General features: G+C 60.9%; 103 protein-coding genes, 1 pseudogene and 1 riboswitch (1 of these 105 cut by a window edge). Of the genes and pseudogenes, 28 read left to right on the top strand and 76 right to left on the bottom strand.

What is annotated here, in order from left to right; all coding sequences use genetic code 11:
- Positions 1-287 precede the first annotated feature (287 nt).
- From JFT58_RS11805 to JFT58_RS11625, 36 genes are all read right to left on the bottom strand, one after another.
- Complete coding sequence (locus JFT58_RS11805) at positions 288-491, bottom strand: cold-shock protein (protein ID WP_054899100.1); 204 nt, start codon at positions 489-491, stop codon at positions 288-290.
- A gap of 782 nt (positions 492-1,273) precedes the next feature.
- A complete protein-coding gene (gene flhB / locus JFT58_RS11795) occupies positions 1,274-2,410 on the bottom strand; it encodes a flagellar biosynthesis protein FlhB (protein ID WP_054920172.1) in 1,137 nt (378 codons plus the stop codon).
- Positions 2,411-2,413: 3 nt separating this feature from the next.
- The gene (gene fliR, locus JFT58_RS11790) at positions 2,414-3,199 is read right to left on the bottom strand and encodes a flagellar biosynthetic protein FliR (RefSeq protein WP_034126792.1); all 786 of its coding nucleotides are present in this window, start codon (positions 3,197-3,199) and stop codon (positions 2,414-2,416) included.
- 4 nt (positions 3,200-3,203) lie between these two features.
- On the bottom strand, positions 3,204-3,473 hold the full coding sequence (gene fliQ, locus JFT58_RS11785; protein WP_003192936.1) for a flagellar biosynthesis protein FliQ: 270 nt from the start codon (positions 3,471-3,473) through the stop codon (positions 3,204-3,206).
- Between the two features lie 4 nt (positions 3,474-3,477).
- Positions 3,478-4,221, bottom strand: a complete 744-nt coding sequence (gene fliP, locus JFT58_RS11780) for a flagellar type III secretion system pore protein FliP (protein WP_003192937.1) — start codon at positions 4,219-4,221, stop codon at positions 3,478-3,480.
- Entirely contained in the window at positions 4,221-4,655 is a 435-nt protein-coding gene (fliO, locus tag JFT58_RS11775) for a flagellar biosynthetic protein FliO (protein WP_034126791.1), read from the bottom strand. The genes fliP and fliO overlap by 1 nt, the downstream gene beginning before the upstream one ends.
- Before the next feature lies 1 nt (position 4,656).
- Positions 4,657-5,124, bottom strand: a complete 468-nt coding sequence (gene fliN / locus JFT58_RS11770; RefSeq protein WP_003192941.1) for a flagellar motor switch protein FliN — start codon at positions 5,122-5,124, stop codon at positions 4,657-4,659.
- Positions 5,125-5,167: 43 nt separating this feature from the next.
- Positions 5,168-6,136 carry a flagellar motor switch protein FliM gene (fliM, locus tag JFT58_RS11765; RefSeq protein WP_014719344.1) on the bottom strand — a complete coding sequence of 323 codons (969 nt, stop codon included), beginning with the start codon at positions 6,134-6,136 and terminating at the stop codon, positions 5,168-5,170.
- A gap of 9 nt (positions 6,137-6,145) precedes the next feature.
- The gene (fliL, locus tag JFT58_RS11760) at positions 6,146-6,646 is read right to left on the bottom strand and encodes a flagellar basal body-associated protein FliL (RefSeq protein WP_019818373.1); all 501 of its coding nucleotides are present in this window, start codon (positions 6,644-6,646) and stop codon (positions 6,146-6,148) included.
- A gap of 262 nt (positions 6,647-6,908) precedes the next feature.
- A complete protein-coding gene (locus JFT58_RS11755; RefSeq protein WP_054898639.1) occupies positions 6,909-8,213 on the bottom strand; it encodes a flagellar hook-length control protein FliK in 1,305 nt (434 codons plus the stop codon).
- Between the two features lie 84 nt (positions 8,214-8,297).
- A complete protein-coding gene (locus tag JFT58_RS11750) occupies positions 8,298-8,645 on the bottom strand; it encodes an Hpt domain-containing protein (RefSeq protein WP_014719347.1) in 348 nt (115 codons plus the stop codon).
- A 30-nt stretch (positions 8,646-8,675) separates the two neighbouring features.
- Positions 8,676-10,394 (bottom strand): fused response regulator/phosphatase, encoded by a 1,719-nt coding sequence (locus JFT58_RS11745; protein ID WP_054898640.1) that lies wholly within the window; start codon positions 10,392-10,394, stop codon positions 8,676-8,678.
- Positions 10,391-10,696 (bottom strand): STAS domain-containing protein, encoded by a 306-nt coding sequence (locus JFT58_RS11740; RefSeq protein WP_034126788.1) that lies wholly within the window; start codon positions 10,694-10,696, stop codon positions 10,391-10,393. Before JFT58_RS11740 ends, JFT58_RS11745 begins: the two co-directional genes overlap by 4 nt.
- 183 nt (positions 10,697-10,879) lie before the next feature.
- On the bottom strand, positions 10,880-11,329 hold the full coding sequence (fliJ, locus tag JFT58_RS11735; RefSeq protein WP_034126787.1) for a flagellar export protein FliJ: 450 nt from the start codon (positions 11,327-11,329) through the stop codon (positions 10,880-10,882).
- A 3-nt stretch (positions 11,330-11,332) separates the two neighbouring features.
- On the bottom strand, positions 11,333-12,691 hold the full coding sequence (gene fliI / locus JFT58_RS11730; RefSeq protein WP_054898641.1) for a flagellar protein export ATPase FliI: 1,359 nt from the start codon (positions 12,689-12,691) through the stop codon (positions 11,333-11,335).
- On the bottom strand, positions 12,681-13,445 hold the full coding sequence (fliH, locus tag JFT58_RS11725) for a flagellar assembly protein FliH (protein ID WP_014719350.1): 765 nt from the start codon (positions 13,443-13,445) through the stop codon (positions 12,681-12,683). Before fliH ends, fliI begins: the two co-directional genes overlap by 11 nt.
- Before the next feature lie 10 nt (positions 13,446-13,455).
- Positions 13,456-14,472, bottom strand: coding sequence for a flagellar motor switch protein FliG (gene fliG / locus JFT58_RS11720; RefSeq protein WP_003192957.1), 1,017 nt, complete (start codon positions 14,470-14,472; stop codon positions 13,456-13,458).
- Positions 14,465-16,240, bottom strand: coding sequence for a flagellar basal-body MS-ring/collar protein FliF (fliF, locus tag JFT58_RS11715; RefSeq protein WP_014719351.1), 1,776 nt, complete (start codon positions 16,238-16,240; stop codon positions 14,465-14,467). The genes fliG and fliF overlap by 8 nt, the downstream gene beginning before the upstream one ends.
- Positions 16,241-16,256: 16 nt before the next feature.
- Complete coding sequence (gene fliE / locus JFT58_RS11710; RefSeq protein ID WP_003192959.1) at positions 16,257-16,586, bottom strand: flagellar hook-basal body complex protein FliE; 330 nt, start codon at positions 16,584-16,586, stop codon at positions 16,257-16,259.
- A gap of 131 nt (positions 16,587-16,717) precedes the next feature.
- The gene (locus JFT58_RS11705) at positions 16,718-18,094 is read right to left on the bottom strand and encodes a sigma-54-dependent transcriptional regulator (protein ID WP_032897832.1); all 1,377 of its coding nucleotides are present in this window, start codon (positions 18,092-18,094) and stop codon (positions 16,718-16,720) included.
- Positions 18,095-18,101: 7 nt separating this feature from the next.
- Positions 18,102-19,313, bottom strand: a complete 1,212-nt coding sequence (locus JFT58_RS11700; RefSeq protein ID WP_054898642.1) for a sensor histidine kinase — start codon at positions 19,311-19,313, stop codon at positions 18,102-18,104.
- 110 nt (positions 19,314-19,423) lie between these two features.
- The gene (locus JFT58_RS11695; protein ID WP_034126784.1) at positions 19,424-20,896 is read right to left on the bottom strand and encodes a sigma-54 dependent transcriptional regulator; all 1,473 of its coding nucleotides are present in this window, start codon (positions 20,894-20,896) and stop codon (positions 19,424-19,426) included.
- A 169-nt stretch (positions 20,897-21,065) separates the two neighbouring features.
- Entirely contained in the window at positions 21,066-21,362 is a 297-nt protein-coding gene (locus JFT58_RS11690) for a flagellar protein FliT (protein ID WP_034126783.1), read from the bottom strand.
- Between the two features lie 25 nt (positions 21,363-21,387).
- Positions 21,388-21,792 (bottom strand): flagellar export chaperone FliS, encoded by a 405-nt coding sequence (gene fliS, locus JFT58_RS11685; RefSeq protein WP_054898643.1) that lies wholly within the window; start codon positions 21,790-21,792, stop codon positions 21,388-21,390.
- A gap of 139 nt (positions 21,793-21,931) precedes the next feature.
- Positions 21,932-23,323: a flagellar filament capping protein FliD gene (fliD, locus tag JFT58_RS11680; RefSeq protein WP_054898644.1), complete on the bottom strand. Its 1,392-nt coding sequence runs from the start codon at positions 23,321-23,323 to the stop codon at positions 21,932-21,934.
- 80 nt (positions 23,324-23,403) lie between these two features.
- On the bottom strand, positions 23,404-23,754 hold the full coding sequence (locus JFT58_RS11675; protein ID WP_054898645.1) for a flagellar protein FlaG: 351 nt from the start codon (positions 23,752-23,754) through the stop codon (positions 23,404-23,406).
- A 74-nt stretch (positions 23,755-23,828) separates the two neighbouring features.
- Positions 23,829-25,298 carry a flagellin N-terminal helical domain-containing protein gene (locus JFT58_RS11670; protein WP_054898646.1) on the bottom strand — a complete coding sequence of 490 codons (1,470 nt, stop codon included), beginning with the start codon at positions 25,296-25,298 and terminating at the stop codon, positions 23,829-23,831.
- A gap of 398 nt (positions 25,299-25,696) precedes the next feature.
- Positions 25,697-26,626 (bottom strand): ketoacyl-ACP synthase III, encoded by a 930-nt coding sequence (locus JFT58_RS11665; RefSeq protein ID WP_054898647.1) that lies wholly within the window; start codon positions 26,624-26,626, stop codon positions 25,697-25,699.
- Positions 26,627-26,902: 276 nt separating this feature from the next.
- A complete protein-coding gene (locus JFT58_RS11660) occupies positions 26,903-28,507 on the bottom strand; it encodes a flagellar hook-associated protein 3 (RefSeq protein WP_054898648.1) in 1,605 nt (534 codons plus the stop codon).
- 14 nt (positions 28,508-28,521) lie between these two features.
- Positions 28,522-30,567 carry a flagellar hook-associated protein FlgK gene (gene flgK, locus JFT58_RS11655; RefSeq protein ID WP_034126776.1) on the bottom strand — a complete coding sequence of 682 codons (2,046 nt, stop codon included), beginning with the start codon at positions 30,565-30,567 and terminating at the stop codon, positions 28,522-28,524.
- A 10-nt stretch (positions 30,568-30,577) separates the two neighbouring features.
- Positions 30,578-31,837 carry a flagellar assembly peptidoglycan hydrolase FlgJ gene (gene flgJ / locus JFT58_RS11650; RefSeq protein WP_054898649.1) on the bottom strand — a complete coding sequence of 420 codons (1,260 nt, stop codon included), beginning with the start codon at positions 31,835-31,837 and terminating at the stop codon, positions 30,578-30,580.
- Positions 31,838-31,841: 4 nt separating this feature from the next.
- On the bottom strand, positions 31,842-32,951 hold the full coding sequence (locus JFT58_RS11645) for a flagellar basal body P-ring protein FlgI (protein ID WP_161793221.1): 1,110 nt from the start codon (positions 32,949-32,951) through the stop codon (positions 31,842-31,844).
- Positions 32,952-32,957: 6 nt separating this feature from the next.
- Positions 32,958-33,653: a flagellar basal body L-ring protein FlgH gene (gene flgH, locus JFT58_RS11640; protein ID WP_034126774.1), complete on the bottom strand. Its 696-nt coding sequence runs from the start codon at positions 33,651-33,653 to the stop codon at positions 32,958-32,960.
- A gap of 53 nt (positions 33,654-33,706) precedes the next feature.
- Entirely contained in the window at positions 33,707-34,492 is a 786-nt protein-coding gene (gene flgG, locus JFT58_RS11635) for a flagellar basal-body rod protein FlgG (protein WP_003192986.1), read from the bottom strand.
- A 62-nt stretch (positions 34,493-34,554) separates the two neighbouring features.
- On the bottom strand, positions 34,555-35,295 hold the full coding sequence (locus JFT58_RS11630; RefSeq protein ID WP_003192988.1) for a flagellar basal body rod protein FlgF: 741 nt from the start codon (positions 35,293-35,295) through the stop codon (positions 34,555-34,557).
- A gap of 432 nt (positions 35,296-35,727) precedes the next feature.
- The gene (locus JFT58_RS11625) at positions 35,728-37,293 is read right to left on the bottom strand and encodes a sigma-54-dependent phenylalanine hydroxylase transcriptional regulator PhhR (protein ID WP_003192990.1); all 1,566 of its coding nucleotides are present in this window, start codon (positions 37,291-37,293) and stop codon (positions 35,728-35,730) included.
- A gap of 256 nt (positions 37,294-37,549) precedes the next feature.
- Between JFT58_RS11625 and phhA the strand changes: the two genes are divergently transcribed.
- The 3 genes from phhA (at position 37,550) to JFT58_RS11610 (ending at position 39,989) form a co-directional block, all read left to right on the top strand.
- A complete protein-coding gene (gene phhA, locus JFT58_RS11620; protein WP_054898650.1) occupies positions 37,550-38,341 on the top strand; it encodes a phenylalanine 4-monooxygenase in 792 nt (263 codons plus the stop codon).
- Positions 38,342-38,439: 98 nt separating this feature from the next.
- Positions 38,440-38,796, top strand: a complete 357-nt coding sequence (locus JFT58_RS11615) for a 4a-hydroxytetrahydrobiopterin dehydratase (RefSeq protein ID WP_003192995.1) — start codon at positions 38,440-38,442, stop codon at positions 38,794-38,796.
- The gene (locus tag JFT58_RS11610; protein ID WP_054898651.1) at positions 38,796-39,989 is read left to right on the top strand and encodes an amino acid aminotransferase; all 1,194 of its coding nucleotides are present in this window, start codon (positions 38,796-38,798) and stop codon (positions 39,987-39,989) included. Before JFT58_RS11615 ends, JFT58_RS11610 begins: the two co-directional genes overlap by 1 nt.
- Positions 39,990-40,168: 179 nt before the next feature.
- Here JFT58_RS11610 and JFT58_RS11605 read toward each other — a convergent pair whose 3' ends face one another.
- Positions 40,169-40,978, bottom strand: coding sequence for a UDP-2,3-diacylglucosamine diphosphatase (locus tag JFT58_RS11605; RefSeq protein ID WP_054898652.1), 810 nt, complete (start codon positions 40,976-40,978; stop codon positions 40,169-40,171).
- 137 nt (positions 40,979-41,115) lie between these two features.
- On the opposite strand from JFT58_RS11605, the gene JFT58_RS11600 reads away from it, so the two are divergent.
- Together JFT58_RS11600 and JFT58_RS11595 are read left to right on the top strand one after the other, a co-directional pair.
- Positions 41,116-41,865, top strand: coding sequence for a helix-turn-helix domain-containing protein (locus tag JFT58_RS11600; protein ID WP_054898653.1), 750 nt, complete (start codon positions 41,116-41,118; stop codon positions 41,863-41,865).
- A gap of 100 nt (positions 41,866-41,965) precedes the next feature.
- Positions 41,966-42,847: a DMT family transporter gene (locus JFT58_RS11595; RefSeq protein WP_054898654.1), complete on the top strand. Its 882-nt coding sequence runs from the start codon at positions 41,966-41,968 to the stop codon at positions 42,845-42,847.
- 2 nt (positions 42,848-42,849) lie between these two features.
- Here the strand turns inward: JFT58_RS11595 and JFT58_RS11590 are convergent, their stop codons facing one another.
- Positions 42,850-43,137 carry a SelT/SelW/SelH family protein gene (locus JFT58_RS11590; protein WP_014719371.1) on the bottom strand — a complete coding sequence of 96 codons (288 nt, stop codon included), beginning with the start codon at positions 43,135-43,137 and terminating at the stop codon, positions 42,850-42,852.
- A gap of 83 nt (positions 43,138-43,220) precedes the next feature.
- Between JFT58_RS11590 and JFT58_RS11585 the strand changes: the two genes are divergently transcribed.
- Positions 43,221-45,410, top strand: coding sequence for a patatin-like phospholipase family protein (locus JFT58_RS11585; protein WP_096143469.1), 2,190 nt, complete (start codon positions 43,221-43,223; stop codon positions 45,408-45,410).
- 130 nt (positions 45,411-45,540) lie between these two features.
- On the opposite strand, the gene JFT58_RS11580 is transcribed toward JFT58_RS11585, so the two are convergent.
- Both JFT58_RS11580 and recQ read right to left on the bottom strand, forming a co-directional pair.
- A complete protein-coding gene (locus JFT58_RS11580) occupies positions 45,541-45,975 on the bottom strand; it encodes a MarR family transcriptional regulator (protein WP_198834385.1) in 435 nt (144 codons plus the stop codon).
- Between the two features lie 121 nt (positions 45,976-46,096).
- Entirely contained in the window at positions 46,097-48,226 is a 2,130-nt protein-coding gene (recQ, locus tag JFT58_RS11575) for a DNA helicase RecQ (RefSeq protein ID WP_054899073.1), read from the bottom strand.
- A 276-nt stretch (positions 48,227-48,502) separates the two neighbouring features.
- On the opposite strand from recQ, the gene JFT58_RS11570 reads away from it, so the two are divergent.
- From JFT58_RS11570 to JFT58_RS11560, 3 genes are all read left to right on the top strand, one after another.
- Complete coding sequence (locus tag JFT58_RS11570) at positions 48,503-49,090, top strand: UPF0149 family protein (protein ID WP_034128344.1); 588 nt, start codon at positions 48,503-48,505, stop codon at positions 49,088-49,090.
- A 20-nt stretch (positions 49,091-49,110) separates the two neighbouring features.
- Complete coding sequence (locus JFT58_RS11565; protein WP_019818414.1) at positions 49,111-49,494, top strand: YbaN family protein; 384 nt, start codon at positions 49,111-49,113, stop codon at positions 49,492-49,494.
- Positions 49,495-49,613: 119 nt separating this feature from the next.
- Positions 49,614-53,084, top strand: a complete 3,471-nt coding sequence (locus JFT58_RS11560) for a hybrid sensor histidine kinase/response regulator (RefSeq protein WP_054899071.1) — start codon at positions 49,614-49,616, stop codon at positions 53,082-53,084.
- 109 nt (positions 53,085-53,193) lie between these two features.
- On the opposite strand, the gene rmuC is transcribed toward JFT58_RS11560, so the two are convergent.
- Positions 53,194-54,558, bottom strand: coding sequence for a DNA recombination protein RmuC (rmuC, locus tag JFT58_RS11555; protein WP_169918249.1), 1,365 nt, complete (start codon positions 54,556-54,558; stop codon positions 53,194-53,196).
- 175 nt (positions 54,559-54,733) lie between these two features.
- Complete coding sequence (locus JFT58_RS11550) at positions 54,734-55,057, bottom strand: hypothetical protein (RefSeq protein ID WP_034128342.1); 324 nt, start codon at positions 55,055-55,057, stop codon at positions 54,734-54,736.
- 457 nt (positions 55,058-55,514) lie between these two features.
- Between JFT58_RS11550 and JFT58_RS11545 the strand changes: the two genes are divergently transcribed.
- From JFT58_RS11545 to JFT58_RS11530, 4 genes are all read left to right on the top strand, one after another.
- Complete coding sequence (locus JFT58_RS11545; protein WP_054899072.1) at positions 55,515-55,820, top strand: hypothetical protein; 306 nt, start codon at positions 55,515-55,517, stop codon at positions 55,818-55,820.
- Between the two features lie 443 nt (positions 55,821-56,263).
- Positions 56,264-56,488, top strand: coding sequence for a hypothetical protein (locus JFT58_RS11540; RefSeq protein ID WP_034128340.1), 225 nt, complete (start codon positions 56,264-56,266; stop codon positions 56,486-56,488).
- Between the two features lie 278 nt (positions 56,489-56,766).
- Positions 56,767-57,249 (top strand): hypothetical protein, encoded by a 483-nt coding sequence (locus JFT58_RS11535; protein ID WP_054899027.1) that lies wholly within the window; start codon positions 56,767-56,769, stop codon positions 57,247-57,249.
- Between the two features lie 145 nt (positions 57,250-57,394).
- Positions 57,395-58,672, top strand: coding sequence for an OmpP1/FadL family transporter (locus JFT58_RS11530; RefSeq protein ID WP_003193026.1), 1,278 nt, complete (start codon positions 57,395-57,397; stop codon positions 58,670-58,672).
- Between the two features lie 64 nt (positions 58,673-58,736).
- Here JFT58_RS11530 and JFT58_RS11525 read toward each other — a convergent pair whose 3' ends face one another.
- The 13 genes from JFT58_RS11525 to cobO form a co-directional block, all read right to left on the bottom strand.
- Complete coding sequence (locus JFT58_RS11525) at positions 58,737-59,288, bottom strand: glutathione peroxidase (protein ID WP_054899028.1); 552 nt, start codon at positions 59,286-59,288, stop codon at positions 58,737-58,739.
- A 150-nt stretch (positions 59,289-59,438) separates the two neighbouring features.
- The gene (locus tag JFT58_RS11520; protein ID WP_014719382.1) at positions 59,439-60,647 is read right to left on the bottom strand and encodes an MFS transporter; all 1,209 of its coding nucleotides are present in this window, start codon (positions 60,645-60,647) and stop codon (positions 59,439-59,441) included.
- A gap of 54 nt (positions 60,648-60,701) precedes the next feature.
- The gene (locus tag JFT58_RS11515) at positions 60,702-61,106 is read right to left on the bottom strand and encodes a MarR family winged helix-turn-helix transcriptional regulator (protein WP_034128336.1); all 405 of its coding nucleotides are present in this window, start codon (positions 61,104-61,106) and stop codon (positions 60,702-60,704) included.
- 42 nt (positions 61,107-61,148) lie between these two features.
- Positions 61,149-61,877, bottom strand: coding sequence for an adenosylcobinamide-GDP ribazoletransferase (locus JFT58_RS11510; protein ID WP_054899029.1), 729 nt, complete (start codon positions 61,875-61,877; stop codon positions 61,149-61,151).
- Between the two features lie 2 nt (positions 61,878-61,879).
- Positions 61,880-62,455, bottom strand: a complete 576-nt coding sequence (cobC, locus tag JFT58_RS11505; protein ID WP_034128334.1) for an alpha-ribazole phosphatase family protein — start codon at positions 62,453-62,455, stop codon at positions 61,880-61,882.
- A complete protein-coding gene (gene cobT / locus JFT58_RS11500; RefSeq protein WP_054899030.1) occupies positions 62,452-63,507 on the bottom strand; it encodes a nicotinate-nucleotide--dimethylbenzimidazole phosphoribosyltransferase in 1,056 nt (351 codons plus the stop codon). Before cobT ends, cobC begins: the two co-directional genes overlap by 4 nt.
- Positions 63,504-64,025 carry a bifunctional adenosylcobinamide kinase/adenosylcobinamide-phosphate guanylyltransferase gene (gene cobU / locus JFT58_RS11495; protein ID WP_198834384.1) on the bottom strand — a complete coding sequence of 174 codons (522 nt, stop codon included), beginning with the start codon at positions 64,023-64,025 and terminating at the stop codon, positions 63,504-63,506. The genes cobT and cobU overlap by 4 nt, the downstream gene beginning before the upstream one ends.
- A gap of 607 nt (positions 64,026-64,632) precedes the next feature.
- Positions 64,633-66,084 carry a cobyric acid synthase gene (locus tag JFT58_RS11490; protein WP_054899032.1) on the bottom strand — a complete coding sequence of 484 codons (1,452 nt, stop codon included), beginning with the start codon at positions 66,082-66,084 and terminating at the stop codon, positions 64,633-64,635.
- Positions 66,081-67,070 (bottom strand): threonine-phosphate decarboxylase CobD, encoded by a 990-nt coding sequence (gene cobD, locus JFT58_RS11485; RefSeq protein ID WP_054899033.1) that lies wholly within the window; start codon positions 67,068-67,070, stop codon positions 66,081-66,083. Before cobD ends, JFT58_RS11490 begins: the two co-directional genes overlap by 4 nt.
- A complete protein-coding gene (gene cbiB / locus JFT58_RS11480; RefSeq protein WP_054899034.1) occupies positions 67,063-67,971 on the bottom strand; it encodes an adenosylcobinamide-phosphate synthase CbiB in 909 nt (302 codons plus the stop codon). The genes cobD and cbiB overlap by 8 nt, the downstream gene beginning before the upstream one ends.
- Entirely contained in the window at positions 67,968-68,618 is a 651-nt protein-coding gene (gene bluB / locus JFT58_RS11475; protein ID WP_054899035.1) for a 5,6-dimethylbenzimidazole synthase, read from the bottom strand. The genes cbiB and bluB overlap by 4 nt, the downstream gene beginning before the upstream one ends.
- Positions 68,615-69,997, bottom strand: coding sequence for a cobyrinate a,c-diamide synthase (locus JFT58_RS11470; protein ID WP_103299625.1), 1,383 nt, complete (start codon positions 69,995-69,997; stop codon positions 68,615-68,617). The genes bluB and JFT58_RS11470 overlap by 4 nt, the downstream gene beginning before the upstream one ends.
- The gene (gene cobO, locus JFT58_RS11465; protein WP_054899066.1) at positions 69,994-70,605 is read right to left on the bottom strand and encodes a cob(I)yrinic acid a,c-diamide adenosyltransferase; all 612 of its coding nucleotides are present in this window, start codon (positions 70,603-70,605) and stop codon (positions 69,994-69,996) included. The genes JFT58_RS11470 and cobO overlap by 4 nt, the downstream gene beginning before the upstream one ends.
- A 79-nt stretch (positions 70,606-70,684) precedes the next feature.
- A riboswitch (cobalamin riboswitch) is annotated at positions 70,685-70,931 on the bottom strand.
- 99 nt (positions 70,932-71,030) lie between these two features.
- Here cobO and JFT58_RS11460 point away from each other — a divergent pair.
- The gene (locus JFT58_RS11460; protein WP_054899065.1) at positions 71,031-72,344 is read left to right on the top strand and encodes a PQQ-dependent sugar dehydrogenase; all 1,314 of its coding nucleotides are present in this window, start codon (positions 71,031-71,033) and stop codon (positions 72,342-72,344) included.
- Positions 72,345-72,467: 123 nt separating this feature from the next.
- On the opposite strand, the gene JFT58_RS11455 is transcribed toward JFT58_RS11460, so the two are convergent.
- The 5 genes from JFT58_RS11455 to JFT58_RS11435 all read right to left on the bottom strand — a co-directional run bounded on the left by JFT58_RS11455 (position 72,468) and on the right by JFT58_RS11435 (position 77,070).
- Positions 72,468-73,007, bottom strand: a complete 540-nt coding sequence (locus JFT58_RS11455; RefSeq protein ID WP_003193049.1) for a C40 family peptidase — start codon at positions 73,005-73,007, stop codon at positions 72,468-72,470.
- A gap of 144 nt (positions 73,008-73,151) precedes the next feature.
- The gene (locus tag JFT58_RS11450; protein WP_003193051.1) at positions 73,152-73,781 is read right to left on the bottom strand and encodes a C40 family peptidase; all 630 of its coding nucleotides are present in this window, start codon (positions 73,779-73,781) and stop codon (positions 73,152-73,154) included.
- A gap of 209 nt (positions 73,782-73,990) precedes the next feature.
- Positions 73,991-74,695, bottom strand: a complete 705-nt coding sequence (gene hda / locus JFT58_RS11445) for a DnaA regulatory inactivator Hda (protein WP_014719395.1) — start codon at positions 74,693-74,695, stop codon at positions 73,991-73,993.
- A gap of 205 nt (positions 74,696-74,900) precedes the next feature.
- Positions 74,901-75,974 carry an AI-2E family transporter gene (locus tag JFT58_RS11440; protein ID WP_003193054.1) on the bottom strand — a complete coding sequence of 358 codons (1,074 nt, stop codon included), beginning with the start codon at positions 75,972-75,974 and terminating at the stop codon, positions 74,901-74,903.
- A 55-nt stretch (positions 75,975-76,029) separates the two neighbouring features.
- Positions 76,030-77,070: a DUF2066 domain-containing protein gene (locus JFT58_RS11435; protein WP_054899064.1), complete on the bottom strand. Its 1,041-nt coding sequence runs from the start codon at positions 77,068-77,070 to the stop codon at positions 76,030-76,032.
- Positions 77,071-77,411: 341 nt separating this feature from the next.
- Between JFT58_RS11435 and purM the strand changes: the two genes are divergently transcribed.
- The 7 genes from purM (at position 77,412) to JFT58_RS11400 (ending at position 85,848) form a co-directional block, all read left to right on the top strand.
- A complete protein-coding gene (gene purM / locus JFT58_RS11430) occupies positions 77,412-78,470 on the top strand; it encodes a phosphoribosylformylglycinamidine cyclo-ligase (RefSeq protein ID WP_014719398.1) in 1,059 nt (352 codons plus the stop codon).
- Positions 78,470-79,120 (top strand): phosphoribosylglycinamide formyltransferase, encoded by a 651-nt coding sequence (gene purN, locus JFT58_RS11425; RefSeq protein WP_003193061.1) that lies wholly within the window; start codon positions 78,470-78,472, stop codon positions 79,118-79,120. Before purM ends, purN begins: the two co-directional genes overlap by 1 nt.
- Positions 79,121-79,128: 8 nt before the next feature.
- Entirely contained in the window at positions 79,129-79,842 is a 714-nt protein-coding gene (locus tag JFT58_RS11420) for a DUF3108 domain-containing protein (protein ID WP_014719399.1), read from the top strand.
- Positions 79,843-80,214: 372 nt separating this feature from the next.
- Complete coding sequence (locus JFT58_RS11415; RefSeq protein WP_003193064.1) at positions 80,215-80,403, top strand: hypothetical protein; 189 nt, start codon at positions 80,215-80,217, stop codon at positions 80,401-80,403.
- 186 nt (positions 80,404-80,589) lie between these two features.
- Entirely contained in the window at positions 80,590-82,515 is a 1,926-nt protein-coding gene (locus JFT58_RS11410) for an IucA/IucC family protein (protein ID WP_103299621.1), read from the top strand.
- Complete coding sequence (locus tag JFT58_RS11405) at positions 82,505-83,725, top strand: MFS transporter (RefSeq protein ID WP_054897823.1); 1,221 nt, start codon at positions 82,505-82,507, stop codon at positions 83,723-83,725. Before JFT58_RS11410 ends, JFT58_RS11405 begins: the two co-directional genes overlap by 11 nt.
- A 2-nt stretch (positions 83,726-83,727) precedes the next feature.
- Positions 83,728-85,848 (top strand): TonB-dependent receptor, encoded by a 2,121-nt coding sequence (locus JFT58_RS11400; protein ID WP_054897824.1) that lies wholly within the window; start codon positions 83,728-83,730, stop codon positions 85,846-85,848.
- 66 nt (positions 85,849-85,914) lie between these two features.
- Here the strand turns inward: JFT58_RS11400 and JFT58_RS11395 are convergent, their stop codons facing one another.
- The 8 genes and pseudogenes from JFT58_RS11395 to JFT58_RS30235 form a co-directional block, all read right to left on the bottom strand.
- Entirely contained in the window at positions 85,915-86,460 is a 546-nt protein-coding gene (locus JFT58_RS11395) for a DUF2058 domain-containing protein (protein ID WP_014719402.1), read from the bottom strand.
- 25 nt (positions 86,461-86,485) lie between these two features.
- Positions 86,486-87,319 (bottom strand): nucleoside triphosphate pyrophosphohydrolase, encoded by an 834-nt coding sequence (gene mazG, locus JFT58_RS11390; RefSeq protein WP_034128320.1) that lies wholly within the window; start codon positions 87,317-87,319, stop codon positions 86,486-86,488.
- A 153-nt stretch (positions 87,320-87,472) separates the two neighbouring features.
- Complete coding sequence (gene relA, locus JFT58_RS11385) at positions 87,473-89,716, bottom strand: GTP diphosphokinase (protein WP_005790193.1); 2,244 nt, start codon at positions 89,714-89,716, stop codon at positions 87,473-87,475.
- Between the two features lie 120 nt (positions 89,717-89,836).
- The gene (gene rlmD / locus JFT58_RS11380) at positions 89,837-91,189 is read right to left on the bottom strand and encodes a 23S rRNA (uracil(1939)-C(5))-methyltransferase RlmD (protein WP_054897825.1); all 1,353 of its coding nucleotides are present in this window, start codon (positions 91,187-91,189) and stop codon (positions 89,837-89,839) included.
- Positions 91,189-92,091: a cysteine synthase CysM gene (cysM, locus tag JFT58_RS11375; RefSeq protein ID WP_054897826.1), complete on the bottom strand. Its 903-nt coding sequence runs from the start codon at positions 92,089-92,091 to the stop codon at positions 91,189-91,191. Before cysM ends, rlmD begins: the two co-directional genes overlap by 1 nt.
- A gap of 105 nt (positions 92,092-92,196) precedes the next feature.
- Positions 92,197-92,796 carry a tRNA-uridine aminocarboxypropyltransferase gene (locus tag JFT58_RS11370; protein WP_044275011.1) on the bottom strand — a complete coding sequence of 200 codons (600 nt, stop codon included), beginning with the start codon at positions 92,794-92,796 and terminating at the stop codon, positions 92,197-92,199.
- A 7-nt stretch (positions 92,797-92,803) separates the two neighbouring features.
- Positions 92,804-93,697: a LysR family transcriptional regulator gene (locus JFT58_RS11365; protein ID WP_034128316.1), complete on the bottom strand. Its 894-nt coding sequence runs from the start codon at positions 93,695-93,697 to the stop codon at positions 92,804-92,806.
- A 68-nt stretch (positions 93,698-93,765) separates the two neighbouring features.
- Positions 93,766-93,876, bottom strand: a pseudogene (locus tag JFT58_RS30235) (outer membrane lipoprotein carrier protein LolA); the annotation flags it as partial.
- A 124-nt stretch (positions 93,877-94,000) separates the two neighbouring features.
- Between JFT58_RS30235 and speB the strand changes: the two are divergent.
- Positions 94,001-94,951 carry an agmatinase gene (gene speB / locus JFT58_RS11360; RefSeq protein WP_034128315.1) on the top strand — a complete coding sequence of 317 codons (951 nt, stop codon included), beginning with the start codon at positions 94,001-94,003 and terminating at the stop codon, positions 94,949-94,951.
- A 163-nt stretch (positions 94,952-95,114) separates the two neighbouring features.
- Positions 95,115-96,497: a sodium:solute symporter gene (locus JFT58_RS11355; protein WP_054897827.1), complete on the top strand. Its 1,383-nt coding sequence runs from the start codon at positions 95,115-95,117 to the stop codon at positions 96,495-96,497.
- Between the two features lie 189 nt (positions 96,498-96,686).
- On the opposite strand, the gene JFT58_RS30580 is transcribed toward JFT58_RS11355, so the two are convergent.
- Entirely contained in the window at positions 96,687-96,809 is a 123-nt protein-coding gene (locus tag JFT58_RS30580; RefSeq protein WP_003193089.1) for a PA1414 family protein, read from the bottom strand.
- 142 nt (positions 96,810-96,951) lie between these two features.
- Positions 96,952-97,845: a putrescine utilization regulator PtrR gene (gene ptrR / locus JFT58_RS11350; protein ID WP_054897828.1), complete on the bottom strand. Its 894-nt coding sequence runs from the start codon at positions 97,843-97,845 to the stop codon at positions 96,952-96,954.
- 104 nt (positions 97,846-97,949) lie between these two features.
- Between ptrR and JFT58_RS11345 the strand changes: the two genes are divergently transcribed.
- Positions 97,950-99,128: an MFS transporter gene (locus JFT58_RS11345; RefSeq protein ID WP_054897829.1), complete on the top strand. Its 1,179-nt coding sequence runs from the start codon at positions 97,950-97,952 to the stop codon at positions 99,126-99,128.
- Here the strand turns inward: JFT58_RS11345 and JFT58_RS11340 are convergent.
- Both JFT58_RS11340 and JFT58_RS11335 read right to left on the bottom strand, forming a co-directional pair.
- Positions 99,072-99,470, bottom strand: coding sequence for a DUF2177 family protein (locus tag JFT58_RS11340; protein ID WP_072447469.1), 399 nt, complete (start codon positions 99,468-99,470; stop codon positions 99,072-99,074). The two genes, JFT58_RS11345 and JFT58_RS11340, sit on opposite strands and share 57 nt — an antisense overlap.
- A gap of 159 nt (positions 99,471-99,629) precedes the next feature.
- Positions 99,630-100,466 carry a CvfB family protein gene (locus JFT58_RS11335; protein ID WP_054897831.1) on the bottom strand — a complete coding sequence of 279 codons (837 nt, stop codon included), beginning with the start codon at positions 100,464-100,466 and terminating at the stop codon, positions 99,630-99,632.
- 324 nt (positions 100,467-100,790) lie between these two features.
- Between JFT58_RS11335 and JFT58_RS11330 the strand changes: the two genes are divergently transcribed.
- From JFT58_RS11330 to JFT58_RS11320, 3 genes are all read left to right on the top strand, one after another.
- Positions 100,791-100,970 carry a hypothetical protein gene (locus JFT58_RS11330; RefSeq protein ID WP_003193095.1) on the top strand — a complete coding sequence of 60 codons (180 nt, stop codon included), beginning with the start codon at positions 100,791-100,793 and terminating at the stop codon, positions 100,968-100,970.
- Positions 100,971-101,182: 212 nt separating this feature from the next.
- Positions 101,183-101,905, top strand: a complete 723-nt coding sequence (locus JFT58_RS11325) for a TorF family putative porin (RefSeq protein ID WP_198834383.1) — start codon at positions 101,183-101,185, stop codon at positions 101,903-101,905.
- A gap of 66 nt (positions 101,906-101,971) precedes the next feature.
- On the top strand, positions 101,972-102,838 hold the full coding sequence (locus tag JFT58_RS11320; protein WP_054897832.1) for a DUF6279 family lipoprotein: 867 nt from the start codon (positions 101,972-101,974) through the stop codon (positions 102,836-102,838).
- A gap of 13 nt (positions 102,839-102,851) precedes the next feature.
- Here the strand turns inward: JFT58_RS11320 and JFT58_RS11315 are convergent, their stop codons facing one another.
- The 3 genes from JFT58_RS11315 to JFT58_RS11305 form a co-directional block, all read right to left on the bottom strand.
- Entirely contained in the window at positions 102,852-103,679 is an 828-nt protein-coding gene (locus JFT58_RS11315) for a copper resistance protein B (protein WP_054897833.1), read from the bottom strand.
- Between the two features lie 10 nt (positions 103,680-103,689).
- Positions 103,690-105,405 (bottom strand): copper resistance system multicopper oxidase, encoded by a 1,716-nt coding sequence (locus JFT58_RS11310; protein WP_054897834.1) that lies wholly within the window; start codon positions 105,403-105,405, stop codon positions 103,690-103,692.
- 126 nt (positions 105,406-105,531) lie between these two features.
- Complete coding sequence (locus JFT58_RS11305) at positions 105,532-105,921, bottom strand: hypothetical protein (protein WP_034128303.1); 390 nt, start codon at positions 105,919-105,921, stop codon at positions 105,532-105,534.
- Between the two features lie 153 nt (positions 105,922-106,074).
- Between JFT58_RS11305 and JFT58_RS11300 the strand changes: the two genes are divergently transcribed.
- Positions 106,075-106,344: a hypothetical protein gene (locus tag JFT58_RS11300; RefSeq protein WP_054897835.1), complete on the top strand. Its 270-nt coding sequence runs from the start codon at positions 106,075-106,077 to the stop codon at positions 106,342-106,344.
- 106 nt (positions 106,345-106,450) lie between these two features.
- Here the strand turns inward: JFT58_RS11300 and JFT58_RS11295 are convergent, their stop codons facing one another.
- Positions 106,451-107,361, bottom strand: the 3' portion of a protein-coding gene (locus JFT58_RS11295) for a DEAD/DEAH box helicase (RefSeq protein ID WP_003193110.1). 436 nt of this gene lie beyond the right edge of the window; the window shows 911 of its 1,347 coding nt (coding positions 437-1,347); its start codon lies off the right edge, out of view — the gene reads right to left on this strand; the stop codon is at positions 106,451-106,453.

Genomic DNA, 107,361 nt, shown 5'->3' with positions numbered 1-107,361 from the left:
GCGCACGACTTGAGCACTCTGCAAGGGTGACGCAGAGCGTCACGCGATGCGTTCCTCACGCGGGAGCGTGGGAACGATCAAGAGGCTTGATACCTGAGGCTAGAACAATAACGCGGTTCCCTCGATCACTCCCACGCTCTGCGTGGGAATGCCGCCTGGGACGCTCCGCGTCCCGAGCCAGGCGCACGACTTGAGCACTCTGCAAGGGTGACGCAGAGCGTCACGCGATGCGTTCCCACGCGGGAGCATGGGAACGATCAAGCCAGCTCCCACATGTGATTCAGTTTTTAAACTGGCCGCACATTCTCAGCCTGAGGGCCTTTAGGCCCTTGCGTGATGTCAAATTCTACTTTTTGGTTTTCCTCCAGGATTTTTTGCCCCTGCGACTGGATTGCCGAGTAATGGACGAAAACGTCATCCCCGCTATCCTCCAGGGCAATAAAACCAAACCCCTTCTCCGCGTTAAACCATTTCACAGTACCCGTTGCCATTGCCGCTCTCCTTACCCTTACTCAGAACCCAACCCACCCCGGTGATGCACCCTGACGGGCAACGCATAGATGCCCTTGGGCCGGTGGACCATTTGAAACCTCAGTGGCTTACCCACCGACAGCGCAGTGCAACGCCAATCCTTGCGATTGATAAATACCTCTTCTGCCCCGTCATCCAATTCGATCAGCCAATCGCCCCTGACCCAGTCATAGGATTTGACAGTTCCCGTAGCCACCTTCAATCCCGCTCTCCCTGCATCTCGTTTACTACATACGCGCAGTGTTTGGTTCAGTCATAGAACAACGGGAAACATCCTTTGGCTACTGTCAAAGTTGACAGGTAGACGTGAGCTGCCGATGGGTGGTAGCGGTGGAACAGCAGAAGATTCATGCATCCGAGGGTTTCTTGCGCTTGCGGGGTTTTCGCGGTTTGGGAGGGGTGGGTGGAACGTTACCGTGTTGAGCGCCTGTCGACTGAACGGCAACCTCGTTGCCATCGCGATCCCGGGCAATAAAGCCGATGCCTTTGACCGCATCAAACCACCTGACCGTACCCCTATCCATCACCGCCTCCCGAGTCGTGCAGAGCTGCACGCCTCATCGCTGTATCAAACAGTGAAGGCGGCGTAATGGCTACTGTCAAAGTTGACAGGTAAACAGCACACCACTGTAGGAGCGAGCTTGCTCGCGAAGGTGGGTAACGATAACGCGGGAAGTCAGGATGAACGCGGCGACGGTGAGTTTTTCGCGAGCAAGCTCGCTCCTACAGTGAGCAGCAGCGTTCAGGAATCGCGACGCAGGTCCGGCGGGATCGGCAAATCCTTGAGCGGATCAGGCCGCTTGCCCTTGCCGGCGCGGTATTGACGGATTTGGTAAACGTAGGCCAGTACCTGTGCAACGGCCAGGTACAAGCCGGCGGGGATTTCCTGGTCCAGATCGGTGGAGTAGAAAATCGAGCGCGCCAATGCTGGCGACTCCAATAACAGAATGTCGTTGGCCACCGCGATTTCGCGGATTTTCAACGCGGTAAAATCACTGCCCTTGGCCAGCAGCATCGGTGCGCCGCCCTTCTCCGGGTCGTACTTAAGCGCTACGGCGTAGTGAGTCGGGTTGGTGATGACCACATCGGCGTCGGGCACCGAGGCCATCATCTTGCGCTGGGACATTTCCCGCTGCAGTTGGCGGATGCGTTGCTTGACCTCGGGGCGGCCTTCCTGGTCCTTGTGCTCGTCGCGCACTTCCTGCTTGGTCATCAGCAGTTTCTTGTGGCTTTCCCACAACTGGATCGGCGCATCCACGGCGGCGATGAGGATCAGCCCGGCCGCCATCCACAGCGCACTCCAGCCCACCACTTGCACGCTGTGGATGATCGCTGATTCCAGCGGCTCATGGGCAATGCGCAGCAAATCGTCGATGTCGGACGACAACACCGCCAGCGCCACGAACAGAATCAGGAAAAACTTGGCCAGGGCCTTGAGCAATTCCACCAGGGCCTTGGCGGAAAACATGCGCTTGAGCCCCGCCCCCGGGTTCATGCGGCTGAACTTGGGCGCCATGCTGCCCGCGGCAAACAGCCAACCGCCGAGGGCCACCGGGCCGATCAGCGCGGCCAGCAACAAGGTGATCAGGATCGGTTGCACCGCCAGCAGCGCGATTTTGCCCGAGTGCAGCAGGTACTGGCCCATGGCATCGGGGTTGAGCAACACTTCGCGCGGCAAGCTGAAGTTGTGCTTCATCATCTCCAGCAGGTCCAGCGCCAGGCCACCGCCGTAGATCAGCAAGGCACCGGCGCCGGCGATCATGGTGGCGAAGGTGTTGAGCTCTTTGGAGCGCGCGATCTCGCCCTTTTCCCTGGAGTCCTTTTTACGTTTCTCCGTGGGGTCTTCTGTTTTGTCCTGACCACTCTCGCTCTCGGCCATGGCTCAGCGCGCCCGTGCCAGGTCACGTAAGAACTGCAAGGCATCGGTGGCCAGCGGTTGATACTGATTGAGAATGTCAGCCAGGCCGACCCAGAAAATCCCCATACCCAACACCAGGGTCAGCGGGAAACCAATCGAGAAGATATTCAGTTGCGGCGCCGCACGGGTCATCACGCCGAAGGCGATATTGACCACCAGCAGCGCAGTGATCGCCGGCAGCACCAGCAACAGCGAAGCCCCCAGTACCCAGCCGAGGCGCCCCACCAGCTCCCAGAAATGGTTGACCACCAACCCCGAGCCCACCGGCAAGGTGGTGAAGCTTTCGGTCAAGACTTCGAACGCCACCAGATGACCGTTCATGGCCAGAAACAGCAAGGTCACCAGCATGGTCAGGAACTGCCCTATCACCGCCGCCGACACGCCGTTGGTGGGGTCGACCATGGACGCGAAGCCCATGCCCATCTGGATCGAGATGATTTGCCCGGCGATCACAAACGCCTGGAAGAAAAGCATGAGGGAAAACCCCAGCATGGCACCGATCAGAATCTGTTCGGCAATCAGCAGCAAGGCGCTCAGGTCGAGGGCGTTCACCGGCGGCATCGGTGGTAGGCCAGGCACGATTACCACGGTGATCGCCACCGCGAAATACAAGCGCACGCGACGCGGAACCAGGGTGGTGCCGAACACCGGCATGGCCATCAGCATCGCCGTGACGCGAAACAGCGGCAGGATGAACGAGGCCACCCAGGTACTGATCTGGGTGTCGGTCAAGGCCAGCAACGATTGCATCGGCTCAGCCGATCAACTGCGGAATACTGCCGTACAACTGCAGGATGTATTCCATGAAGGTTTGCACCAGCCACGGGCCGGCAACGATCAATGTCACCAGCATCACCAGCAGTCGCGGCAGGAAGCTCAGGGTCTGTTCGTTGATCTGGGTGGCGGCCTGGAACATCGCCACCAGCAGGCCCACCAACAGGCTCGGCACCACCAGCACGGCGACCATCAGGGTGGTCAGCCACAGCGCTTCGCGGAACAGGTCGACGGCGACTTCTGGCGTCATAGCGCTATACCCCTCCGAAACTGCCGGCCAGGGTGCCAATAATCAGCGCCCAACCGTCCACCAGCACAAACAGCATGATCTTGAACGGCAACGAGATGATCAGCGGCGACAGCATCATCATACCCATGGCCATCAACACGCTCGCCACCACCAAGTCGATGATCAGGAACGGGATGAAGATCATGAAACCGATCTGGAACGCGGTCTTCAATTCGGAGGTGACGAACGCGGGTACCAGGATGGTCAGCGGCGCCTGGTCCGGGGTGGCGATGTCGGTGCGCTTGGACAGGCGCATGAACAGCTCAAGGTCGCTGGAGCGGGTTTGCGACAACATGAAGTCCTTGATCGGGCCCTGGGCCTTGTCGATGGCATCCTGGGCTGTGAGCTTTTCCGCCAGATAAGGTTGCAGGGCTTGCTGGTTCACCTTGTCGAACACCGGCGCCATGATGAACAGTGTCAAAAACAGTGCCATGCCGGTGAGGATCTGGTTCGACGGCGTCTGCTGCAGGCCCAGGGCCTGGCGCAGGATCGAGAAGACGATGATGATCCGCGTAAAGCTGGTCATCAGCATGACGAACGCTGGGATGAAACTCAGCGCCGTCATGATCAGCAGGATCTGCAGGCTGACCGAATATTCCTGGGCGCCCGCCGCGTTGGTGCCCAAGGTGATCGCCGGGATCGACAACGGGTCGGCGCCCAGGGCCATCGGCGCGGCCAGCAACAGCATGAGCGTCAACAAAACGCGCATTACTTCTTATCCTTCTGATCCTTGCCCAGCAACTCCATCAGGCGCTGGGCGAATTCTGGCGTGGCGGCTTCGGTCTTGACCGCGTCCACCGGGGTCTTGAGTACATGCAGCGGGGTGATGCGGCCGGGGGTGATGCCGAGCAGGATCTGCTCTTCGCCCACCTGCACCAGCACCAGCCGATCACGCGGGCCGAGGGCGCGCGAGCCCACCAGCTCTATCACTTGGCCGTTGCCCGGGCCGATGCGCTGCACGCGGCGCATCAACCAGGCCAGCAGGAAGATCAGGCCGATCACCAGCAACAGGCCCAGCACCAGTTGCGTCAACTGCCCGCCGACGCTGCCGACCGCTGGCGCCGCAGCCACCTGCGCCACCGGCTCAGCCGCCAAGGCGCTCAATGGCAGCGCCAGCAACAGTCCCGCCATCGAGTACTTCATCTCAGCGCAACTTCTTGATGCGTTCGCTCGGGCTGATCACGTCGGTCAGGCGGATGCCGAACTTCTCGTTGACCACCACCACCTCGCCATGGGCAATCAGGGTGCCGTTGACCAGCACGTCCAATGGCTCGCCGGCCAGGCGGTCCAGTTCGATCACCGAGCCCTGGTTGAGCTGCAAGAGGTTGCGGATGTTGATTTCGGTGCTGCCCACTTCCATGGAAATCGACACCGGGATGTCGAGGATCACATCCAGGTTCGGGCCATCGAGGCTCACCGGGTCGTTGTTCTTCGGCACGCTGCCGAATTCTTCCATGGCCAGGCGGTTGCCGGCCGGCGCGGTGGCGGCGTCGGCGGCCAGCAGCGCGTCGATGTCGTCCTGGCCAACATCGCCGGTTTCTTCCAGGGCCGCAGCCCACTCGTCAGCCAGGGCCTGGTCTTCGGCGGAAGTGTTTTCGTGTTCGGTAGCCATTACATGTCCTCGGCGCAGCAAACAATCATGAATTGGGGTTGAATCAGCGGCGGTTGATCGGCTCAACCACTTGCAGCGCCAGGTTGCCCTTGTGGGAACCGAGCTTGACCTTGAACGACGGCACGCCGTTGGCGCGCATGATCAGCTCTTCCGGCAAGTCGACGGGGATGATGTCCCCAGGCGCCATGTGCAAAATATCGCGCAGGCGCAACTGGCGGCGGGCCACGGTGGCGCTCAGCGGCACGTCGACGTCCAGCAGGTCTTCGCGCAGGGCCTTGACCCAGCGTTCGTCCTGGTCGTCGAGGTCGGACTGGAAGCCGGCGTCGAGCATTTCGCGCACCGGTTCGATCATCGAGTAAGGCATGGTCACGTGCAGGTCGCCGCCACCGCCATCGAGTTCGATGTGGAAGGTCGACACCACAATGGCCTCGCTGGGGCCGACGATGTTGGCCATGGCCGGGTTCACTTCCGAGTTGATGTACTCGAAATTGACCTCCATGATCGCCTGCCAGGCTTCCTTCAAGTCGATGAAGGCCTGCTCCAGCACCATGCGTACCACCCGCAGTTCGGTGGGGGTGAATTCACGCCCTTCGATCTTGGCGTGACGGCCGTCGCCACCGAAGAAGTTGTCCACCAGCTTGAACACCAGCTTGGCGTCGAGGATGAACAGCGCAGTGCCGCGCAACGGCTTGATCTTGACCAGGTTGAGGCTGGTGGGCACGTACAGCGAGTGCACGTATTCACCGAACTTCATCACCTGCACGCCGCCCACGGCCACGTCCGCCGAGCGGCGCAGCATGTTGAACATGCTGATGCGGGTGTAGCGGGCAAAGCGTTCGTTGATCATCTCCAGGGTCGGCATGCGTCCCCGCACGATGCGATCCTGGCTGGTCAGGTCATAACTTTTGACGCTGCCGGGTTCGGCAGCCATTTCGGTCTGTACCAGACCATCGTCCACGCCATGCAACAGCGCATCGATTTCATCCTGGGACAGCAGGTCTTGCACGGCCATGTCGTGATCCTACTGCAATACGAAGTTAGTGAAGAGCGCCTGCTCGACCACGACTTTGCCGAGTTCTTTCTGGGCCACTTCCTGCACGCTGGCAGTGACCTTCTGGCGCAACATTTCCTGGCCGACTGGCGTGGCCAGGCTGTCGAAGCTCTGCCCGGAGAACAGCATCACCAGGTTGTTGCGGATCACCGGCATATGCACCTTGAGGGCATCGAGGTCCGCCTGGTTGCGCGCCAGCAAGGTGATGCTCACCTGCAGGTAGCGTTGACGACCATTCTGGTTGTAGTTGGCGACAAAGGCCGGAAGCATCTGCTCGAAGATTGCCGGTTGCTTGACGTTCGTGGCAGTTTCGGCGGTGGGCGCCGGTTTACTCGCACTGCTGTGCATGATGTACCAGGTGCCGCCCACCGAGGCACCGATCGCCAGGAGCAGGCCCAGCACAATCAACAGGATCAGCTTGAGCTTGCCTTTGCCTGCGGGGGGAGTTGCTGCGTCGTCGCTCTTCGCCATGCCAATAATCCGTCACTATTCGGGGATTCGTAGATCTATGGCAAGGCAAGAGCAAGTGTTATGCCAGAGTTGTCTGGCAGGCGCAGGAAGATGATCGTTCCCACGCTCTGCGTGGGAATGCATCTTGTGACGCTTCGCGTCACCGTGTGCAATGGTCGAAAACATCGCCGACTTCGGGACGCGGAGCGTCCGGGGTGGCATTCCCACGCAGAGCGTGGGAACGATCAGCCAGCTCCCACATTGACCGGGTTTGAGCAGGAAGTCAGGCGTAGTAGTCGACGGCGCTGGAGCCGATCACGCTCTGGCTCACGGGCGCTGCCACTTCGGCCACATCCACAGGGCCACCGGCGTCGCCGCTGTCAGCGCGCCTGCCGCTGCTACTGACGCCTCGCGCCTGGCTCTGCTGTTGCTGCTGGTCCTGGCCCCGCGACTGGTCGGAGACATTCACATCCACCTGCCCCATGCCCTGCTGGGCAAACATCTCGCGCAAACGGCCAGACTGGCTTTCCAGCGCTTCACGCACCACCGCATGGCCGCTCATGAAGTTGACCTGGGCCTGCTGGTCCGCCGTCATGTTGACCTTGATGTCCAGGCGCCCCAGCTCAGCGGGCTGCAACTGGATCTCAGCCGACTTGAGGTTGGCGCTGGACAGATACATCACGCGGTTGACCACCTCCTCGGTCCAGCCGCTCTGGTGCATGGCCAGGGGCGCATTGGGGACGGGCGGCAAGGCATTCGCGGTTTTCGGCGTGGCCGCCTGGGTCAGCGCCGCCAGGCGGTTGGCGAAGTCATCCACACGGGTGTCGCTGCTGGCGTTCTTGAGGTCCTTGAGGCCGTCATCGATCAGCGCGCCGAAGGCCTTGTCGCCTCCCTGATCGGTGCTGTCCTTGGTGGCTTGCTGGTCGACCATGTTGGCCAGGCCGGCGGCAAAGCTCTGCGCGGCGGTCGGCTGGTCCTGGGTGGCAGGCGCGCCTTTCTGCGGCGCCTGGCTGCTGGCCGAGACATGACCGCCCTGCTCCATCGCCAGGCGCACGGCCGGCATCGAATCCAGCGGGTCGGCCTCAGGGTCGAAGGCCGGCTGCTTGGGCTCCTCGGTTACCGCGATGAGCGGCTGGGCGTTGTCATCTGCGGCCGTAACGGCAGGCGCTTGTACGGGCACAGGCACCGCCACAGGCGTCAAGGTGGCAACCAGCGCCGGGTCGGCAACCGGTTGCAGTGCCAGGGACGGGTCGGCAGGTGGCTCGCCTTCACTGTCAGCGTGGTCGTCGCTCTTGGCCGGCTTGGCAGGCAAGGGATTGCCGCTATCGGCAACCGCTGGCGCGCTGGCGGCAGGTTTATCGTCGCCGGCGGCCGGTTTGGCGCTGGCATCAGAAGCCTTGTCGCGCACCGGTTTGGCTGGCGCGTCGTCGCTCTTGGCCTGCGGCTTGGCAGCTTGCTTGGCAAACACTTGAGCGAAGCCAGCGCCCTTGTCCCGCGGAGCCGCAGGCGCTACGGCAGGCGTGGCGGCCGGCGCTTGAGGCTTGGCCGCAGCGGCAGCCTGAAGAAGCGAATTGGGAGCGACGGGCATAAGTAAGGGTCTCCACTGCATGGGGTCGGGAATGCAGTCTGTGGAGGTAGAGCAAGAGTCGGGCCAAGTCAGGCCGATAAAATATCAAACCCCAGAAAACCGCTCCCGTTCATGCTCATAAAGCGGCCGAACCAGCGCAAACTCACGATCAATCTGATCCACCAACGCCCCCAAGTCGGAAGCAGACTTGAAGGACTCGGTCTCCAACCGCTCACACAACGTTGCCAACCGCAGCGCCCCCAAGTTGCCACTGCTGCCCTTGAAGCTGTGTGCGATGCGCCCCAACGTCTTGGCGTCGTCCCGCGCCTTGCGCAGCGCTTGCACGCGCTCTTCAGAATCATGCAGAAAGGTGTCCAGCAGCGTGGGGTATTCGCTTTCCATGACTTCCTGCAAACCCGACAACACCTCGGGGTCCATATGAATCTCAGCCACTTGCTCGCTCCTTGATCAAGAATCGGCGGATTATGCCAGAGCCGCCCAACAAAACTCCACGTAGACAGTGCGCCCGCCATCGGACCAGCCTACAGCGCTGCTCAGTTGACGCACCAGGCTCAGTCCCCGACCAGACAGACGGTCGATGTCTACGGGGCGCGCCAGCTCTTGCTCCACATCAAAACCCTGCCCGCTGTCTTCGAGGCGCAAGGTCAGTTTGCCGCCCTTGTCGGTGGGCACCACCTGCATATGCACGCGCACATAGCCGCTGTCCAACTGCGCCAGGCGCTCATGGCGCTGGCGATAATACTGCGCAAACCCTTGGGCATCGCGCTTGAGGCGTGAGTCCAGGCCCAGCACGCCATGCTCCAGCGCGTTGGAATACAACTCGGCCATCACACTGTAAAGCGCCCCGCTCTGCTCGCGCAGGCCGTGGATCTCCAACAGCAGTTGCAGCAGGTACGGCAGCGGGTTGTAGGTCCTGAGCGTCTGGGCGCGGAATTCGAAACTCACCGACCAATCCAGCGGGCACGACTGGCCGCTGTCGGCATACATCGGTTCTGCCGCCCGCAAGGGTTGGCCCGCCTGCAACGTGATCTCGACCATGCTGACGTCATCGCGCGCCTGGCCGCGAAAGGCCGCCAGGGCCTGCTCGATGTCCTCGAACAGGCGGTCGGGCTCGCGGTTGGCGGCGAACACCTGCTGCAAGCGCTCGGCACCGAACAGTTGATCGTTGGCGTCAGCGGTGTCCAGCACGCCGTCGGAGAGCAGGAATACCCGGTCGCCCAACGCCATGGGCCAGACCTCGGTGCTGTCATCGAACGCCTCTGCCGACAACACCCCCAACGGCAGGTGCCGCGACATCAATGGCGTGCGCCTGCCCGTGGCGACTTCATGCACATAGCCTTCGGGCATGCCGCCGTTCCACACCTCCACCGCACGCCGCTGGGCGCTCAGGCACAGCAAGGTGGCACAGCAGAACATGTCTACCGGCAGGATACGCTTGAGCTTGGCGTTCATTTCCCGCAGGGTCTGCGTGAGGCCATAGCCCTTGGCGGTCATGCCGTAGAACACCTCGGCCAGGGGCATGGCGCCGATGGCGGCCGGCAAGCCATGGCCAGTGAAATCCCCTAGCAGCACGTGCATATCGCCGGACGGTGTGTAGGCCGCCAGCAACAGGTCACCGTTGAACAACGCATAAGGCGATTGCAGGTAGCGGATGTTGGGCGCGGCGTTGATACAACCGGAATGGGCGACCTTGTCGAACACCGCCTTGGCCGCCCGCTGTTCATGCATCAGGTGTTCGTGGTGTTTGGCGATCAGGTCACGCTGTTGCAAAACCGTGGCCTGCAGGCGGCGCAGGCGGTCCATGGCGTTGATCTTCGCCGCCAGGATCAAGGGGTTATAGGGTTTGGGCAGAAAGTCATCGCCGCCGGCGTCCAGGCACTGGGCCAGGGCTTCGCTTTCGCGCAGCGACGTGAGGAAGATGATCGGTACCAGCGCCTCCCCCGCCAGTTGCTTGATCTGCCGCGCGGCTTCAAAGCCATCCATGACTGGCATCAGTGCGTCCATCAACACCAGTTGCGGACGCTCGCGGGCAAACACCTCAATCGCTTCGGCGCCATTGCTGACAGTCAGCACCTGATGGCCCTGGCGGCGGATGATGCTCGCCAGCAACAGGCGGTCGGCGGCGCTGTCTTCGGCGATCAGGATGGTCAGCGCCTCCAGGACCGGGGCCAGGGCGCTCAATTGATATCGAACAGTTTGTCGAAGTTGGAGATGGCGAGGATCTTGCGCACGTCGTTGCTGCTGTTGATCACTCTGACTTCGGCGTCATCACCGCCGGCATGATCCCGTAGCAACAGCAGCATGCCGAGGGCTGAACTGTCCATATAGGTGGCATCCTTGAGGTCGACGATATAGGTCTCGGGGACCTTGTAGAAACGCTCGTAGGCTTCCCGAAACGCCTGGTGGCTGCCGAAATCGAACCGGCCCTTGATTGCGATCGTCAACTTCTTCCCGTCCAGGGATACTTCTGACTCGACTGACATGTGACTGCTTCCTTGTCATTGCACTAGACACAAGGTGTAGCAGTTGAAGAGCATCTGAGCAACACAGTGAATCAACTGTGGGAGCTGGCTTGCCTGCGGTGGCGGCGTGTCAGCCACTGAATCTTTAACTGAACCACCGCTTTCGCAGGCAAGCCAGCTCCCACACTGGATTTGTGGTGCCGGTTAGAACTGTTCTGGGCGGGGAAGGCGCTGGGACAATTCATCGAGCAGTTTTTGCTCGCGCTTGTCTTCGATGGCTCGCGCTTCGTCGATGTAGCGCTGCACCAGCTTGCGCAGCCCCTCGACCCGGGCAAACGCCTGTTGCCAGGCCTCGCGGGCTTTGTCGAGGTTGGTCTCGTGCCAGGCCAGGCTCTGGCGTTGCTGGCCGACGGCGGTTTCAAGCTGATTGAGAAAGCCCTGGTACCCCATCAGCCACTGGCCAGAAACACCCTGGCTGCCGCGCTCGATCCACTGTTGTTGGTACTCGCCACGAAAACGCTCCAGGTCGCCCAGCTTGCTTTGGGCCAACCGCACCTGGCCCTGGAAGTAACCCAGGCGCTGTACGGCGGCTTTCTCGGCCTTTTCGGCCATGTCCACCACCGGGGCCAGGCGTGCGGCGCGGCTGTTGGCCATGGATTAGCCGCCCGGCGCCGGGGCGAAGATGGACTGCAAGTGCGACTGGCTCTCGCCCATGGTGATCTTGTCGTTGAGACCCTGGCGCAGGTAAGTCACCAGTTGCGGCTGCAAGGCGATGGCCAGGTCAGTGTCGCGGTCGCCACCGGCCACATAGGCGCCGACGCTGATCAGGTCACGGCTTTGCTGGTAGCGCGACCACAGCTGCTTGAACTGCTGGGCACGGGCCATATGCTCCGGCGTGACCACCGCCGGCATCACCCGGCTGATGGACGCTTCGATATCGATGGCTGGGTAATGCCCCTCTTCCGCCAGGCGCCGCGACAGCACGATGTGGCCGTCGAGCACGCCCCTGGCCGAGTCGGCAATCGGGTCCTGTTGGTCGTCGCCTTCAGACAACACGGTGTAGAACGCGGTGATCGAGCCACCGCCGGCTTCGGCATTACCGGCACGCTCTACCAGCTTGGGCAGCTTGGCAAATACCGACGGGGGGTAACCCTTGGTCGCGGGCGGCTCACCGATGGCCAAAGCGATCTCGCGCTGGGCCTGGGCGAAACGCGTGAGGGAGTCCATCAGCAACAGGACGTTCTTGCCCTTGTCGCGAAAATATTCGGCGATGCGCGTGCAGTACATCGCCGCACGCAGGCGCATCAACGGTGCATCGTCTGCCGGAGAAGCGACGACAACAGAACGCTTGAGCCCTTCTTCACCGAGGCTGTGCTCGATGAACTCCTTCACTTCGCGGCCCCGCTCGCCGATCAGCCCCACCACGATGATGTCGGCCTCGGTAAAGCGCGTCATCATGCCCAGCAACACCGACTTACCCACGCCAGTACCGGCGAACAGGCCCAGGCGCTGGCCGCGACCGACCGTCAATAAACCGTTGATGCTGCGAATGCCCACATCCAGCGGCACGCTGATGGGGTTGCGCTTGAGCGGGTTGATGGTGGGGCCGTCCATCGGCACCCAGTCTTCGGCCTTCATGCCGCCCTTGCCGTCCAGCGCACGGCCGGCACCGTCGAGTACGCGGCCCAGCATGCTCATGCCCATGGGCAGGCGGCCAGTGTCGGCCAGCGGCACCACGCGGGCGCCGGGAGCGATACCCGCCAGGCTGCCCACCGGCATCAGGAAAATCTTGCTGCCGGAAAAGCCCATCACCTCGGCTTCGACCTGCACCGGGTGGTAGCTGTCGTCGTTGATCACCAGGCAGCGGCTGCCCATGGCGGCGCGCAGACCCTCGGCTTCCAGGGTCAGGCCGACCATGCGCAACAAACGCCCTTCAAGAACCGGCTGGCCCGGCAACTCGGTGGCCTCGGCGTAGCTGCCCAGGCGCTTGGCGAAGCTGGTGCGATCAAGGCGCATCGGTGGCGTCCAGGTCAACGCTCAGGTCAGGCTCGGCGGGATGCAGGGCCTGTTCATGCAGTTGATCAAATAACTTGGCCATGATCTGGCTGATACGGGTTTCCACCGTCGCGTCAATGCGGCTGTGCTCGGTTTCGACACGGCAACCACCGGGCTGCAACGAAGCGTCTTCGACGATGCGCCAGGTTTCTTCATGACGCTCGCGCAGGGCTTTGACCTGTTCGAAATCTTGCGGGTTGATGTACAGCCGCACATTGCCGACGCCCAGGGGCAGCAGCTTGAGGGCTTCACGCATCACGCCTTCGATCTGGCTGGAATCGAGCACCAGCTCGCGCTGGATCACCTGACGAGCAATGTGCTGCACCAGGCCAACCATAGATTTTTCCAGCTGCGAGTCCTGTTCGGCGATAGGGTCGAACAGGTTGCCCATCAGGCGCTCCAGGCTACCCAACTTGGTGGCCAGCGCCGCTTCGGCCTCCTGGCGAACCTTGAGGGTGGTGCTGCGAAAGCCGTCTTTTTCCCCCGCCGCAAAGCCTTCGTTGTAGGCCTCTTGGCGAATGGTTTCCAACTCTTCGAGGGTCAGTGGCTGGACTTCATCCAGTGGCACTTCTTCCATCTCTGCCGGAGGTTCTTCAACCGGTTCAGGCTCGGGCTCCGGCACATGGGGGTCGAAACTGGGCAGCGACCAGATGTCGAAGCCGCCGACATCCCGCGCGCGAATCAGATCGCTGGGAGCCTCATCTTTATTCGACATGCAAGGCGCCTTAGATCATTTCTTCGCCGCCCTTCCCGCCGAGAACGATTTCTCCGGCTTCGGCCATACGGCGGGCAATGGTGAGGATTTCTTTCTGGGCGGTTTCCACGTCGCTGACGCGCACCGGGCCCTTGGCTTCCAGGTCGTCGCGAAGCAATTCGGACGCACGCTTGGACATGTTCTTGAAGATCTTTTCTTTGACGTTCTCGTCCGAGCCCTTGAGCGCCAGCACCAGCACGTCCGAGGACACTTCGCGCAGCAGCGCCTGGATGCCGCGGTCGTCGACATCGGCCAGGTTGTTGAACACGAACATCAGGTCTTCGATCTGGCCGGACAGGGTGTCGTCGATCTCGCGGATCGAGTCCATCAACTGGCCTTCGACCGAGCTGTCGAGGAAGTTCATGATGTCGGCTGCGCGCTTGATGCCACCCAGGGTGGTGCGCGAGGCGTTGGAATTGCCGGAGAACTGCTTCTCCAGAATGGTGTTGAGTTCCTTGAGCGCCGCCGGTTGCACAGTGTTGAGCGACGACACACGCAGGATGATGTCCAGGCGCACTTTATGGTCGAAGTGGCCGAGCACTTCGCCGGCCTGGTCCGGGTCGAGGTAGGCCACGACGATCGCCTGAATCTGCGGGTGCTCGTAGCGGATCACGTCGGCCACTGCCCGCGGTTCCATCCACTTGAGGCTATCCAGGCCGCTGGTGTTGCCACCCAGCAGGATGCGGTCGATCAGGCCGTTGGCCTTGTCTTCGCCCAGGGCCGAGGTGAGCATCTTGCGAATGTAGCTGTCGGAGCCGACGCCCAGGCTGGTCTGGTCGCCGACGATCTCGACGAACTCGCTCATCACCTGCTCGACTTGCTCGCGGTGCACATTGCGCATCTGCGCCATGGCCACGCCCACTCGCTGGACCTCTTTGGGGCCCATGTGGCGCAGCACTTGGGCAGCGTCGGTTTCACCCAGGGACAGCAGCAGCACGGCGGCTTTGTCGACCCGGGACAGCTTGGCCACAGCGGCTCGATCATTCATCTGCGTTAATCCACTCTTTCACGACCTGAGCCACACGGCCCGGGTCTTCTGCCACCAGACTCTTGATTGCGTTCAACTGAGCGTCATAGCCTTCGCTCGGGCTTGGCAACAGGATGCTTTGCGGGCCGCCGAGGCTGACGCGGTCGTTGGCCAGTTCGCCGTCCAGGCCGCCCATGCCACCCAACTCGACGTCACCACCGGCCAGCGCCAGTTGCTTCTTGCCGCCGCCGGTGATGTTGTTGAGCACCGGGCGCAATACGCCGAACACCAACACCAGGATGAACAGCACCCCCAGCACTTGCTTGACGATGTCCCAGAACCACGGCTGGGTGTAGAACGCCGGGTCAGCGATCACTTCACCGCGCTCGGCGGAGAACGGCATGTTGATCACGCTGACGCTGTCGCCACGGCTGGCGTCGAAGCCAACGGCGTCCTGCACCAGGCGGGTGAAGCGCGCCAGTTCGTCAGCCGTCCACGGCGCACGGGTCACCGCGCCGTCCGCAGGGTTGACCTTGACCTGGTCATCGACCACCACCGACACCGACAGGCGATTGATCTTGCCCTGCTGCTGCTTGGTGTGGCTGATGGAACGGTCGAGTTCGAAGTTCTTGGTGGACTGGTTACGCTTGTCCGCAGGGTATGGCGCAAGCATCGGCTGGCCGGTGGCCGGGTCCATGATCTGCTGGCCGTTGGCGTCCAACAGCGGCTGGCCAGGCTGGATCGCGCCAGCCGTGGCGGCGGCGCCACCGGTGGTTTGCGGTGCCGAGGCCGGCGCGGGTGGCTGGTTGCTCAGGGCGCCTGGCACACCTTGGGGGCCATTGCTGGCGGTGCGTTGTTCGCTGGTGGACTGCTCGCTGCGCAGGGCCGGCTGGTCCGGGTTGAACTGTTCGGAGGTGGACTCGACGGCGCTGAAGTCCACGTCGGCCGACACTTCAGCCTTGTAGCGGTCGTTGCCCAGTACCGGTTGCAGGATGTTATGCACGCGCTGGGTGAGCATGCTTTCCATGCGGCGGCTGTAGTCGAACTGCTTGCCGGCCTGGGTCAGCGCGGAGTTTTCGGCCATGTCGGACAGCAGGTTGCCCTTCTGGTCCACCACGGTGATTTGCGACTTGCTCAATTCGGGAACACTGGTTGCCACCAGGTTGACGATCGCCAGTACCTGGCCAGGCTCCAGGGAGCGGCCAGCAAACAGCTCGACCAAGACCGAGGCGCTGGGCTTGCGTTCGTCACGCACGAACACCGAGCTTTTCGGAATCGCCAGGTGCACACGGGCGGCCTTGACGTTATTGAGGCTGGAAATGGTGCGCGCCAGTTCGCCTTCCAGGCCACGACGATAGCGGGTGGCTTCCATGAACTGGCTGGTGCCCAGACCCTGGTCCTTGTCGAGGATTTCAAAACCAATGTTGCTGTCGGACGGCGCCACGCCAGCGGCGGCCAGTTTCATCCGCGCTCGAGCCACGTCATCGGCCTTGACCAGCAAGGCGCCCGAGTTGGGCTCCACGGTGTAGGCGATGTCGGCGGCGGCGAGGGTTTCCATGATCTGCTTGGAATCCATGCCCGACAGGCTGCCGTACAGGGGGCGGTAATCGGGTTGCTGCGACCACAGCACCACGGCAAAACCAATCGCCACGCTGGCGGCCAGGCCCACCATCAGGCCCACCTGACGCAGCATGGTCATTTCCGAGAGGTTTTCCAGGAACGACAGGCCAAACAACGGCGGTTTGCCGTCGGCCTTGGCGGGGAGGTTGTCGGAGACTGCTTCAGCCATGACTTAAATCTCGTCCTTAAACCGGCATCTGCATGATGTCTTGATACGCCTGAACCAGCTTGTTACGCACTTGGGTCAAGGCCTGGAAGGACACACTGGCCTTTTGCGAGGCGACCATCACATCGGTGAGGTCCACGCCGCTTTTACCGATCTCGAAGGCCGTCGCCAACTGGCTGGACGCCTGCTGGGTATCGCTGACTTTATTGATTGCCTGACCGAGCATGTCGGCAAAATTGCTTTGGCCCAATTCCGGCGCTGGCGCGACGGATTTCGGTTGAGCCATGGCGTCCATTTGCATGGCGCGCATATCCAACATCAACCGATTGAACTCAATACCCTGGCTCATGACCTTCTCTCTCCGACGACCCGCAATTTTTTGACACTACGCAGCGGTTACTAGGGGTGGTAGCAACAAGGGTGCCAGCTCTGTGACAACTCGTAAGAAAAGGCGACAAAGCTTGTCGAACTTGTTACCGGTCATGTGGCGAAAAGATACGCTTCCACATCCATACCGGCGTCGCGCATCTGCGCCAGCTTGTAGCGCAAGGTGCGCGGGCTGATGCCCAGGCGTTCGGCCGCTTCTTTGCGGCGGCCACGCTCGGCGCGCAGGGTGTCGATGATCATCTGGAATTCACGGCGGCGCAGGTCATCGCCCAGGGCACCGGCTGATTCCGCCTCGGCGACCACTGGAGCCGGGGCCAGGCTCGGCAACGGCGCAGCGCCATTGCCCATGGCCAGGCAGAAATCCTGGGGCTGGATCAAACCGCCCTGCTGCAAAATCAGCGCACGCTGGATCGCGTTGTCCAGCTCGCGCACGTTGCCCGGCCATGGGTAACTGACCAGGCACGCCTGGGCCTCGGGCGATAAACGCGCCTGGGCATGCTTCATTTTTTTGACGTGGTTGTTCAGCAGGCGCTCGGCCAGGGGAATGATATCCGCCGGGCGCTCACGCAATGGGCGCCAGGCCAGCGGGAACACCGACAACCGGTAGAACAGGTCTTCACGGAAGCGCCCCGCCGCCACTTCACCCGCCAGGTCGCGGTTGGTGGTGGCGACCACGCGGATATCCAGCTGGATCGGCTTGCGTGCGCCCACGCGCTCCACTTCACGCTCCTGCAATACCCGCAGCAACTTGGCTTGCAGGCCCAGGGGCATTTCCGAGATTTCGTCGAGCAGAATGGTGCCGCCGTCGGCTTGTTCGAACTTGCCGGCCTGGGCCGCGATGGCGCCGGTGAACGAGCCCTTTTCATGGCCAAACAAGGTGGCTTCCAGCATGTTGTCGGGGATCGCCGCGCAGTTGATCGCAATGAACGGTTGTTTGGCACGGCCCGATTGCTGGTGGATATAACGCGCCAGCACTTCTTTACCGGTGCCGGACTCGCCGGAAATCAGCACAGTGGAATCACTGCGCGCCACCCGCGCTGCCAGTTCCAGCAATTGCGCGCTGGCCGGCTCAAAGGCAATCGGGCCATCGCCGTCGGCTGCGGGCATCACGCCCAGGGCATGCCGGGCGACCAGTTCGATCAACGCCTTGGGTTCGAACGGCTTGACCAGGTAATCCGCCGCGCCCTGACGCATGGCATCCACCGCCCGCTCCACCGCGCCATGGGCGGTCATCAGCAGCACCGGCAGTTGCGGCTGGCGCACCCGCAGCAGGCCGAGCAACTGGTGGCCGTCCATGCCGGGCATGTTGACGTCGCTGACCACCAGGCTGAAGGTTTCCTGCTCGACCGCCTCCAAGGCTTCCTCGGCAGAGCCGACCGCACGGTAGTCATGGCCCGCCAACAGCAGCGTGTCAGCCAATGCTTCACGCAGGGCGCGATCGTCTTCCACCAATAAAACCTTGATAGCCATCATCCTCTTACTCCGCGCTTGCCGCGCTGGAAAACAGCGGCAAGGTCATCAATGCACAGGTGCCACGCCCCAGGCGCGAACGCAGCTGCAATTGTCCCTGATGGGCACGGGCCACTGCCTTGACCACGGTCAGGCCCAGGCCAGTGCCGTTGGTCTTGGTGGTAAAAAACGGCTCGCCCAGGCGCTGCAGCACCTGCGGGGCGATACCGCTGCCGCTGTCGCTGACGCACAGGCGCAGGGTTTGTCCGCGGCTATACAGGTGCACTTTCAGGCGCGCCCCGGGGCCACTGGCCTGGGTAGCGTTTTCGATCAGGTTGAGCAGCGCGCCCACCAGGGTGTCGCGGTTGCACAGCAATTCGCCCTGGTGGCTGTCGCACTGCCAGCGCAGGTTGGCCTCCTGCACATGGGTCGCCGCTGCCGCTTGCAGCGACTGCATCAAACCGGCAGGGGTAACGCGATCGGTCAGCGGCAGTTCGCCGCGGGCAAATACCAGCATGTCACGTACTTGGTGTTCCAACTCATGCAGGCGCTCCTTGAGGCGCCCGGCAAAGCGTTGGTGGGTGGCCGCTGGTAATTGCTCGTCAGTCAAATGGCTGGCGTAGATCAATGCCGCCGACAACGGCGTACGAATCTGATGCGCCAAGGAAGCGACCATCCGCCCCAGGGACGACAGCCGCTCATGGCGAGCCAACTGATCTTGCAAGTGCCGGGTTTCTGTCAGGTCATTGAGCAGCACAAGCTGGCCCGGCTCGGCGTCCAGGGAACGGGTCGCAATGGACAGCCGGCGCCCGTCCTTGAGGGAGACTTCGTGGCCGTCGTCTTCACGGGGGGCGAAACAGCGGGTGATGACTTCACGCCACAGCTCGCCTTCCAGCGGCAAGCCAAGCAGGTCGCAGGCCGCCGGGTTGGCTTCGCGAACGCGGCCTTGGTCGTCGATGACGATCACGCCACCGGGCAACAGGTCCAGCAGGTTTTGCAGACGGTTGGCCAGGCGTTCTTTCTCGGCCAGCTCCTGCATTCGCTGGGCGCTGACGACCGCCAGTTCGCCTTTAAGCTCGGAAACCCGGGCCTCAAGCAGGCTGTAGGAGTCGGTCAGCTGGTTCGACATCTGGTTGAACTGCGAGAGCGCGTGCTCCAGGCCCTGGCGGGTCGGCGGTTCTACAGGCGAAACCAGCCCCTGGATGGCAGGGGCCGAAGATAGTTGGGCGGCGTGGGGCATGATGCTCTCTCGCTTGGCTGACCGTCAGTTAAACGGAACGTTGCGAGGGCTGTAGCAATACCCGTGCCGAAAAAAATCTACCTATAAATCAAGTAGTTGAAAAACAGGCGTCAATCATCCGCCTGTTCATCACCTTCTTTGCGGCTCATCCCGTACTTGCGCATCTTCTCCACCAGGGTGGTGCGACGGATACGCAGGCGCTCGGCGGCACGGGCGACGATGCCGTTGGCATCGTCCAGCGCCTGTTGGATCAGGCCTTGTTCCAGGTTGCCGAGGTAGTCCTTGAGATCCAGGCCTTCGGGCGGCAACATCGCGCTAGCGCCGAAGTCTGGAGTATGGCCGTTGATTGCCACGCGCTCTTCCATGTCGCTGCGCAGGCTGTCCATCTGCTCGTCCTCGTCGTCGACGTAGCGGAATTTCTTCGGCAACTCGACCACGCCGATCACCCCGTACGGATGCATGATCGCCATGCGCTCCACCAGGTTGGCCAGCTCGCGGACGTTGCCCGGCCAGCCGTGGCGGCACAGGGACATGATTGCCGCGGAGTTGAAACGAATGGAGCCGCGCTTCTCGTGCTCCATGCGCGAGATCAGTTCGTTCATCAGCAACGGGATGTCTTCCACGCGCTCGCGCAGCGGGGCCATCTCGATAGGGAATACGTTGAGGCGGTAGTACAGGTCTTCGCGGAAGCTGCCGACCTCGATCATGCTTTCGAGGTTCTTGTGGGTGGCGGCAATGATGCGCACGTCCACGCTCTGGGTCTTGTTGCTGCCCACGCGCTCGAAGGTGCGTTCCTGCAATACGCGCAGCAGCTTGACCTGCATCGGCAACGGCATGTCGCCGATTTCGTCGAGGAACAGTGTGCCGCCATTGGCCAGCTCAAAGCGCCCGGCACGGCTGGTGATCGCCCCGGTAAAGGCGCCCTTCTCGTGGCCGAACAATTCGCTTTCCAGCAGCTCTGCCGGGATCGCCCCGCAGTTGACCGGCACAAAGGGCCCGTCGCGACGCTTGGAGTGATAGTGCAGGTTGCGCGCGACCACTTCCTTGCCGGTGCCCGACTCGCCGAGGATCAGCACGCTGGCGTCGGTATCGGCCACTTGCTGCATCATCTGGCGCACGTGCTGGATGGCGCGGCTGGTGCCGACCAGGCTGCGGAACAGGTTGGGTTCACGGTGACGGCCGCGCTCGCGGGCCTGGTCGTACATCTCGCGATAGACCTGGGCACGGTGCAGGGAATCGAGCAATTTGCTGTAGCTGGGCGGCATTTCCAGGTTGGATAGCACGCGGCGGCGCTGGTCTTCCGGCAGGTCCACGGAAGAAATATCGCCCATTAGCAACACCGGAAGGAACTCATCCCAGGTAGACAGTGTCTTTAACAGGCCCAGAACTGCGCCAGGAGCGTTTACCGTCCCGATCAATACACAAATGACTTCACGGCTCGACGACAACGAGCTGACCGCCTGCTGCCAATCGTGGCTGCCGCAGGGCAAATTTTCTTCACCGAGAAAATTTAAAATCACCGCTAAATCGCGGCGGCGGACGCTATCGTCATCGATCAGCAGAATTTTGGTTTCACGCCACATGCAATAGCAACTTCCCTAGTAAAACTTCCTGCCCCGGAATGAGGGCAATCAAGACGTCTGTAAGATTTCTTACCTTCTAGACGTCTGAAATCTGAAAACAGCACTAGTTAAGTCAAAAATGATGACATAGTCAAATATATGACGCGCCGTTCGGATTAACTGCGCCCTTTCAACCGAACAGATGGTAAACCTTTGACGCATTTTTCGCTTGGTTGATCTGCGACATCTCTTCGAAAATCGCCTGGCGCTCGCCGGTCGTCACCTCAAGCAACTGCTGGTAAACCGCCAACAGGCTTTCCAGCTTTCCACGCAGCGCATCCTCATCCACCGGCGCTTCGCTGAGCACCTGATCGATCACACTGCGGCAGCCCAGGTCGAGCTCGCTGATGGCATCCCAGTTGCGCGCAGCCAGCGCGTCGACCAGGGCTTCACGGGTTTCATCAATGCGTTGCAGTGCGTGGCTCATGACGAGTTCCTCAAGGCCCGTGGCCTTATTCTGCTGCGCCTTGTGGCGCGCCGATAGCATCCCAGCCTTCTTTTACGGTAATCATCAAGCGAGCGACTTCGTCGATGATCTCGGCGTCGTTTTGTTGGTTAGCCTCCATTAACCGGTTGGTCATGTACACATAAAGGCTTTCCAACTGCTGAACATAAGCCGGGTTATCACTCTTTTCAGCATCCAGGCCATCGCGCAGCCCGATAACGATGTCGATGGCCTTGCCGAGCATCAAACCCTTCTGTGCGATGTCACCACGCGCCAGGGCGCCCTTGGCCTGGGACATGCGATCCAGGCCGCCTTCCATCAGCATCTGCACCAGGCGATGCGGGCTGGCTTCGGAGATCTGTGCGTGGGAATTGACCTTCTGGTATTGGCGAAGGGCTCGCATGGGGTTCATGTTTCTACCTCGTGACAGGCGACAGCGAAAAGGATTCTAGTAACCAATATGTCGACTGGGCCGCAAAAAGCTTTAACACCGGTCGTCTTTCGGTACGAAAAGGCCAGGCAGGTTGCCTGGCCTTTTGCGTGAGTGGCGATCAGTTATTGGTTTTAGGGTTGTTCAAGGCATTGAGCGTGGTCATGACGCTGGTGCTTTGCTGGCGCAGTTGGGCAACCAGGGTGTCCATGGCGTTGTATTTGGCGGAGAGGCTGTTGGTCAGCAGTTCCATGCGCTCGTTCAGGGTTTCCTGCTGCTTTGCGATGTCCTTGAGGCTATCGGTCAACGAGGTAGAACGCGTTGCCAGAACCCCGGTAGTAGCTTTGGCAAAATCATCTGTTGCACTTTTCATGCGTGCCAACATGCCGTCTTTGCCGGTGAACATACTGTTGATATCGGCTGCATTGGTCTTGACGGCAGCGTCCCACTTTTTGTCATCGATTGTCAGCAAGCCGGTGGTAGAGCTTGTGCTCACGCCAAATTGAGCCAACGACTTGAAAGTACCAGTCCCCGAAAGCGTGTTGAATTCATTGCGGATCGCCGCCTGGAGCGAACGCATGGTCGAGTCACCGGTCAATGCCGCAGCCGTCGTGCTGCCATCAAGATTCTTGGTGACCTTGGTTTCGGCATTCATTGCGGTGATCAAAGCATTGTAGGTATCAACGAAGCCTTTGACCCCGGACTTGAGCGCCGTGTTGTTGGTACTGACGGTGATCAGCGTAGCGTTTTTATCGCCAGAGGTGCCCGTCTTGTAAGTCGAAGGCGCCACCAGCTTGATGTTCACACCACTGAGCGCTCCCTCAATACTGTTGGTCTTGGACACAGACGCAACACCATCAATGCTGTACAGCGCATCCTTGGGCAGATCGACGACCGTTGAACCCACATCCAGGCCGGAGGTGCCAGAAAGCGTAAGGTCGGAACCGGTACCCATGGTGGTAGAGGTCAGGATCAATCGGGAACCATTGGAGTCGGTCTGGATGTTGGCACTCAGCCCGGAAGTACCAAACTGGGTATTGATCGAATCCCGCACCTGCTGCAAGGTCGCGCCGGCTGGAACATTGACGCTGTAATCCTTGCCCGATTGAGAGATGGTCAAGGTGGTCGGCTTATCCGTAGCGTTCACCACGGCAGAGGTGCCGCCAGAGAAGTTCTTGCTGGATAATTTGGAAGCCTGGGCCAACTGGTCAACGATCAGTCGGAAGCTGCCGTTCGAAGCCGTATTATTGGCAGTCATGGTCGCCGTTTTTTCATCCGAGGACGAGCCGGTCAAACCAGTGAAACTACTGTCTTTGGTCATGGAGTCTAACGCACTACGAAACGCATCCAACGCCGCCTGAATCTTGCCGATCGAAGACAGCGTGGTGGTCGCCTTCTGGGACGCGGTATTGATCTGCGTCTGCTTGGGCACCTTTTCGGCGTCCACCAAGGACTTCACGATCGCTTGCGTATCGATGTTCGAACCGATACCACTTACCGTTGAACCCGCCATCATCTATCTCCTGTTCGGTGGCTGCCGTTATCTTGACTTATTACACCTCAAGACCTGACAGCAACAAATTTCATGCCAGCTCACACCTTGTCGTCAAACAACACGTTGCTTGCGCTGGAAAGGTTCTGTGCCAGTTTCAACGCCGTTTCCGACGGAATCTGACGGATCACTTCACCGCTGTCGGTGGCAATGACCTTGACCACGACCCGATGGGTCGAATCGTCAATGGAAAAATCCAGGCTGCGCTGGGCAGCCTGGACGAATTCGCGAATATCGGTTACTGCTTTTTCCAGGTCCGCGCGCTCAGGCTCTTTGCCTGTTGCCGCCACTTCCTGGGGCTTGCTGCTGCTTTGATCGGCGGTCACCTTGGGAGGCGCGCCTTGAGGGGCAACCGGCGGATAAGACTGGTTCAGCTTTACACTCATGTCCATGTCCAATCTCCTCTAAACCGAAAAAACGGAAGGGCACGTAAACGCGCCCTTCCGTTAGTTACCAAGCGCGCTGATTACTGAAGCAGTTTCAGTACAGCGGATGGCAGTTGGTTAGCCTGCGACAGGATCGCGGTGGAAGCCGACTGCAGGGTTTGTTGCTTGGTCAGTTCGGCGGTTTCGGAAGCGAAGTCGACGTCCTGAACGGTGGAACGTGCAGCGGTGGAGTTCTTCTGAATGTTCTGCAGGTTGTCTGCAGTGGTAGTCAGACGGTTCTGGGTAGCACCCAGACCCGAACGAACGCTGTCGATGGTGCCGATGGCCTTGTCGATAACCGACAGAGCGTTTTGAGCCATATCAGCGCTGGTCACGTCAGTATTGGCGATGGTGGTTTTGGTGGAAGCCGCAGTGGTGGCCGCAGCCGCACCGAACAGACCGCCAACACCAGTGCCCGACAAGGAGTAACCCTTGGAGGAATCGAGCGATACTTGGCCGGTGGCAATCATCGCAGTGGTATCAGACAGAGCAGTGCCGGTGGCAGCGAAGGCACCAGAACCATCCTTGGCCTTAATGGTGATCGCGCCAGCACTGGCAGCACCAGCTGCGACAGCACCAAACTCGATGTTCTCACCGGTGTCGGACTTGACCGAAAGCGTCTTCTTGGCTTCGTCAAAGTTGACACTGATACCCAACTTGGCGGCGTTGGACTTCAGCTGATCAGCCAAGCCAGCCTGGCTTGTTACACCAGTCATGGTGACAGTCTGACCATTGACGGTCATCGAAAAAGTCGCTGCAGCGGCAGGAGTAGCACCTGCAAACGCAGCAGCATCAACATCGAGCTGAACTTCGGTGCTTGCAGTGGCAGTCAAGCCGCCAATTGCGCCGTTCATTTTGCTGGCGATGCTTTGTGCCGAAGCGCCGACCGGAACAGTAATCGGGCTGCTCACTTGGCCGTTACCGGTGATAGTGATATCGCCAGTTGCGCTGCCAATACCGGTAGCCGAAGGCGTGATCGCTACACTTTTGATCTGCTGCGAACCAATGTTGTTAGCCGCAACGTTTTCCAGGCTCAGGTTGATAGTTTCGTTGGCGTTGGCGCCAACCTGGATAGCCTTGGTACCGTACGAACCGTCCAGCAGCTTCTGGCCACCGAAAGTAGTGGTTTGCGAGATACGGGTCAGTTCCGAAGTCAGGGCCTGGTATTCGTCGTTGTTCGACTTACGGTCGTCGGCGCTCAGGGAGCCGGTAGCCGAGGACAGGGCCAGGGTACGCATTTTTTGCAGGATGTCGGTCGAAGCCTGCATCGCGCCTTCAGCGGTCTGAGCGATGGAGATGCCGTCGTTCACGTTTTTTACAGCTTGGCCCAGGCCGTTGATTTGGCTGGTCAGGCGGTTAGCGATCTGCAGGCCGGCAGCGTCGTCTTTAGCGCTGTTGATACGCAGGCCGGAAGACAGGCGCTGCATGGAAGTGGCCAGGGCGCCGCCAGCTTTGTTCAGGTTGCCCTGAGTCGTGATGGAAGCAATGTTGGTGTTTACTGTTAAAGCCATGACGAAATCCTCGTTGGATGGATACTGCGGCTTCCGGCCCTGGCAACCGCCGGGTGTGGCCTGAGAACCTACGTAATAGTTATCGTCGTGGTAGCCGGTTGCTTGAGGGTTTTTTTGATTTTTTTTACTAGCCCTGTGCCAGCCCTTGTATTTCAACGGCTTATAGAGGCGTGAAACGCCAGTAATCACGGGTTACTGGCGCCAAAACTTCGCCTTCAAGACGCCCCCCCCTGGTAGGAGCGAGCTTGCTCGCGAAGAACGTTAACGATGACGCAGGCATTCAGAATGCACGCGGCGCCCTCAGGTTCTTCGCGAGCAAGCTCGCTCCTAAAAGGGGGCGCAAAAAAAACGCCGATGATCATTCGATCATCGGCGTTTTTCATGAAGCCGCTAAAGCATCACGGACGATAGAGAATCGCCGAGCCCCACGACAGCCCCACACCAAAACCGCTGATTGCCACGCGCTTCCAGGCGGCGTCCATCACGTGCTTTTCCAGCAGCAACGGAATGCTCGATGACACAGTATTGCCGGTCTCGACCATGTCCTTGATGAACTTGTCCACCGGCGCTTCTTCAAAGCGGCGCGCCACGGCGTCGACGATGGCCGCGCTGCCCTGGTGGATGCAGAACGCATCAATGTCATCTGCCTTGAGGTCCGACTCATTGAGCAGTTCGTGCAAGTGTGCCGGCACCTTGAGCAAGGCGAAGTTGAACACCTGGCGGCCGTTCATGAAGAACACACCATCGCTGACCTTCAAGTGCGGCGCGCCGGAACCGTCGGTACCGAACTTGGATTTGCCCAGCAACCACGGCGCGTCCTCGCCCATCCAGGTGGCGGTGGCGGCATCACCGAACAGCATGGTGGTGTTGCGGTCTTCCGGGTCGACGATCTTGGAATACGGGTCGGCGGTGATCAGCAGGCCGTTTTTCAGGCCGGCGGCTTCCATGAAGCCTTTCATCGCGTAGATGCCGTACACGTAGCCGGAGCAGCCCAGGGAGATATCGAAAGCTGCAACGTGAGTCGGCAGGCCCAATTTGTCCTGGACGATGGCGGCGGTGTGGGGCAAGCCCTCTTCATCGCCGTTCTGGGTGACGACGATCAGCGCGTCGATGGACTCGCGCTTCAAATCCGGGTTGTTGGCAAACAATGCATTGACTGCTTCGACGCACAGGTCGGAAGTCTCCTGTGCAGCTTCCTTGCGCGGCAGGAACGCCGAACCGATCTTGCCGATGATGAACTCTTCATCCTTGGCGAATTTGGCACCCTGGGCGTAGTTATCGATCCCGTCTGCCGGCACGTAACTGGCGATGCTTTTTATGCCAATCATTGTGGCTTCCCAATACTAAATAGCTGGAGAACACCCCTCGGACTACGCCGGGAGTGCTGACAATAAAGGGGATAACCCCATGAAAATCTCGCTGAAAGCCGCCCGATAAAGGCCCTGTGACGACTTATCCTTTTCACACGATACAGTGAAGATGCGCTTTATGACTCACAGGTCACTCAATTTTGCGCGCTTTGTGCAAAAACCGGCAACATTTCCAGGCCAGAAACGACAACGGCCTCCCCTGTCGCCAGGGGAGGCCGTTGTTCATTGCGACGATTACATGCGACTGAACAGGTTCAGCTGGGAGATTTTAACGAACGCCAGTTGCGAGGCCTGCAACATGGTTTGCTGCAACGTGAGGTTGATCGCCGCCTCGCCCATGTCAATGTTCGCCAGGTCGCTCATGGTGCTTTTGTTTGCGGTACCGATACTGATGTTTTCCGCCGACTGGATATCCAGCGCGGCTTCGCGGGCCCCGATGGAACCGCGCACGTTGTCGACCTGGGCACGTGAATTGGCAAAATTACTGATGGAGGCGTCGAGCGCATCCTTGAGCTTGACCATCGCCGCCGGGTTGCCGTCGGCCGGTTGCTCCAGCGCCTTGCGAAGTTGGCTCAGGGTATCCAGCGCGTTCTGGGTCTTGGCCGTGCTGGCAGCGACCGCAAACTGATCGCCGGCTTGCGGTGTGCCGCTGACATCAAAGGTGACGCCTGCTGCCGTCACGGTCGTACCGCCACCGGTGTCGCCGGTGGCGATCGCTTTGCTGTCGGCACTGTAGGGCTGGGCATAGACTTCATACGCCGTACCACTGGTGAACTTGATCACCGCCCCGCTGTTAGCCGGGAACGTACTGGCATAGGTGGCCGGGTTGCTCACCTGCGCATTCGTCAGCTGCGCAGTGGAGGTATTACTGGGCGTGCGCGAAACACTGAAGGTGTCGGGCTTGGCGGCCAGGCTGAACGAACGGTCCTTGACCAGCGCATCGGCGTCCGGCCCCGTCGCCATATCCTTGAGATCCACCGCAATATCAAAATTCACGCCGCGCAGGCTCACGGTGGAGCCGCCTTCCTTGGTGGAATCAAAGGTGCCGTTGCCAGGGATTTCCGACGTGATGTCGTTGCCGTTCTTGTCGGAGACCTTGTACTGAGTGCTGCTGGTAAAGGTCAGCTTGTAAGGCTCGCCATCGGCGAATTTATTCGTGTAATCCGAGCCTGAAGTCACCAGGCCGGCCGACACTGAGACTTTATGATCATTGGGCACTGGCGCCGTCGCCGGCGGCACGATTGCAGGTGCGATCCAGGTCGCCTGGGTGCGGCCCGAGTTAACGGCACCGTCCATGATGCTCTTGCCGGTGTCACCGGCACTGACTCTCAGGGAATCGGAAACCTGCAGGCTCAGCGGCGTTTCATCACCCTGATAGGTGTAGGTGCCGTCGCTGTTACGGCTATAGGGCGGCGTCGAGGTCTTGGAGCCGGAAAACAGATAGTTGCCCGAGGAATCCTTGCTGTTAAGCAAGCCCAGCACCTGGTCTTCAAGCGCACCGATCTGGCCGGCAATCGACTTGCGGTCGGCATCGCTGCGCGAACCGCCCGCTTCAATGGCCAAGGTACTGGCCGCCTGCAGCGCCTCGTTGATTGCCCCCAATACGCTTTCCTCGTTGGTCAACGAGTTCTTCAAACTGGTGATATTGCCGTTGAACTGCCCGAGCATGTCCTTCTGCTGTTGCAGCAACAACAACCTCGCCGCCGCCACCGGGTCATCCGCTGCGGTCTGCACGCGCACACCGGAACTGGCCTGCTCCTGGGCCTTCACCACGCTGGAATAGTTGTCCGTGTACTTGGAGGCACTGGTTTCAAAATACTGTGCAGTGGAAATACGCATCGTCCCAGACTCCCTTAAAGACTATTGATCAGCGTGCTGAAGGTTTCTTGCGCAGCCTTGATGATCTGCGACGAGGCGGTGTAGTACTGCTGGAATTTGATCATGTCGCCCGCCTCTTCATCGAGGTTGACCTGGGACACGGAGTTGCGCGCATCCTGGTTGGCCTTGAGCAAGGCGCCCGTGGCCGTGGTGTCGGTATTGGCCGACGCGGCCTTGGCCCCGACGGTCGACACCAGGCGACTGTTGGCCGCCACCAGGCTCACTCCGCCGCCACTGCCATCGGACAGGCCGACGGTGGCTTTGGTTTGCAGGTCGAGCAACGCCTGGGCGTTACGGTTATCCGACTTGCCCGAGGCGTTGAAGGAAAACGTGGTGCTGTCGCCAGCGGCGGGCGACCCGGCGACCGTGGTATCGAACTTGAAACTTTTGGCCGGCACCAGTAGCGTGCCGTTGGCATCCCGCATCGGTACATCGACCGTGATTTTGTTGCCTTGGCCCGGCACGATGGTACCGGTGCCAATCGGGTTGCCCTGGGCATCGTTGAGCGTGTAGCCCTGGGTGCCGTCGGCGGCCGGCTTGCCGAATACCATCTTCACAGGCATCGAGTGCTCAATGCCGGTACGCAGTTGCGCGGTATCGGCGCCACCATGAATATCGATAGGCAGGGTCAGGGTCGGCGGTGTAAAAGTGCCGGTACCCTGGTTGGTCTTGCTGCCCTCGCCCAGCAATGGCCCGGCGAACGCGATTTTATTGGCGTCCGTCAAAGTCGTGCCGATGTTGGTCGCACCGCTGGCGGTAGGGCTGACTTTGAAGCTATCGCCCGCCGCCATCGGCCCCTTGCCATCCAACGCCAGGGTGAAGCCATCGATCACCGGCGGCGGCGCGGTATTGGTGTCGAACGCGCCCATGGCCTTGCCGTCGGAGCGCACCACCGTGTAGTTGTTGCCGCTGGTAAAGGTCACTTTATAGTCGTAGGTCGACAGCTTGCTGGTGTCCGCAATGGTCACATTCAAATTGCCGGAGCCCGTGCTGTTGCCCAGCGCGCCCTGACTGCGCTGGGCAATGGCCGCCGCGCTGTTGATGTCCTTGAACAGCGATGAGCCGAAGTCACCGTTCAAGTCCAGGCCCTGCCCCAGTTGGCTGTTGATGGTATCGGCTGTCGCCAGGGCAATACGCCCCAGGTCATTGATGGCCGGCATCAGGGCATCACTGCGATAACGCAACAGGCCGCCGATGCTGCCCCCACTGAGCACGTTGCCCAGGTCGATCGCCGTACCGCCGCCAGCATTGAGCGCAATGGTGTACTGGCTTGGGTCGCTAGCGCTCGGCACTGCCGAGAGGGTGTTGGACCGGTCGCCCAATACCAGGGATTGGCCCGTGCCGGTGCTGACGCTGAACACACCATTCTGTTCACTGGTGGTCACACCCACCAGTTCATTGAGCGAGCGCACCGCCTCGTTACGGGCATCCAGCAGGTTGGCCGGGGCGCTGTTGCTTGAGCCCTGTGCCTGGGTGATCTGCTTGTTGAGCGAAGCAATCGAGGAGGTCAACTGGTTGACCTGGTCACTCATGGTGCTCAACTGGCCATTGATCGACTCTTTCTGTTGAGTCAATTGGCTGGAGATGGCGTTGAAACGGTTACTCAGGGTCTGGGCGCTGGTCAGCAGCACTTGCCGGGCAGACACGTCGCTGGGGTTGGCCGCGGAGGTCTGCACAGCGGCAAAAAACGCGCTGAGCACCGAAGACATGCCGGTTGTCTTGTCCGACAAGGTCTTGTCGATGGCGCTGGCCTGGCTGGAATAAGCCTTGGCATCGTTATTGAGCGCCGTGCTGTTCTGGTAGGCCGCATCCAGGAACTCGTTATAGACCCGACGCACATCCGCCAGCGTGGTGCCGCTGCCAATGTACACACCGCCGTAGGGGTTGTTGGCACTCGCATTTTGCGTGGTCTGCTGGCGCGAATAACCCGAGGTGTTGGCGTTGGCGATGTTATTACTCAAGACCGACAACGATCCTTGAGCGGCATTGAGCCCTGACATCCCGATACTGAGCAAACTCATGGTTCAGACCTTATAAATGTGTGGTTGCGCCAGCGGCAGCGTAGTTCTGGTAACTGTTCATGTTTTTTGCGATCTGCGAAATCTTGCTGGCGTAATCCGGGTCGGTTGCATAACCGGCTTTTTGCAACTCGCGTACAAACTGTTCCGGGTTGTCGGCTGATTTCACAACTTCTTTATAGCGATCATGGCTTTGCAGCAGGGTCACGAGGTCGTGGAAGCTGTCCTGGTAGGAGCTGTAGGAACGGAATTGCGCCGTTTCCTTGACCATCGCCCCATCGCGAAACTCGCTGGTGATCGCCCGGGCCTGACCACCCTGCCAGCTCTGCCCGGCCTTGATGCCGAACAGGTTGTGGCTGCTGCTGCCGTCTTCGGCACGCATGACTGATTTGCCCCAACCGGTTTCCAGTGCCGCCTGGGCCACCAGGTACTTGGGGTCGATACCAATCCGTGCGGCAGCGGCCTTGGCCATCGGCAACATGGTGGCGACAAATTCATCCTGGGAGCTGAAGGCTTTCTTGGCCGGCGCCAGCGGTGGCTGGGCAATGGCGCGGCCATACACCTGCATGCGCCCGCTCGGCACGGCAAAGCTACGCGTGCTGCTGTTGATGACCGTGTCGTCGGCAGCGCTGTTACGCAGGGGCGCGGATTTGGCTTCGACCGGAGCGTTCGGCACGATACCCGCCAGCAGGCGGTCGGCCAGCTTGCTGGGCAAGGCGATACGACGCTGGTTCATCAGTTCCATGTCGTTGGCATGGGTGCTGGCGCCCTCAGGCACGGCCACGCGATACGCCCACAAAGGCCGCTGGCCATTGGAGCGGCCCAACGGGCCTTCGGCCTGGGTACCGGCGGCAATCTCGGTCGGCACATCGACTTTCTTCACCGGCGCGTCCGCCGCCGGGCCTTGCAAGGTGGCGGCCTGGGCCTCCACCGGCTTGTTCTTCTGCATCTGGCGCATCAGCACATCGGCCAGGCCGATACCGCCACCTTCGCGCGACATCGACACTGCCAGTTGCTGGTCGTACATTTCCTGGTACTGCTTGGCGGCCGGGGTGTTCAGCGGGTTGTCCTTGCCCAGGGCCTCGGTGGCCGAACGCATGGACTTGAGCATCTCGTTCAAAAACAGCGACTCGAATTCCTGCGCCACTTTGCGCAGGTTGCCTTCGCTGTTTTTGTCGTCACCGACCTTGAGCTGGTTAAGCCGGTTCAGGTCGGAGTAAGACCCCGAGTCCGCCGTGCTGCTGATGCCGCTCTTGCGCATATCCATGGCCATGGCCTCAGATCACGATCAGGTCGGCTTGCAACGCGCCGGCCTGCTTCAAAGCTTCGAGGATCGCCATCAAGTCGCCGGGCGCAGCGCCCACCTGGTTCACCGCACGGACAATCTCGTCCAGGGTGGTGCCGGGGCCGAACTTGAACATCGGCTTGGCTTCTTGCTGGGCATTGACCCGCGAGCGTGGGACCACGGCAGTCTGGCCACCGGACAACGGCCCAGGCTGGCTGACGATCGGGTCTTCGGTGATGGTCACCGTCAGGCTGCCGTGGGTTACCGCCGCTGGCGAGACCTTGACGTTCTGGCCGATCACGATGGTGCCGGTGCGCGAGTTGATGATGACTTTCGCCACGGCCTGGCCTGGGTCCACTTCAAGGTTTTCCAGAATCGACAGGTAGTCCACGCGCTGGCTTGGGTCCAAAGGCGCAGTGACGCGAACCGAGCCGCCGTCGATGGCCTGGGCCACGCCAGGGCCGAGCATGTCGTTGATCTTGTCGACCACGCGCTTGGCGGTGGTGAAGTCGGAGCGGTTGAGGTTCAGGGTCAGGCTGTTGCCCTGGTTGAAACCACTCGGCACGGTGCGTTCAACCGTGGCGCCACCGGGGATACGCCCGGCCGACGGCACGTTGACGGTGATCTTCGAGCCGTCGCGGCCTTCGGCGTCAAAACCGCCGACCACCAGGTTGCCCTGGGCGATGGCGTAGACGTTGCCGTCGATACCTTTGAGCGGCGTCATCAGCAAGGTGCCGCCGCGCAGGCTCTTGGAGTTACCCATGGACGACACGGTGATGTCCACCACCTGCCCCGGCTTGGCGAACGCGGGCAGATCGGCGCTGATCGACACCGCCGCGACGTTCTTCAACTGCACGTTGCCCGAGCCTGGCGGCACCTTGATGCCGAACTGGGAGAGCATGTTGTTGAAGGTTTGCAGGGTGAACGGCGTCTGGGTGGTCTGGTCACCCGTGCCGTTGAGCCCCACGACCAGGCCATAGCCGATCAACTGGTTGGAGCGCACGCCGGAAATACTGGCGATATCCTTCAGGCGCTCGGCCTGGGCCACAGCACTCAAGGCCAGCAAAAGCGCCATCGCCATCAGCTGTTTGAACTTCAAAATGGCCACCTAGAAAGGGAACAGCGGGCTGAGGAAGAAGCGGTCGAACCAGCCCGGCTGGCTCGCATCGGCAAACGAACCGGTGCCCGAGTAGGTAATGCGTGCATCGGCAATGCGCGTCGACGGCACGGTGTTGTCGGTGGAGATGTCATCGGCGCGGACCATGCCGGCGATGCGCACCAGCTCGTCGCCGGTGTTGAGGGTCATCCACTTTTCACCGCGCACGGCAATGATGCCGTTGGGCAATACATCGGCGACGGTCACGGTGATCGAACCGGTCAGGCTGTTGCCCTGCCCGGCCGCGCTCTTGCCGTTGGTGGCGCGGTCGCCGCTGTAGCCGGCGTCCAGGCTCAGGTCACCACCGCCCAGCGGGTTGTTGGTGTTCAGGCCGCCGCCGAACAGCGAGGTCAGGCCGATGCTGGTCTTGCTGTTCTTGCCGATCTGCGAGTTGGCGTTCTTGCTGGCCTGGGTCTTCTCGTTCAGGGTGATGGTGATGATGTCACCGACCCGGAACGCCTTGCGGTCGCTGTACAGGTTCTGCTCGAAACCGGCCTGGTAGATCGAGCCATTGTTGGCCGCCGCAGGCAGCGGTGTGCGTGGCAACACCGGCGCGTAGTACGGGTCATTGGGCTTTGGCGTGGGGGCGACACAGCCCGCAAGCACGGCGATCCCACTCAATGCCAACACACAAACATAGCGATTCATGACCCTAACCTCACGGTGTTGCAGGCACCCTCAAGGGCGCCCCATAGACTTGATTACAGATTCTGCGTAACGAACGAAAGCATCTGGTCGGCGGTGGAAATCACCTTGGAGTTCATCTCGTAGGCGCGCTGGGTGGTGATCATGTTGACCATCTCCTCAACGGTGCTGACGTTGGAGGTTTCCAGGGTGCTTTGCAGCGTGGTGCCGAAGCCGTTCAAGCCAGGGGTGCCGATTTGCGGCGCGCCACTGGAGGCGGTTTCCAGGAACAGGTTGTTGCCCATGGCCTGCAGGCCGGCCGGGTTGATGAAGTCGGCGGTTTGCAGGTTGCCGATCACCTGGGACGCTGGGTTGCCAGCGACGGTGATGGACACGGTGCCGTCGTTGCCGACGGTGAAGGTCTTGGCGTCGGGCGGCACCACGACAGCAGGCTCCAGGGCGAAACCGTTGGCGGTCACGATCTGGCCGTTGGAGTCCAGGTGGAAGGTGCCGTCACGGGTGTAAGAAGTGGTGCCATCCGGTTGCAGCACTTGAAAAAAGCCCCGGCCGTTGATCGCCATGTCCAGGGGCTGGCCGGTTTGCTGCAGGTTGCCGGCGCTGAAGTTTTTCTGGGTGCCGACGATCTGCACACCGGTACCCAGTTGCAGGCCCGACGGCAGTTCGCTGTCCTGGGTCGATTGGGCGCCCGGTTGCTTCTTGATCTGATAGAGCAAGTCCTGGAACTCGGCGCGGTCACGTTTGAAGCCCGTGGTCGACACGTTTGCCAGGTTGTTGGAAATGGTCGTCAGGTTGGTGTCCTGGGCGGACAGGCCTGTCTTGGCAACCCATAGAGCCGGAAGCATGCTGTTCTCCTTCGTGCGCCGGATGGTTGGCGCTGCGTTGCAAATTAGTTAATGGGCTTGGATCAGCTCATCTGCATGACGCGCGTCATGGCCTGGTCGTCTTCTTTAGCGCTGTTCATCATCTTGATGTGCAGCTCGAACTGCTTGGCCAGCGCCAGCACTGCGGTCATTTCTTCCACGGCATTGACGTTGCTCGCCTGCAGGAAACCCGAGGTCAGCCGCACGTTCGCGTCGGCCTGGGCCGGTTGGCCATCCTTGGTGTGGATGGTGCCGTCCAGGCCCTTGGTCATGTTCTTGAGGTCAGGCTGGACCATCTTGATACGGTCCACTTCCGCCATCACCCGCGGACCTTCGCCCATGGCACGGATGCTGATGGTGCCGTCCGAACCCACTTCGATTTTCTGCTGGGGCGGCACGGCGATGGGGCCACCGTTGCCCATGATCGGCATACCGTTGCCGGCACGCAGCACACCCAGGGCATCCACGTTCATGCTGGCGCTGCGCACGTAGGCTTCGCCGCCATCGGGGGTCTGCACCGCCATCCAGCCGTCGCCGCTGACGGCTACGTCCAGGTCGCGACCGGTCTCGATCATCGCGCCCGGTGAAAAGTCGGTAGCCGGACGTTCGGTCATGGCAAACGCCCGCGCCGGAAAGCTGTCACCGAACACCGGCATCGAACGCGCCTGTTCCAGGTCGCGCTGGAAGCCGTTGGTGGAAATGTTCGCCAGATTGTTGGCATGGGCCTTCTGCGCCAGTGCATTCTGGCTGGCGCCGGTCATTGCCACATAAAGGTACTTGTCCACGCTCTATCCTCTTTCTGACGGACGCTTGCCGCCCACCGCTGTACTGAGGAGGCTTAAGCAATTTGCGAACCAACTTTTTAAAAGAGGCGCAAACCCAGGCGCGGCGGGGGTTTCGTGGAGGCGTGTGAAATTGGTAGAGGAGAAACAGTCGAAAAAACGGCGGACTACTGCCGCCTGCGGCAAACACCGGCCTTAAATCCGGTACAGATCAAAGCCGGCTTGCCTGCGATAGCGGTGGTTCAGTGACAGACTCATTGACTGACACGCCGCCATCGCGGGCAAGCCCGCTCCCACAGGGGATTGATGCCGGGCGCTGATGCCGTGGGCAATACCCAACCAATGTGGGAGCTGGCTTGCCTGCGATAGCGGTTGGGCAGGCACTGATATGCCAACTGACAGTCTGTTATCGCCGGCAAGCCAGCTCCCACCGTTTTAACTACGATCGGCCTTGAGCACTTCGTAATCACGCAGTTTGTTGGCAATGGTGGTGTGCGACACCCCCAGACGCTTGCCCAACTGGCGACTGCTCGGGTGTTCGGCGTACAGGCTTTCCAACACCGCCTTTTCAAAGCGCCCGACGATATCCTCCAGGCTGCCCTCCAGGGAAAAATCACCCAGCGGCTGGCGCACGCCATAGTCCGGCAGACGAATATGCTCAACCTTGACCGTACCGCCCTCACACAACGACACCGCCTGGAACAACACGTTTTCCAGCTGCCGCACGTTGCCCGGCCAGTGGTAGTGGCTGAGCTTGTCCATGGCCGCAGGTGCCAGCTTGGGCAGTGGGCAACCGATCTGCCGGCTGGCCTGGTCGAGAAAGTGCTCGACCAACGGCGCAAGGCCATCCAGGCATTCGCGCAACGGCGGGATATGCAACGACAGCACATTCAGCCGATGATAAAGGTCCTGACGAAACTCACCCCGGGCGCAGAGTTCCGACAAATCTACCTGGGTCGCGCAGATCACCCGCACGTCCAGGTACACCTCTTCATCACTGCCCACCCGGCGAAAACAACCGTCCTGCAGAAAGCGCAGCAGCTTGACCTGCAAGCGCGCGCTCATTTCTCCCACGCCATCGAGGAACAAGGTACCGCCCGCCGTCAGCTCAAGCAGGCCCAACTTACCTTCCGCCCGCGCCCCTTCAAATGCGCCGGGGCCATAACCAAACAGTTCGGTCTCGGCCATCGACTCGGGCAACCCCGCGCAGTTGAGCGCCATCAACGGCGACTGCCCCCGCGGGCTGGCCAAGTGGCAGGCCCGGGCCAACAGCTCCTTGCCGGTGCCGGTTTCGCCTTCTATTAATAGTGGCGCATCCAGCGGCGCCATGCGTCGCGCTTCACGCACCACTGCGGCCATGACCTTGGAGCTCTGGAAGATGCTGTCGAAACCGCGCAGCTCTTGCTTGCGCACGTTATAGATACGCTCACCGACCCGGTCGGCACGGTGCAGGGTGAGCACGGCGCCGGCCATGGCTTCACTGTCATCGTGCTCGGAGGATTGCAGGGGCGCGATGTCCGCCAGAAATACGTCACCCTTGACCTTGACCCGCAGGCCATTGATTCGCGATTTGCTGGCGCGCACCAGTTCCGGCAGGTCGAAATCCTCGGCGTAACGCGACAGGGGAATCCCCGGCACTTCATCTACCCGTACGCCAAGCAACTGCGCCGCCGCACGGTTGGCAGCCACGATGGAGCCGCCCATATCAATGGACAGCACCGGGAATTCCAGGGCGCCGAGCAACGCATTGAGCTCCATATGCCGCCGCTCGCTGGGCATCAGCCCTACCCGCTTGACCCCGAACACCCCGGCAATCGCCTCGAACTGCGGGCGCAACGCCTGGAATTGCATGTTCACCAGGTTGGGGCAGAACAGGTAGATGGCATTGCCGTGCTCGCCGCCGACTTCGCCCTTGGCGACGTTGACGCCGTACTCCACCAGCAGGTTGAGGATGTCCCGCAGGATGCCGATGCGGTTTTGGCAGTGCACTTTGATACGCATGGAAAGACTCGAAAAGGGAGTAGGCGCCGCGGCTTTTTGTCGCTGGGCGCAGATAGTCGTCAAGATTATGTGACAGCGGGGTGGCTTTTCCCAGCCCATAGCTGCGACGAGCGGGCCTGTCGTAACGAATACTTTACGATAATCGGTAATTTTTCCTACACAAGTCCGTTAAGGCTGATGGAATCCGGCGCCTATCCGGTTATCAATAGGAGCATCCCAGGACATAACAAGAACGAATGCCTAGCAGGAGAGCCGTATGAAGCAGACGCACTACGTGGCCCGCGAGCCCGATGCGCAAGGTTTTATCCACTACCCGCCAGAAGAACATGCGGTGTGGAACACCCTGATCACTCGCCAATTGAAAGTGATCGAGGGCCGCGCCTGCCAGGAATACCTGGACGGTATCGACAAGCTCGGCCTGCCTCTGGACCGCATTCCCCAGTTAAGCGAAATCAACAAGGTGCTGGCCGACACCACCGGCTGGCAAGTCGCCCGCGTGCCGGCGCTGATCCCCTTCCAGACCTTTTTTGAATTACTGGCCAGCAAGCAGTTTCCGGTGGCGACTTTTATTCGCACCCGTGAAGAATTGGACTACCTGCAAGAGCCGGATATTTTTCACGAGATCTTTGGCCACTGCCCGCTCCTGACCAACCCCTGGTTCGCTGAATTCACCCACACCTACGGCAAGCTCGGCCTGGCGGCCACCAAGGAGCAACGGGTGTACCTGGCACGCCTGTACTGGATGACTATCGAGTTCGGCCTGGTGGACACGCCCCAGGGCCGGCGTATCTACGGTGGCGGCATTCTGTCGTCGCCTAAAGAAAGTGTGTATTGCCTGTCGGACGAGCCCGAGCACCAGGCATTTGATCCGCTGGAAGCGATGCGCACCCCCTATCGCATCGACATCCTGCAACCTTTGTACTTCGTATTGCCCGAGCTCAAGCGCCTGTTCGACGTGGCGCAGGAGGACATCATGGGCATGGTGGAGCGCGGTATGCAGTTGGGTCTGCACGCACCGAAATTCCCACCCAAGCCCAAAGCCGCGTGAACCTTGCGTTTTAAGGCCAGGTGAGTCTGTTCCCTGGCCCCGCGTTGCTTTAGGGTAACGCCACTGACCTTCAATCATTCGAATTCAGGACACCTTCCATGACCACCTTGAACCAAGCCCACTGCGAAGCCTGCCGCGCCGATGCCCCGCAAGTCAGCGATGAAGAACTGCCGGTGCTGATCAAGCAGATCCCTGACTGGAACATCGAAGTGCGCGACGGCGTGATGCAGCTGGAAAAGGTTTTCCTGTTCAAGAACTTCAAATTCGCCCTGGCCTTCACCAACGCCATGGGTGAAATCTCCGAAGCCGAAGGCCATCACCCAGGCCTGCTCACCGAGTGGGGCAAAGTCACCGTGACCTGGTGGAGCCACTCCATCAAGGGCCTGCACCGCAACGACTTCATCATGGCCGCGCGCACCGACGAAGTGGCCAAGACCGCCGAGGGCCGCAAGTAATGCATTTCGATGCCATCGACCGCGTGCCCGGCGACCCGATCCTCGGGCTGATGGACCTGTATACCCAGGACGCCAACCCGAACAAGTTCGACCTGGGCGTAGGTGTCTACAAGGACGACCAAGGCCTGACGCCGATTCCTCACTCGGTGAAACTGGCGGAACAGCGCCTGGTCGACACGCAAGTGACCAAGACCTATATCGGTGGCCATGGCGATGCAGCCTTCGGCAGCCTGATCAGCCAACTGGTGCTAGGCGCCGACTCGGCCTTGCTGCGTGACCGCCGCGCTGGCGCCACACAAACCCCAGGCGGCACCGGCGCCCTGCGCTTGAGTGCCGACTTTATCGCCCACAGCCTGCCGGGCCGTGGCGTGTGGCTGAGCAACCCGACCTGGCCGATCCACGAAACCATTTTTGCCAAGGCCGGGCTCAAGGTCAGCCATTACCCTTACGTGGGCAGCGACAACCGCCTGGATGTGACGGCGATGCTGGCAACCCTGTCCAGCGTGCCCAAGGGCGACGTGGTATTGCTGCACGCGTGCTGCCATAACCCGACCGGCTTTGACCTGTCCCAAGATGACTGGCGCCAGGTCTTGCAGATCGTGCGTGAACGCCAGTTGCTGCCGCTGATCGACTTCGCCTACCAGGGCTTTGGCGATGGCCTGGAGCAGGACGCCTGGGCGGTACGCCTGTTTGCCACCGAGCTGCCGGAAGTGCTGATCACCAGCTCCTGCTCGAAGAACTTCGGCCTGTATCGCGACCGCGTGGGTGCATTGATCGTCTGTGCGGCGGATGCTGAAAAGCTCACCAATGTACGTAGCCAACTGGCGAATATCGCGCGCAACCTGTGGTCGACGCCGCCGGATCACGGTGCCGCCGTGGTGGCGACCATCCTCGGTGATGCACAGTTGAAAAAGCAGTGGAGCGAGGAAGTCGAGGCCATGCGCTCGCGGATCGCCCATTTGCGTTCCGGGTTGGTGGAAGCGCTTGTGCCCCATGGCCTGGCCGAGAAATTCGCACATATCGGCGCGCAGCGTGGGATGTTTTCCTATACCGGCTTGAGTGCCGAGCAGGTCAAGCAACTGCGCGAGAAGCACAGTGTGTATATGGTCAGTTCGGGGCGGGCTAACGTGGCTGGGGTTGATGCGACGAGGCTGACGTTGCTGGCTCAAGCCATCGCCGACGTCTCCAACTGAAGCAACAGGATTAACTGTGGGAGCTGGCTTGCCTGCGATGGCGGTGGTTCAGTTGCAGATTAATTGCCTGACCCGCCGCCATCGCGGGCAAGCCCGCTCCCACATTTGAATCGTGGGGTGTCAGGTAGATCAGCGTCGGCTGTCAGGCCGTCACGGGAGCAAGCTCCCTCGCCACAGGTTCAGCCAGCGACCATTTCGGCCTTTAGCATTGCTTCTTTGGCCTGCGCATCCGCCAACCGATACAACTCGATATGCCCATCCCAGTGCTCGATCAAGGCCGTGCACGACTCCACCCAGTCCCCGCAGTTGAGGTAATCCACCTCGCCCACCTTGCGAATCTCGGCATGGTGAATATGCCCGCACACCACCCCGTGCAATTCCCGCTTGGTCACCTCGTGGGCAATCGCCTCTTCGAAATCGCTGATAAAACTCACCGCCGTCTTGACCTTGTGTTTCAGGTACGCCGACAGCGACCAATAACCGTAGCCATACCGCGCACGCCAGTGGTTCAGCCAGCGGTTCAGCGTCAGGGTGAACTCGTAGGCCGAGTCGCCGAGGAAAGCGAGCCAGCGGTGATAGCGCGTGATCACATCAAACTGGTCGCCATGAATCACCAGCAAATGGCGGCCATCGGCGGTGACGTGCACAGCCTCATCGACCAATTGGATATTGCCCAGGATCAGCTTGGAATAGCGACGCAGGAACTCGTCATGGTTGCCGGTGACATAGATCACCTCGGTGCCACGCTTGGCCATGGTCAGCAAGCGGCGGATCACGTTGGTGTGGGCTTGAGGCCAATACATGCCGCCGCGCAGTTTCCAACCGTCGATGATGTCACCGACCAGGTAGACCTTGTCGGCGTGGTAGCCCTTGAGAAAGTGCGAAAGGTGTTCGGCCTGGCAATCCCGAGTGCCCAGGTGCACGTCGGAAATCCACAGGGTTCGCACCCGTTGCTTGCGGCTGGGCTTGGTGAACTCGGCACGGGTCATGGGCATCCCTCGACGCTGTTTTGGCGAGCTTGCGCCTTGGCGATTAATAGCCCATGACAAGTGTGCGTCAGTCTGATGACAGCGCCCGCGGCCCGCCAAGCGTTGTAGACTGACGGCTTGCCGCCCTGGAGACCGCGATGAGCCCGACCCTCACGCTACGCCACTACCTCGAAGCGCCCATTGCCCACAGCCATGACCATGCGCAGTTGGTGTTCGGCCTTTCCGGGCACCTGGACCTGGAAGTCGATGGCCGTGGCAGCCAGGTACGCGAAAGCAGCGTGATGGTGCTGCCCTTCTCCGCCCACCACGCCTGCATCAGCCGCGATGGCAGCCGCTGCCTGGTGCTGGATGTGCCGACCGAGCACTGGGTGGTGCAATCCTTGGGCGAACATGCCGATGCCAGCCGCCGCTTGCTCGACCAACCCGCGCGCCTCGCGCTGGATGCTCGGCAACACCAACTGGTGCAGTGGCTGGCACAAAGCCCGGTGCACGACCCGCTGATCGTCCAGCAAGGCGCTGTGTTGTTACTGGCCAGCCTCAACCACCCTCAGGCTCAACCGCTGCCTGGCCGGCGTCTGCCTTATGCCGCGTTAAATAGCCATATCGAGCGCCATGCGGCGCGTCCGCTCCAGGTGGCCGACCTGGCGCGGATTGCCGATTTGTCCGTGCCGCGCCTGCATGCGCGGTTCATGGCGGAGTGCGGGCAAACGCCGATGGACTATCTACGCAGTCGCCGCTTGCACTTGGCGCTCAGGCTTTTACGCGAAACCTCCCTACCCATCGGCGAGATTGCCGAGCGCGTCGGCTACGCCTCGCAAAGTGCATTTTGCGCCGCCATGCTTCGGGCGTTTGGCGCCTCGCCCGGTGCATTGCGTCGAGCGGGCTAGCAAGAGTCTTGCGCTAAAAATCACCCCACCCGCGACAGACGCCCACCCGCCAACCCTCTAGACTGCGAGGCTGTCACCCCCTGTTGGATCAAGGATCGCAATGACTCCCCGCTCAGCCCTCGGCGCCCTGCATATCGGCGCATTGATGTTTGGCCTCACCGGCGTGTTCGGCAAGCTGGCGGCGGCCTCCCCCGCCATCATCGTATTTGGCCGGGCGGCGTTTGCCGTGCTGGCGCTGGCGGTATTTGCGCGCTTTGCCAGCAACGCTCCTTGGAAAAAACTGGAGATGCGTGACTGGCGCCGGCTGCTGGTCAGCGGCGTGTTGTTGGCTGCCCATTGGGTGACGTTCTTTATCGCCGTTAAAGTCGCCGGCGTGGCCGTGGCGACCTTGGGGTTCACCGCCTTTCCGGCCTTTACGGTGATCCTTGAGGGGCTGATTTTCCGCGAGCGTATTCGGGCCAATGAAGTGCTGCTGGTGGTGCTGGTCACCGTTGGCCTGGTGCTTGTGACCCCGGATTTCAATCTCGCCAGCGAAGCCACGGGCGGCCTGCTGTGGGGCATCGCCTCGGGCCTGTTGTTCTCGTTGTTGTCGCTGAACAATCGCGCCAGTTCCGGGCGCATTCCAGCGGTACAGGCCGCGCTGTGCCAGAACGTCGTGGTCGCCGCGTGCCTGCTGCCCGTGGCCGCGCCGGGGTTGGCGGATGTGCGAGGGATAGATTGGCTGTGGATCGGGCTGCTGGGGGTGTTTTGTACCGGCCTCGCCCATAGCCTGTTTGTCGCCAGCCTCGCCGTAATCAAGGCGCGCACCGCTTCGGTGGTGTTTGCCATGGAGCCCGTCTACGGCATCACCGTGGCCTGGCTGCTGTTTGCCGAAACCCCGACCCTGCGCATGCTGCTGGGCGGCGCCTTGATCATCGTCGCCATCGTGCTCTCCGGCCTGATGGGCAGCGCCAGCCAGGCCAAGCAACCGGCGCCGGCCTGACTTCAGACGGTACGGTCGTTATGCCCGAGGTCGCGCTGGGGGTCGATCTGGTCGCGCACTCGCTGCTTGAGCACCTTGGCCTCGGGAAAACCGCCATCGGCCTTGCGCTCCCAAATCTGCACGCCATCGCAGGTAATGCGAAAGGCTCCGCCGGTGGCCGGTTCCAGTGCCACGCGCCCCAAGTCATCGGCAAAGGTGCTGAGTAGCTCCTGGGCCAGCCACGCGGCGCGCAGCAACCACTGGCACTGGGTGCAATAGGTGATAACGATCTCGGGTTTGCATGCAGACATCATTAAGCGGCTCCTGGCGTAACAGGCTCAGCGAATCGGGTGGCTATAATAGCGGCCTTTGTCGCCCAGCCACGAGATTGATGATGCGCCGCCTGCTGTCTTGCCTGTTCCTGTGCCTTGTCCCCCTACTTGCCGACGCGGTAGAAGCCCCCCGCCCGAAAATCGGTCTGGTGCTGTCCGGCGGGGCTGCCCGTGGCCTGGCGCATATCGGTGTGCTCAAGGCGCTTGAAGAGCAAGGTATTCATATCGATGCGATTGCCGGCACCAGCATGGGCGCGGTGATTGGCGGGTTGTACGCGTCAGGCTACAAGATCGACGAGCTGGAGAAGTTGGCGCTGGGTATCGACTGGCAGCAGGCCCTGTCTGACGCGCCACCACGTGAAGACGTACCGTTTCGGCGCAAACAGGATGACCGGGATTTCCTGGTCAAACAAAAACTCAGTTTCCGCGACGATGGCAGCCTCGGCCTGCCGCTGGGCGTGATCCAGGGCCAGAACCTGGCACTGCTGTTGGAAAGCATGTTCGCCCACAGCAGCAACACACGTAATTTCGACAAGCTGCCGATCCCATTCCGCGCCGTGGCCACCGACATCACCACCGGCGAAAAAGTGGTGTTCAGCAAAGGCCACCTGCCCCAGGTGATACGCGCCAGCATGTCGATCCCAGCGGTGTTCGCCCCGGTGGAGCTGGATGGCCGCCTGCTGGTAGATGGCGGCATGACCGACAATATCCCGCTGGACGTGGCGCGGGAGATGGGCGTCGATATCGCCATCGTGGTCGACATCGGCACCCCGCTACGCTCGCGCAAGCAATTGGCAACCGTGGTGGATGTGCTCAACCAGTCCATCACCCTGATGACCCGGCGCAACTCCGAAGAGCAGCTCAAGGCCCTGAACCCCAAGGATGTGTTGATCCAACCACCGCTGGCCGCTTATGGCGTCACCGACTTTGGCCGCGCCAAGGACATGATCGACGCTGGCTACCGCGCCACCCGTGCCCTCGACGTACGCCTGGCACACCTGCGCCCTGCCGAACCCATCGACGCCGACCTGATAGCCGCGCGCACGCCGGGCGAACGCACCCCGGTGATCACCGCGATCCAGGTGGAGAACGACTCCAAGGTCAGCGATGACGTTATCCGCTACTACATTCGCCAGGGCCTGGGAGAACCTTTGAATCTGGGCCGCCTGCAATCGGACATGGGCACTCTGTACGGCCTGGATTACTTCGAGCAGGTGCAATACCGCGTAGTGAAAAAGGGCCAGGACAACACCCTGGTGATCAGCGCACGCGGCAAGCGCAGCGGCACCGACTACCTGCGACTGGGCTTGAACCTCTCGGATGACATGCGCGGTGATAGCGCCTTCAACCTCGGCGCCAGTTACCGTGTGAACGGCATCAACCGCCTCGGCGCGGAATGGCTCACACGGGTGCAGATTGGTGATCGGCAGGAGCTCTACAGCGAGTTCTACCAGCCCATGGACACCGGCTCACGCTACTTTGTGGCCCCCTATATCAGGGCCGAGGCACAGAATGTCGAGCTGATCCTGGACAACGACCCCATCTCCGAATACCGCCTGGAACGCTATGGCTTTGGTTTGAATGTGGGCCGGCAGATCGGCAACAGCGGCGAGATCCGCTTTGGCGTGGGCGAAGCCTGGGGCAAGGCGGACGTGCGCATTGGCGACCGCGACCTGCCGAGCGTGAGCTTCAGCGAAGGCTTCTATGAACTCAAATATTCCTTCGACTCCCTGGACAACGTGTACTTCCCCCACAGCGGCGAAGACATCGGCCTGGCCTTTCGCGAGTTCGAACCCGGCCTGGGCTCCGACCAGCGCTACCGCCAGTGGGAATTCAAGCTGGACAAGGCCATGAGCCACGGGCCGGACACCTTGATACTGGGCGGTCGTTACGGTCGCACACTGGATAATTCGGATGTGGTGATTTCCAGCTTCCTGCTGGGGGGCGCACGGCAATTGTCGGGCTTCCGCCAGGATGCGATTTCGGGACAGAACATCAGCCTCATGCGCGCGGTGTACTTCCGCAGGCTCACCCCCCGTTCTTACCTGCCGCTGGACTTCCCGTTGTACCTGGGTGCATCCCTGGAACGGGGCCGGGCGTGGAACAACGATAACGAGTTCGACAGCGGCTATATCAACGCCGCGAGTATTTTCCTGGGGTTTGATACACCACTGGGGCCGCTGAATTTCAGCTATGGGTTCAATGATGATAATCAGAAGGCGGTGTACTTGAACCTGGGCCAGACGTTCTAGGAAAGGATTGCCAAGGACTTTTGTAGGAACGAGCTTGCTCGCGAAAAACCCACAGACGCCGCGTTTATTCAGGAAGCCCGCGTTATCGTTGGCGTTTTTCGCGAGCAAGCTCGCTCCTACATTTTGCAGATCAGGACTTTTCCAGGTTCGCCAGGATGTGCTCATGCACCTGCATGCACACCCGCAGGTCTTCTTCATTCACGCCCACGAACAATTCATGGCGCAACGCCGTGGCAATGGTTTCGATCTGGTCGATCAACGGTTGGGCGGTGTCGCACAGCAGGATACGTTTGGCACGACGGTCTTCTACCACGGCTTGGCGTTGCACCAGGCCCTGGCCTTCGAGGCTGTCGAGCAGACGAGCCAGGGTAGGCCCTTCCACGCCGACACTTTGGGCCAATTCACGCTGGGTGGGTGCTTCGACAAAACGGGCCAGGTGCAGCAGCACCAACCAGCGCGCCTGGGACAAGCCCAGCCCCGCCAGGCGGCGGTCCAGTTCGGCGCGCCAACCTCGCGACATTTGCGCCAACTGCATGCCAAAACGGTGTTGATCGGTTAACGGCATAAAAAACTCGTGTTTAAGACTGAAAATAAAGTATGGCTAATTATTAGTCAGCTAAGCATGAGCCCTGCCCATAGGCAAGGCCCGCTATGTACTGATTCGTTACATTGTCGTAATTGGCACACTAAATTTCGAATTCAGACTGCAAAGCGGCACGCACGCAGTACAAAACGCCTTCCGGAACACGCCCGGTAAACAACGGCGCAATTTCGGTGACAGCTGGCAATTCGCCTTCTCCATCGAGAAAGGCGTCCTGGATTTCACCGAGCAAATCCTCAGGTAAATCAAGGGCCTGCTCCAGGGACAATTGCTGCTTGCCGATGGCTTCGGCAAGCAAGGTGTACACGTTTTTTTCCGAGCATTGCAGTTGGCCTGCGATCTGGATCGGGGTCATGCCGGCACGGGCCAGGCTGATCAGTTCGTGGCGAATATCGGCGATTTCCTTCGGCGCTTCGGCCTGACCGCCGAGCACTTCCAGGAAGGCCTGGCCGTAGCGCTCCAGTTTACGCGCGCCCACACCGCTGACCCGGGCCATCTCGGCCATGGTGGTGGGCTGCTCGCGGAGCATCTCCAGCAGGGTGGAGTCGGGGAAGATAACGTAGGGTGGCACGCTGTGCTCCTGCGCCAGTTTGCGCCGCAGGGTGCGCAAGGCTTCCCATTGTTCGCGCTCTTCACCCCGCACCAGTTGGCTGGCCTGGCTGGTGCTGCTGCTTTTGGCGGTGGTCTGCGGCTTGAGGTCACGGCGCAGTTCCAGGCTCACTTCGCCCTTGAGCAACGGCCGGCAACTGTCATTCAGCCGCAGCGCGCCGTAGCCTTCGATATCGATGTCGACAAGCCCACGGGCAACCATCTGGCGAAACAGCGAACGCCACTCACCTTCGGCGCGAGCTTTACCGACACCGTACACCGAGAGTTTTTCGTGGCCGAAGCTGCGGATTTTTTCGTTGTCCTTGCCCAGCAGAACATCCACCAGATGGCCCACGCCATAACGCTGGCCGGTGCGATAGATCGTCGACAACGCCTGGCGCGCCGGTTCGGTGGCGTCCCAGGTTTGCACGCCGTCGATGCAGTTATCGCAGTGGCCGCAGGGCTCAGGCATGTCTTCGTCAAAATACGCCAGCAGGGTCTGGCGGCGGCAGCGGGTCTCTTCGCACAACGAAAGCATGGCATCGAGCTTGTGCTGCTCCAGGCGCTTGTGGCGCTCGTCGCCCTCGGAGTTCTGCAGCATCTGCTTGAGCATCACCACGTCTTGCAGGCCGTAGACCATCCAGGCATCCGCCGGCAGGCCATCGCGGCCGGCACGCCCGGTTTCCTGGTAATAGGCCTCAAGGGACTTGGGCAGATCCATGTGCGCCACGAAACGCACGTTGGATTTGTCGATGCCCATGCCAAAGGCAATGGTCGCCACCATGATCAGGCCTTCCTCGTTCAGGAAGCGTTTCTGGTGCGCTGATCGCGTTTCATTGGGCAGGCCGGCATGGTAAGGCAGCGCCGGGTAGCCTTGTTCACAGAGGAACGCCGCGACCTCGTCGACTTTCTTGCGCGAAAGGCAATACACGATGCCCGCGTCACTGCGCCGCTCGGACAGGAACGCCAGCAACTGCTTGCGCGGCTGCTCCTTGGGCACGATGCGGTAGAAAATATTGGGCCGGTCAAAACTCGACAGGAAGCGCTCGGCGTTCTGCAAATGCAGGCGCTCGACGATCTCTTCGCGGGTGCGCTTGTCGGCGGTGGCGGTCAGGGCGATACGCGGCACATCGGGAAACAGTTCTGCCAATTGGCCAAGCTGCAGGTATTCGCGGCGGAAATCGTGGCCCCATTGCGACACACAGTGGGCTTCGTCGATGGCGAACAGAGCGATCTCAAGGCTCTGCAAAAAGGCCAGCATGCGTGGCTGCACCAGGCGCTCCGGCGCAAGGTAAAGCATTTTCACCTCGCCCCGCTTAATGCGTGCAGCCAGGTCGCGCTGCTGCTCGGCGCTGAGGGTGGAGTTCAACGACGCGGCGGCGACACCGAGTTCTTCAAGGGTGGCGACCTGGTCGTCCATCAACGCGATCAGCGGCGACACCACCACGGCCAGGCCATTGCGCAACAGCGCCGGCACCTGGAAGCACAGCGACTTGCCGCCACCGGTAGGCATCAGCACCAGGGCATCGCCGCCACTGGCCACGCGCTCAATGATCGCACCCTGGCGGCCACGAAAACTGTCGTAGCCGAAGATGTCCTTGAGGACGCGTTGAGCCTGCTCGAGCATGTAAAACTCCAAAATGGTGCCGAAATCCCTCAATACAGGCTGGCCGAAAATATCCGCGCTCACGAAAAATAATCCGTAAGCGAAGTTTTCCCGGATTGGCGCTGGGCCTGCAGGGGCATCACAAAACGCGGCAGTATACCCGAGCGTTATCCACCAAAGGGCGCGACTGACGAATAGACGCACCAGGCTAAAACCGGGCAAATATGCCGTGCGGCTGGCCTGGGCGCTCAAGAAAGCCTAGAATTCAGCATCGTTTATTCCCAAGGTAGCCCTTCAATGTCCTTCGCTGAGCAACTAACCCGCCTGCAAGCCTTCCTCGACGCCGATGAGCTGCATGACGAGGCGCTGGACTACGTGGCCGCCCACGGCTACCTGACCGCCCTGTCGATCTGCTCCGACCCCGTCCCGGACCGTGAATGGATCGACGCGCTGTTCGCTGAAGAGCCTCATTACAGCGACGCCGCCCATCGCGAAGAAATCGAATCCACCCTGATCGCCCTCAAGGCCCACATCGCGCGCCAACTGGCCTCCGACGAAGAGTTCGAGCTGCCGTGCGAGCTGGACCTGGGCGACGATCCGGATGACTCCGACCTGCGCGGCTGGTGCATCGGTTTCATGGAAGGCGTATTTCTGCGCGAAGCCGCCTGGTTCGAAACCGCCGAAGAGGAAGTCAGCGAAATGCTGCTGCCGATCATGGTCGGTTCGGGCCTGTTCGAAGAGGAGGCAGAGTTCTCCGACATCGCCGCCGACGCCAACCTGATGGACGACATGATCGTGCAGATCCCGGAAGCCCTGACCGCGCTGTACCTGCTGTGCAACGCGCCTGACGAAAAACCGGCGATCCTCAAGCCACGTCACCACTGAGTCGCTTGCCCGTGGAACCCATGGGCAACCGTCCACTGCTCCTGCGCTATGCGCTGCTGGCCATCGGCTGGCTAAGCGTAGCGCTGGGAGTCATCGGTATTTTCCTGCCGGTACTGCCGACCACACCCTTCCTGCTACTCGCCGCCGCCTGCTTCGCTCGCAGCTCCCCGCGCTTCTACCACTGGCTGGTGGAACACCCGCGCCTGGGGCCCTGGGTGCGCGATTACCTGGACGGCAATGGCATCCCGCTCAAAGGCAAGGTCTACGCCATCGGCTTGATGTGGCTGAGCATCTCGATTTCCTGCTACCTGGTACCACTGCCATGGGCACGGGGCTTTATGCTGACCAGTGCGGTGCTGGTGACGATCTACATCCTGCGCCAGAAAACCCTGCCGCCACGCTGAGCGCCGCCTGCGACATTCGATCCCACACGACCTTGGTCGACACTGACTAACACCAGGCATCATGCGAGACTGTCCAACCGGGCCTGGAATGCCCGGGTGTTCTTATGCTCGGAGTTACCATGACGCTGTCCAGCGGGCTGATCGCCGCCGTTGCCCTGGCCTATATGGCCACTATGTTTGCCATCGCCTTTTACGGTGACCGCCGCCATGCGCCGCTGCCGCCGCGCGTGCGTGCCTGGGTGTATAGCCTGTCGCTGGCGGTGTACTGCACCAGTTGGACCTTCTTCGGCGCCGTAGGCCAAGCGGCGGAACAACTGTGGGCATTCTTGCCGATCTACCTGGGACCTGTGCTGTTGCTGGTGCTGGCACCCTGGGTGCTGCAAAAGATGATCCTGATCAGCAAGCAGGAAAACATCACCTCAATCGCCGACTTTATCGCCGCCCGCTACGGCAAATCCCAGTCCCTGGCGGTGGTGGTGGCGTTGATCTGCCTGGTCGGCGTGCTGCCCTATATCGCGCTGCAGCTCAAAGGCATCGTGCTGGGCGTGAACCTGCTGATCGGCGCCGGCCCCGACACCACCGGCACCCGCGCCCAGGACACGGCCTTGATTGTGTCGCTGGTATTGGCGCTGTTTACCATCGTGTTCGGTACACGCAACCTCGACGCCACCGAACACCACCGCGGCATGGTGCTGGCGATTGCCTTTGAGTCGCTGGTCAAGCTGTTCGCTTTTCTCGCCGTCGGTGCGTTTGTCACCTACGGCTTGTACGACGGTTTCGGCGATCTGTTCAGCCAGGCCATGCTCGCCCCGCGCCTTGAGGAATACTGGAAAGAGACCATCAACTGGCCTTCGATGGTGGTACAGACCGGCGTCGCCATGATGGCGATCATCTGCCTGCCGCGACAATTTCATGTGACGGTGGTGGAGAACATCGACCCCCAGGATTTGCGCCTGGCCAAGTGGGTGTTCCCGGCTTATTTGATCCTCGCGGCACTGTTTGTGGTGCCCATCGCCCTGGGCGGCAAGATGCTGTTGCCCAGCTCGGTGCTGCCGGACTCCTATGTGATCAGCCTGCCAATGGCCGAGGCCCATCCTGCCCTCGCCGTGCTGGCATTCATTGGCGGTGCATCGGCGGCCACTGGCATGGTCATCGTAGCGAGCATCGCCTTGTCGACCATGGTTTCCAACGACATGCTGCTGCCCTGGCTGTTGCGCCGATCCAGCGCCGAGCGGCCATTCGAAGTCTTCCGTCACTGGATGCTGTCGGTTCGCCGGGTGAGCATTGTGATCATCCTGCTGCTGGCGTACGTGAGCTACCGCTTGCTGGGCTCCACCGCCAGCCTGGCGACCATCGGCCAGATCGCCTTTGCCGCTGTGACCCAACTGGCCCCGGCGATGCTCGGCGCCCTCTATTGGAAGCAGGCCAACCGGCGTGGGGTGTTTGCCGGCTTGGCCGCCGGTACTTTCCTGTGGTTCTACACGCTGGTCTTGCCAGTGACGGCGAAAAGTCTGGGCTGGTCGCTCAACCTTTTCCCCGGCCTGACATGGATGCACTCCCACCCGTTCGGGCTGTCGGTCACCTCGCTGACCCTGGGCACCGTGTTCTCCCTGGCAGGTAACTTCACCCTCTTCGTGTGGGTGTCGATGCTGTCGCGCACACGGGTTTCCGAGCACTGGCAGGCAGGCCGTTTTATCGGCCAGGAAATCAGCCAGCGTGCGAGTGCGCGCTCCATGCTGTCGGTGCAGATCAGCGACCTGCTCAGCCTGGCGGCACGCTTCGTTGGGGAAGAACGGGCCCAGCAGAGTTTTATTCGCTTCGCCTATCGCCAGGGCAAAGGCTTCAACCCCAACCAGAATGCCGATAACGATTGGATCGCCCACACCGAACGCTTGCTGGCCGGCGTACTCGGAGCCTCATCGACGCGGGCGGTGGTGAAAGCGGCGATTGAAGGGCGGGAAATGCAATTGGAGGACGTGGTCCGTATCGCCGACGAAGCCTCGGAAGTGCTGCAGTTCAACCGCGCTCTGTTGCAAGGTGCCATTGAGAACATCACCCAGGGCATCAGCGTGGTGGACCAGTCGCTCAAGCTGGTGGCCTGGAACCGGCGCTACCTGGAACTGTTCAACTACCCGGACGGCTTGATCAGCGTCGGCCGGCCCATTGCAGACATCATTCGATACAACGCCGAGCGCGGCCTGTGTGGCCCCGGTGAAGCGCAAGTGCACGTGGCGCGTCGCCTGCACTGGATGCGCCAGGGGCGTGCGCACACCTCCGAGCGCCTGTTCCCCAATGGCCGGGTGATCGAGTTGATCGGCAACCCGATGCCCGGCGGCGGGTTTGTCATGAGCTTCACCGACATCACCGCGTTCCGCGAAGCCGAACAAGCGCTGACCGAGGCCAATGAGGGCCTGGAGCAGCGGGTGACCGAGCGCACCCATGAACTGTCGCAACTGAACGTGGCCCTCACCGACGCCAAGGGCGTGGCCGAATCCGCCAGCCAGTCGAAGACGCGGTTCCTGGCGGCCGTGAGCCATGACCTGATGCAACCGCTGAACGCTGCGCGGCTGTTTTCCGCCGCCCTTTCCCACCAGACCGATGGCCTGTCCGGCGAGGCACGGCAGTTGGTGCAGCATCTGGATAGCTCACTGCGCTCGGCCGAAGACCTGATCAGCGATTTGCTGGACATTTCGCGCCTGGAAAACGGCAAGATCAACCCACAACGCCAGCCCTTTGTTCTCAACGAGCTGTTCGACACCCTGGGAGCAGAATTCAAGGCGCTGGCCCAGGAGCAACACTTGCGCTTCCGCTGGCGCGGCAGCCGTTTGCGAGTGGACAGCGACATCAAGCTGCTGCGGCGGATTTTGCAGAATTTTCTGACCAATGCCTTCCGTTATGCCGACGGCCCGGTGCTGCTGGGCGTACGTCGTCGCAAGGGCGAACTCTGCCTGGAGGTCTGGGATCGCGGGCCTGGGATTGCGCCCGATAAACAAAAGGTGATCTTCGAAGAGTTCAAGCGCCTGGACAGTCACCAGACCCGTGCCGAAAAGGGCCTGGGGCTGGGCCTGGCGATTGCCGACGGCCTGTGCCGCGTGCTGGGCCATCGCCTGAGCGTGCGCTCCTGGCCGGGCAAAGGCAGCGTCTTCAGCGTGTGCGTGCCGCTGGCCCGTAACCAGACCAGCGTGCAACCCAAGGCGCCCGCAGAAACCGGCCTGCCCTTGAGTGGCGCACGCGTGCTGTGTGTGGATAACGAAGACAGCATCCTGATCGGCATGCGCAGCCTGCTCACGCGCTGGGGCTGTGAAGTCTGGACGGCCGCCAACCAGGCCGAATGCGCGGCATTGCTGGCCGAGGGTATCCGCCCGCAACTGGCGTTGGTGGATTACCACCTGGACCACGGCGAAACCGGTACCGAGTTGATGGGCTGGCTGCGTGCGCAACTGGCCGAGCCGATTCCCGGCGTAGTGATCAGTGCCGATGGGCGACCGGAGATGGTGGCCGAGGTGCATGGGGCGGGGTTGGATTACTTGGCCAAGCCGGTGAAGCCGGCGGCGCTGCGGGCGCTATTGAGCAGGCATTTGCCCCTGTAGGAGCGAGCTTGCTCGCGAAAAACGTCAATGATAACGCGTGTTTCCTGAATAAACGCGGCGCCTATGAGTTTTTCGCGAGCAAGCTCGCTCCTACAATTTAGCCCCGTATTTATTCCGGGAGATGCGCCACGCCATCCGAATCGGTCATCGCCCGCTCCAGCAGATCCGCCGGCAAGCTCTTGCTGGCGCGGGCACCGAGCAACCTGAGTTGCTCGGTACGGCTGACCAGGTTCCCACGCCCATCCGTCAGCTTGTTGCGCGCCGCGCTGTAGGCCTTGTCCAACTGTTGTAGCCGGTTGCCCACTTCGTCCAGGTCCTGGATAAACAGCACGAACTTGTCATACAGCCAACCGGCACGCTCGGCAATTTCCCGTGCGTTCTGGCTCTGGCGCTCCTGCTTCCACAGGCTGTCGATCACGCGCAGGGTGGCGAGCAAGGTCGTGGGGCTGACGATTACAATATGGCGGTCGAAGGCTTCCTGGAACAGGTTGGGCTCGGCCTGCAATGCCGCAGAAAAGGCAGCCTCGATCGGTACGAACAGCAGGACGAAATCCAGGCTGTGCAAACCCTCCAGGCGCTTGTAGTCCTTGCCGGCCAAGCCTTTGACATGATTACGCAGGGACAGCACGTGTTGCTTCAAGGCGGCCTGGCCAATCACCTCGTCATCGGCCGCAACGTACTGTTGATAGGCGGTCAAGCTGACCTTGGAGTCGACCACCACCTGCTTGTCGCCCGGCAACATGATCAGCACGTCGGGCTGGAAACGCTCGCCATCCGGGCCTTTGAGGCTGACCTGGGTCTGGTACTCACGGCCCTTCTCCAGGCCCGCGTGCTCCAGCACCCGTTCAAGAATCAACTCGCCCCAGTTGCCCTGGGTTTTCTGGCCCTTGAGGGCGCGAGTCAGGTTGGTGGCTTCGTCCGACAGACGCAGGTTCAATTGCTGCAGGCGCTCAAGCTCTTTGGCGAGGGAAAAGCGCTCACGGGCTTCGTTCTGATAGCTTTCTTCGACACGCTTCTCGAAGGACTGGATACGTTCCTTGAGCGGGTCCAGAAGTTGGCCCAGCCGCTCCTGACTGGTTTCGGCGAAGCGTTGCTCACGCTCGTCGAAGATCTTGCCGGCCAGCTCGGCAAATTGCGCACGCAGTTCGTCTCGTGAGCCTTGCAGGTCGGTGAGTCGTTGCTGATGACTCTCTTGCTGCTCGCGCAATTCGGCGCTCAGGGCAGCGGCCAAGGCGTCAAGGCGACGCAGTTCGGTTTCCTTGGCGCTGCGGTCGAGGTTCCAGGCGTGCGCGGCATCGCGGGCGTTATCGCGGTCGATCTGCAACAACTCGACTTCACGGCGCAGCGCCGCCAGGTCGGCTTGTTTGGCGGCATTGGCCTGGCTGAGGTCACTGATCTCATCGCGACTGGCGTCCAGTTGCGCGGCGAGCCCTTCCTGGGCCAGTTGTGCGGTCGCCAGGCGCTCCTCCAGCAACTCCCAGCCGGTGGTGCGTGCGGTCAGGCGCCGCTGGAGTTGCCAGCACAGCGCCAGTAGCGGCACGGCTGCGCCCACAAGACCCAAGGCGATACTGGTCCAGTCAAACACCATAGCCATTTCTGCCATCACCGAAAAAGATCAAGGTTAACCAAGCCTAAGGCCGGAGGACAGCTCAGTCTTCGACCTGCCCCAGTTCGCGCTGGGCGCGACGGTCGCCGGCGCGAGCAGCCGAACGCAACAAATCGTGGCCGATGCGCCGGTCACGGGCATTTCCGCACTCGCGGCACATCAGTTGGCCAAGACGGCTCTGAGCGGCCACCACGCCTTCGCGGGCGGGCTGCTTGAGCAAGCGTCCGGCGAGATGCTTGATATTGGTGCTCTGCCCCAGGCGCGGGCTGTCGAGCAGCCACAATGCGACCTTCAAGGAAAAACGCTTGGGTGCGGTAACAGTTTGGGGCGTGTCGGTAACAGAAGGTGATACTGAGCGAAACTTCATAAAGCACTGTGGGGCAGAACGGAAGGCGCGCCACTCTACTCTTTTTTTCGTACAGGTAAAGCTGAAAAAACCGTGCACGCCCGTCCTAGAGCAAGCGCTCGGGACAATCCACAGAAGCTGTGGATAACTCAGTGGACAACCCCCCTAGAACAGGCGCAAAGCCCCATGGAACGGGGGCCGCAGTCAAACTGACGATTTTTTCACCAATAAAAAAAAGCGAGATTTTTCATTGACTTAAATTTTGATTACAGGCAAATGGGCGCACTTGCACACCAGTGACAGCAGGGTTACACCCTTGGCCACAAATGTGCACAAGTCCCGATCGACTGGTTATATCGGCGGCGTTTTTTGATTCAACACCGGTTAAACATGTTACTGACCGGGCAAACCCGAGGGCTTTTCAAATCCGCCTCGGCTCGCCACACTGCGCCACCGACAATGCAAACCAGTAGGGCCGATGAAAGGAATTCTGTTATTCGCCGGGCTGCTACTGGCCATCTGCGCGATCTCCCTGGAAATCAATGCCGCGCTCCCCTCTCCGGACGGCGCACTGTTCGCCATTGCTATCTTGCTGTCAGCCGCCTTTACCGCCGTGGTCCTGTGCATCGAACTCAGTGACGGAAAGATCAATGACATGCGCGAAGTGATCCACATGATCGAGACCGGCCAGTCCTTGCGATTGACGCTCGCCGCCTATGGGCTGGGGTGCGCCCTGGCCGCGTCCATGACCGTACTGGTCTATCGCGAGTTGCTCGGCGGCTGATCGAAGTTTTTTTGCAATCGGCCTTCCCTTCCCTGTTTCAATCCGTTACTATCCGCGGCGTTAGTACCAAGCTGAAAGTCAATTCTGGTCGAATACGTCCCCTGAACCACATGGGATCGGCCACCTCGATGGTTTCCAGGTATTCCTTGCGACGACACTGCCTTTGAACAAGCAAAGGGTGGCGCGAAGTTCCAATACTCTGACCGAACCAACCTGCAAATTGATCAGGATCTTCACCCCGGGCCCAGAACCTTTGCCCCTGTTGTGTTGCCTGCCCTCCTAAGTACCTACCTGCCAGCCCAAGCGCGCCTAATTCCATAGCGCTTCAAACTGGCTGCTTTGTTCCAGTCGGGTTCTTCGTTTGATCAATGGTGATCAGCGTTACTGGAACGTTTTAACGTTGCACGGTTCTTATCCGTGTCATTTGTAGGAACACCAATAATATGAACGCTCAAATCCACACTCAGGATGCCATTCGCGCCCTCACCAACGCTTTTGCCCCAATGAACTGCCTGATCATGGCTGCTCGCAAAGGCTGCTTCAGCTTCACCCTGGTCAACGAACACGGCATCGCTCGTCACAGCGAACGCCTGTACCCCGATCAATACTCCAGCGCAGAACCGCTGCAGGCCGTGATCGATCGTACCCGTCAGGCACTGACCGCCTGATCGACCCGCGTCGCTGAAACCTCAAAAACCCTGTTTGAACAACAGGGTTTTTTATTGCCTGGAATTTGACCTTGAGTCCGTGGCGCTAAGTACAAATCGATATAAACGTTATAACCGATTGCAGAAGATGTTTTAAAAACAGTCCTTTACATCAGGAATATGACACTACACTTCAAGTCAAGCGGCATGATCCGCTTACGACGGGCCTGAGATCCGATTCATTGCTGCCAAGCTCCCCTTCTCAGGCTCGTCCACTCTTTGCAAGGACTGAGGCTCGTATGGGTATTGCCGCCAGTGAATTGTGTCGTTATGTGATCCGGCCGACGCTGATGTACCTCGGCCGTCACAGCTCGACAGCCGAATCCCTGCTGCTGGGCATTGCCGCCAGCCAGTCAGAACTGGGCTCGGCGCTGCATGACCGGCGCGGCCATGGCCTTTACAGCATCACCGAACCACGTCACCGCGCCCTCTGGGATGACTACCTGGCCCTTGACCCGGAACGCGCCAGCCTGGTGCGCGGGCTGGCCAGCCAACATGCGTTCCTCAGCGCGCCCCAGTTGGAGCTGACGGTGAACCTGCGCTACGCCACGGCCATCGCCTGGTTGCTGGTGGAACAACAACGCCCTGCCCTGCCCGCACCCGGCGATGTGCTGGCCATGGCGCGTATCTGGAAAGAAATATTCCATCCACAAGGCCGCCTGCGAGATTTCACCCAAGCGTGGCAAACCTGTGTAAGCCCCATGAAACAGGCAGCTTGCTGACCGGGCAAATTGCAAGATTCGGCAAAAAACGGCAATTTTGGTCGGATTGTCCTACAAAACCGCTCTATCTCCTGCATTACAGCCTATAGCGCGATGTGAAATTTATTGATACTTTCCGCAGCGGTGATCACACGGAGTTCTAATAATGAAAAAAGTAATGCTCAAGACCACACTTAGCCTCGCCGTTGCCATGGCATCCTCCCAATTGTTCGCCAGCGGCTTTGCCCTCAACGAACAGAGCGTCAGCGGGATGGGTACCGGTTTCGCAGGTCGCTCTTCTTCTGCCGATGATGCGAGCACTGTGTTCGGTAACCCTGCCGGTATGGCACGCCTGGAAGGCCAACAGATCACCGGTGGCGTTGCAGCCATTGATGCCTCCACCGATATCAGCAATGTCAGCGGCCGCTCCGCTGGCAGCAACAAAGGCGATATGGTGCCTTTCACTGCCGTGCCTTTCGGTTTCTACACCAATAAGCTCAACGACCAGTGGGCTGTCGGCTTCGGCGTCTATGCGCCGTTCGGCCTGGTAACCGACTACGAAAGCGGCTTCCAGGGCCGTGGCTTTGGCAGCAAGAGCGAAGTGAAAGTCATCACCTTGCAACCGACCGTAAGCTACGCCTTCAACGACCGCGTTTCCGTGGGTTTTGGCCCGACCATCAACCGCATCGCCGGCACCCTGGAATCGGACCTGACGCTGAACCCTCGCGCGCCAGACACCAATATCAAGATCAAGGGTGACGACACCGCGCTGGGCTTCAACATCGGCGTACTGGTCCAAGCCACCGATACCACCCGTGTCGGCCTGACCTACCACTCCAAGGTCAGCTACAAGCTGGACGGCCACACCGAAGTCACCGCACCGACCGCGACCTCGCCGTTCCTGCGCAGCAACCGCTATGACGCCTCGCTGAAAATCGACACACCTGAGTCCTACGACCTGTCCGTCACTCAAGACCTGACCGACGCGTGGAAACTCTATGCCGGTGCAACCTGGACACGCTGGAGCCGCCTGAAAGACATCACCGTCAAGAACGAAGGCGTCAGCGGCGCTACTGGCGGCGCGCTTGCCCCAGGCCTGGTCAGCACAATCAAGGAAGACCAGAACTGGCACGACACCTGGGCCTACGCCGTGGGTACTTCGTACCAGCTCACCAAGCAAGTGGTATTGCGTACCGGCCTGACATTCGACCAGTCGCCTACCAACAACACGGATCGCTCACCGCGCATCCCGACCGGCGACCGTACTATCTTCAGCCTGGGCCTGGGCTACCAGGTCATGGATAACATGACCATCGACCTGGCCTACTCCTACCTGAAGGAAGAGGACGTCAAGATCTCGCGCTCCAACCAATTGGCCAGCTACAACGCCAAGTATGAAAACAGCGCCAACGGTTTCGGCTTGGGCATGACCTACAAGTTCTAACCGCAGTCGTATAAAAAAGCCCCGCTCTCCTGTGAAGGAGGCGGGGCTTTTGTTTGGCTGGCGGTCAGGGTTTGGAAGCCAATGCCTGTTCCACCGCCTTGATCAGCTCCGGACTGTCCGGCTTGGTCAGGCTGGAAAAACTGGCCACAACATTGCCCTGGCGATCCACCACATACTTGTAGAAGTTCCACTTGGGCGCGACGTCGGCCTGCTGTGCAAGCACCTTGAACAGGTGCACCGCATCCGGCCCCTTGACCTTCTGCGGCTCGGTCATGGTGAAGGTCACGCCATAATTCACGTAGCAGACCTTGGCGGTTTCTTCCCCGGTCTTGGCTTCCTGTTTGAAGTCATCGGACGGCACGCCGATCACTTCCAGACCTTCGCCCTTGTAGCGCTGATACAACGCTTCCAGGCCCTTGAATTGCGGGGCAAAGCCGCAGAAGCTCGCCGTGTTGACGATCACCAAGGGTTTGCCAGCGAATTGCTGGCACAGGTCGATGGATTCCTTGGCCCGCAGCTTGGGCAGTTGGCCCTCCAGCAACGGTGGGCAACTGGCGGCCATCGCCACGCTGCCAATAGCCATCAGGACGGGTACAGCGAGCCAGCGCATCTGCATGTCAAAAGTCCTTGAGTCAGTTCAGACCCACAACTTAGCAGATCGCCATGCCCAGTTGCATCAACGCCAGGCCGCCCCGTTGCCAACCCCACCAGGCCAGCAGCAACAACCCCAGCCCCACAGCCAACAGCATAAGACGCGCTGTCATGCTCATGCCGCCTCCATCTGCGCCTGAATACGCGCCACCGGCCGCTCACGCACCGGCCAATTCAGCGCGGCGGCGAGCAGGCTGAGTAAAATTGCCACCTGCCAGATCAAATCGTAGCTGCCGGTTCGATCATAGACCACCCCGCCCAGCCATCCGCCGAGGAACGAGCCAAGCTGGTGGAACAGGAACACAATCCCGCCGAGCATCGAGAGGTTGCGCACCCCAAACAGGGTCGCGACGGTGCCATTGGTCAGCGGCACCGTGGACAACCACAAAAAGCCCATCGCCATGCCAAACAGATACGCCGTGACTTCGGTGACCGGCGCCCACAGGAACAACACAATCACTACCGCCCGCAACAAGTACAAGCCGGTGAGCAGACGCGGCTTGGACATGCGGCCACCGAGCCAACCCGCCGTGTAGGTGCCAAATACGTTGAACAGGCCAATCAAGGCCAGCACCGTGGTGCCCACCGTGGCCGGCAGGTGCTGGTCGACCAGGTACGCCGGCAAGTGCACACCGATAAACACTACTTGGAAACCGCACACAAAAAAGCCGAAGGACAGCAGCCAGAAGCCGGAGTGGGAGCAGGCCTCTTTCAGCGCTTCGCCCAGGGTTTGCTGGCCCACCGTGACCGCCAGCGGCCGGTCCTTGAGCATGGCGACCAGCGGCAGGATCAACGCCACCATCAAGCCCAGCGCCAGCAAGGCGGCCGACCAGCCCAGCCAACCAATCAAGCCGAGGGTGCCGGGCACCATGGCGAACTGGCCGAACGAGCCGGCGGCGCTGGCAATGCCCATGGCCATGCTGCGTTTTTCCGGCGCAACGGCGCGGCCAACCACGCCGAGAATCACCGAGAACGAAGTGCCGGACAGGCCAATGCCAATCAGCAAACCTGCGCTCAACGACAATGACCACGCGGAGTCGGACATGCCCATGAGCACCAGGCCGACGGCGTACAACACCCCGCCGACAAACACCGCCTTGGTCGCGCCGAAACGGTCGGCCAAGGCCCCGGTAAATGGCTGCGCCAAGCCCCAGATCAGATTCTGCAAGGCGATGGCAAAGGCAAAGGTTTCACGCCCCCAACCGAATTCGCTGCTCATCGGCGCCAGGAACAGGCCAAAGCCATGCCGTACGCCCAAGGACAACGCCAGGATCAGCGCACTCCCTAAAAGGACCCAACCACTGGTGCGCCACATCGAGGTCATTTCTTATTCTCCGTTCGCGGGTATATACCCGCTTGTAGTCGAACAAACCGCCATTCAGGCGAGTTCATCCAGCAAGGCCAACAACATTTCGCGCTTTTCGGCGCCGAGCTTATCAATCAATTTCTGTTGCGCCGCTTCCCAAGCCGGTAACGCGGCAGTCAGCCGCTCTTGCCCTGTGGCAGTCAACACCACCAGGCGGTTGCGCAAATCGTCACCCTCCACCAACTGCACCAGCCCCTCACCTTCCAGGACGCGCAGGTTGCGCCCCAGGGTGCTGCGATCCAGGCCCATGGCGTCCGCCAGGCTGGAAATGCTCGGCTGGTCGAGACGCTGCAGGTTGCACAACAGAGAATACTGGGCAACGTTGATCCCGAAGCCGTCGAGAGCGCCGTCGTAGTGCCTGCTGACGCCACGGGCAGCGCGTCGCAGGTTGGTGCATAAACATTGGGAGGCAAGCATAGAGCGTGTATATACCCGGAGTTAATCAATTGCAAGAAAGCGTTACAACGCCAGCCCGACCAGCACCGCGGCTTCAAGCAGCTCCAGCAGTGCGCCAGCAGTGTCGCCGGTGGTACCGCCCAGACGCTTGACCATCAACTGGCGCAGCCACACGAAACACAGTGCCGCCAGCAACACCGCGATGCCGCCGCTGAAACCGCCGATCAGAATGCAGGCCAACCCGCTGAGGATCAGCACCTGTTGGCCGACAATTCGCGGCAGATGGTCTGACAGTGCCTGACCCAATCCGCCCGCCCGCACATAGCGCGTGCTGAGAAACAGCGCCAGCATCGAAGCGCGTCCGATCAGGGGCGCCAGGATCAACGCGGCGCCATTGTGTTGTTCGATCAATGCCACCAGCGCGCTGAACTTGAGTAGCAGCACCAAGCCCAGGGTGACCACCGCAATCGGGCCGCTGCGCGGGTCTTTCATGATGCTGAGGGTGCGCTCGCGGTCGCCAAAACCACCCAGCCAAGCATCGGCGCTGTCGGCCAGGCCGTCCAGGTGCAGGCCACCGCTGAGCAACACCCAGGCTGTGAGCAGCAACGCGGCGTGCAACAGCAACGGGGCGCCCTGCAACACCTGGTTGAGGCCCCATAACAGCACGCCGAACAGCAACCCAACCAGCGGATAAAACAACAACGAACGGCCCAGTTCTTGAGGTTGCGGCATGCCCGGCAAGCGAATGGGCAGGCTGCTGAGAAATTGCAGGGCGATCCAGAACGGCAGCATCGTCAGAGTCCTTCCTTCAACACACCATCGGCTTCAACCTGCAGGCCGAACAAGGCACCGTGCCCCACTTCAACATTCAGCAGTTGCTCACGGGGCAACCCTCGCGCCTGAGCCAGCAGCAGGCGCATCACACCGCCATGACTGACCAACAGCACGCGCTGGCCCGCGTACGCCTGATGCAGCCGGGCGACAGCGCCAAGCACGCGCTCGGAAAACTGGATGACAGGCTCACCCTCCGGCGGCGTGAAGCCATAGGGGTTGGCCCAGAACAAGCCCAGCCCTTCGGCATCGGTATCCATCAACGCGGCCGCACTCTGCCCTTCCCAGGCGCCGAAGTGAAGCTCCTGCAAGTCAGGCTCCAGACTCACCGGCAAATCAAGTTGCGTCCCCAGCTCCCGGGCGAACAGAGCGCAGCGTTGCAGCGGCGAGCTGATCAGCCGATCCCAGGGCCCTTGCCCCACCACTGCGTCGCGCATCTGCTGCCAGCCGTTGGCGGTCAGCGCATCGTCCAGGCTGCCACGCAGGCCGCCGCCCAGCTCGGTTTCGCCGTGGCGCAGCAGGTCCAGGCGCAAGGTCATGCGGGGCGATCCGCCACGGCGGCTTCGGCGAAGGTCGCCATCTGCCCGTGCAGCGCGCATGCCAGACGCAACAAGGGCACCGCCAACGCCGCGCCGCTGCCTTCGCCCAGCCGCAGGCCCAGTTCCAGCAACGGTTGCGCATCGAGGCTGTGCAGCACATGGCGATGACCCGGCTCGGCACCCCGATGGCCGAACACCAGCCATTCGCGGCATGCCGGGTTCAAGCGCACCGCCACCAGCGCGGCCACGCTGCAGATGAACCCATCCACCAGCACCACCATGCCTTCCTGGGCGCAGGCCAGATAGGCGCCAACCAAGGCTGCAATTTCAAAACCGCCGAGATTGAACAGGGTTTGCAACGCATCGCCGCGCTGACCGGCGTGCAACGCCAAGGCGCGCTCGATGACCGCGACCTTATGGCTGACCCCTGCGGCGTTCAAACCGGTACCAGGGCCTGTAAGGTCAGTGACCTGGCAATCCAGCAATGCGCAGGCCAAGGCACTGGCGGCGGTGGTGTTACCGATGCCCATCTCGCCGCCGATAAACAGCTGCGCGCCGCCTGCCAGGGCGCGGTGTGCGCTGTCTCGCCCGGCTTGCAGGGCCAGTTGCCCCTGAGACTGGGTCATCGCCGGGCCATGCACGAAATTGGCCGTGCCCGCGCCGATATTCAGGTGACGAACGCCGGGCAAATCCAGGGACGGCGTGACCGTCCCAAGGTCAACCACTTCCAATTGCGCCTCCAGTTGCCGCGCCAACACACTGATTGCCGCACCACCGGTGACAAAGTTTTGCAGCATCTGCCCGGTCACCGCCTGGGGAAATGCCGACACGCCTTCAGCGACCACGCCGTGATCGCCGGCAAAAATCACGATCCACAGGTGATCCACCGACGGTTTGACCTGGCCCTGCAAACCCGCCAACCGCACCGCCAGGGCCTCCAACTGGCCGAGGGAGCCAGCGGGCTTGGTCAACTGCTGCTGACGCGCCAGCGCCTGTTCGTGGGCTGTGGCATTCACCGCCTTGCAGGGGTTGAGCCACCAGGAGTCGGTCATAACGCAGTACCTTTCAAAGTCAGGGGCAGGCCGGCAACCGTCAGCACAACGCGCTGACATTGCTCGGCCAAGGCTTGATGCAGCCAACCGGCTTCATCCACATAACGGCGAGTCAATTCGCCCAGCGGCACGACACCCAGACCGGTCTCGTTGCTGACAAAAATGATTTCCCCCGGCAGCGAAGCCAGGGTTTGCAACAGTTGATCACGCTCGTACGCAAGGCGCGCCGGGTCTTCGAGCATCAGAAGATTGGTGAGCCATAAGGTCAGGCAATCCACCAGCAGGCAGCGATCAGTGGCGGCGTTTTCGCGCAGCACGCGCGTCAGCTCGATGGGCTCCTCAACCAGGCCCCAATGGTCGGGGCGACGCTGGCGGTGCAAAGTGACACGCTCGTTCATCTCACCATCGAGCGGCTGGCTGGTGGCGATATAAATGACGGCAAGCCCGCTCTCTGCGGCAAGCTTTTCGGCCAGGCGGCTCTTGCCCGAACGGGCGCCGCCGAGGATCAATTGATACATGCAAAGGCCCCTGACAAACAATGTGGGAGCGGGTTTGCTCGCCAATAGGGTGTATCAGTTAATGCACCTATGGCTGACCCACCGCATTCGCGACGGTCTGACAGCCGGCGCATATCCATCTGATGCTCCGCAATCCAAATGTGGGAGCTGGCTTGTCGGGTCGCCGCATCGCTGCGAAGACGGCCTGACAGCCAACTGGGATGTTGGATTAGACCGAGTGCATATCCGTTATGTAGGTAACGGCCACTTAGGGTTCCGCCCTGACGGCGGCTCACTTTTGAAAAGCGCAAAAGTAAGCAAAACGCTCTTGCCCCACCACTCGGCACCTCGCCTAGGCTCGGTGTGCCCGTAATCCGACAGGGATTTTGGGGGCCGCCGCCACGCGCCATCCATGGCGCGGGGCGGCTAAACCGGCATCCCTGCCGGTTTACCCCCCAAATCCCTGTCGAATTCCGGCCAGCGTGGTTTAACGGGGCGCCTAAGATCAAAAGCAGATCAAGAGCGGCTCGCTTCGCATCGTGGTTACCGTTGAGCACTACAGCGTTGTGTAGATACACATGGCTATCGCAGGCAAGCCAGCTCCCACAGTTGGATGGTGTGAACACCGTCAGATCCCACATAGCTTGCGCAACAAATCGGTGTCCAAGTGGTGCTCCACCAAGTCCGCCAACCGCTCGATATCGCGCTCGCGCAAGCCGTGATAATCCACCTCTTGCACATCCTGCAACCCGGCCCAACGCAGCAACGCGCTGCACGCAGCCGGGGTCTCGAACAGGCCGTGCAGGTAGGTGCCTAGAATTTGCCCATCAGGGCTCTGCGCGCCATCGCTGCGGCCATCGTCCAGCAGTACCGCAGCGCTTGCCAAGGCAGCGCCGCAAGTCACCCCCGCATGGATTTCATAACCGCTGACGTCGGCATCTTCCAATACCAGACGCCCACGCACATTGCGCAGTTGTTTCTCTTGTTCCAGGGTTGTGCTGAACGCCAGCAACCCAAGGCCGGCACTGGAGCCCGCAAGCCCCTCCAGGCCCAATGGGTCATGGACTTGCTCGCCGAGCATCTGCAAGCCGCCGCAGATCCCCAGTACTTTGCCGCCATAACGCAGATGCCGCGCCACGGCAGTATCCCAGCCGTTGGCACGCAGATAGGCCAGGTCACTGCGCACGCTTTTCGAGCCCGGCAGGATGATCAGGTCAGCAGCAGGTATCGCCTGGCCCGGCCCGACGAACTGCAAGTCCACCTGGGGGTGCAAGCGCAGCGGGTCGAAGTCGGTATGGTTGCTGATGCGCGGCAGCACCGGCACCACCACCTTGAGCACCTGGGCGGCCTTGTCGATCTGGCGCTGGTCGATGCCGTCTTCCGCCTCCAGGTGCAGGTCCATCACGTAGGGCAGCACGCCGACTACCGGTTTGCCGGTCCGCGCTTCGAGCCAGTCCAGGCCTGGTTGCAGCAACGCGATATCGCCGCGAAAACGGTTGATGATGAAGCCCTTGACCCGGGCCTGCTCACTGGGCGACAGCAGCTCCAGGGTGCCGACCAGATGGGCGAACACGCCGCCGCGGTTGATGTCCGCGATCAACAGCACCGGGCAGTCCACCGCTTCGGCGAAGCCCATGTTGGCAATGTCATTGGCGCGCAAATTGATCTCGGCCGGTGAGCCCGCGCCTTCGACGATCACCACCGGGTAGGCCTGGCTCAAACGCGTGTGGGAGGCCAGCACCGCTTGCATCGCAATGGCTTTGTAGTCGTGATAGGCCACAGCATTCATGCTGGTGACAGCACGGCCATGGATGATCACTTGGGAGCCGGTGTCGCTGTTGGGCTTGAGCAACACCGGGTTCATGTCGGTGTGGGGTGCCAGGTTGGCAGCCTGGGCCTGCACGGCCTGGGCACGGCCGATCTCGCCGCCTTCGGCGGTCACCGCGCTGTTGAGCGCCATGTTCTGCGGCTTGAACGGCGCCACCGCGACGCCCTGGCGTACCAGCCAGCGACACAGCGCAGTCACCAGGGTGCTTTTACCGGCGTCGGAGGTGGTGCCCTGCACCATCAACGTGGTCATGTGGCGTCCTTGTAGGCGGCCAGGGCTTCGTCAAGGCGCAGCCAGTCGGCGTCGGTGCCGGGCAGGCCCAAGCGCACGCTGCTGTTGTGCACAAACAAGCGCAGCAGGATGCCGCGTTGGGCCATGAACTCGTACAGCCGTTCAGCGTGGGGGGTAATCAACCACTGGAACAATGCGCAGCCACCGTGAGGTTGAAGGCCGCGGCGCTCAAGCAACTCGAACAGACGCTGGCCGGCTGCGATGCAACGACTGCGCTGGCGCGCATGCCCGTCGGTGTCGCGCAAGCACACTTGGCCCAGCACCCGCGTCGGACCACTGACAGCCCAGGGCCCGACCTGTTCGGCCAACAGCTTGAGCAACTTGCGCTCGGCCAGCACAAAGCCCAGGCGCACGCCGGCCAGGCCGAAGAACTTGCCGAATGAGCGCAGCACGATCAAGCCGACCTGATCGGCATGGCTGGCCAGGCTCAAGTCCGGGGTCACGTCAATGAATGCCTCGTCCACCACCAGCCAGCCACCGCGCTGGGCCAGCCGCGCATGCCAGTCCAGCAGGCGTTGCGGGCTCAGGCTCAAGCCGGTGGGGTTGTTGGGGTTGACCACGACCAGCACGTCGAGGCTGTCGAGAAAGAAGTCGACTTCCTGCTCCTGCACTTCACGCACCACATAACCGGCACGGCGCCAGGCTTCGGCGTGCTCGGCGTAACAGGGCGAAAGCACGCCGACCTTACCGGAACGACGCAGTCGCGGCAGCAGTTGGATCGCTGCCTGGGAACCCGGCACCGGCAGCAACGGGCCAGCACCGTAATACTCGCTGGCAGCCTTCTCCAAGCCGTCATCGGTTTCCGGCAAGCGCGCCCAGGCACGCAAGGGAATCTCGGGAATCGGCCACGGCCAGGGCGCCAGGCCGCTGGACAGGTCGAGCCAATCCGCTTCGGCAATGCCGTACTCAATCGCGGCCTTACGCAGCCGACCACCATGTTCAAGCATAGATTTGCGCCCCCACGCACAGGACCAGCAGCCACAGCCACACGCCGCGCTGCACCAGTTGCCAGCCGCGATCAATGGAATCGGCGTCGGCCGGCGGGCCTTCGCCCAATGGCGGGCGCTGATGCACCTCGCCGTGATAAATCGCCGCGCCGCCGAGCTCCACACCCAAGGCACCGGCCCCTGCCGCCATCACCGGGCCGGCGTTGGGGCTGTCCCAGGTCGGCCCCTGGGTGCGCCAGCATTTGAGCGCCAGGCGGGTTTTACCCAATAGCGCGTAGGTTAAAGCCACCAAGCGCGCAGGAATATAGTTGAGCACATCATCGATCCTGGCGGCTGCCCAACCGAAGCGCTCAAAGCGCTCATTGCGATAGCCCCACATGGCGTCCAGGGTGTTGCTCAGACGATAGAGCACCACGCCCGGCACACCGGCCACCACGAACCAGAACAACGCGGCGAATACCGCATCGCTGCCGTTCTCCAGCACCGATTCGGTGGCTGCGCGCGCGACTTCAGTACGGTCCAGTTCGCTGGTCTGGCGGCTGACCAGGTAACTCACACGCGTGCGCGCTTCGTCCAGGTCATCACGGCGCAGAGCCTGGGCCACTGGCATCACGTGCTCGCCCAGGCTGCGCATGCCCAAGGCGCAGTACAGCGCCAGGATCTCCAGCAGCCAGCCGATATAAGGCGCCCAAGACAACGCCGTGGCCAGCAGGGTCAGCGGCACCACCGCGATAAACCACGCGGTCACACCATGGCTGCGCCAGCCACGCCCGCCAGTATTGAAACGTTGCTCGATGCGCCCGGCGAAATTGCCGAACGCCACCAGCGGATGCCAGCGCCTGGGCTCACCCAGCAGCGCATCCAGCGCCACCGCAGCGACACACAGCAAGGCCACACTCATTGACTCACTCCCCACTTGTTTTCATACAGCATGTCACTTAGCGGTCGCGGCTCGGCCCAGCCCTCGAGCTGCAACATCGGTGCCGGGTAAAACTCTGCCACCGGGCCCAGGCACAACACCGCCAGGGGCTTTGCACCGGGTGGCAAACCCAGCAACTCGGCCAGGGCCTGGGGGTCGAACAGCGAAACCCAGCCCATGCCCAACCCTTCCACGCGCGCCGCCAGCCACAGGTTTTGGATGGCGCAGGAGAGCGAGGCCATGTCCATTTCCGGCAAGGTGCGGCGCCCGAAAATGTGGCGCTCACGATCGTCCATCAAGGCGGCGACCAGTACCTCGGCGCAGTCGTTGATGCCTTCAACCTTGAGCTTCATGAACGCATCGGAGCGCTCGCCCAATGCCTCGGCAGTGCGCACGCGCTCTTCCTCTACCAACTGTTGAATCTGGCTGCGCAACGAGCGGTCGCTGATGCGGATAAAACGCCACGGCTGCATCAGGCCGACGCTGGGCGCCTGGTGCGCGGCGTGGAGCAGGCGTTGCAGCAGTTCAGGCGCGACGCTGCCACCGCGGAAGTGGCGCATGTCGCGGCGTTCGGCGATGGCGCGATAGACGGCCTCGCGATCGGCTTGGGGGAAAGCGTTGTCAGTCATGGCCTCATCGGGGGCAAGCCCCCTCCCACATTTGGAATGCATTCCCCTGTGGGAGCTGGCTTGCCTGCGATAGCTGTCTCAAGGTCTGGCGCGAACAACGCGGCCACCGCGCCAGGATTCGACGGAAAATAAAAGTGCACATAGGACGCCGTCATCCGCCCTTGTCGATAGACCGCCTCGGCACCGCGCCCACCGTTAGGGCTAAGCCCACGGGCAATCGGCTCCCATTCGGTACTGGTCAGAGAATGATGATAGGTATGCCCACGCAAGGTCCCCTCCGGCAGCTCGACACTTTGCAGCGCCAGGGCCGCGAGTTTCTTCTGCATCACCGCATCGCCTTGCAACAAGCCAACCAGTTCGGCGCGTGTACCGTCCACATCGGTCAAGGAGTCGAGCAGATAGAGCATGCCGCCACATTCAGCGAGCAGTGGCTTGCCAGCGGCGTGATGAGCACGAATTGCGCCCAGCATCGAGGTATTGGCCGACAATGCCTGGTGGTGCAGTTCCGGATAGCCGCCGGGCAGATAGAGGCTGTCAGCTTGAGGCAATTGGCGATCATGGATCGGTGAAAAGAACTTCAACTCGGCGCCCATCGCCCGCAGCAAATCCAGGCTGGCGCCGTAGGTAAAGGCAAAGGCTTCGTCACGGGCCACGGCAATCCGCACACCGACCAGCAAGGGCTCGGCCTCGACCACTTGCGGCGCGGCAAAGGTTACCGGCGGCGGCAGGGCCACTTCGCAACTGCTGCCCAACGCCTGGGCGGCAGCATCCAAGCGTATATCAAGGTCATTCAGTTCGCTGGCTTGCACCAGGCCCAGGTGGCGGCTGGGCAGTTCGATGCCGGTCTCACGGGATAACGCGCCGTACCAACGCAAGCCCTCGGTGAGGCTGCCTTCAAGCAATTGCGCATGGCGCAGGGTGCCGACGCGATTGGCCAGCACGCCGGCGAACGGCAGGTCGGGCTGATAGCGCGCCAGCCCCAGGGCCAAAGCGCCGAACGTCTGGGCCATGGCGGTGCCATCGATCACGCCCAGCACCGGTACACCGAAGTGCCGCGCCAAGTCAGCGCTGGAAGGCGTGCCGTCGAACAGGCCCATCACGCCTTCGATGAGGATCAGGTCAGCCTCCCCCGCTGCCTCCCAGAGCAGGCGGCGGCTTTCCTGCTCGCCCACCATCCACATGTCCAACTGGTACACCGGCGCGCCACTGGCACGCTCGTGGATCATCGGGTCGAGAAAGTCCGGCCCGCATTTGAACACGCGCACCTTGCGTCCCAGGTTGCGGTGCAAACGGGCGAGCGCGGCGGTGACCGTGGTTTTGCCCTGGCCGGACGCCGGAGCGGCGATCAATACGGCCGGGCAATGACGGGGCTGATTCAAAGTTCGACGCCTTTCTGTGCCTTGATACCGGCCTGGAACGCGTGCTTGAGCATGCCCATTTCGGTGACGGTGTCGCCCATTTCGATCAGCTCAGGCTTGGCGCCACGGCCGGTGACCACCACATGCTGCATGGGCGGGCGGGCTTGCAGGTCGCTGAGTACCTGGTCCAGTTCAAGGTAACCGTGCTTGAGGGCGATGTTCAGTTCATCCAGCACCACCAAGCCGATAGAGGGGTCATTCAACATGGCCCGGGACACCGCCCAAGCCGCTTCGGCAGCGGCGATATCGCGCTGGCGATCCTGGGTTTCCCAGGTGAAGCCTTCGCCCATCACATGAAAGTGCACCTGCTCGGGGAAGCGGCGGAAAAACAATTCTTCGCCGGTGCTGTTACGCCCCTTGATGAACTGCACCACACCGCATTGCATGCCATGCCCCATGGCCCGGGCCAACATGCCGAACGCCGAACTGCTCTTGCCTTTGCCATTGCCGGTCAGCACCAGCAGCAGGCCGCACTCATTGGGGGAATTGGCGATGCGCTCGTCAATCACGGCTTTTTTGCGCAGCATGCGCGCCAAGTGGCGTTCGTCGCGGTCGGGGGAATCAGTCATGGCAGCTCTCCGTTGGGGCTGGACAAAAACGGCGGGCAGGAAAAAGAAAAAACAGACAGCCAAGCATCGCCCACCGTGATGCTGTTGGATGATCCAGGCCGGTCTCCGGGCTCATGAGTGGCGCTTTTGATAGCAAGCAGCCGAGGGTGCGCCTTCCCATATCGCACGCGATACAGTGGCAAACAGCACCGTCTTGACTCATTTACCGTTGCGGGGGCAGCGCCGGAATCGCGGCGGCACTGTGTACAAGTGCGCTCACTCACCGGCTTCCCTGTTTCACTCTGTCGACGCGCGCGCCACAGAGCACCTGGAACAAGCCGCGAAGGTTAGTGGGTTGGGGGTGGAGCGTCAATTAAAGCTGGCCTTGTACTTGAACCATCTGCCGTTCGTGCTTCTCTACCCCTACAGGTATCAAGGAGAAAACCATGCCTAAAACCCGACTCGCCCTACTGATCATGCTTGCAGGCAGCCTCGCCGCGTGCGGCGAAAGCTCGACCCTGCAGGTCGCCGATGGCACCGGTCCCTCGCCCAAGTTGCCGGAGCCGAACAAGACGCTGATCCCCACCGTCAATATCGCCCCGGCCATCGGCTGGCCCGAAGGCGCCAAGCCCATCGCCGCCGCCGGTACCCAAGTGGCCGCGTTCGCCGAAGGCCTGGATCATCCGCGCTGGCTCTACGTGCTGCCCAACGGCGACGTGCTGGTGGCCGAGACCAATGCACCGCCCAAGCCGGACGATGCCAAAGGCGTACGTGGCTGGGTGATGGAAAAGGTCATGGATCGCGCTGGCGCCGGGGTGCCGAGCCCGAACCGTATTACCTTGCTGCGCGATGCCGACCATGACGGTGTGGCAGAAACTCGCACGGTGTTCCTGGAGAACCTCAATTCGCCGTTTGGCATGACCTTGGTAGGCAACGACCTGTATGTGGCCGATTCGGATAAGTTGCTGCGCTTCCCCTATCAGCCGGGTGAAACCGCAATCACAGCCCCAGGCGCCAAGGTAGTGGACTTACCCGGTGGCCCCTTGAACCACCACTGGACCAAAAATGTGGTGGCCAGCCAGGACGGCAGCAAGCTGTACGTGAGCGTCGGCTCCAACAGCAACGTCGGCGAAAACGGCCTGGAAGCCGAACAGGGCCGCGCCGCCATTTGGGAAGTCGACCGCGCCAGCGGCCAACACCGCATTTTTGCCTCCGGCCTGCGCAACCCCAACGGCATGGCGTGGGAGCCACAGAGCGGCAAGCTGTGGACGGCGGTCAACGAACGCGATGAGATCGGCAGTGACCTGGTGCCGGATTACATCACCTCGGTCAAGGATGGCGGCTTCTACGGCTGGCCTTTCAGTTATTACGGCCAGCATGTGGATGTGCGTGTCACCCCGCAGAACCTGGACATGGTCGCCAAGGCCATCGCTCCCGACTATGCGGTAGGCCCTCATACTGCGTCGCTGGGGCTGACCTTCGCCGAGGGCAGCAAACTGCCCGCTCCCTTCAGTAATGGCGCATTTATCGGCCAGCACGGTTCCTGGAACCGCAAGCCGCACAGTGGCTACAGGGTGATTTTCGTGCCCTTCGAAGGGGGCCAGCCGAAAGGGCAACCGGTGGATGTGCTGACGGGGTTTCTTGATAGCGATGAGAAAGCCATGGGCCGGCCGGTCGGCGTGGTGATAGATCAGCAGGGGGATTTGCTGGTGGCCGATGATGTGGGCAATAAGGTTTGGCGAGTGTCGGCTGTTAAGTAAATCGCCACACACCAATGTGGGAGCGGGCTTGCCCGCGATTACGGTGGCCCAGCCAACCAAGCCGTTGACTGACACACTGCATTCGCGGGCAAGCCCGCTCCCACATTTTGGAGTTTTATTGATTCAGGGATTACGCGCCAGATTTCCTGGCAACACGCGTTTGGCACTCAGGTAGGCATTCTGCCAATACGCTTTGGATAGCGTATCCAGCTTCACCGTACCGCCGGTTTGAGGCGCGTGTACGAAGCGGCCCTCCCCCACATAGATGCCCGCATGGCTGACCCGCGAACCACCACCGGTAGCGAAGAACAGCAGGTCGCCGGTTTGCAGGTTTTGTTCGCTGACGTCCTGGGCACGCATCACGATCAATTCACGGGTGGTGCGCGGCAATGAGATGCCGGCAGCGTCGCGGAATACAAAGCCGATCAGGCCACTGCAATCAAACCCCGAGTCCGGTGTGTTGCCGCCCCAGCGGTAAGGTGTGCCGACCAGGCCCAGCGCACGAAAGAGCACGTCTTCGGCAGCAGGCGAGAAATTCTGGGTGGCATAGTTGAACACCGGCTTAGGCTTGACCGCGACGGGCGCGGGCGGCGGTGTACGACTGGCGCAGGCGCTGAGCAGCGCGGCGCAAACAATAAGCATCAGGCGGGCCGAGGTCGACATGTGCAGAACAATCCTGGTCTGGATGCGGCTTTCGCTGCCGAACGTTGAAAACCAGAACGCGCAAGCAAAGCTCGCGCGAACGGATGACAACAATGTCCAGGGATTCTAGCGCTTACACGTCAAACTTCAAGTATCACTTTAACTTTACTTACTAGCGGTAACCGTAGTCGGAGCCATGGCGAGTGCACGCTTGGCTTCGATGAAGGTTTTGCTCCAGTAGCTGTCACCCAGGTTATCGACCCGAACACCACCACTGCGGCGGCTGCTGGAGTGGATAAATTGGTTATCGCCCAGGTAGATACCGGCATGACTGACACGACCGCGGCCACTGGTACTAAAGAAAAGCAGATCACCGGGCTTGAGGTTGTTGCGTGCGACCAACGGTGCATTCACGTTGATCATCTCGCGTGTAGAGCGCGGCAGATTCATGCCGGCTTCTTCACGAAACAGGTAGCCAATGAAACCACTGCAATCAAAACCGGCTTCCGAGGTGCCGCCGAAACGGTAACGGGTACCGATCAAGGACATGCCGCGCTCAAGGATACTGTCGGCCAGAAGAGGCAGTTGGTAAGGCTTGCTGTCAGAGAACTCGGCGAGTTCTTTTTCGGTTGCCACCTCTTCTTCATAAACAGAAGCAGACTGTGCAGCAACGAACTTTGCCTGATTTTGAACCTGTGGTTTTTGCTGCTCTGCCACCTGCTGAGGGTGGGAGGCGCAGCCAAACAACAGGGTAACGAGTGCGAGAGGCACGAGGGGTGCGAAGCGATTTAGCATGGGCACGACCGTGGCTGATGTGTAAAGAAGCCGAGACTATGCCCTCTATCACATCGATTTGCAAATTCAATCGCGATCTATGTGACTTATCGTTTCGACTATGCCATCTAAGCCGTGATTCCATTTATCGCTTCAGTTGCGTAGCCCTTCTGGCTCAAACGCAGGTTTTCTGACGCCTTGAAAATGCCGACACACGGAAAATCAAGACCTTACCAGCCCAAGGTTTCTTTCAGGAAAGGGATCGTCAATTTTCTTTGTGCCTGCAAGGAAGCCTGGTCGAGTTGCTCAAGCAAATCGAACAGCGCGCTCATGCTGCGGGTGCCACGGGTGAGGATAAAGTGCCCGACTTCGTCAGTCAGGTGCAGGCCACGACGGGAAGCGCGCAGTTGCAGCGCACGCAGCTTGTCCTCATCGGATAACGGGCGCATCTGGAAGATCAACGCCAGGGTCAGGCGCGACTTGAGGTCAGCCAGCTTCACCGGCAGTTCACGCGGCGAGGTGGACGCAGCGATCAGCAAGCGCCGGCCGCTATCGCGCAAGCGGTTGAACAGATGAAACAGCGCCTCTTCCCACTCCGGCTTGCCGGCCACTGCCTGCAGGTCGTCGAGACACACCAGTTCATATTGCTCAAGGTTATCGAAGATGCCGATCCCGCGGTCCATCAACTCGGCCAAGGGCAGGTAGACCGCCGGCTCGCCCGTCTGCTCGAAACGCAGGCACGCGGCCTGCAGCAGATGGGTACGCCCCACGCCATGCTTGCCCCACAGATAGATCAGGCTTTCAGTCCACCCGGCGTCGGCTTCGCAAAGCCGCTCCACATAGCCGAGTGCAGCGGCATTGGCGCCTGGGTAGTAGTTGATAAAGGTAGCGTCATCACGCAGACGCACACCTAGGGGCAGCTGAATCGGTTTCATGCTGACTGAACGGCTCCCATCGAACCGTTAGTGGCCTCTATGTAAAGTTTGCAAAGTTTATACCCGTGACGCCGGGCGCACAATGCAGCAGACCACAAGCAAAATCAAAGGTTTGCGTTAACCCGGAGGTTTTACGCAGTTTGTTTGACGCACCCCGGGGCCAGAAACAACAAACCCGGCCTGGACCGGGTTTGTGACACCGCGATTACAACTCGGGCTCATCCACCCCGGTATACACGTCCGAATCCTTGTACAGGTCGTGCACATGGCGCACCAGCACCATGATCACCGCCGCCACCGGCAGCGCCAACAGGATGCCGGTAAAGCCGAACAGCTCGCCACCCGCCAAAATCGCAAAGATCACTGCCACCGGGTGCAGGCCGATTCGATCGCCCACCAGCAGTGGCGTCAGCACCATGCCTTCCAAGGCCTGGCCCACCATGAACACTGCGACAATCCCCAGCATCGGGTACAGGTCGCCGCCGAACTGGAACAGCCCGGCCACCAGCGCCGCGCCGATGCCGATCACAAAGCCCATGTAGGGCACGATGGCCGCCAGGCCCGCGATCAAGCCGATCAACAGCCCCAGCTCCAAGCCGATCGCCATCAGGCCGGCAGCGTAAATCACCCCCAGGGCCAGCATCACCAGCAACTGGCCACGCACGAACGCACCCAATACCTCATGACACTCCGCTGCCAGGGAAACAACACGCTCTTCCCGGTCGCGGGGGAGCAGGCTGCGGATCTTGGCCATCATGATGTCCCAGTCTCGCAGCAGGTAGAACGCCACCACCGGGATCAGCACCAGGTTGGTCAACCAGCCGATCAGCGCCAGGCTCGATGCAGTCGCCTGGCTGAGCACCACCGTAACGATATCGGTGGTCTTGTCCATGTGCTCGCTGATGGCTGCCTTGACCTTGTCGAACTTCCAGAAGCCATCCGCCAGCCCGAACTTGGACTGGGCCCACGGCATCGCCGTGTGCTGCAACCAGTCGAGCATCTGCGGCGCCAGCTCATAGAGGCGAAACAGCTGCTTGGCCAACATCGGCACCAATATCAACACCAGCGCCGTGATGATCAACGTGAACAGCGCAAACACCGTGATCACGCCCCAGGTGCGCGACATGCCGACTTTTTCCAGGCGATCCACCACCGGATCGAACAGGTAGGCGAGCAGCAGCGCCACCAGGAACGGCGTCAGGATCGAATGCAGCAAGAACACAAAAACGCACAGCAGGACAATCCCGCCAAGCCACACCCAACGACGCGTATCCGCCATAAACCACTCCATCTGTTTTTTACGCCCTTCTTCTATATAGAAGGAGGAACACTATTTACCAACGAAAACGCAATTGCGCCTGGGGCTCAGGTGCAACAGCCGGTTGCGTGCCATCGATCACGGCTGGCTGGGCCGGGGCTTCGCCAGCAGGAATTTCCTGCAGCTTGGCCAGGCTCAATTGGGTGCGCAGTTGTTCGGCGCTGCCATTGACGCGATACACAATCCGGTTGCCATCCACCCACTGCGGCTGGCCGCCAAAGGGCTCCAGCAAACGACCCAGGGCGGCGTAGCGCTCAAGGTTCATGCCTTGTACCTCAAGCAGTTGCTCAGTGCTCACGCCCGGCTTGACCGCAAAGCGTGGCGCCAGCTTTTGGCTGACCGCCAGCAATACCGCATCGGCGAGCGCGGCAGTGTCAGCGCCTTGGGCGGTGCCCTCCTCAGCCTTGTCGCCCAGCCACAGGCGCCATTTGGCCTGCCATTGAGTGCCTTCCTGGCGCGCATGCACCGCCAGCAAAGCATCGGCACCGTAACGCTCGGAGGCTGCGCGCAAAGGCGTGGCGTCGGGGCTTTCAAGATTCGGCGCGGTGGCGACTACCTGTTCATCCAGGTCTCCCAACGGCAAGCGCAGCGGCAGACCCCTGTGTTGCGCGGCCCGGCGCAGGGCCTGGGCAACGGCCTGGCCATCGCCGACCAGGCTGCTGCCTTCAGTTGAATCGTTCAGCCACCAACCCAGGATCGACGGCCGGTTGCTGCCCCAGATCGACAGGCCCGCATCCCGCAAGGCGCGGTCGGTGCTGACCGGGTCGAAGTCTACTTGCAGGCTTTCCGGCGGGCCGGCGTCGTAGCCGTACTGGCTGATGATTTGTTGCGGGTCTTTGCGGATCGCTGCCAGGCCCGGGCCATCGGCGGCCTTGGCGTCGCCGGTCAGGCGGATCACCAGGGTCTGCACGGCACGCTGGGTGGCCTGGTCGCGCTCTTGGGGCGACTGGCTGCTGACCGGTTCAAGTACTTGATAGAGGCCATTGAGGGTTTCGGCATGACTCGCCAGGCTGACCAACGACAAACAGCCCACAAAGAAGAATTTACACAGACGCATGGAAGATTCCCGAACGACAAATTTAGCGGTTGGAACAGACCGCGTGATCTCGGTTTGGCAAGGCTGTGACACAGCGACCGGTAAAACATTCACAGGGTCCCGGTAAGTTTTCATACTGTCATAACGCTAGCGAGCTCAAGGCTATACCTTAATACGCACGATTACCGGCCCGATTTGCATTTTTTTGAGCTCATATGCCCTGCCCGTCGGCCCGAGGATGGCCGCTGCCCCTCAAGCCTGATAAAATCGCGCGCCTTCGCAGACCGTCAACGGCAGGGCCCTTTCCAAAAGCCCCCGCCCGCCCGGTCGTTACCCAGAAATCCCCCCTAAAGGCCTGGATCATGAGCAAGCAACCCTCCCTGAGCTACAAGGACGCCGGTGTAGACATCGACGCCGGTGAAGCATTGGTCGAACGCATCAAGAGCGTCGCCAAGCGCACTGCGCGCCCTGAAGTCATGGGTGGCCTGGGCGGTTTTGGCGCCCTCTGCGAAATCCCGGCCGGCTACAAGCAGCCTGTATTGGTGTCCGGCACCGACGGCGTGGGCACCAAGCTGCGCCTGGCCCTGAACCTGAACAAGCACGACAGCATCGGCATCGACCTTGTCGCCATGTGCGTCAACGACCTGGTGGTGTGCGGCGCCGAGCCGCTGTTCTTCCTCGACTACTACGCCACCGGCAAGCTCAATGTCGAGACCGCGACCCAGGTCGTGACCGGCATCGGCGCCGGCTGCGAATTGTCGGGTTGCTCCCTGGTCGGCGGTGAAACCGCTGAAATGCCAGGCATGTACGAAGGCGAAGACTACGACCTGGCCGGCTTCTGTGTCGGTGTGGTGGAAAAAGCCGAGATCATCGACGGCTCCAAAGTAGCTGCTGGTGACGCCCTGCTCGCCCTGCCATCGTCCGGCCCGCACTCCAACGGCTACTCGCTGATCCGCAAGATCATCGAAGTGTCCGGCGCCGACATCGAGAACATCCAGCTCGACGGCAAGCCACTGACCGACCTGCTGATGGCGCCGACCCGCATCTACGTCAAGCCACTGCTCAAGCTGATCAAGGACACCGGCGCCGTCAAGGCCATGGCCCACATTACCGGTGGCGGCCTGCTGGACAACATCCCGCGCGTACTGCCAAAAGGCGCCCAGGCGATTGTCGACGTGGCCAGCTGGCAGCGCCCGGCTGTCTTCGATTGGCTGCAGGAAAAAGGCAACGTCAACGAAACCGAAATGCACCGCGTGCTGAACTGCGGCGTAGGCATGGTGATATGCGTTGCGCAGGAACACGTTGAAACCGCACTGAACGTGCTGCGTGAAGCCGGCGAGCAACCTTGGGTCATTGGCCAGATCGCCACTGCTGCCGAAGGCGCAGCCCAGGTTGAACTGAAGAACCTCAAGGCTCACTGATGCCCCAGACCTGTGATGTCGTGGTGCTGCTTTCCGGCACCGGCAGTAACTTGCAGGCCCTGATCGACAGCACGCGCACCGGCGACAGCCCGGTGCGCATCGCTGCGGTGATTTCCAACCGCAGCGACGCCTACGGTCTGCAACGCGCCCGTGACGCGGGTATCGATACTCGCTCCCTGGATCATAAGGCGTTCGACGGTCGCGAGGCCTTCGACAGCGCCTTGATCGAACTGATCGACGCCTTCAACCCCAAACTCGTGGTCCTTGCGGGTTTCATGCGCATCCTCAGCGCAGATTTCGTCCGGCACTACGAAGGGCGCCTGCTCAATATCCACCCTTCCCTGCTGCCCAAGTACAAAGGCATGCACACCCACCAGCGCGCCCTCGACGCCGGCGACAGTGAGCATGGCTGCAGCGTGCACTTTGTGACCGAGGAACTCGATGGCGGGCCTCTGGTCGTACAGGCAGTGGTTCCGGTAGAGTCAGGCGACTCGGCGCAGACGCTTGCGCAACGGGTTCATACCCAGGAACACAGGATTTACCCGCTGGCTGTTCGCTGGTTTGCCGAAGGACGGTTGATTCTTGGCGACCAGGGTGCATTATTGGACGGCCAGTTACTCGCGGCCAGCGGCCACTTGATTCGAACCTAGGAGATTTTATGCGTCGCGCCCTGCTTTTCGCTTTTGCGCTGTTCGCTTTGCCTGCCGTACAAGCGGCAGACCTTCACCCCTTCTCCGTCAGCTACACCGCCGACTGGAAACAACTGCCCATGAGCGGTTCGGCTGAACGCAGCCTGAGCAAGAATGGCGACGGTACCTGGACCTTGAATTTCAAGGCCTCGATGATGATTGCCAGCCTGACCGAAACCAGTGTGATCCTGTTCGACAAGGACACCCTGCAACCCAAGAGCTACAGCTTCGAACGCGGCGGCCTGGGCAAGGCGAAGAAGATCAACCTGGACTTCGACCAGAGCGCCAAGAAAGTCACCGGCTTTGAAAACAAAGACCCGGTCAATGTCACGCTCGAAAGCGGCATGCTCGACAAGTCCACCTACCAACTTGCTCTGCAACGCGATGTTGCCGCGGGCAAGAAGAGCATGAGCTACCGCGTGGTTGAGGGTACTGATACCGATACCTACGACTTCCGCGTGATCGGCTCGGAAAAGGTCCAGACCAAGGTCGGTTCGATCGACGCGATCAAGGTCGAGCGCGTGCGCGACCCGTCGCAGAGCAAGCGCATCACGCAGATGTGGTTTGCCAAGGACCAGGGCGGCATTCTGGTTGCCCTGCGTCAGGTCGAGACTGACGGCAAGGAATACAACATCATGCTGCAGGATGGCACCGTTGACGGTAAGGCCGTCAAAGGCAGCTGATTGCGCTGACGTGCTGGAAAAGAGCCTCGCTGAATGCGGGGCTTTTTTTTGCCTGGGATTTCAGGGGGAGCCACTACCACTCGCAGGTAGGCCAGCTCCCACATTGGAATGCATTTCCCGGTGGGAGCTGGCTTGCCTGCGATAGCGGCGGCAGGGTCAACCCCGATAAACAGGCCGATCCCAACATGAAACTTTTGTCATAAATCCCTTGCAGCTGCGGCGCAATGTCACAGTTTACAAGGCCTGCAGCATTGTTGCGTTCCCCGCAATGAATTATTGCGCGCAAAATCAGTTTACTTAGCAAGCTAACAAATCATATAACAGAGGCCTGCGACGACTTGCCGCAGATCAACCAGAGATTGGAGCAAGCAGATGACTGTAAAAGTAACTGAACGCGACGATGAACATATGTCCCATGAAGCAGTAGGCCACGGGATTCACATCTGGGATGTCCATCAGCAAGACGTATTGGTCGGCATGTTTCACAACGAGAGCGACGCCCACAACTATAAAAACGAGCTCGAAACTCTCGAACTGCAACGCCAGGCAAAAAGCTCCTGAAGCTCTGAAATCATGTGGACGCCCGGCCCACGCAGCCGGGCCGTTTACGAGAAACCGCGCCTTTGGGGCGCGGTTTTTTTGTCAATAATCGCCATAAATTAATGTAACAAAAACACACACAAATAATGATTCTCGATATCATTCGTTCGCTTTTCATTCAGGCTCACGAATCAGGGAATCAATTAGATGCATGGAAATAGCAGCAAGCCAGAAAACGCGTTACTGGAACGCTGGAGCGAAGCACTTGCCACTGCGCAATTTAAGGCCAGCCACGTCAGCCTCGAAGCCCTGATCAATACGCTGGCACCTGCCGCCGAACGTAGCTTCCAACGCCTGATCCAAGCATTGTTTCGTGAAAGCCTGCTGGACCCCAGCACTCTCCTTTATGACGAACATGGCCATTGCTCGCTGACACTGGCTTGCCAGGCCCGATTGCGTTTCGAACATTTGCACCCTGGCCGCATGGCAAGCTGGGACCTGCGTGGCGAAGTCATCCTGTTGCGCGAAGGCCAGCCCGAACAGAAAATCCAGTTCCCCTCACAGTTGTTGACGTTGCTTAACGCCAGCCTCGAGTCGCCTGCCGACCGGGAAGTGCTCAACCGCCTCAACGTAGAGATCGACGACAGCTTCATCAACGACACCTTGTGCCTCGCCTTCCATGAGCAATGGACGCTCAAGCTGCATGCATCCCTGGGCCCGGAGCATCAAGACAATCTGCTGAGTCATCTCAAAAACAGCCCGAGCGTTATCAACCCGACTTCCGTGCTTGAACAGTGGGGAACACTGGGTCACCCATGGCATCCCAATTACAAGACCAAGCTGGGCCTGAATACCGAGCAAGTCATCGACTATTCGCCAGAGTTCGAAGCACGCTTCCCGGTGCTGCTGTGCGCGCTGCATCGCCAATTTGCCCATGTCGAAAAGTTGGCCGGTACCGCCGATTACTGGCAGTGGTGGAGCGAGCACTTCCCGCAAGCGGCACAGCAATTGACCGCAGTCCTGCAAGCACAGGGCCTTCAGGCAGGCGATTATCTGCCATTGCCCGCCCACCCTTGGCAGGCACGCCAGGAGTTGCCTCAACTGTTCGCCAACGAAATCGGCGACAAACTGCTGGTGCTGACCGATATCGTCGCGTTTACTGCCCACCCCACCATGTCATTCAGAACCGTGTTGCCTGAAGGCCGTCGCGATGCACCGATGGTCAAACTGCCCGTGTCACTGCGCCTGACCAGCGTACAGCGCACCGTATCGCCGCGTTCAGCGCGCATGGGCCCACGGATCAGCCATCTGCTGCTGAGCATCCTGGAACGCGAGCCTGCGATTCAAAAATGCCTGAACATCGTTCCCGAGCGTATCGGTGTGCATTTCCAGCCACAACCGGCCAATGACGAGCACTCCCGCCACTTGGCGGTGCTCTATCGCGACAATCCCCAGAGCCAGCTCCAGCCGGACGAAATGGCCGTGCCGGTGGGCAGCCTGTTTGCCATTGATCAACACGGCCAGCCGCTGCTGCGCCAATGGGTGCGCCTGAGCCAAGGCAAGGATGACGCGGCGGCCATGCTCGCCTTCTTCCATGATTACGCGGCGATCAGTGTGCCGGCGCTGCTGGGCATGTATTTGCGCTACGGCGTTGCATTCGAGGCCCATCAGCAGAACTCTTTTATGGTCATGGCCGCAGACGGGCAATTGAGCCGCCTGCTGTTACGCGATTTCGGCGATATCCGTATCGACCGCAAAACCTTGCACGCCCACGGCCTGGACATTGAACTGCACGACCCGAAGATGACGCTGTACGACGACGCAGGTTTCGTACGGGACAAGCTGCTGCACACCGTTTTCATGTGCCATCTGGGCGAGCTCATCCTGCTTGCCGCGCGCCACTTCGACATCCCCCAGGCGCTGCTCTGGAATGAACTGTCAGCTCAGGTCAGCCAGTGTTTTGACGACATGCGCTCGCAGGTTGATCCGCAGCGCTGGGCCACCGAGCGCGAAGCACTGCTGGAGCAAGCATGGCCGGCCAAGTCGTTCATGCGCATGCGCCTGCTGGAGAGTCATGCCGATATCGTCGGGCGGTTGCCTAACCCGTTGAGCGCGGCCGCCAATGCCGACTAACAACACAGCGCTGCGGCTGCTGGTGGTGATTCAGTTGGTGTCGATGGGGGCGATGGAAATGAGCGGCCCGTTCTGGCCGCTGCAAATCCAGAAGTTGCTGGGCACTGCAAATGCCCAGTACACCGGCCTGCTGTCTTCGCTGGTGTATGCCGGGCCGATGATGGCAGCGATGATTCTCACACCCATGTGGGGGAAGCTGGGCGACCGTACCGGCCATAAGCCCATGATCATCCGCGCATTGCTGGCACTGGCGGTGTGCCAGGCGCTGGCTGCGATAACGCCTGATCCGTGGTGGCTGGTGGTCATCCGCGTGGTGCAAGGTGCGTTGGCCGGCTTCATTGCAGCGGCCCAAGCCTACGCACTGGCCTGCTGCGGCGAGGGTGGGCGCGGGCACATTCTTGCACGACTGCAATCAGCCACCGCTGTAGGCTCCCTGGCCGGACCGGTATTGGGCGGCTGGCTCATGGACATATCCGGTTTCGCATTGCTGTGCTACAGCGCCACCGTCGTCTGCCTGTTGTGCGCGATAATCAGCGTGTTTTTACCCAGCGACTCACCACGATCGAGACCTGCCCGCACGTCCAAGCCTGCCGCACTCCCCAGAGGCTGGATTGGCGCGATGCTGGGGATCATCGTATTGATCCAGGCAGCCAGGATGATGCCGCAACCGTTTTACGCCTTATATGTCGCCCAGGTTTTGCACGCGCCCGTGTGGCTGATCGGCGCCAGCTATGGCGCCAGTGCCTTGACCCTGGCACTGTCCGCGCCGTTGTGGGGCCGCCTGTTCGATCGACATCAGCCAGCCCATACGCTGCGCATCATCGAGTGGGTCACCTGGGCCTGCGCGCTCACGCTGGCCTGCACGGCGCTGGCCAGTGAGTGGTTGGGGTTCATCGCCAGCAGGCTGCTGTGGGGCGTGTGGCAGGGGGCTTTGTTGCCCGTGGCCTACACACTGATCGCCACTACCGTAGCGCACAGCCAGCAGGGTTTTGCCCTGGGCATGGGCAACAGCGCCGCGAAAGCTGGTGCGCTGTGCGGCGCATTGTTGGGCGGTATCGGCATGGGGTGGGTAGGCCTGGCACACAGCTTCTGGCTGGTCGCACTGACCTATGCCTTGGCCGCCGTGAGTATCCGCGCCATCCGTTCGTTTGCGCGAGCGCCTGAGACATCCGATTTTTCTGTCAATACTTCTAATAACTCTGAGACATGATCATGAACACATCGCAATGGGCAGTACTGCTGCCACTTCTTGGGTCAATAAGTGCCCCTGCCTGGGCCGATCAGACAGAGCAGACACAGGCAGCCCCGACCAGTCTGCAACTGCAGGCGACAGTGGTATCGGCCACGCGCAGCGAAACCAGCATTGCGCAGATTCCAGGCTCAGTGCAGGTGATCAATGAAGCGCAAATCCGCCAGCAGACCGGGGCAGGACGTCGGGTTGCAGATATCCTCGGCCAACTGGTGCCTGGCATTGCCCCTTCCAGCGGCGGCATGAGCAACTTCGGCCAGACGCTTCGCGGGCGCAATACCCTGATCCTGATCGACGGGGTTTCGCAAAACGCCACGCGCGATAACTTCCGCCAGCTCAACAGCGTGGCACCGGAAAGCATCGAGCGTATCGAAGTGATCTCCGGCGCCAGCAGTGTCTACGGCGCAGGCGCATCGGGCGGCATCATCAACATCATCACCAAACGCAACCAAGGTGAAGACCTGGCGTTCAGCAGCAAGATCGGCATGACCGCCGGCAACAACCTCAGCCACAAGGGGTTCGCTTACCAGGCGTTCCAAAGCGCCACCGGGCGCAAAGGCCCGGTGGACTGGTACCTCTCGGGCAACACCGTGCAGCGCAACGATCAGTTCGACGGTAATGGCAAGCGCATTCCCCAGGACACGTCCCAGGGCAGCAACATGGACACCGATACCTACGACCTGCAAGGTCGCTTCGGCTATGAGCTTGATGACGACAAGAAGATCAGCCTGTCGCTGCAAGACTACAAGGACGAACAAGACACCCGCTACACCAAGAACCCCCGCATCACCAGCAACGCAGTCGCCGTAAAAGGCCTGGACCTGGGCGACCAACCCTACACCCACAACCAGGCGGTCAACCTCAACTACGCCGACAAGGATTTCTACGGCCAGGGCCTGCAGATCGAAAGCTACTGGCGGCGGGCCGACGCCCTGTTCTTTCCAGACCTGTCCCGAGGCCGGGCAGGCGTGTCAGATAACAACAGCGTGCAGGACGTCTACGGCCTGCGTGCAGCGGTCGATACCCAGATGCCAGACATCGGCCCGGCAACGGGCAACCTGGTATGGGGCGCGGACTACGACCATGAAACGTCACGCCAGCGTGGCGACCAATACCGGGTCAATGGCCTGACCTACACGAAAACCGGTACCACGTTCGAACTGGGTCCAGATATCGAGACCACCACCAAAGCCATCTTTGGCCAGCTCTCCTACGACATCGACAACTGGACCTTGCGCGGTGGCGTACGTCGCGAATGGATTGAAAGCAAGGTCTCCGACAGCATCGCATACGGCGAAATCGTCCAGACCGGCAACCGCGCGACACTGCCCGGCGGCACGCTCAAATACGATGACACGCTCTATAACCTCGGTGCGGTGTACCACCTGACCGACAACCAGGATGTGTTCGTCAACTTCAGCCAGGGCTTTTCCCTGCCGGATATCCAGCGCTTCCTGCGTGACGTGAACAGCAAATACGATATCCAGGACCTCAATGCCCAGGCCTTGAAGGTCGACAGTTACGAGCTGGGCTGGCGTGGCGACTGGGACAAGTGGCAGGCCAGTGTCACCGCGTACGAAAACACCTCGGATGTCACGCAGTTCTATGATGCCAATGATCGTGTGCTGCGCCTGATCAATCAGAAAGAACGCGTGCGTGGCGTCGAAACCGGCCTGACCTATAACATCACCGACCAATGGTCCGTCGGTGGTACTTACGCTTACGCCAAAGGCGAGACCCAGCAGAACGGCAAGTGGATCGACCTGCCTGCCACCCGCATCTCCCCCGCCAAGACCACAGCGTTTGTCGGCTATGAGCGTGACGACTACAGCCTGCGCTTGCAGGGAATGCGCCTGGCCAATTATGACGCTGCGGCCAAGGACAACAACGGTCGCGATATCCAGGGCTACACCCTGGTCGACCTGCTGGGCTCGGTAAGGCTACCGGTAGGCCGCCTCGAAGGTGCGGTGTACAACCTCACCAACCGCAACTACCAGAACATGTTCGCCCAGGCCAACGCTCGCGCACCGTACCCGAATGCCGAGGGTCGTACCTTCAGCCTGAGTTACGCAGTGGATTGGTAACCGGCTGGTGCTGCACGCTTAAAACACAAACCCCGCCTTTTGGCGGGGTTTGTCATTTCCAGCGCCTTACCACATCAGATCATCAGGGATCTGGTAAGCGGCGTACGGATCATCCTCGTCCGGCACCTGGCTTTCGGTGAGGATGTTGAGCTGCACGATACGCTCCGGAGCGCGCTCCTGGATCTTCAGCGCCGCTTCCCGCGGGATCACCTCGTAGCCGCCACCGTGGTGCACGATGGCCAGGGAGCCGTTGCTCAGCTTGTTGCGCATCAGCGTGTTGACCGACAGGCGCTTGACCTTCTTGTCATCCACGAAGTTGTAGTAATCCTCGGTGGTCAGCTTGGGCAGACGCGAGGTCTCGATCAGTTGCTTGACCTGGGCAGTACGCGCCTTGGCCTCGGCTTTTTCCTGCTGCTGACGGTTCAGCTCCTGGTCACGCTTGACCTTCTCGGCGTGTGCCTCAGCAGCCAGGCGCGCCTGGGTGTCATCGACTTCGGCCTGGCCTTTGTGGACCAGGCGCTGCTGTTTCTGTTTCTCTTTGCCGACCTGCTTGGCCTGCTTTTGGTTGACCAGACCTGCTTTGAGCAACTGGTCGCGAAGGGAAAGGCTCATGGTGCTTACTCACTTAGGCAACTGCTCAACCGCAGCTGGACACATTCTTTTCCTGACGTTTGGCTTCACCCCAGAGGGCGTCCAACTCTTCGAGGGTGCAATCTTCTATGGGTTGGTGTGTATCGCGCAATGCCTGTTCGATAAATCGGAAACGTCGTTCGAACTTGGCATTGGCACCGCGCAAGGCAGTTTCCGGGTCGACCTTGAGGTGACGGGCCAGGTTGACCGCGGCAAACAGCAGGTCGCCGACTTCATCGGCGATGGCCGCCGCATCGTTATCGGCCATGGCTTCGAGCACTTCGTCCAACTCTTCGCGCACGTTGTCCACCACCGGCAACGCGGAAGGCCAGTCGAAACCAACCTGGCTGGCGCGCTTTTGCAATTTGGCCGCACGGGACAACGAGGGTAAGGCGGTGGGCACATCATCGAGTAGGGAGAGTTGCTCGGGAACGTCGGACTTTTCTGCGCGCTCCTCAGCTTTGATCTGCTCCCAGCGCTCCTTGACCTGTTCTTCGCTCAACTGCGGGATATCCAGCGGTGCGTACAGGTCGCCGGTTGGGAACACGTGAGGATGCCGGCGAATCAACTTACGAGTGATGCTGTCGATCACGCCGGCAAATTCGAAGCGCCCTTCTTCCCGGGCCAGTTGGCTGTAATACACCACCTGGAACAGCAGATCGCCCAGTTCGCCTTGCAGATGGTCAAAGTCGCCGCGCTCGATGGCGTCGGCCACTTCATAGGCCTCCTCCAGCGTGTGCGGGACGATGGTCGCGTAGGTTTGCTTGATGTCCCACGGGCAGCCGTACTGCGGGTCGCGCAGGCGGCTCATCAGGTGCAGCAGGTCTTCGAGTGAATACATCGTATCTCTTTCCGCTGAAAATCCAATGTGGGAGCTGGCTTGCCTGCGATGCTTGCGACTCGGTGCTTCAGTTAAACCGAGGTGATGCTATCGCAGGCAAGCCAGTTCCCACAGAAAACAACTCCACATGTCAGTCGGCTGTCATCCTGCTAATCATGGGGTGCGGTTGCGCCGGGTTTCGATGATGTTCGGCAACTGGGAAATCCGCCCCAGCAACCGTCCCAGTGCGTCCAGCCCCGGAATCTCGATGGTCAGGGACATCAATGCAGTGTTGTCTTCCTTGTTCGAACGGGTGTTGACCGCCAGCACGTTGATCCGCTCGTTGAGCAGCACTTGCGAGACGTCACGCAGCAAGCCGGAACGGTCGTAGGCACGGATGATGATGTCGACAGGGTAAGTGAGCACCGGCACCGGGCCCCAGCTGACCTGGATGATCCGCTCCGGTTCGCGCCCGCCCAGTTGCAGCACCGAGGCGCAATCCTGGCGGTGAATGCTCACGCCACGGCCCTGGGTGATGTAGCCGACAATGGCGTCGCCCGGCAACGGCTGGCAGCAGCCGGCCATTTGCGTCATCAGGTTGCCCACGCCCTGGATCTGGATATCGCCACGCTTGCCCGGCTTGTAGCCAGTGGCTTTGCGCGGGATCAGCTCCAGCTGTTCGTTACCGCGCTCCGGCTCGACCAGTTGCTGGGCCAGGTTGACCAGTTGCGCCAGGCGCAGGTCGCCCGCGCCGAGGGCGGCAAACATGTCTTCGGCGATCTTCATGTTGGCCTTTTCGGCCAGCTTGTCGAAGTCCACCTGAGGCAGGCCCAGGCGCGCCAGTTCGCGTTCAAGCAAGGTTTTGCCGGCGGCGACGTTCTGGTCACGCGCCTGCAGCTTGAACCAGTGGACGATCTTCGCCCGCGCCCGCGAAGTGGTGATGTAACCCAGGTTCGGGTTCAGCCAGTCGCGGCTCGGCGTACCGTGCTTGCTGGTGATGATCTCGACCTGTTCACCGGTTTGCAGGCTGTAGTTGAGCGGCACGATGCGCCCGTTGATCTTGGCGCCGCGGCAGTTATGCCCGATTTCGGTGTGCACGCGGTAGGCGAAGTCCAGCGGCGTGGCGCCCTTGGGCAAGTCGATGGCGTGGCCGTCAGGCGTGAAGATATAGACCCGGTCCGGCTCGATATCCACCCGCAGTTGTTCGGCCAGGCCGCCGATGTCGCCGAGTTCTTCGTGCCATTCCAGCACTTGGCGCAGCCAGGAGATCTTCTCTTCGTACTGGTTGGACCCGGCCTTGACGTCGGTGCCCTTGTAGCGCCAGTGCGCACACACCCCCAGCTCGGCTTCTTCGTGCATGGCGTGGGTGCGGATCTGCACTTCCAGCACCTTGCCTTCAGGGCCGATCACGGCGGTGTGCAGCGAGCGGTAGCCGTTTTCCTTGGGGTTGGCGATATAGTCGTCAAATTCCTTGGGAATGTGCCGCCACAGGGTGTGGACGATACCCAGCGCGGTGTAGCAGTCGCGCATTTCCGGCACCAGCACGCGCACCGCACGCACGTCGTAGATCTGGCTGAAGGCCAGGCCTTTGCGCTGCATTTTGCGCCAGATGGAATAGATGTGCTTGGCGCGGCCGCTGATGTCCGCGTCCACGCCGGTGGCCTGCAGCTCCGAACGCAACTGGCCCATCACGTCGCTGATAAAGCGCTCGCGGTCCAGGCGCCGCTCATGCAGCAGCGTGGCGATCTGTTTGTACTGGTCAGGTTCCAGGTAGCGGAAGGACAAATCCTCCAGCTCCCACTTGATATGGCCGATGCCCAGGCGATGGGCCAGCGGCGCGTAGATGTCGAAGACTTCGCGGGCCACACGGTTGCGCTTTTCATCATCGGCGGTCTTCACCGCACGGATCGCGCAGGTACGCTCGGCCAGCTTGATCAGGGCGACGCGCACATCGTCGACCATCGCTACCAGCATTTTGCGCAGGTTTTCTACCTGGCCCTGGGTGCCCAGCACCATGGATTGACGCGGGCTGAGGCTGGCACTGATGGCGGCCATGCGCAGCACGCCGTCGATCAGCTTGGCCACCACCGAACCGAAACGCTGGCCAACGGTGGCCAACGGAATATGCCCTTCGCGTACGCCGCGATAGAGCACGGCGGCGATCAGCGAATCCTGGTCCAGCTTGAGATCGGCCAGGATCTCGGCGATTTCCAGGCCAGTGCGAAAACTTGAAGTGCCTTCGGCCCACAGGTTCTTGGCCGCATTGTCTTGCTGTTCAGACTCACGAGCGAACTCGCAGGCTGCTTTCAAGGCTTCACGGTCCAGTGCCGGGTCGACACTGACGGCATGATCCAGCCATGCCTCGAGATTGATACTGCCGTCGGTGTTGATCGGCTGGTGTGCTCTCACCTGTACCATCTTGCTTACCTTCCCTACGACGCACCTTCGATGCGCCAAAATCATCGCCGACTTTACTGCGAGCTCCGTGGCAGTGTTCAGGCCCTGGAGAACGCAGGCCAGTCGGATTAAACGGGCATCCTAGCCCGCTTCAAATAACGCCATGGCCTCGACATGCGCGGTCTGCGGAAACATGTCGAGGATCCCGGCACGCTTTAGCCGGTAGCCTTGCTTGACCAACTCAACCGTGTCTCGCGCCAGCGTGGCTGGGTTGCAGGACACATACACCAGGCGCTTGGCCCCCAAGGCTGCAAGTTTGCGCACAACCTCCAGGGCACCATCGCGGGGTGGGTCCAAGAGTACCGCAGAAAAGCCCTGTTTGGTCCATTCTGCGTCGGTCAAAGGCTGGGACAAATCGGCCTGAAAAAACTGTGCGTTATGCAAATGGTTGCTGACGGCATTGAGGGCCGCACGGTCCACCATGGCCTGTACGCCCTCCACCGCCACCACTTCGCGTACGTGGCGAGCCAGTGGCAGGGCGAAGTTGCCCAGGCCGCAAAACAGGTCCAGTACCCGTTCGTCGGCTTGTGGCGCCAGCCATTGCAGCGCTTGGGCGACCATCGCCTGGTTGACCCCGGCGTTGACCTGCACAAAGTCGCCCGGCCGGTACGCCAGCTCCAGATCCCACGCCTCCAAACGGAAGCCCAAGGCCTGACCCGGCTCGACGGGCTCCGGCTGCCCTTCCCCGTGCAGCCACAATTGGGCGTCATGGAAGGTGCAGAATTCCTTGAGGATCTGCAGGTCAGCCTCGGACAACGGCGCCATATGCCGCAGCAACACGGCGATGGACGAACCGCTGAACAACTCGACATGCCCCAACGCCTGCGGTTTGCTCAAGCGACGCAGCATCGTTGGCAAACGCTGCATGATCGGTTGCAAGGCCTGTACCAGCACCGGGCAATCATCGATTGCGACGATGTCCTGGCTGGCCACGGCGCGAAAACCCACTTCGAGTTTCTTTGCCTTGGCGTCCCAACGTACGGCCACACGGGCGCGGCGCCGATAACCGAACTCCGGCCCGCTCAACGGCGCTGCCCACTCCTGTGGCTCGACACCGGCCACCCGGGACAATTGCTCGGCAAGCATGCGCTGTTTCAGGGCAAGTTGTTCTTCATGGGGCAGGTGCTGCACGCTGCAACCGCCGCAGCGGCCAACATGGGCGCAGGGTGCCGGGCGACGCAACTCGCTGGCCTGAAAGACCCGCTCGGTGCGCGCCTCGACCACTTTGCCATGGGCGCCCAACACCCGTGCCTCCACCTCTTCGCCGGCCAACGCACCGTTCACAAACCAGGTGCGGCCTTCAAAGAACACGATGCCCCGGCCATCATTGGCCAGGCGCTCGATGGTCAGGCGCTGTTTCTTGCCCACGGGTATCTGTGGGGCCCGGCTGCCGCCCGTCGGTTGGAAGCGCAGGCCTCTCTCGTGCTTGGCCATCAGTTGGGTTCGTCGAAAATGCCGGTCGACAGGTAACGGTCGCCTCGGTCACAGATGATCGCGACGATCACCGCGTTTTCCACTTCTTTGGACAAGCGCAACATACCGGCCACGGCGCCGCCGGAGGACACACCGCAGAAGATGCCTTCTTCACGGGCCAGGCGGCGCGTGGTGTCTTCGGCTTCGCGCTGGGCCATGTCGATGATGCGGTCTACCCGCGTGGCGTTGTAGATCTTCGGCAAATACTCTTCGGGCCAGCGGCGAATACCCGGGATGGCCGCGCCTTCCATCGGTTGCAGGCCGACAATCTGGATCGCCGGGTTCTGCTCCTTGAGGTAGCGCGAGTTGCCCATGATGGTACCGGTGGTGCCCATGGAGCTGACGAAGTGGGTGATGGTGCCCTGGGTCTGGCGCCAGATCTCCGGGCCGGTGCTGGTGTAGTGCGCCTCGGGGTTGTCGCCGTTGGCGAACTGATCGAGCACCACGCCACGGCCTTCGGCGGCCATGCGCTCGGCAAGATCGCGCGCACCTTCCATGCCTTCTTCCTGGGTCACCAGGATCAGCTGGGCGTCATAGGCGGTCATCGCCGCCTTGCGCTCGGCGCTGCCGTTGTCGGGCATGATCAGGACCATCTTGTAACCCTTGATCGCTGCGGCCATGGCCAGGGCGATCCCGGTGTTACCCGAGGTGGCTTCGATCAGGGTGTCACCGGGTTGGATCTGCCCACGCAACTCGGCGCGGGCGATCATCGACAGCGCCGGGCGGTCTTTGACCGAGCCGGCCGGGTTGTTGCCCTCGAGTTTGAGCAACAAGGTATTGCTGGTTTCACCCGCCATGCGTTGCAAGCGGACCAGGGGCGTGTTGCCGACACAATCGGCGATTGTTGGGTACTGCAAGGTCATGGCGTATTCGCAATCCAGACTGCGGGGCGCACATCATACCGGGAAAGGCCGGCGGGCCATATCACGCAAAGTGTGGTGCTTATGGCTTAAAGGCATAAGCCGGGTTTATGTCGGGTCGCCATGGTTGCGCTGGAATACTTCATCGCCCATCGCAGCAATCTGCCCTTCGATCAGCGCTTCAAAAGGTTTGAGCAGTGGCTCAAACGACGTCGGCGCTTCCAATACCTGCAACGCTTGCGTGATCGCTTCGACCGTCGACAAAGCGCCAGGCCCCGGCGCCTTGCGCAAGCGATAGCGGGAAACGCCGCCTTCAGCCAATGTCACCCGGGGCAACGCCGCCAGCAAGGGGTTGAGGTGCAGCAGTTTGCGCGCCTTGCGCCAGGTGCCATCGGGAACCACCAACAGCAGTGGCTGATCGTCAGGTGCGTAGGCGTGCAGCGGCTCGGCATCATCCGCCGGAAACAACAGGCGTGCCCGATAGCCAGGCGGGTTCAATAGCGTCGCAAGGTCATCAAACACCTCCCCCACCACCAACTGCGCGTTGTTCAGGCCCAACGCCGCCAACCGCGCAGTATTGAGCGCATGGCCGACCTCGCTCGGGTGCTGCAACAGCAACACGCGGGTGCGGCTGTCGAGGTGGGGGATCAGCGCACAGAGGCAGTGCGTGGTCGGGCGCAGGCAGCGCGGGCAATGGGGTCGGGACATGGTGTTTTCAGGCCTGGTTGAGCTGGGTCTTGAGCAAATCGCGGAAGGTCTGGATCAGGGGCTCGCGGCTACGACCACGGCGCATGATCAGCGAAAACGGCGCCTGGTAGCCGAAGGTGGCCGGCAGCAAAACGCGCAGGTCGCCCTTGTCAGCCCAGGCCTGGGCGTAGTGTTCGGGCAGGTAGCCAATATAAGCGCCCGACAGCACTAGAATCAGTTGCGCCTCCATACTTTCCACCGTGGCAGCGCTGTGCTTGAAGCCGTGGCGCGCCAACTCCGCCTGGCTCCAGTAACCCCGCCCGACCATGCGTTGCTGGGTGATCACTTGTTCCGGGATGCGCCGCTCGTTGAACAATGGGTGCCGGGTGCTGCAATACAACCAGTGCTGTTCGCGGTACAGCGGCATGTAGACCAGCCCGCTCATGCGGTTGGAAAACGCACCGATGGCCAGGTCCAGGCGGTTGTCCTGCACCCCCAGTTGCAATTCGTAGGGGCTCATCACCGACAGGTGCAAATGCACTGCCGGGTGCTCCAGGCTGTAGGCGCCAATCACTTCGGCGAACGGCAAGGCCTTGTCGCTGACGGTGGAGTCGAGCACTCCGAGCTTGAGGGTGCCGCGCAATTCGCCTTTCAACGCAGCGGCGTATTGCTCGAAACCTTCGAGTTCGCCCAACAGGCGCAGGGTTTCCTGATGAAACAGCTCACCCTTGCTGGTCAGGCTGAAGCCGCCACGGCCACGATGGCACAGCACCAGGCCCAAGGCTGACTCGAGTTGGCTCATGTAGGTGCTGATGGCCGACGTCGACAGGTTGAGCTCATGCTGGGCGTTGGCAAACCCTTGGTGGCGCACGACGCTGACGAAGATGCGCAGGAGTTTCAGGTCGGGCAAGGCGTTGGCCATGGGGGCTCCAGTGAAGCGTGACGCAGAGCATCACAGGATGCATCCCCACGCAGAGCGTGGGAACGATCAACTGTAGGAGCGAGCTTGCTCGCGAAAAACCTGAGGACGCCGCGTACATTCTGGGGCTGCGCATCATCGTTGACGTTTTTCGCGAGCAAGCTCGCTCCTACAGGGATCAGGGAGTTTAACTCAGGCTTTAGTTTAGAAAAATCTGAACTAAGTATTTGCCTCTGCCGATTCTTCCTAAGCCAGGCTTTTCGCAGAATCGGCCATCAATAAACAAAACAACGATGAGGCAATCCCGTGGACAAGATTTTCCACCAACCACTGGGCGGCAACGAAATGCCGCGCTTCGCCGGCATCGCCACCATGATGCGTCTTCCCCACCTGCAAACCGCCAAGGGCCTGGACGCCGCCTTCGTCGGCGTGCCTCTGGATATCGGCACCTCGCTGCGCGCCGGTACGCGCTTCGGCCCACGGGAAATCCGCGCCGAGTCGGTGATGATCCGTCCCTACAACATGGCCACCGGCGCCGCACCGTTCGACTCACTGTCGGTGGCCGATATCGGCGACGTGGCGATCAATACCTTTAACCTGCTCGACGCGGTGCGCATCATCGAAGAGGCCTACGACGAGATCCTCGAGCACGACGCCATCCCCCTGACCCTGGGTGGCGACCACACCATCACCCTGCCGATCCTGCGGGCGATCCACAAAAAACATGGCAAGGTCGGGCTGGTGCACATCGATGCCCACGCCGACGTCAACGACCATATGTTCGGCGAGAAAATTGCCCACGGCACCACCTTCCGCCGCGCCGTGGAAGAAGGCTTGCTCGATTGCGACCGCGTGGTGCAGATCGGCCTGCGCGCCCAGGGATATACCGCCGAAGACTTCAACTGGAGCCGCAAGCAAGGCTTCCGCGTGGTCCAGGCCGAAGAATGCTGGCATCACTCCCTCGCGCCGCTGATGGCCGAAGTGCGAGAAAAAGTCGGCGGCGGCCCGGTGTACCTGAGCTTCGACATCGACGGCATCGACCCCGCCTGGGCACCCGGCACCGGCACCCCGGAAATCGGCGGGCTGACCACCATCCAGGCCATCGAAATCATCCGTGGCTGCCAGGGCCTCGATCTGATTGGTTGCGACCTGGTAGAAGTTTCGCCGCCTTACGACACCACCGGCAATACCTCGTTGCTGGGCGCCAACTTGCTGTACGAGATGCTCTGCGTACTGCCTGGCGTCGCGCATCGCTGATGAGGCGAACGCGCTGAGAACAATAAAAACCGCGTCTTCACACTCATAACCAAGGGGGGTCGCACAGATCCCCGACAACGATGTACCTGACTTTCGCTCGCGTGTTTACCGAGCCAGCTGCCGCCTGATCGCCCATAAAAAATATAATCGGAGAACCGCCGTCATGGCTTTGGATTTATTCGTCGTACTCATCTACGCCGCCGGCATGCTGGTGCTCGGCTACTACGGCATGCGTCGCGCCAAGACCCACGAAGACTACCTGGTCGCCGGCCGCAACCTCGGCCCATCGCTGTACATGGGCACCATGGCCGCCACGGTGCTGGGCGGTGCCTCCACCGTCGGCACCGTGCGCCTGGGATATGTGCATGGTATTTCGGGTTTCTGGCTGTGCGCCGCGCTCGGCGCGGGCATCATTGCCCTGAACCTGTTCCTGGCCAAGCCCCTGTTGAAGCTGAAAATCTTCACCGTCACCCAGGTCCTGGAAAAACGCTACAACCCCATGGCCCGCCAGGCCAGCGCGGTGATCATGCTGGCCTATGCGCTCATGATCGGCGTGACCTCGATCCTGGCCATCGGCACCGTGCTGCAAGTGCTGTTCGACCTGCCGTTCTGGATGTCGGTACTGGTGGGCGGTGGCGTGGTGGTGGTGTATTCGACCATCGGTGGCATGTGGTCGCTGACCCTCACCGATATTGTGCAATTCGTGATCAAGACCGTCGGCCTGATGTTCATCCTGTTGCCGATCTGCCTGTACCGCGTCGGTGGCTGGGATGAACTGGTGGCCAAACTGCCGGCGTCGAGCTTCAGCTTCACCGCTATCGGCTGGGACACGATCATCACCTACTTCATGATCTACTTCTTCGGCATCCTGATCGGCCAGGATATCTGGCAACGGGTCTTCACCGCCCGTGACGAAAAGGTCGCCCAGTACGCAGGCACTTTTGCCGGCTTCTATTGCATCCTGTACGGCCTGGCCTGTGCGCTGATCGGCATGGCTGCCCATGTGCTGATCCCGGACCTGGACAACGTCAACAATGCCTTCGCCGCGATCGTCAAAGCTTCGCTGCCGGACGGCATTCGCGGCCTGGTCATCGCCGCCGCGCTGGCCGCCATGATGTCCACCGCCAGCGCCGGCCTGCTCGCCGCCTCCACCGTATTGACCGAGGACCTGCTGCCCCGCCTGCGCGGCGGCAAGGCGTCGAGCCTGCGCATCAACCGCCTGTTCACCCTGTTGACCGGCATTGCCGTGCTGGGTATCGCATTGGTGGTGAACGATGTGATCAGCGCCCTGACCCTGGCCTATAACCTGTTGGTGGGCGGTATGTTGGTGCCCTTGATCGGCGCGATCTTCTGGAAGCGCGCGACCACCTCGGGCGCAATCACGTCCATGAGCCTGGGCTTTGTGACCGCGCTGGTATTTATGTTCAAGGATGGGTTGGATGCAAATACGCCGATCTACTACAGCCTGGCGGTGGCGCTGGTGAGCTTTGTACTGGTGAGCCTGCTGTCGCGTCGGCCGGCCAAGGTGGCGGCTGCGGTGGTTTGAGCTATAACAGGGACGGGGATATTTTCTTCAGCGGGCGCGACGTCGGAGGTCGCGCCCGTTTTTTTCGCCTGGTGCAAAACAACTGTGGGAGCGGGCTTGCTCGCGAAAGCGGTGTGTCATTCAACCTTATTTTGGCTGATACACCCTATTCGCGAGCAAGCCCGCTCCCACATTTTTTAAACCGCGTGATTAGCGGCGACGTGGCCGACGTTGCTCGTCATCCGTGCGAATCGGCACCGGTTGCAGCGGAGGCTCGATCAAGCCCAATGCAACGCCGAGGTCGTGGAGCCAGTTTTGGATTTTCTCTTTCATGATTGCCCCCTTTGAGGGTAGTGCTGGCCGGCGTGAGTACTGTCGCCGTTTCCTACAGTGATAGTAGCCCTAAGTCCTAGGTAATGCTTGAAGGAAACCACAACGAACTATTACTGAATTGATCCGAATCCTGACGGATCGTTCAAGCAATGGCACGTGTGTCTTGCACGCATCGCGGGTTGCCGTCTTGCTGCAGGTCGATCCATGCATTGAGGTTAGCGCCGAGCATGCCCTTTCGCCACATCAGCCAGGTGGTCGCAGTGGCAAAAGGCCCAGTCAGCGGATGAACGGACACGCTGTCCTTGCCGGGCAGGCTTGCGAGCATGGACTCAGACATCAACGCCACGCCGGAACCTGCAATCACGCAAGCGAGCATGCCTTGGTAGGACTCGATCTCGATCGCCCGCCCCATCGCCACTCGCTCATGGGAAAACCAGGTTTCCAGGCGCGTGCGGTAGGCGCAACTGCGCCGAAACGTGAACATCGCACGGCCCGCCACATCCTGGGGGCCACGCACCGGCGGATGATCGGCCTCGCAAATCAGCACCAGGCGCTCTTCGCACAGCGGTACGCCATCCAGGGTGGCGATGGTCAGCGGGCCGTCGACGAAGGCTGCATCCAGGCGCCCGGTAATCAGCCCTTCCAGCAACTCCCCACTGGGTGCCGACTGCACCTGAAGGTTCACCATGGGGTAAGTCTTGTGATAGCGCGCCAGCAGCTTCGGCAAATGAACTGCGGCGGTGCTGTACATGCTGCCCAATACGAAATCACCGGCCGGTTGCCCGCCTTGTACGGCGCCGTGTGCTTCATCATGCAGCGCCAGCAGGCGAGTGCTGTAGTCCAGCAGTACCTTGCCCGCCGGAGAAAGCTGCAAACGCTGGCGCTCGCGCACGAACAGGTCGACACCCAATTGCTCTTCCATTTGTTTAAGCCGGGTCGACAGGTTGGACGGCACGCGGTGCAGGCGCTCGGCGGCACGGGTAATGGAGCCCTCTTCCGCCACAGCCTGGAAAATGCGCAATTGACTGAACTCCATTACTTTCTCCAAAACTGAACAAGTTACTCACTATTATTCAATTTTACAGAAAGTCAATCCATCTTAGCCTGCAAGGCATTCGCTTCTTTGCAGGAAACCTGAACATGTCCCCGCTGATTCGTTTACTCGCCAGCTTCGTCGCCCTGATGATGGCCATGGGCATTGGCCGCTTCGCCCTGACTCCGCAAATGCCGCATTTGCTCAGTGAAGGCCAGATCGACCTGACCGGCGCCGGCCTGATCGCAGCCGCCAATTACCTGGGCTATTTTGTCGGCGCGGTGGACTCGATCTTTGCCCGCAGCCATCAGCATGTGCGCGGGCGCCTCTACGGCGGGCTGTGGTTGTGCGTATTGCTGACCCTGGCGTCCTACTGGGCTAACGGGTTCTGGCCGCATTTGTTGCTGCGTTTCGGCACCGGGGTCGCCAGTGCCTGGGCCCTGGTGATGATTACCAGCCTGAGCCAGCCACTGGCGATTGCCGCCGGCCGCCCGCGCCTGGGTGCGCTGGTGTTTGCTGGGCCGGGGTTGGGGATTGTGCTGACGGGGCTGCTGGCGCTGGTGTCGAACCTATCAGGGCAAAGCTCTGCCGCGCTGTGGTTGATCTACGGGACGGTGGCGCTGGTGATGTTGCTGGCGATCCTGCCGTTTCTACCCAAGCCGACCCTCACCGTGACACAGCCCACCAGCGCGGGGAGCAACGGCAGCATCGCGCACTTGTGCTGTATCTATTTCTTGTACGGCCTGGGCTACATCATCCCGGCGACCTTTCTGTCGCAAATGGCCAGCGCACAATTCCACGGGGCCTGGCAGGCCGACTTGTTCTGGCCCTGCTTTGGCCTGGCGGCCGCGCTGGGAGTGGGGGTGGCCAGCCTGCGCCGCAAGCACCCGAACACCACCCGTCGCTGGCTGATGGCGACTTTATGGCTGCAAGCGGCAGGGGTGTTCGCCTGCCTATTCGGCAATGGCTGGGGCTTGGCGTTGGGCGTTTTACTGTGCGGTGCGCCATTTCTGGCCTGCATGCAGTTGGTGATGGCGCGATTAAGGGAGGTCGCGCCCCATGGCTACCAACGCAGCACGGGGTTGTTGACCGCCAGCTTCGCCGTCGGCCAATTGAGCGGCCCCCTGTTGGCATCGGTCAGCAGCCATCTCAGTGGCGGCCTGCAACCGGCGTTGGTCGTTGCCGGTACCGGGTTGTTATTAGCCGGTTCAGTACTGATCAACCACCCTCTACCGCCACGGCCGATTTGCACACAAATGGCCAACAGTGCAGCAAATGGCGGTTAGGCACGTGCCCCACGCCATGTCCATCAGCGCCAACCCAGCGGACCAGCCTTGAAGCGTGGCCCAGTTGCTCAGGTCATAGGTGCCGTAGGCCACCAGGCCAAGCAAGGCGCCCAAACGCGCAGCGCGCTGCCAACTGGCGCTGGGCAAGATAACCAGCACCACGCAACCGAGGACGTACAGGAGATAGAACAATACGGCAGGCAACAGGCGTGGCTGATCAAGCATCAGCGCGCCAAGCAGGGATTTGTAGGTGGGCCCCATGAGCACACCGAGCCAAAGGCCGTCGAGGACCAGGAAGGCGAGCAAGGTACCGAGGTAGGCATACAACGACTTTCTTGACATGAGCAAGCCCTACTGTGAAGGCAAGCTTGTTGTGGCGAGCAAGCTTGCTTGCGTTGGGGTGCGAAGCGCCCCCAAAAAAGCTTGCGACTGCTACGCAGTCGAGCGGGAGCAAGCTCCCTCGCCACAACAAGCTCGCTCCTACAGGAGAGCGAAGCGTACTCAGCTTAGTTCAATGCGATCCGCATGAATCACGATCTGGCCCTGCTTGTAGAGCGCACCAATGGCCTTCTTGAAGTTGCCCTTGCTCACGCCGAACAAGTTACTGATCACCGCCGGGTCGCTTTTGTCGCTGACCGGCAGGCTGCCATTGTTGTCGCGCAACTTGGCGAGGATCTTCGAGTTCAGGCTGGAGGCCGCTTCCTGGCCCACCGGCTGCAGGCTCAGGCTGATGTTGCCATCGGCGCGGATCTCTTTGATAAAGCCCTTCTCTTCCTTGCCCGGGCGCAGGAACTTGAACACTTCGTTCTTGTGGATCAAGCCCCAGTGCTTGTTGTTGATGATCGCCTTGAAGCCCATGTCAGTGGCTTCGGCCACCAGCAGGTCGACTTCCTGGCCCACCTGATAGTTCGCCGGCGTCTTGTCCAGGTAACGGTCAAGGCGAGCGGTGGCGGTGATGCGCTTGGTGTGCTTGTCGAGGTAGACGTGCACCACGCAATATTCACCCGCGGTCATCTGGCGTTTTTCTTCCGAATAAGGCAGCAGCAGATCCTTGGGCAAACCCCAATCAAGGAAGACGCCAATGCTGTTGACTTCCACAACTTTCAAACTGGCGAATTCACCGACTTGAACTTTGGGCTTTTCGGTGGTGGCGATAAGTTTGTCATCGCTGTCCAGATAAATGAAAACGTTGAGCCAGTCTTCATCTTCACTGGGAATATCTTTAGGGATATACCGATTAGGCAAGAGGATTTCCCCATCTTGCGCACCATCGAGGTACAAACCAAAGTTAGTGTGCTTGACCACTTGCAAGCTGTTGTAGCGCCCGACTAAAGCCATTTCCAATACCCTCATTGCGTGGGCGGCATTCTACCCGAGTTGTGCCCTGCACGCGCACACGCCTGAAAAATCGCGGGCTGGCATGGCGTTCCAGTGGCATCGCCCCACTCGTCTGATCGTTCGGTTCACTTTGAGCAGGCCATCAGCGTGTCCACAAGCCTTGGGTTTCCAGCTAAAACAGTAAGTTAGCGCTTTATTTCAGCGCTGAACTTCGGCTATTTCCAGCCGCGAGCACTTATTCTCGAGGGATATTTGCCAAGCAATTGTCAAGTATTTCCTGTACGATAGCTGGCCAAGTTAATTTTCTACAGGTTAGTGGCCGCCATGCGTGTAAAAGCATCCAACAGCAAAGCAAAGCCAGCTCCCGCCGTTGAAACCAGCGAATCGATCAATAGCCAGATTGCTGCGTTCCTCAAGTCCGGCGGCGAAATCCAGCAAATTGCCAAGGGCGTGAGCGGCCAGACTTTCGGCCCGTCCAAGCAGATCAGCCTGGGCAAGAAGTAATAGTCATACCCGCGCACTGCATCTGGTCCCTAAGCGTCTTGCCTTCGAGGCGCTAGGACTAGAGTTGCCACCCCCTCCCGACACCCTCAATACGCAGCTAATCGACGAACGGGCCTCAATGCCTGGCATTCGCCGGTATCCTTGCACACGTCTAGCACGGGCATCTGCCTGAATCTTTCCGTTACTGCTCCTCGCTTTTCATGGAGTGAAGCATGCTTAAACGCTGTATTTTCGTGGTCAGCATCCTGGTCGCCAGCCCTTTGGCCGAAGCGCATATCTTCCAGCGCGAATTGGGTGACTTCGACCTGAAATTAGGTACAACCCCCAGCCGCAACATGGCCCAGGGCCTGGTCAAGCCGACCGCCCCTGGCAGCGACTCGTTCCACGGAGGCCTGGACCTTACCCACGACAGCGGCCTGTATTTCGGCCAGTTTTCCCCGAACATGGGCCTGTCGTCGGCCAATAACCTTGAAGTCGACTCCTACATGGGCTTCAAGCGTCCGTTCGACCAGACCCTGGGCTATGAAGTCGGCTTGATCCACTACAGCTACCCCAAGCTCACCCCCCTCGACAGCCAGGAGTTCTACGGCGGGCTGAACCTGTTGGGCAACCGCTTTGGCGTGTCTTTCAGCAACGACCCCGACCGCCAGGACAGCACCCTGTTTGCAGACCTGGGCGGCACCCAGCCTTTCGGCATCGGCGTCAGCATGAAATACACCACCCATCAACTGGGCACACCGGTCTCGGTAGAGAACGGCGCCATCAGCAGTTTCAGCGATTGGTCGGTACAGTTTTCCCGGGCCTGGAAAGGCATTGACCTGGACCTGATCTACAGCGGCTCCAGCCTCAGCGGCAGTGACTGCTCGGCCTACTCCGGACACAATTCGCAATGTGATGGGCTGTTGACCTTGAAGGCCGCGCGGTCGTTTTATTGATGGGCTGAACTGTCGCACCCCGCGCAGGTTCACATGCATTAACGCCCTCCATGCAAGGACCTGCCCATGTTGCGCCGGCTCAAATTCCTGATGGTACTGCTGACTCTGAGCCTGGTGCTCGCCGGCTGCAATCGCGTGGGCCTGGCCTACCGTAACCTCGACGTGATCATCCCCTGGACCCTCAACGACTACCTGGACATGAATGCCGGGCAGAAGAGCTGGTTCAACGACACCCTCAAGGAACACCTGGCCTGGCACTGCACCACGCAATTGCCTGGCTACCTGGACTGGCTCGACCGCCTGCAGCAGATGGTCGACAGTAACCAGGTCACCGACGCCGCATTGCAAACCCGTACTGTCGAAGCCAAACAGGCAATTGCCGAGATTGCGCGGGAAATCACGCCCTCAGCTGCGCAATTGCTGCAAGGCCTGGACGATCAGCAGGTCAAGGACATGAGCGATGCTCTGGCCAAGGACCTGCGCAAACGCCAGGACGAATACCTCAAGCCACCACTGGCTCAACAAATCAAGGAACGCGCCGAGCGTATGAGCAAGCGCCTGGACGCCTGGATCGGCCCGTTGAGCCCAGGCCAGCAAAACCGCGTCACGGCCTGGTCGGCCGAGTTGGGCGCGCAAAACCAAGCGTGGATCGGCAACCGCGCCCATTGGCAGGCGCAATTTATCGAGGCGCTGCAACAACGCCACAATGCCGATTTCCCGCAGAAAATCCAGCAACTGCTGGTGGATCGCGAAAGCCTGTGGACCCCGCAATACCGCGCCGCCTACGCACAGACCGAAGCCGCCGCGCGCAGTTTGCTCGTGGACGTGATGGCCCAAAGCTCCCCAGCGCAGCGCCTGAAACTCACCCAGAAAATCGACAAGGTCCGCAGCGACTTCCAGGCGCTTAAATGCCTGAAAAGCGCACAGTCTTGATGGATGCTTGCGGTCAGAACCATAGGCGCACGCCAACCACCCAGTGCAGTTGGTTAACGTCTTCGCCTTCGTCCCGTGCGTATTGCGCGGTCTGGCCATAAGTGCGGTTCCAGCTGAGACCGACATATGGCGCAAACTCGCGGCGAACTTCGTAGCGCAAGCGCAGGCCCAGTTCACTTTCCGCCAAGCCCGAACCAACGCCGCGTTGCGGATCGTTCTGCGCATAAAAATTGAGTTCGGCGGTGGGCTGCAGGATCAGGCGATTGGTGAGCAGAATGTCGTAGTCACCCTCAAGGCGTGCGGCCGTATGCCCCGATTCGCCGACAAACAACGTGGCTTCGGCCTCGAAGTTGTAGAGCGCCATGCCTTGTAGGCCAAAGGCCGCCCAAGTCTGGCTGGCACCGGGCTTGAAGTCCTGACGCACGCCGCCGACCACGTCCCACCACGGGCCGATAGCGTGCCCCCATAACGCTTGGGCTTCGGCGCTTTCAGTGCGGCCGGCGCTGCGTTCGCCTTCACTGCGTAGCCACAACCGGTCGATGTCACCGCCGACCCAACCCTTGATGTCCCAACTCTGCGCGTTGCCGTCGCCGCCCTGCCATTCCAACTGGTTGACCAGCAGCATCGAGTTGACGCCGCTGTCGTGTACCTGATGCCCTCCCGGCGCGTTGTACACCGCTGCGCGGTCTGCGTCGGTCAGCGCCGGAATCGGCGTACGGCTTTGCGTCAGCGCGGGCGTCGCCGGGCTCATGCCCTGAAATGCATCCTCGGCCGCCAACGTCCATGGGGCGAACCCCAGTGTGGCGAAAACGATGCAAAGGGACGAGACGCAACGGTTCATGCTCGCTTCCTTATTCATGCACGCGCACCTCGCGGAACATGCCCATTTCCATGTGGTACAGCAGGTGGCAGTGATAGGCCCAGCGCCCCAAGGCATCAGCGGTGACGCGGTAACTGCGCCGGGAGCCCGGTGGCATGTCGACCGTATGTTTGCGCACCTGGAACTGGCCGTTTTCGTCCTCCAGGTCGCTCCATAAGCCATGCAGGTGAATCGGGTGGGCCATCATGGTGTCGTTGACCAGCACCACCCGCACGCGCTCGCCATAAGTCAGTTGCAAAGGCTCGGCATCGGAAAACTTCACGCCATTGAACGACCAGGCGAACTTTTCCATATGCCCGGTGAGATGCAATTCGACGGTGCGCGAGGGATCGCGGCCATCGGGGTCTTCAAAGGTACTGCGCAGGTCGGCATAGGTGAGCACCCGGCGGCCATTGTTGCGCAGGCCGATTCCAGGGTCGTCCAGCTTGGGCATCGGGTTCATCGCCTGCATGTCTACCAGCGGGTTGTTCTGCTCGCTGGCGGGGTGTTTCTGCATCGCCATCGCGCCCATGGCGCTGTGATCCATGCCTTCCATGCCCGGCATATCGGCCATGGCACCGTGGTCCATGCCGCCCATGCCCATGTCATCCATCGTCAGCCACGGGCGCGGATCAAGCGGCGGTACTGAGGCGGTCGCACCCATCTGCCGGGCGAGGGTGCCACGGGCATAGCCTGTGCGGTCCATGGACTGGGCAAACAGGGTATAGGCCTCTGCCACAGGCTCGACCAGCACATCGTAGGTTTCCGCCACGGCGATACGGAACTCGTCGACGCTTACCGGCTTTACCGGCTGGCCATCCGCGGCGATGACGGTCATCTTCAACCCTGGAATGCGCACATCAAAATAGGTCATCGCCGAGCCATTGATAAAACGCAGGCGAATCGTTTCCCCCGTCTTGAACACTCCGGTCCAGTTCTGCCCAGGCGGCTGGCCGTTGAGCAAGTAGGTGTAGGTCTCGCCGCTGACGTCCGCAAGGTCGGTGGGGTTCATCTTCATTTGCGCCCACATCAGCCGGTCGGCAGCCGTGGCCGACCAGCCCTGCTTGCCCACATCCCGGATAAAATCGCCCAGGGTGGGTTTGTGCAGGTTGTAGTAATCAGACTGCTTCTTGAGGGTCTTCATCAGGGCGATGGGGTCTTCGTCGGTCCAGTCCGACAGCATCACCACGTAATCGCGCTGGTAGCTATAAGGCTCGGGTTCCTTGGGATCGATAACCAGCGGGCCGTACACGCCCTGCTGCTCCTGAAGCCCGGAATGGCTGTGGTACCAGTAGGTGCCGTGCTGCTTGACCTTGAATTGGTAAACGTAAAGGCCGCCCGGTTCGATGCCCTTGAAGCTCAGGCCGGGCACGCCGTCCATGGTCGATGGCAACAGGATGCCGTGCCAGTGGATCGAGGTGGGCTCGCCAAGACGGTTTTTCACGCGCAGGGTCACGGTGTCGCCTTCGCGCCAGCGTAACAGCGGGCCGGGCAGGCTGCCGTTGACGGTCAACGCGGTGCGCGCACGGCCGGTCAGGTTGACGGGAGTCTGGTCAATAAACAGGTCAAATTCGCTGCCGGCGAGCACCGTGGGCTGGCCGGGGCTGGTCAGTGCCCACACAGGTGGGCGCCAAAGCCCGAGCCCACCCAGCAGGCCGCCTGCGGCCAGGCCTTTGACGAATGTGCGTCTGGAGGTTGTGGAGTGCATGCCGATTCAAGTCCGTGAGTTGAATGGCAGCAGATTAGGAGTCGCCGGCTGTCAGCAACCTTAGCGACAGATTACCGATTCGACAGGTTCACCCGGCTCCCTCGGGGGCGCCGGGGCACAAGAAGATCAGGCGATCTGCGCTTTGGAGGCCACTTCAGCGAACGTTGCCGGATCAAGCGCGTCCTCCTGCTCATCCAACACCTGACGTGGATGATCATTGCCCGGAATCGAACTGTCGATCAGCGCCAGCAATTGCGCACCCAGCGCCGTCAGAATGAAATTCTCGCCATTGCCGCCCTCTTCCTCAGGCCGCGACTCGATAAAGCCACGCTTGAACAGCAGCGCCTCGTAATCGGCAGCGGTCTTCTTGAGTGCGTCCAGGTTGCCAGTGTCCTCGCCGGCCGTCGCCTTCTCGGCCGCTTCTTGTTCGGCGTATTTGCGCGGGGCAAAGCTGCCTTCGCCGTTCTGCACTTCATGCAGCAGACGTTCGATCAGATCCCAATTGTAAGTCGTCATCCTGATTCCTCCTGCAGGCCGATGGAGTTAGCCCGTCTAAGGGAGTGACACGTTCCGGCACTGGCCGTTCAACCGAACGGACGGGCGTCATTTCTCTGAACTTTCCAGAGGTTCGCCGCCTCAACTGCACATCACTGCCAAGGAAGTCCGACCATGAAAACCTTGATGAAGCTGACCCTCGCCGCCACGCTGTTGAGCACCCTGCCCGCCTGGGCCTGCACGCCTGAGGAGGCCACGGCCAAGCGGGAGGAGTTGGCCAAGGAAGTGACCAAGCTCACAGAGCAGAACCCGACCAAGGCCAAGGAGATGAATGACCAGTTACAGAAGATGGACCTGGATACCGAAAGCGCCAAGTTTCCCGACAAGTGCCAGTTGATCGATGCGCGGCTCAAGGAGCTCAGAGAGGCTGCGGGGAAGCATTGAGCACAACGCGACGCAGAGCGTCTCTGGAGGCATTCCCACGCGGAGCGTGGGAACGATCATGGCGAAAAAAAACCGGACATTGTCCGGTTTTTTTATGCCCAACTGCTTATTCGGCAGCCGGAGCTTCTGGCTTGCGGCGCTTGAGCGGCGCCATGCCGTCCTTGCTGACGAGCGACAGGTTGTCGGTCTTCGGCCGGTTGGCGATCTTGCGCTTGGTCGGCGACTTGGCGCCGGTTTTCTTCTTGTCGCCCTTGGCGTCGGTCTTTTTCTTCTTCACGCCAACGGCCTTGCCCGACGCCTTGACCTTCTTCGGCCCGGTGTACGTGCCTTTGACTTCCTTGATGGTGCGGCGCTCGAACGACTGCTTCAGGTAGCGTTCGATGCTCGACATCAGGTTCCAGTCGCCGTGGCAGATCAGCGAGATAGCCAGGCCATCGTTGCCGGCCCGTCCGGTACGGCCGATACGGTGCACGTATTCGTCGCCGCTGCGGGGCATGTCGAAGTTGATCACCAGGTCCAGGCCGTCCACGTCGAGACCGCGTGCGGCAACATCGGTGGCCACCAGGATCTTGACGCCGCCCGCCTTGAGACGGTCGATGGCCAGCTTGCGGTCCTTCTGGTCTTTCTCGCCGTGCAGCACGAACGCCTTGTATTCCTGCGCAACCAGGCGCCCGTAGATACGGTCGGCGGCGGCACGGGTGTTGGTGAACACGATGGCCTTCTGGTAGGTCTCGTTGGCCAACAACCAGTTCAGGATCTGTTCTTTGTGCACGTTATGGTCAGCGGTGACGATCTGCTGGCGCGTGGTGGCGTTCAGGTCGCTGACGTTGTTGACCTGCAAGTGCTCAGGGTTGTTCAGCACCTTGGCGACCATATCGCGCAGGGTCGAACCACCGGTGGTGGCGGAGAACAGCATGGTCTGCTGGCGGTTGACGCACTCACCGACCAGACGTTGCACATCATCGGCAAAGCCCATGTCGAGCATGCGGTCGGCTTCGTCGAGCACCAGCACTTCGA

It is taken from the genome of Pseudomonas sp. MF6767 (assembly GCF_016405475.1).
Lineage (GTDB): Bacteria > Pseudomonadota > Gammaproteobacteria > Pseudomonadales > Pseudomonadaceae > Aquipseudomonas > Aquipseudomonas paracarnis.
Note: the sequence above shows the minus strand (reverse complement) of the source record. Positions and strands in the feature narration are given on the sequence as shown.

What these genes read in the sequence shown, in the direction of transcription:
- JFT58_RS11805 (WP_054899100.1), bottom strand. Translation starts at nt 491, where the DNA reads ATGGCAACGGGTACTGTGAAATGGTTTAACGCGGAGAAGGGGTTTGGT.
- flhB (WP_054920172.1), bottom strand. Translation starts at nt 2,410, where the DNA reads ATGGCCGAGAGCGAGAGTGGTCAGGACAAAACAGAAGACCCCACGGAG.
- fliR (WP_034126792.1), bottom strand. Translation starts at nt 3,199, where the DNA reads ATGCAATCGTTGCTGGCCTTGACCGACACCCAGATCAGTACCTGGGTG.
- fliQ (WP_003192936.1), bottom strand. Translation starts at nt 3,473, where the DNA reads ATGACGCCAGAAGTCGCCGTCGACCTGTTCCGCGAAGCGCTGTGGCTG.
- fliP (WP_003192937.1), bottom strand. Translation starts at nt 4,221, where the DNA reads ATGCGCGTTTTGTTGACGCTCATGCTGTTGCTGGCCGCGCCGATGGCC.
- fliO (WP_034126791.1), bottom strand. Translation starts at nt 4,655, where the DNA reads ATGAAGTACTCGATGGCGGGACTGTTGCTGGCGCTGCCATTGAGCGCC.
- fliN (WP_003192941.1), bottom strand. Translation starts at nt 5,124, where the DNA reads ATGGCTACCGAACACGAAAACACTTCCGCCGAAGACCAGGCCCTGGCT.
- fliM (WP_014719344.1), bottom strand. Translation starts at nt 6,136, where the DNA reads ATGGCCGTGCAAGACCTGCTGTCCCAGGATGAAATCGATGCGCTGTTG.
- fliL (WP_019818373.1), bottom strand. Translation starts at nt 6,646, where the DNA reads ATGGCGAAGAGCGACGACGCAGCAACTCCCCCCGCAGGCAAAGGCAAG.
- JFT58_RS11755 (WP_054898639.1), bottom strand. Translation starts at nt 8,213, where the DNA reads ATGCCCGTCGCTCCCAATTCGCTTCTTCAGGCTGCCGCTGCGGCCAAG.
- JFT58_RS11740 (WP_034126788.1), bottom strand. Translation starts at nt 10,696, where the DNA reads ATGTCAGTCGAGTCAGAAGTATCCCTGGACGGGAAGAAGTTGACGATC.
- fliJ (WP_034126787.1), bottom strand. Translation starts at nt 11,329, where the DNA reads ATGGCCAACAGCCGCGCCGCACGCCTGGCCCCGGTGGTGGACATGGCC.
- fliI (WP_054898641.1), bottom strand. Translation starts at nt 12,691, where the DNA reads ATGCGCCTTGATCGCACCAGCTTCGCCAAGCGCCTGGGCAGCTACGCC.
- fliH (WP_014719350.1), bottom strand. Translation starts at nt 13,445, where the DNA reads ATGTCGAATAAAGATGAGGCTCCCAGCGATCTGATTCGCGCGCGGGAT.
- fliG (WP_003192957.1), bottom strand. Translation starts at nt 14,472, where the DNA reads ATGAATGATCGAGCCGCTGTGGCCAAGCTGTCCCGGGTCGACAAAGCC.
- fliF (WP_014719351.1), bottom strand. Translation starts at nt 16,240, where the DNA reads ATGGCTGAAGCAGTCTCCGACAACCTCCCCGCCAAGGCCGACGGCAAA.
- fliE (WP_003192959.1), bottom strand. Translation starts at nt 16,586, where the DNA reads ATGAGCCAGGGTATTGAGTTCAATCGGTTGATGTTGGATATGCGCGCC.
- JFT58_RS11705 (WP_032897832.1), bottom strand. Translation starts at nt 18,094, where the DNA reads ATGGCTATCAAGGTTTTATTGGTGGAAGACGATCGCGCCCTGCGTGAA.
- JFT58_RS11700 (WP_054898642.1), bottom strand. Translation starts at nt 19,313, where the DNA reads ATGCCCCACGCCGCCCAACTATCTTCGGCCCCTGCCATCCAGGGGCTG.
- JFT58_RS11695 (WP_034126784.1), bottom strand. Translation starts at nt 20,896, where the DNA reads ATGTGGCGTGAAACCAAAATTCTGCTGATCGATGACGATAGCGTCCGC.
- JFT58_RS11690 (WP_034126783.1), bottom strand. Translation starts at nt 21,362, where the DNA reads ATGAGCCACGCACTGCAACGCATTGATGAAACCCGTGAAGCCCTGGTC.
- fliS (WP_054898643.1), bottom strand. Translation starts at nt 21,792, where the DNA reads ATGAACCCCATGCGAGCCCTTCGCCAATACCAGAAGGTCAATTCCCAC.
- fliD (WP_054898644.1), bottom strand. Translation starts at nt 23,323, where the DNA reads ATGGCGGGTTCAACGGTAAGTGGTATCGGTTCGAACATCGATACGCAA.
- JFT58_RS11675 (WP_054898645.1), bottom strand. Translation starts at nt 23,754, where the DNA reads ATGGACATGAGTGTAAAGCTGAACCAGTCTTATCCGCCGGTTGCCCCT.
- JFT58_RS11670 (WP_054898646.1), bottom strand. Translation starts at nt 25,298, where the DNA reads ATGGCTTTAACAGTAAACACCAACATTGCTTCCATCACGACTCAGGGC.
- JFT58_RS11665 (WP_054898647.1), bottom strand. Translation starts at nt 26,626, where the DNA reads ATGATTGGCATAAAAAGCATCGCCAGTTACGTGCCGGCAGACGGGATC.
- JFT58_RS11660 (WP_054898648.1), bottom strand. Translation starts at nt 28,507, where the DNA reads ATGCGTATTTCCACTGCACAGTATTTTGAAACCAGTGCCTCCAAGTAC.
- flgK (WP_034126776.1), bottom strand. Translation starts at nt 30,567, where the DNA reads ATGAGTTTGCTCAGTATCGGGATGTCAGGGCTCAATGCCGCTCAAGGA.
- flgJ (WP_054898649.1), bottom strand. Translation starts at nt 31,837, where the DNA reads ATGGCCATGGATATGCGCAAGAGCGGCATCAGCAGCACGGCGGACTCG.
- flgH (WP_034126774.1), bottom strand. Translation starts at nt 33,653, where the DNA reads ATGAATCGCTATGTTTGTGTGTTGGCATTGAGTGGGATCGCCGTGCTT.
- flgG (WP_003192986.1), bottom strand. Translation starts at nt 34,492, where the DNA reads ATGCTTCCGGCTCTATGGGTTGCCAAGACAGGCCTGTCCGCCCAGGAC.
- JFT58_RS11625 (WP_003192990.1), bottom strand. Translation starts at nt 37,293, where the DNA reads ATGCGTATCAAAGTGCACTGCCAAAACCGCATCGGCATCCTGCGGGAC.
- phhA (WP_054898650.1), top strand. Translation starts at nt 37,550, where the DNA reads ATGAAGCAGACGCACTACGTGGCCCGCGAGCCCGATGCGCAAGGTTTT.
- JFT58_RS11615 (WP_003192995.1), top strand. Translation starts at nt 38,440, where the DNA reads ATGACCACCTTGAACCAAGCCCACTGCGAAGCCTGCCGCGCCGATGCC.
- JFT58_RS11610 (WP_054898651.1), top strand. Translation starts at nt 38,796, where the DNA reads ATGCATTTCGATGCCATCGACCGCGTGCCCGGCGACCCGATCCTCGGG.
- JFT58_RS11605 (WP_054898652.1), bottom strand. Translation starts at nt 40,978, where the DNA reads ATGACCCGTGCCGAGTTCACCAAGCCCAGCCGCAAGCAACGGGTGCGA.
- JFT58_RS11600 (WP_054898653.1), top strand. Translation starts at nt 41,116, where the DNA reads ATGAGCCCGACCCTCACGCTACGCCACTACCTCGAAGCGCCCATTGCC.
- JFT58_RS11595 (WP_054898654.1), top strand. Translation starts at nt 41,966, where the DNA reads ATGACTCCCCGCTCAGCCCTCGGCGCCCTGCATATCGGCGCATTGATG.
- JFT58_RS11590 (WP_014719371.1), bottom strand. Translation starts at nt 43,137, where the DNA reads ATGTCTGCATGCAAACCCGAGATCGTTATCACCTATTGCACCCAGTGC.
- JFT58_RS11585 (WP_096143469.1), top strand. Translation starts at nt 43,221, where the DNA reads ATGCGCCGCCTGCTGTCTTGCCTGTTCCTGTGCCTTGTCCCCCTACTT.
- JFT58_RS11580 (WP_198834385.1), bottom strand. Translation starts at nt 45,975, where the DNA reads ATGCCGTTAACCGATCAACACCGTTTTGGCATGCAGTTGGCGCAAATG.
- recQ (WP_054899073.1), bottom strand. Translation starts at nt 48,226, where the DNA reads ATGCTCGAGCAGGCTCAACGCGTCCTCAAGGACATCTTCGGCTACGAC.
- JFT58_RS11570 (WP_034128344.1), top strand. Translation starts at nt 48,503, where the DNA reads ATGTCCTTCGCTGAGCAACTAACCCGCCTGCAAGCCTTCCTCGACGCC.
- JFT58_RS11565 (WP_019818414.1), top strand. Translation starts at nt 49,111, where the DNA reads ATGGGCAACCGTCCACTGCTCCTGCGCTATGCGCTGCTGGCCATCGGC.
- JFT58_RS11560 (WP_054899071.1), top strand. Translation starts at nt 49,614, where the DNA reads ATGACGCTGTCCAGCGGGCTGATCGCCGCCGTTGCCCTGGCCTATATG.
- JFT58_RS11550 (WP_034128342.1), bottom strand. Translation starts at nt 55,057, where the DNA reads ATGAAGTTTCGCTCAGTATCACCTTCTGTTACCGACACGCCCCAAACT.
- JFT58_RS11545 (WP_054899072.1), top strand. Translation starts at nt 55,515, where the DNA reads ATGAAAGGAATTCTGTTATTCGCCGGGCTGCTACTGGCCATCTGCGCG.
- JFT58_RS11540 (WP_034128340.1), top strand. Translation starts at nt 56,264, where the DNA reads ATGAACGCTCAAATCCACACTCAGGATGCCATTCGCGCCCTCACCAAC.
- JFT58_RS11535 (WP_054899027.1), top strand. Translation starts at nt 56,767, where the DNA reads ATGGGTATTGCCGCCAGTGAATTGTGTCGTTATGTGATCCGGCCGACG.
- JFT58_RS11530 (WP_003193026.1), top strand. Translation starts at nt 57,395, where the DNA reads ATGAAAAAAGTAATGCTCAAGACCACACTTAGCCTCGCCGTTGCCATG.
- JFT58_RS11525 (WP_054899028.1), bottom strand. Translation starts at nt 59,288, where the DNA reads ATGCAGATGCGCTGGCTCGCTGTACCCGTCCTGATGGCTATTGGCAGC.
- JFT58_RS11520 (WP_014719382.1), bottom strand. Translation starts at nt 60,647, where the DNA reads ATGACCTCGATGTGGCGCACCAGTGGTTGGGTCCTTTTAGGGAGTGCG.
- JFT58_RS11515 (WP_034128336.1), bottom strand. Translation starts at nt 61,106, where the DNA reads ATGCTTGCCTCCCAATGTTTATGCACCAACCTGCGACGCGCTGCCCGT.
- JFT58_RS11510 (WP_054899029.1), bottom strand. Translation starts at nt 61,877, where the DNA reads ATGCTGCCGTTCTGGATCGCCCTGCAATTTCTCAGCAGCCTGCCCATT.
- cobC (WP_034128334.1), bottom strand. Translation starts at nt 62,455, where the DNA reads ATGACCTTGCGCCTGGACCTGCTGCGCCACGGCGAAACCGAGCTGGGC.
- cobT (WP_054899030.1), bottom strand. Translation starts at nt 63,507, where the DNA reads ATGACCGACTCCTGGTGGCTCAACCCCTGCAAGGCGGTGAATGCCACA.
- cobU (WP_198834384.1), bottom strand. Translation starts at nt 64,025, where the DNA reads ATGTATCAATTGATCCTCGGCGGCGCCCGTTCGGGCAAGAGCCGCCTG.
- JFT58_RS11490 (WP_054899032.1), bottom strand. Translation starts at nt 66,084, where the DNA reads ATGACCACGTTGATGGTGCAGGGCACCACCTCCGACGCCGGTAAAAGC.
- cobD (WP_054899033.1), bottom strand. Translation starts at nt 67,070, where the DNA reads ATGCTTGAACATGGTGGTCGGCTGCGTAAGGCCGCGATTGAGTACGGC.
- cbiB (WP_054899034.1), bottom strand. Translation starts at nt 67,971, where the DNA reads ATGAGTGTGGCCTTGCTGTGTGTCGCTGCGGTGGCGCTGGATGCGCTG.
- bluB (WP_054899035.1), bottom strand. Translation starts at nt 68,618, where the DNA reads ATGACTGACAACGCTTTCCCCCAAGCCGATCGCGAGGCCGTCTATCGC.
- cobO (WP_054899066.1), bottom strand. Translation starts at nt 70,605, where the DNA reads ATGACTGATTCCCCCGACCGCGACGAACGCCACTTGGCGCGCATGCTG.
- JFT58_RS11460 (WP_054899065.1), top strand. Translation starts at nt 71,031, where the DNA reads ATGCCTAAAACCCGACTCGCCCTACTGATCATGCTTGCAGGCAGCCTC.
- JFT58_RS11455 (WP_003193049.1), bottom strand. Translation starts at nt 73,007, where the DNA reads ATGTCGACCTCGGCCCGCCTGATGCTTATTGTTTGCGCCGCGCTGCTC.
- JFT58_RS11450 (WP_003193051.1), bottom strand. Translation starts at nt 73,781, where the DNA reads ATGCTAAATCGCTTCGCACCCCTCGTGCCTCTCGCACTCGTTACCCTG.
- hda (WP_014719395.1), bottom strand. Translation starts at nt 74,695, where the DNA reads ATGAAACCGATTCAGCTGCCCCTAGGTGTGCGTCTGCGTGATGACGCT.
- JFT58_RS11440 (WP_003193054.1), bottom strand. Translation starts at nt 75,974, where the DNA reads ATGGCGGATACGCGTCGTTGGGTGTGGCTTGGCGGGATTGTCCTGCTG.
- JFT58_RS11435 (WP_054899064.1), bottom strand. Translation starts at nt 77,070, where the DNA reads ATGCGTCTGTGTAAATTCTTCTTTGTGGGCTGTTTGTCGTTGGTCAGC.
- purM (WP_014719398.1), top strand. Translation starts at nt 77,412, where the DNA reads ATGAGCAAGCAACCCTCCCTGAGCTACAAGGACGCCGGTGTAGACATC.
- purN (WP_003193061.1), top strand. Translation starts at nt 78,470, where the DNA reads ATGCCCCAGACCTGTGATGTCGTGGTGCTGCTTTCCGGCACCGGCAGT.
- JFT58_RS11420 (WP_014719399.1), top strand. Translation starts at nt 79,129, where the DNA reads ATGCGTCGCGCCCTGCTTTTCGCTTTTGCGCTGTTCGCTTTGCCTGCC.
- JFT58_RS11415 (WP_003193064.1), top strand. Translation starts at nt 80,215, where the DNA reads ATGACTGTAAAAGTAACTGAACGCGACGATGAACATATGTCCCATGAA.
- JFT58_RS11410 (WP_103299621.1), top strand. Translation starts at nt 80,590, where the DNA reads ATGCATGGAAATAGCAGCAAGCCAGAAAACGCGTTACTGGAACGCTGG.
- JFT58_RS11405 (WP_054897823.1), top strand. Translation starts at nt 82,505, where the DNA reads ATGCCGACTAACAACACAGCGCTGCGGCTGCTGGTGGTGATTCAGTTG.
- JFT58_RS11400 (WP_054897824.1), top strand. Translation starts at nt 83,728, where the DNA reads ATGAACACATCGCAATGGGCAGTACTGCTGCCACTTCTTGGGTCAATA.
- JFT58_RS11395 (WP_014719402.1), bottom strand. Translation starts at nt 86,460, where the DNA reads ATGAGCCTTTCCCTTCGCGACCAGTTGCTCAAAGCAGGTCTGGTCAAC.
- mazG (WP_034128320.1), bottom strand. Translation starts at nt 87,319, where the DNA reads ATGTATTCACTCGAAGACCTGCTGCACCTGATGAGCCGCCTGCGCGAC.
- relA (WP_005790193.1), bottom strand. Translation starts at nt 89,716, where the DNA reads ATGGTACAGGTGAGAGCACACCAGCCGATCAACACCGACGGCAGTATC.
- rlmD (WP_054897825.1), bottom strand. Translation starts at nt 91,189, where the DNA reads ATGGCCAAGCACGAGAGAGGCCTGCGCTTCCAACCGACGGGCGGCAGC.
- cysM (WP_054897826.1), bottom strand. Translation starts at nt 92,091, where the DNA reads ATGACCTTGCAGTACCCAACAATCGCCGATTGTGTCGGCAACACGCCC.
- JFT58_RS11370 (WP_044275011.1), bottom strand. Translation starts at nt 92,796, where the DNA reads ATGTCCCGACCCCATTGCCCGCGCTGCCTGCGCCCGACCACGCACTGC.
- JFT58_RS11365 (WP_034128316.1), bottom strand. Translation starts at nt 93,697, where the DNA reads ATGGCCAACGCCTTGCCCGACCTGAAACTCCTGCGCATCTTCGTCAGC.
- JFT58_RS11355 (WP_054897827.1), top strand. Translation starts at nt 95,115, where the DNA reads ATGGCTTTGGATTTATTCGTCGTACTCATCTACGCCGCCGGCATGCTG.
- JFT58_RS30580 (WP_003193089.1), bottom strand. Translation starts at nt 96,809, where the DNA reads ATGAAAGAGAAAATCCAAAACTGGCTCCACGACCTCGGCGTTGCATTG.
- ptrR (WP_054897828.1), bottom strand. Translation starts at nt 97,845, where the DNA reads ATGGAGTTCAGTCAATTGCGCATTTTCCAGGCTGTGGCGGAAGAGGGC.
- JFT58_RS11345 (WP_054897829.1), top strand. Translation starts at nt 97,950, where the DNA reads ATGTCCCCGCTGATTCGTTTACTCGCCAGCTTCGTCGCCCTGATGATG.
- JFT58_RS11340 (WP_072447469.1), bottom strand. Translation starts at nt 99,470, where the DNA reads ATGTCAAGAAAGTCGTTGTATGCCTACCTCGGTACCTTGCTCGCCTTC.
- JFT58_RS11335 (WP_054897831.1), bottom strand. Translation starts at nt 100,466, where the DNA reads ATGGCTTTAGTCGGGCGCTACAACAGCTTGCAAGTGGTCAAGCACACT.
- JFT58_RS11330 (WP_003193095.1), top strand. Translation starts at nt 100,791, where the DNA reads ATGCGTGTAAAAGCATCCAACAGCAAAGCAAAGCCAGCTCCCGCCGTT.
- JFT58_RS11325 (WP_198834383.1), top strand. Translation starts at nt 101,183, where the DNA reads ATGCTTAAACGCTGTATTTTCGTGGTCAGCATCCTGGTCGCCAGCCCT.
- JFT58_RS11320 (WP_054897832.1), top strand. Translation starts at nt 101,972, where the DNA reads ATGTTGCGCCGGCTCAAATTCCTGATGGTACTGCTGACTCTGAGCCTG.
- JFT58_RS11315 (WP_054897833.1), bottom strand. Translation starts at nt 103,679, where the DNA reads ATGAACCGTTGCGTCTCGTCCCTTTGCATCGTTTTCGCCACACTGGGG.
- JFT58_RS11310 (WP_054897834.1), bottom strand. Translation starts at nt 105,405, where the DNA reads ATGCACTCCACAACCTCCAGACGCACATTCGTCAAAGGCCTGGCCGCA.
- JFT58_RS11305 (WP_034128303.1), bottom strand. Translation starts at nt 105,921, where the DNA reads ATGACGACTTACAATTGGGATCTGATCGAACGTCTGCTGCATGAAGTG.
- JFT58_RS11300 (WP_054897835.1), top strand. Translation starts at nt 106,075, where the DNA reads ATGAAAACCTTGATGAAGCTGACCCTCGCCGCCACGCTGTTGAGCACC.